The sequence below is a fragment of the Paenibacillus foliorum genome, assembly GCF_013141765.1.
In the GTDB taxonomy this organism is placed as follows: Bacteria; Bacillota; Bacilli; order Paenibacillales; family NBRC-103111; genus Paenibacillus_S; species Paenibacillus_S foliorum.
The window spans coordinates 57,672-171,340 of record NZ_WHOD01000097.1; the positions used below are offsets into that span (position 1 = coordinate 57,672).

Sequence of the window (113,669 nt, forward strand, 5' to 3'; positions counted from 1 at the left end):
TAAATACGATCAAGATAAAGATAGGTATGCTTTTGTTCGTTACAATGTGCAAGCCGGCACCGGCAGCTGCAGTGGCAGCACTTGTGATGTAGCTGCAGGAAAAAGCATCAAGTACTTCTATCCGAAGAACGGTTTGGATCCGATCAATCGGGAAATGGAAATTAGGGAGTCTGGTTCACGACTGCAAACGCCTACACCAGGCAAATTAGTGGCCGGGCAGACCCCGCCGAAAAAACTAACTGGATTGAACGCAACGCTTGGTCTAGGCAGAATATCATTGACATGGGCATCCAGTACCGATCCGAATGTAGTAAATTACCGGATTTATGAGAGTGGGCAAGCAATCGCGGAGACACAAGAGAATAGCATTGATCTAAGCGACAGCCCTTCCTTCCGTATGGAAGACGGAGAAACCTACAGCTTTAGCGTAGCCGCGATCAATACGGACGGGGTGGAGTCGACCCAAACCGCTCACGTTTCGATTTTGTTTGAGGGCGGACCGAGCGGTGTGAGGGCTGAAGTTGGCGACAGATCCATTCAATTAAGCTGGCAGCCAACAACTAAACCTGTGTTGGGCTACAAGGTGTACCTGAACGATCAGCCGGTGACATCCTCCGTGTACACGGTGACATATTCGACATACACCTATAACTTGACCGGCTTAACGAACGGCCAAAACTACAAGCTTAACGTCAGTGCGGTGAGGCAAGGGACCGAGCCAGGGACCACTTTGGAAACCGCACTATCGGCAGATGCGTTCGCGACTCCGTCTGTGATTACCGGACTTTCATTGAGCGGCATTCCTTCCACTTTAGCGGTAGGGAGTCTATATAACCTCAAGGTAACGACGACTAATATTGGAAGTGAGCCGTCTGAAGTAACGAATAACGCTATGCTGACTGTTTCAGATCCAACGATCGTTTCAATCGCCGGAGCAGCAGTGAGGCCGTTAATGGCGGGGCAAACTCGAATAACAGGGACCTATTCAGGTTTTTCTGCCTTTATCGATGTTACAGTTATTCCTCCTGTCACGTTATCCAGTTTGACCATTCAGGGTTATCCTGATGATAAGGTGATGAGTCAAGGTACGCTTCAACTTCAAGTTATCGGGAATTATTCTGATCAATCGACGCAGGATTTAACGGGTAGTGCTCAGTACAGTAGTAGCGTCACATCGACGGCCACTGTGGACAATGGAGGGCTAGTCACAGCGCTCCGTACAGGGGACACGCTTATTACAGCAAAGTATGGAGGCAAAACGGCGAACGTTAATCTGACAGTAGCGTATAGCAGGGTTAATAGCTCAAGAGGAAGCGGTGGAAGAAGCGCTGTAGCTAGTGCAGCAATTACGGGTAACTTGTTAATTACCGAGGCGGTTATCCAATCAGCGGATGATAAGGAAGAAAGTGGAGAGCTATACCGGTATATTGAGCTGTATAATAACACGGATCAGCCTATCGATCTATCCCAACAAAAGATTTATTACTACTATCAGGTGAAAGATCAGCCGTGGAAGGATAGCAGTTTTGATAAGCTTGTGATTACGGATCGGGACAAAAATGTGATGGGTCAAGACGAAAAAGTCAAGCCGAAAATGTATATACAACCACATAGCACCAAAATAATCTGGGTTTATGTGCCAAAAGATGTAACAGCCAATAAGACGGTTGCGCAATTTAATGCTCAATACGGGACCCAGTTGACCGATGAAGATATATTGTATGTTTTTCACAACGGATTTTCTTACACGGGTCAACGATATTTGGCGGTTGTTAGTCCGGGCGGCGATAAGGATACGGATCGGTACTCTTTCATTCGATATAATGCAGGAGCTGGGGCCAAGAGCTGCAACGAAACGCCAGGTTCATGTGATTTCATTAAAGGTGAAAGCATTAATTATTTCTATCCGCAGAATGGTCTGGACCCAGTATCCCGCGAGTTGGAAATTAGGGATGCTGACTCACGTCATCAAAAGCCTACTCCAGGCCAATTAGCAGCAAATCAGGTTCCCGACGGTACAGTAACAGCAACCACTGTTGTCGACAAGAAGGACTCATCCGAATCGATCGTGCTGCAAATAGAGAATCGTATGGCAAGTATCAGAGGTAAAGAACTGTACATGGAGGTCGCTCCTGTGCTGGACGGCGATACGACGATCGTTCCCTATCGTTTCATTGGAGAGGCCCTGGGAGCCATCGTAGGTTGGGAACAGGATACGCAAAAGGTGACCTTAACCTTGAACAATAAGTCCGTTGTCCTCTTTATTAATAATAAGGAAGCAATTGTGGACGGAAAAAAAGTCACCTTGGAGCTTGCCCCAAAAATCATCGATGGCAATACCATGGTTCCTCTTCGTTTCGTAAGTGAAGGTTTGGATCAGGAAGTAAAATATGATGTGACAAACAAGAGCATCACGCTTTTGCCAATTAAGAAATGAAAGACTGCGAGAAATGAAAGTGGGTTAATGAATTGACCCCGCACCGGCAGAGGTGTTTGTTAGTCTGTCTGGTAGTTAATGTTGCTCTAAACTGGAGATCTTTCTAGTCAGATAAGGTTAATATTTATTTCGGAATAAAAAAACGCCAATTATCCTCAATCGGATAGTCGGCGTTTTTTTCTGTGCAGGGAAGTTCCAAGCTCACGCGCGCAGCACAAAAATATTATTTTATAAAGCTGTAAAGAGAAGAAAATAGATAGACATCCTTACTATTAATACTTAAAATAATTGATGTAATTAATGATAAAGACATGGCAGAGAGTGTGCCGGATGGGGGATTGCTTTGAAGGTCTTACATATAAAAAAAATAATGGCTTTATGGATGGTTCTGCTGCTTGTCTGTAATGCATTAGTGATGAGTCCGCTTGCTGCTCAAGCCGAGTTCATATCGCATTCACTAACCGTTAAGGTGAATTTGGATCCCAATGACACCACTTCGACTTACAGTGCTTATTTGACGCATTACAACGGGGAGAGCTGGGATGCGCCCATCTATCCTGTAAATGATCAGGCTGATGGGACCCGTGTATTCAGCGGTCTGGAATCCGGGCAGCAGTATGAGCTGCATGTTGATACAACCAGAGTGCAGGATTCGCCGTATGAGTATTACTATTACTTTAAAAATATCAATATAACGGATCGTGATTTGACGCATACAGCTGAATTGATTTCCAACCAGAATCCTGATCCTTTGTATACTAGCTTTTTCGATAATAACTTCATGGCGGGGAAAGTTGCCGGTACTCTTGTATGGGGCTATCCTTCTATGGAGGATGATAGTTTTTCTTTTTATCAAGTTTATTTTGCCGATAGCAGCGGCAACATCATACCGGATGTGCCTCCGGTAGCCGTGAGAAGCAAATCGGAGACGACTACAATAAATGAAACTATCGGTTATCGATATATGGTTCCAGACACAGATATTCCTGCTGGCGCTGAGCAGCTGCGCTTTTATAAGACAAGTTCTTTGGACTCTACGGAGAAGAAGAAAACGCCTGTATTCATTACCTTGAGGGATAATCCAGGCGATTTATTAAATGATGTGAGGATGATTGATGCCAATAAAGAACCAGGAATTATTCAGCCGACCATTCATTGGAGCAAAATAGGGAATGAATCAAGGATCAGTCATTATGCGATATATGAGAGGCAAATGGGTTATTTTCGCCAAATCGGAACCGTCCGAGCATCGGGAGAGCCGAGCTACTCCTTAATGCTTCCCAATGAATATCAAGTGGGGATATCGGCCCCGTATTTGTATATCGCAACCTTGGACTGGCAGGGCGTAGCGTCCTACTATCAAATCCAAGTAACAGATGATACATCGAGCCAAACGAATGTTTCTTTGGATACTAATCCAGCAATTAACGTTCCAACTAAAGTGGAGCTATATGACATGAATCCTGATCCGAACCAAATTAGCGGATATTTGAAGTGGAATTACAATACAACTGTTTATGACAATGCTTTTGCCATTTACTTTATGGATGACAATAATCATGTGCTGCAATCGTTTAGAAACATTTACTTTAATTACAAAGCAGAATCTTACGGAATGAATATACCTGAAAATATCGATTTGCCGGCAGGAACGAAGAAAATTGGAGTTTCAGCCATAACGGAGGAAGGCTTATCGGTTCCAGGTACAGTATCTCCGTTGTACAGGAGTGCCAAGCTGAGCGCATTATCCACGGATGTAGCGGCTCTTACTCCCGCATTTTCGAGTTCCACCCTTTCGTACTCTGCCACTGTAGCGAGTAATGTGTACAGCGCGACTGTGACAGCCAAAGCAGAAGCAACGGGGGCTATTGTGTCTGTGAGGGGAGTAGCAGTAGCAGGACTCTCTACAGTATCAACTAATGTAAATCTGGTTCCAGGTATCAATGTTGTACCGGTCCTGGTTACGGCTGAGGATGGTATAACAAAAACCATGTACAACATCACTATCACGAGAGCTGCAGAGCAGCTATCCAGTAATACTCAACTAAGCAGCTTATCCTTAGGCGACGGCTACAGCTTGAGTCCGAGCTTTGCCAAAGATATAAAAGCATACACCACGACAGTTGGTAACCAAGCAACCAGTATCACCGTTAGAGCAGCAGTATATGATATACATAGCCACGTTTCCATAACTTATCCAGGTATGAGTTCTGCTGCAACTACAGCTGCAGGAGCAACAGGGGGCTCTGTAACGGAGAGGGTTTATTTAAACTCACCTAATACGGAAATTAAAGTGAACGTTGTTGCACAGAATGGTTCTCAAGGACAGTATACAATCAATGTCCAAAAGCCAGTCATTACCATTAAAGGCGGACTTGGCGCTGTATATGGAAACAGAATAGAAGGAATTTCCAATGGGACAACTGTAGGAACCTTACTTAACCATCTTACCCTTCAAAGTGGTGCAACGGCGAAGGTGTTCAATAAAACTACTGGGAATGCCGTTAATGATTATACGATACTGGATTCTGGTATGAATCTCGTGTTGAAATATGAGTCTGCCACGGTGACGTATGAGCTTCGAACCTTAAATGAATTATTGAAAGAGTTAACAGGAATGAAGACAGGAGACAAATTCCAGGTCAATCAGCTCGTACAGTTTATATCCCCGACTACTAAGAGAGATATAACAGGAGACGGCAACTTTAACGCAGAGGATGTCCTCAAAGCACTGCTGGAGATATCACCGATACAGTAATCTCGCACATAACAGGGCTGAGAAATAGCCAGATAGACCGTCGCATAACCTGGATAAGGGGAGCTGACGGTCTTTTCTATACCTGTAAAAGAATCATATCGACCAGCACATGGAGAAGCTGCCTTCGGCATGGCCCGTATCGTTGAAGCAGCCGGAGCAGAAGTAGTGGGTATGGGGATTGTAATTGAAATCCAGCAGGATATTCCTGTTCCATCACATTAATGATGCGGCCAGCTGGAACCAGTAAGGAATTGTACATAAGGAGTCGGCCAATGGACACATTGGTACGGCTCCTTTGTGCGTTACTAGGCATTGTTTAATCCCCGAGGAACAGGTGCTATTATTATGATGTGCACATGTCCGTGCATTCACAAATTCAATGGGATGCAAGACAAATAGAGAACGTAAAGCTTGACTTTTAAAGTTGCCATCACTACAATTTGTAGTGTGAGGTGTTGCCGAATGAAGATACATAATTTTAAGTACAACGAGAGTGGATTAAACCGTTTTTTCGGAACCCTGGAAGCTAAGATTATGGACATCCTCTGGGATGGCGAGGAAATGGTCATTAAAGACGTACAGCATAAGCTCGAAGGGGAGAAAGTTGTTAATTTCAACACTGTAATGACCGTTATGAACAGGCTGGTGGAGAAACGTGTTTTGCAAAAGCGTGCTGCTGGCAGGTCCTTTTTGTACCGTCCCGTTTTGTCCAAGCATGAATTTCTGGAGGCTCAATCCAAAGAGCTGACTCATGAGCTTATGGAGGAATTTGGCTCACTTGTAGTGAATCATATGTTGGACGCGTTGGAAGTGGCCGATCCTATGCTGATGGACAAGCTGGAGCAAAAAATTAAGGAACTCAAGAAGGAAACCTAATCCATGAGGGAAAATCGGTCGAGGTTGATTTTTATCACATGTACGCTATTTTCGAGTGTGCTGATGCTGCAAATGGGCTTGTATATGGTTCATGTTATTATGAGCTGGGGGATGGGCTACAACATCATTGAGCTGTGCCATACTTTATTGCAAGCTTATGGTCTGAATTTTGCGGGATATGTGCTTCAAGCCATCGTGTATCAAACTTTTTTCTTATTTGTTTTTAGCATAATCAGACATGCAGTACTATCCATCAGGTTCGCGGGTAAGATTCAAACCTGCAGGGATCAGCAGCTTTCTTATGAAATGAATCGAAGGTATAGAACTACTACCAAAGAGGGGATTACAGTCATCCATAGCTCTACGCCTATCGCATTGGCAACCGGCTTTTTTAAACCGCGCATTATTCTCTCAACGGGTCTGTTGAAGCTGCTAAGCAAGAATGAGCTGAAGGCAGTTCTTTACCACGAATCGTTTCATGCCAGATCCTCAGATCCTTTGAAAACGTTCATGCTCTCTCTTTTTGCCACGGCATTGTGGTATATTCCGATCTTAAGATGGTTTCAACGTAACTATAACATCGTGAGAGAAGTGCTGGCAGATCAGTACGCAATACATCGTATGGGAACCCCGGTAGAGCTTGGAAGCGCCCTGCTGAAGCTGTTGAGGGGTGGTATTCCCGAGCGTATGCCAGTATCGCATGTATCCATTACAGATGCTTCGATTAACTATCGAATTCGGCAAATTTTGGAGCCTGAGGGTAAGCTTGAGCTAAAATGGCCAATGGCGCCCCTTATGATTTCGATTCAGGTTGTTGCTTTGTTATGCGCTATGTTTATGGTCCTCATGCATTAGTAGGTAGAATAATAAAATATACACATAGTAAAGGAAGAGAATCCGTTGAAAAAAAACACAGCCAATAAAGCAAGCTACAAAGAACAACGTAAGCTGGAAGCACAGAAGCAGCAAAGAACGACAAGAAGACTTATTTGGATTACTGTTATTTTTATCGTTGCGATTATTGCAGCCGTCATCATCTTTCAGCCGAAAGCCGCACCAGTCGAAATTGCTTATGACACCATGCCAAGCCTTGGGGCTGCGAATGCTCCTGTAAAAATTGTGGAGCTAGGTGACTACAAATGCCCTTCTTGCCAATATTTCAGCCAGCAGCTCGAACCACAGATTAAGAAAGACTATATTGATAAGGGCTTAGCTTCATTTCATTTTATGAATTTTACCATTATTGGGCCTGATTCGAACACCGCGGCGCTTGCTGGCCAATCGGTTTTTCATCAAAATAATGATGCGTATTGGAAGTTTTACGATGCCCTTTATAAAAACCAAGGTGATGAGAAGGTTCAGTGGGCAACCCCTCAATTCCTGGTAGACTTGGCGAAGAAAGAAAATCTGCCGATCGATTATGACAAGCTAATGCTGGATATCACCTCGAAAAAGTACCAAAATGAGGTCGATGCACACAATGCGTTTGCCCGTAAGAACCAAGTAAACAGCACACCGACCTTGTTTATTAATGGCAAGAAGTTCGATAATTCAATGGATTACAATTCGATTAAAGCAGCGATTGATAAAGCAGTAAAGGGTGAATAGCCGGGATGAGGATTATTCAAGCCGCCAAGCAATATGCCCTTTATCTGGCCTGGCTAGTGTCACTTGTAGCTACGTTGGGAAGCTTATATTTTAGTGAAATTCTGGGCTATGAGCCGTGCAAGCTCTGCTGGCTTCAGCGCATATGCATGTATCCGCAAGCTATATTGCTAGGTATGGCGTGCTTCAAGAACGATCGTAGGATGGCATCGTATCTGTTTCCGCTGAGCATCATCGGAGGGTGCATTTCACTCTACCACTATGCGGAGCAAAAAATTCCCGCTCTAGCTAAGCTGCTGCCATGTACAGTAGGGGTGCCATGTAATGAGGATTACATCAATTGGCTCGGATTTATTACGATCCCTTTCTTGGCTCTGATCGCTTTCATTCTGATGGCTAGCTTCTTATGGTTGCAGAAGCGTTCCCTTAAGGAAGAGGAAGATCAGGACGAGGATCAGGTGCAGGCGCAGGTGTAGGTGCAAGAGTGGGGTAAGGACAAGTGAGTGCAGGAGCAGGAGCGAGAGCAAGTGCAAGAAGCAGACGGATAAACAGGTAGATCATCAATAAGGTAGATCCGAAGATAAAACAGAACTGCGGGGGTATTACACCCTACATCCAATTGAGGCCGTGAATAGATTCACGGCTTTTTGCGTGGAACAACAGTATAAGTTACGTTGCTTTGTCTAGAGGAGCGAACTGCATAAGTTACGTCGCTTTGACGAGAGGAATGAACTGTATAAGTTACGTCGTTTTGCTTAGCGGAACTGAAAGTTCCGTTATTCAGTCAGCCACGTAAAATCTGAGCCGATAGCGGAAGTCGCACTTCCTCTATTAGACAAAATGAGGGGGATCCTGCTCAAAAACGAATAGATAACGGAACAAATGCTTCCTCTATTTGTCCTTTTTTTCGCTTTTTTTGACAATAACGGAACTATTACTTCCTCAATTATCAAACCCTAGGACGGAGGAGCAGACGGGATCTAAAATGGTATTCATTAACAATTACCTCATTAACATTTATCATTACCTTAAGTACAAGCAAGCTAATTCATTTACTCGGAGTCAAATTTTGAAAATTATAAACTTTGTATTCTCCATTACCTGATGAGAGCCTTAATATATTCCTATCCTCAGGTATACCTTCAAAATAGGCCCCAATACAACCCGTTGTGCATCTATGCCCAGATAATAAAATGTTTACTTCTCTATCGCCATATTCAGCTGCAAGCTCACGCATAAATTCAAAAACTCTTTGAATATAACTATGGATTTCTTCAACGCCTTTATAAACGCTAGAGTCAGGAACTACTCCTTTCATTATTACTTCGCCTTTTTTTAATTTGTCAGCTTCACCTAAATCAAAAACATCAAGTCTGTCATCAATTATTGCTCGGATACCTGTTGCTATCTCTGCAGTTTGAATAGCTCTTTCTTGTGGAGAGGAAAATACATGGTCAAACTTGATATTTTGGAGGCTGTCTCTTAAACCTTCCGCTTGCTTTATCCCATAGTCGTTTAATGGCAATCCCAGTCTTCCTTGAAGTCGTCCTTCTTTGTTCAAATCTGTCTGTCCGTGTCTTATCACATAAATCATTGCTGCTGCAACCTCCCCACAGAATAAGTAACTTTTTCCTACAATTTTTCATTCTAATTACAAAGGCTGCCGCAGCTGTAAGCGGATGTCCTCAAATAGAAAGAGTCCAAATTCACGAAACTCCATAGGTTTCCCTCCCATTTAAGATATCAAAACCGACTATTTTCATGTCATCTGCATCCACTACTAACCCCACCCTGGGACAGAAGGAAGCAAAAAAGCGAAGCGCGACTGAATTTTTTAATTCGTCATGCAATACCCATCCAGTAGGAGATAATGCTAATCTTTCATTCCGTTGGATATATCCATTGTGGATCCATTTTCTCAAAGAATCTGTTCCAGTTAATTTCATAGGCTCCAACTTATCAGGCAGCACAATGAAATACCTGCATGTTCGGCTCATCTTATGAGGTCCAAGTAAGTTCCTATCGCTGCTTCGATAAAAGTCTTTTATCAAAGGAGACAGCTCACCGCGCTGATCCATAGATCTAAATATCTCTACTGAGTCGTTCTTCAACTGCTCCATTATTAGGGTTTTTATATAATCATCAATAATTACAGCTTTCACGTTCTCATAGTGGGGAGCTAGTTCCTCTAGAATCAACTTATGGAGTTCTTCATTCACAATCTCAAGTTGGACGGATGTATTACCTGGCAGTAGGACACTGGATGCATTAAGAAATTGAGCTAAGACAGTCATACTAATAATCGAATCAATGGCATTCAGTTTTTCGATCTTAGAGGGTTTTTGAATGGGTATTGGAATTTCTTCGTCATTACCAAATAAATCATTCTCTGAAATTTCTCTTACTCATGAAAGCATATAGGTTCTCCTCTATTTTTCTATTGATTTAGCAGGTTCTTATTAACTGAGAGGGCTGCCGATCCCTTGCATTCAAAAGCCTCCTGTTGATGGAGATGGAATTAACGCGTTTATTTTTGTCAAAAGGGTCTACTTTCCCGATACAACGATACAACAAGCTTCTCATCACCTATCATGCCAATTCCAAAAGCGGACTTCGCCTATTCGGATACTGGAAACCCAAGCTTCTTCTTTCAACTTCAGCAGCTCTTTGGTCGGACCTGTTAACACGACGCCGTACAGCTTCACTCCATGAGTATCGATATATTGGACGGCAGAATCGACCTGAAGCCATGGAGCAAGCCGATTGCTGATGTTAGGGTATTTTTGCAGGAGATGGAGCGTATTCAGAAAGTTTTGTTCCCTTACTTCTCCGTCACCATAAGTCTGAATCCCAGGTGAGGAGGAGCCGGTTGTCACGATTTTGCTGAACCAGCCTGTTGTTTGCTCGGTACGGCTGGTTACCTTCATATCATCTGCGTGCCAGATGGGGAAGAACGGGAAGCCTACTGGAGACATCACGGCTCCCTCATCTCCGTGCTTCCTCTCTTGATCTGTGTAGGCTGCGAACCAGACAGGGTCCATATTCTTGTTTTCTAGAAGCTTGAGCAGCTCATTGGTCGTATACATCCGGTCCAATGAAACGAATACTTCCGATACAGTGCCCTCATGCAGCTTATCCAGCTTGATCCACTCCGAGTTCTGGGCGGATGTCTGCTTAACTTCAGGAATTTGAAATAAATAAGCGCTGGAAGAAGTCTCATTACGCCATGTCGTTTGTTCCAAGCTCGGCCAACCTAGCAAGAACGATAATTGAAAATCACCGATAGATGACTGCTCTGACCCAATCTTTTTCCGTAATGTTCCTTTGTAATCCATAGTGAAGAAGGCATTCGAATTACTGCCCCCGCTTACACTCAAATTAGGCCGGGTGAGGGCAATGGTGGAGGCGATGACGTCTTGGTAAATGGATGCACGATTGCCGAGCCCATAATAGAGTCCAGTTACTACCGCGCTTATTAGACTAATTGAAATGACAATTCCGATGGCGGTCAAGGCTGTCTGCAGCCGAGCCTTCCATTTGCTTCTGCGCAACAAAGAAGCTTCTGTGAAGGATGGAGACGAACCTTTTGTAAGCGGATGCTGGTCCCTCTCGTTACCGAGATAATCGCTCAGATAGGTCTGATAAGCCTCCATTTTATTAAGCTCTTCCTCGAACTGTTCTTTCTCACTGCCCTTTAATTTGCCTTCGGCATAATCTTGCAGCTGTCGTTTGAATTCTTCGCTCATAGACTTTCCTTCCTTTCCTTACTCTGCCTTACGGCTTGCCTTGCACGGTAGAGCAATATTTTATAATGAGATAGTCTAATTTCCATAATGTCCGCAGCCTCCTGATAGGATAGCTCGTGAAAGTCATGCAGAAGGATCGCCTGCATCTGATTGTCAGGCATGGCATAGATGACGTCTCCGATATGATCCCATAGCTCTTGATTAAGTAAATATTGGTCAGGAGTTCGTGTATCAGGGAGCTTGTCGAAAAACTCTGCTCCTGTTGGAATACAGCGCTTCTCTTTGCGGTAGGAATCCACGAATGCATTATAAGCAACACGATATAGCCACGGCTTCACCTTATCGTCCTTGCAATTGTCCAAATACAGGTAAGCTCGATAGAATGTTTCCTGAACTAAATCTTCGGCAGCATGATGATTTCGGCAAAGGGAGAGCAAGTAACGATACACGTCTTTTACATATAATTGATACACGCTGTCGAGTGTATGTCTTCTCATTACATCCCCCCTCAATCTATACACGTATAAAGCCTTCAAAAGTTACAGAAGCATAACGGTCGGATTTCAAAAAAAATGAGCAGACCGCCGTGGCAGTCTGTTCATTTTTATAAGTTCCATTGTAGTTTTCCGCGTTAATGGGAGGGGCAAGCTAGGTGTTCTATTCACTCAGCTTTTGTTTATTTAGTTTGGCATTGTTAGTAGGGGACCAGTTAACTAGGAAAATACCGATACAAACTAAAACGGCACCAAGAGCTGTTTCATTATGCAAGGGCTCGTTCAGAAATAGATACCCCAATAATACGCCAAAAAACGGAGCAAGAAACAGGAATGCACTAGTTTTCGTGGAGTCCCCTTTAGAAAGTAAATAAAACCACAAAGCAAACTGAGCAATTGAACCAAACAACACCAAATACGCTAAGGAAGATACCGAGATAAAATTAAAGGTTAACCTTATATCCTCCATCAAAATGCCTGCGATCGTTAATATTAAGCCGCCGAATAACATTTGATAAGCTGTTAAAACCCAAACGCTGCAAGAGAGGCTGAACTTTTTAATAAGTAAAGTCGCGATAGCCCAACAAAGCCCACCTATTAAGCCAATAATGGTTCCAGTACTCCACTGTAAAAGACCTAGAATGATCATTCCTACACAACCTAAGAATACCCCGAACCATTGAATAGGTTTATATTTGATCTTAATAAATAGGGTGCTGAGGATAACAACAAATAACGGATTCATAAAAGTTAGAATAGAAGATTCGCCAGCAGTAATAGTTCGAAGGCTAACGAAAATGCAGCCCATTACCCCAACCGTTTGAAACAAACCGATTACTATAATTTTTAACCAATCAACTAGGAGATGAGGATGCGTATATTTTCTAACAAAAATAGCCATTAAAGCGCCAGCCAAAAGGAATCTAAGCCCTGCCAAAAGAAGGGGGGAGATGTAAGAAACACTTATTTTACCTACAACAAAAGATGATCCCATCAAAGCCGTAGTAATAATTAGTAAAAATGCGAAGTAAAAGCGATTCACCAAATGACCTCCGAATTTTAATGGAAAACACGTTTGATTATACCATATTATGGATGTGTTACACGTATATTTCGTTGGACGGTCCGTCCCTCGGATGGGGGCCATCTTAGACTTAATAGAACAAAAAATAGCGACCGTGCCCCTTAAAATGGAAGGGGCACGGTCGCCACGTACGAATCGTTAATTTACGGTTTGAACAAGAGAGAGGTGTAGCTTGTTGAGCGAGCTCTATTCAACAATAACCTTAGTAGATGCGAAAAAGCGTGAAATAGCGAACGAAGCTGCTCCAAGCAGGGTCGAGCGGCCCTCCAGCTCGGTGAAGACAATGCTCAGCTGAGCCCGTGGAAATGGCAGGGAACGCTGTTTCATCATGCTCAGAATCGGAGGGAGCAGCCACTCCTTGGCGCTAACGATGCTGCCGCCGATAATTATCAGCTCCGGGTTAAAGCAATTAATGACATTAACCAGTCCAATCCCCAAATATCGTCCTGTTTGCTGAATAAGCTCTATAGCTCCTTGTTCTCCATTACTGGCTCGTTGAGCTAATGATTTCAGATCAACGGAGGGATCATTCCATTGCTTACGCGCCTCATCTACCAGTGCTTGCTCCGAAGCATACAGCTCCCAGCAGCCGACATTACCGCAGCGGCACGCTCGTCCATTTAACTCAATCGACAGATGACCCATCTCTCCGGAGAAACCGGAAACTCCCCGGTACAGCTCTTCCTTGATGATGACACCCGTTCCGATCCCGCTGCTGATACTCACATAGATCAGGTGAGATACGTTTTTTCCAGATCCGAATTGCTTTTCACCGACAGCCCCCGCATTAGCTTCATTGTCAATGACTACAGGAATTTCGAATTCCTGCTCAACCCGCTGCTGCAGCGGCACATCTTGCCAGCCCAAATTCGGCGCGAACAACACATTGCCTTGGTCATCGCTAATTCCCGGAATGCCGATTCCGATGCCGACGACACCGTAGGGGCTATCCGGAGCACGTTGAATTGTTTCACGGATGCAAGCGATCAGCTTGCTGATAACGGAATCGATGGATTCGTTATTATGAGCTGTTTGGTATTCCTCGATGATCTCGCCCTTCAGATCGGTGAGCACAGCCGATATTTGGCTGACCCCAAGATCGACGCCTACCGCATAGCCAGCCGCTTGATTGAATAACAGCATCATCGGTTTGCGACCTCCGCTGGATGCTCCAGTTCCGATCTCGTATACCATACGGCTCTCGATTAGCTCGTTAACTAACGTTGATACGGTCGCTTTGGTTAGTCCGGTTAGCTCGGCTATTTTGGCCCTGGATACAGGTGCATTATCTTTTATATGCTCGAGTACGATTGATTTATTTATTTTTTTTACGAGATTTAAATCGCCTGTTTGTTTCATATATCCTCCAAATAATTAACAGCATAAGCGTTTCTGTAATTTTGCTAGCCTAGTAGGTAAAAGTCTGTTGGACCGTTATTCCATTCATCTATCAGACTCCTAGATTGTAGCATGAAACCGAATAATGTTCATTAAACTAAGTTAGTTTAATCAATTTACAAACTTTATATTCGGTGATATGATAAGAATACAAACGTTAGATTATGAAGAAATTCACTTAATTCTCATTGGAGGGACTAATATGAGTTATTTTAATCAGCAATCGAAAATTCAGTACGAAGGCAAGCAATCCAACAATCCGTTGGCGTTTAAGTTTTACAATCCGGATCAAGTTATTCTTGGCAAAACGATGCGTGAGCATCTGCGCTTTGGGGTAGCTTATTGGCACTCCTTCTCGGCTAATGGTTCCGATCCTTTCGGTGCAGGCACTTATGCACGCAGCTGGGACCAGTATAGTGGTATGGATCTGGCAAAGGCAAGAGTAGACGCTTGCTTCGAGCTGTTAAATATTCTTGACGTCGACTACTTCTGCTTCCATGATCGTGACATTGCTCCAGAAGGCAACACACTGCAAGAAACCAACGAGAACTTGGATGTAGTCGTTGGACTGATTGAGCAGCAGATGAAAGCAACCGGCAAAAAGCTGCTGTGGAATACAGCCAACATGTTCACTAATCCTCGTTTTGTTCACGGCGCAGCAACTACAAGTAATGCAGATGTATACGCATATGCTGCGGCTCAAGTAAAGAAAGCGCTGGAGCACGGCAAACGCTTAGGCTCTGAAAACTATGTGTTCTGGGGCGGTCGTGAAGGTTACGAATCATTGCTGAACACAGACCTTGGTCTGGAGCTTGATAACTTGGCGAGATTCCTGCACATGGCTGTAGATTATGCCAAAGAAATCGGCTTTGATGCTCAATTCTTGATCGAACCGAAGCCAAAGGAGCCTTCCAAGCACCAATACGATTTTGATGCGGCAACGGCTCTGTCCTTCTTGCAAAAATACGATTTGCTTCCGCACTTCAAGCTGAATCTAGAAGCTAACCATGCGACATTAGCGGGTCACACTTTCGAGCATGAGCTGCGTGTTTCCCGGATCAACGGAGTTCTTGGCTCCATTGATGCTAACCAAGGCGACATGCTGTTGGGATGGGATACCGATGAGTTCCCGACAGACCTGTACTCGACTTCACTAGCTATGTACGAAATCTTGCTGAATGAAGGCGGAATCGGCCGCGGGGGCGTTAACTTCGATGCGAAGGTACGTCGCTCATCCTTTGAGCCCGTTGATTTGATTCACTCCCACATTGCAGGTATGGATTCATTCGCGAGAGGGCTGCAAGTAGCTGCGAAGCTAATTGAGGACCGCGTATTTGAGAACATTCTCGATGACCGTTATGCTTCCTTCAAAACAGGGATTGGCGCAGACATCGTTGCAGGAAAAGCTAACTTCCACACTTTGGAAGCTTATGCGCTGCAAAATAAATCATATGAATCAAAATCCGGACGGATTGAGCTAATCAGATCTATTGTTAACCAATACATCATCAACGCATAAGTAAGCCGTATTATGTTCTATTAAGGTGCTTTCAGGTAATTCTGACGGGGTATTAATGTAGAACCCAAAAAGAAGCTATCCTTTAGTCAATTGACTTGGGATAGCTTCTTTTATTTGATGATCCAATCTGCTTTGCCGCTAGGTCGAATCAAGTGATTCCATAAGCAGCTTCAGATACTTTTTATCATATGATAGTAGGTTTTCTTGTTGATCTGAGTTTCTTTATCCGTAACATAACCCAGCTTCTTGTACAAAGAAACAGCACGTTCGTTATACTGCTCCACGTTCAAGGCGATCTTATAATATCCGAGCTGGCGAGCATGCTGCTCCGCTGCTGCGATTAGCTCTGTACCGAATCCGCGGCCTCCCCATTCGGACGATACAGCTAGAGCATCAATGTAATATTCGTCCTCGTCGGCTTCCTTATCGATAGTCAGGCTGGGGTCGTTCTTGATGCGGCGTAGTTGTTCAATTATAGGCTTGTCAATCGTTGAAGCTTGCGAGCCGTGATAGCATAGGATCATGCCGACAGCCTGCCCGTTCATTTCTTTTACCAGAAGGTTGGTATAGCTGAAGCGGTTTCCTTCTTCCATATAAAAACTCGTTAACCGCTCTATTACTTCTTGTTCGGTTACCCCTCCCGTTAGCTGATAGCCGATGTCCTTAATGGCATCAAATAATAGTTGTACGGCTGCCTGGGCATCCGTTAGTTGTGCGGGTCGTGTAGTCATAGTTCCTCCGGTTAGTTTCGTAATCTGTTAAAAATGGCACTGTGTGATAGGTAACCACAGGTTAATGTTAGTATAACATTAAAGCGGGGGACTGGCTGCCGAGCCAGAGCTGTTGCTCCAAATTCAACTTTAAGATATAGTGGGCGTAGATTAGCTTTCCCAACCTCAGCACGGATTAGACTTGATGTTTTATAATAATTGCAAGCGATTCCATTACTAAACGTAGCCATTCTACGAATCAACAAATCCTAGCCTAGCTGTCAAAGGGGAAATTTATCATGTACAAAATAAGCGCAACGCAGTGGATTTTTGGCAAGGAAGCTATGAGCTGCACTTTGGAAAGGTTGAAAAAATACGGCTACGACGGTATCGAGCTGACAGGAGATCCTGAGCTTTTTTCCGACCCTAATGTCCCTGCTCTGCTACAGAATTATGGACTGATATGCACCTCGATATGCGGAATTTACACTCCAGAAAGAAATCTGTCTTCGGTTAATGAAGAGGTCCGAAATCAGGCGGTTCAATATGTGCATAATTGTGTGGATTTAGCAGTCCGGGTAGGCGCCGGTTGTGTGATTGTCGTTCCTTCACCCGTTGGATTATTAGCTCCGGATGGAGAGGTGGAGGAAGCATGGAAGGCAGCGGTTCGGAGTCTCAAGGAATGCGGTCTATATGCTCAGAGCAAGGGAGTATGGCTCGCCTTGGAGGCTTTGAACCGTTATGAAACACATTTGGTAAACCGATTGGAGGCAGGCTTAGAGCTTATCAAACAAACGGGAGTTCCGCATGTCAAGCTAATGGCGGATGTGTTCCATATGAATTTAGAGGAACGGGATATTTGCAGGTCAATTCGTGCTATTGCCCCTGAATTAGTCCATGTTCATCTTGCTGATAATACCCGGGAGGCACCTGGCGTGGGCAGTATGAATTTCCAAGCAATCCTCACAACATTGCGTGATATCGGCTACTCGGGGGCGCTTACCATGGAGTTTATGCCGCCAGCATCCAACCCCTATGCTGTTGCACAGCAGCGTCAGGAGCATACGGAACAGTTGGATTCCTTTGCTGAGCAAGCTATTAATCACATTAAAGGTCTTTTCTAAATGCTATTCCAGAAAATATCAGCCCACCTGTTATTCTAATAGTCAACGACCTATTATCGAAGACATCATCAATAGAAAATCATATCTGAACATACAAATAACCCGCCACAGCAATATGCTTGCTGGCGGGTTATTTGTATGTCCTAAAATTTGACGGCTAATTAGCGAACAGAGAGCCAAGCGCGTTCATTGCGCCATTGTACATCAACCGGTGTTTCGAAGAAGTCCGACAAGCAGGAGCTTTCCAGAATCTCCTCTGTCTTTCCGCTTCTAAACGCTTCACCACGCCGGATGAGCAGCGTATGCGAGAAAATCGGCAATATTTCCTCTGTATGATGCGTTACATATAAAATATTCGGCGCATCAGGCTGCGCAGCTAATTCATCAATACTGGCAAGCAGCATTTCCTTTGAAAGAAAATCGAGACCGTTGCACGGCTCATCCAGAATGAGCAGCTGCGGTGAAGCCATAAGCGCGCGTGCGATGAGCAGCTTTTGCTTTTCCCCCTGCGAGCAGGTTTGATAGGTACGGTCAACCAAGTGGCTGCAGCCCAGCTGATTCATCAATTGCAGCGCACGCTCGTGGTCCTCAGGGGTTGCCACATCATACAGACCAATGGTCGCAAATTTGCCGCTGAGCACTACCGTTTGCGTCCGGTCACTGCCATACAGCTTCTCCTGCAGGGAGGTGCTGACCCAGCCGATGGACTTGCGCAGCTCTCTCAAATCGAAGGTGCCAAATAGATGCCCAAGCACGCTAATCTCCCCGACAGTGGGCCAAATGTAGCCGTTAATCATATTAAGCAGGGTGGTTTTTCCCGATCCATTCAGACCGAGAATAGCCCAATGCTCCCCTTTGTTGACCTGCCAGCTTACTTGGTGAAGCAGCGTTTTATGTTCTCTTTTCCATGATACCTGGTTCATTTCAATAACCTTTGCCATAGCGGGTTTCCTCCTTATTTGCCAGTCTAGAGGGCGGACGTTTTTGCATCCTGCACGGGGGCCAGCTTTAGCTTTGAATCAGAGGGAAGAAATACAGCTAGCAGACCGAGTAAGGGTAAATAGGCGCAGAGCTGAATAACAAACGTGATACTGGTAGCATCCGCAAGTGTGCCCATAGCAGCCGACCCGATACCGCCTAGACCAAAGGATAAGCCGAAGAATAATCCGGACACCGTCCCCACCTTACCTGGGAGCAGCTCCTGAGCGTACACGACAATAACTGAAGAGCTGGATAAAATAATGAGACCAATTAACACGCACAAAACAACGGACCAGAATAGATTTGCATAAGGCAGCAGCATTGTAAATGGAGCAGCACCGAGAATCGAAAACCAGATCATATTTCTTCTTCCGAATTTATCGGCTAGAGGGCCTCCAAAGAAGGTTCCTACAACACCTGCGGCAAGCAATGCAAAAATAATAATTTGGGCACGGTCGACAGGCATGTTAAAATTCTGGATTAAAAAGAATGAATAAAAGCCGGTCATAGCTGACAAATAAAAGAATTTGGAAAATAAAAGCATAATAAGAACGAATAACGCTAGCAGCAAAGTACCTTTTGATAGTTGAGATGTGGTTCGTCTAGTGGCTTGTGTGGCTTTCGTGCGCTGTGACAGATGATTCTTGTACCACTTGGCTACATAGATTTGCACCACGATAGCAACTCCTGCGGCGATGGTAAACCAGATGATTCCGAATTGGCCTAATGGAACAAAGATAAGAGCTGTAAATATAGGCGCGAGCGCCTGACCGATATTCCCACCCACCTGAAAAATCGACTGAGCCAAGCCTCTTCGAGGTCCTGCCGCTAAATAAGCAACTCGCGATGCCTCCGGATGAAGAACGGACGAGCCAATTCCTAATAACACCACGGCTATAAGGATCTGAGGAAACGATAAGGCAAAAGCAAGTAAAATAACTCCAAGAAGCGAAAAACCAACCCCGATCGGGAGTATATAAGGCTTAGGCCGGGCATCGGTATATAATCCGATCAATGGCTGTAAGAAGGATGCTGTAATATTAAGTGTAAAAGCAATCCACCCGATCTGCGCATACGTAAGATTCAGGGAATCATGTAAAATCGGAAACATGGCGGGAACTATCGACTGGATCGAGTCATTTAATAGATGAACCAGACTGATAGCAAAAATGATGGAAAAAACGGTAGTTTGCGGACGGCTGATGCTACTACTGGCTGAAATACTCATGCAATCACCTCATAAAATATATATATAAATTTGTGTAAAAACCTTCGCAACATCCTATCATCAGACGTTTGAAATTACAGTAGGTTATGGACAAAGATGCTTCTAATTAAGAAGCTAATTGCCAAAGGCAGGTTATAAGAATTTCTTCATGTTTAACACGGTCTCATCCAAATTTTGAAGGGTCCAATGAATCGCTGCTGTTGAATCCTTCCTTTTTATCGCATCGTACAAATTTTCATGAAACAGGTCGTGGGAATCGTGGACAGTGCTGACCTTCACGAGCGTATCGAGCGTTTCGCGGAGCACAGTAGAGAAGGTTCGGTAAAGATCGATAACAATCGAATTTTTACTGGCTGCAGCGACGGCAATATGGAATGAAATATCTGCATTCAAATAATCATTGTTGGGTCCGATCTTCAGAGCCTGAGCACGCTGATCCAAATACTGTCGCATTTGAGCAAGATCATCATCGTCCCGGCGTTCGGCAGCTAGCTTAGCTATTTCCAGCTCCAGCATTCGTCTGACTTCGTATACCTCCAAAATCTCGGCTCGGCGGAGACGGTGATCCAAGGGCTCTTGAATAATAAGATTGGTACTCAAATAAGTGCCGAAGCCCTGCTTTTTTTCCAGCAAACCTGCGTGCACGAGTACCCGAACCGCTTCACGTACAGTTGAACGTCCGACTCCGAATTGCTCCATAAGCTCTGGCTCCGTTGGGATTTTATGGCCTGGAGGTATGTCGCCGCTCGATATTTTGTTTTGCAATTGCAGCACGACCTCATCAACAAGCTTTCGGCGGCTTACATTTTGAAATTGAACTTTAGCATTCATCAGATCATCTCCTGTTAATTAGGCAATACTATAACATAATAAATGCAAGAAAATCCAGATTTTTTTTATGCACGGTGAGCATACTCTTATAGGACTGTAGAGGTAATCCATGTATAATTAAATCGTATACTTTTGACTAACCCTAAGGAGGCGAGTGCTACAATGTTGACTCTATATCCCGCAGCTTCGCGTTATTCGTTTGATCGAGGATGGCTTCGAGGCAGTCACAGCTTTTCTTTCGCTGAATATGACGATCCTACTAACACTGAATTTGGCCCTATTCGTGTATTTAATGATGATATTATTGCTCCAGGACGAGGGTTTGGTGCTCATCCTCATAGTGATATGGAAATTGTCTCTTTGGTTCTGTCAGGGCAGTTAAGGCATGAGGACAATCTGGGGAACATAGCTGTCACTTCGTTTGGCGAAATCCAACGCATGTCGGCTGGCACAGGGGTTGTACATACGGAGCATAATGGCAGTGATTCCGAAGATGTAAGCTTGCTGCAGATGTGGTTTATGCCAAGCAGTAAGGGTTTGAAGGCATCGTACGAGACGACGCGGTTTAATCCCGATCATATGATCAACGCTTTGCTGCCTGTAGTGGCACAGCAGGGCTCTGCCCATGTAGCGTCTATTCAGCAGGATATGACGATTTATGTAAGCAAGCTGGAGAGTGGAAAGAGGATTTCGTTCTCCCAAGCGGAGGGGCGCAAGATATATATATTCGTTGTAGAAGGTCAGCTGACTGTTAATGAAGATAGTGTGCTACAGGACAGAGATTCGGCGAGAATCACGGATATGCAGCAGATAGAGCTTGGTGCTGATAGTTCGGCGTCTGCATTCTTCGTTCTTATCGATTTGCCATAAGGAGGTGCAATCCATGTCAAAAGTAAGATTGCTAGTCAAACATGCTGTAACGGGAAAAATGCTGCTCGATTCCGATCAACAGCCTGTGACCCATACGTTGGTTGCCCTGCCTGATGGAGGCTGGAAGCTATCTATTCTAGAAGCTGATCCTGATAAGGTTGAGCGGATTCTTCAGTTTAAGCATGAGTTGAATGTTTTTATCTTTGAAGCTTCTGAAGGACAACCCATCGTCAAAAATTGGTATTATGTCAAGGATGGTCATGTAGAATACGAGGAGGCGAACAGCCTTCTAACGATTGTCGCTGCTTCCCATATTACTTACCTTCCGTCGGATTATTTGGAATAGAAGGGGTAAATTCATATTAATAAGGGAATATAGCTATAAAATAAGCCGAGCGAGAAGCAGGAGAACAACCCTGTTTCTCGCTCGGCTTTATTTGCGGCGAAGTGGTGGCTCCGCTGCCCATACTTGCTCTATCTGGCAGCTTTAATCTCATTCCAACGAAGCGCTAGCAGATCTAGATCCTTGAGCGTATCCAATGCTTCCTGCCGAGTCCGCTCGTCGATAGGGGCGTTCGGATTACGGACATAGGCCGATTCAATAACGCCGCCTGCTTTCAATATTTCCTTGTGTACAGCCATAGCAGAGCCTGGAAGGGTACCGATTCTCAGAAAAGGAAGGTATTGATAAAAGGTTCTGCGAGCCGTATCCAAATCTCCAGCTTTGAATGCCTGATATATGTTCACGCACACCTCCGGAAATTCGCATGCCGGCATCGTTCCCACAGCTCCACGGCCCAGCTCCTCATAGAAGTACATCGCGTTCATTCCACCAAATACGGTTAAGCGGCCTTCCGATTGCTCCAGCACCTCAGTAACCTTGAAGGTTGTCGGTGGAGCCTCAACCTTAACGTAGGCAATGTTTTCGAATTCTTTGGACAAACGCGCTAGCATAGCCGCAGGTATATTGACTCCGCTCGCAAGAGGGGCGTCTTGGATCATAATCGGGATGTTGACGGCTTTGGCCACAGCAGCAAAATAATCGTACAGGCGCTTACCATCCGGCTTAGCCATATACGGCGGGAGCACCATAAGCGCATCTGCTCCTGATTTCTCCGCACGCTTGCTTAATTGCACCGCGACTTCCAGCCCTGTATGGCCGCTGCCGAATACGAGCGGCACTTGTCCTTTCACTTCATCGACTACGATCTCGGCGATTCTCGCTTTTTCATCGTCCAACAGGGTGTACATTTCACTGGCCATCCCGAATAGGGCGATACCATCTACCTTGGCATGAAGCTGAAAACGGACAAGCTCGCGCAGACTGTTTTCATCGACATCTCCTTGTTCTGTAAAAGGTGTTGCTAAGATCGGATAAACGCCCTCTAAGGCTATTGGCTTGGTCATATCGAATCTCCTCCATCAGCATGATTGTATAAGTGCTCTTAATTGTTTTTCATCTATTTCTACTCCAAGACCCGGACCTTCCGGGAGCATGTAATGACCCTGCTCACAGACAATTGGATGGATCAGGAGCGAGTTTACCACATTCAAGACAGAAGGCTGATATTCCAAAATATACAGATTAGGAATGGCGGCGCTGAGGTGCAGCGTCGCGGCGACGCAGATGCCCTGACCGACACTGAGATGGGGAGCAATAGGGATGTTGAACGCTTCCGCCATATTGGCAATTTTCTTCGCTTCTGTAATGCCGGTACGTCCGATGTCCGGCTGATAGATGTCTGCTGCCCGTTTCAGCAGGCGGTCCTTAAACTGGTAGCGGGTGCGTTTGGCTTCACCGATGGCTACAGCCATATCAAGTGCACGCGAAACCTCCGCAGTGCCTTCGATATCCTCTGGGGCTGTAGGCGCTTCCAAAAAGTCGATATCGAGCTTTTCCAGCTTGCGTCCCAGCTGAATCGCTTCGGATACCGAGTATTGCCAATGGGCATCGATCATAAGGCGGAAGCGGGGGCCTAGCGCTTCACGCATATAAGCGGCTATCTCGGCATCTTCATGCACTCCGAATCCAAGATGCAGCTTGATCGCAGTGAAGCCCTTCGCTTTCCACTCAAGCGCCAGCTCGATTCGCTCCTCCTTGGTAGTTTTGGGAATACCCGATACGTAGGCTGGGAGCTTCCGACGGTATGCACCGCCCAATAGCCGGTAAACAGGAAGCCCAACCGACTTGCCTAATATATCCCATAGCGCGACATCAACTGCGGAGATAGCATCCATCATAAAGCCGGAGAAGTAGCCGCGTTCCCGCATAGAATCATACAAGCGGTTCCAGATGACGTCGATATCTCTTGCATCTTGTCCGATCAGGAACGAAGTGAACAGTCGCTCGATAATTTCACCTGTAATTTCCGGGCCTACCGGGGCTAGTGCTTCCCCCCAGCCGTAAATTCCGCTATCCGTAGTGATCTTTACAAGCAGTGTTTCCAGATTGCGGGAGTAGATGGAGCGATACTCGGGACGTATGTAGTAATCGCTTTCATTGGAGACTCCTACAGGGCTGCCTAGATAGACGGGCCCGGTTTTAATCTTTAGAGGAAACACCTCGACGCTTTTAATATTCATTGACTCACCACTTTTCTGAATGAATTTGAATATCTATTTCGTAATATGCAAGATGATTGTATAATATGATATTATATATTTCAACATTAAGATTTTGCTTCAAGACTAGAAAGGGTGGGCTTATTGAAAAAAGAGGAAGAGAAAGAGCAAGCACAGACGGCAACGATGCTGACGCAAAGCGTGACGAGGGCGTTGGCGATATTATCCTGTTTTTCTGATGAGCAGCCAGAGCTAAGGGGAATTGATTTTGCCAAGAAGCTGAATTTAACTCAGAGTAACGTTTCGAGATTGCTTACTACAATGGTCACGCTGGGCTACGTAGAGAAGGATGAGATAACCGGATTTTACCGCTTGGGTACGGCGATTATATCGCTTGGAGGCATTGCTCTGAACCACTATGAAATCCGCAAGCAAGCTTTGCCCGAGCTCCATGAGCTGGAAAAAGGACTTGGCTTGGGTGCCAATCTAGCTATCTTGAACGGCTGCCATATGTTTTATTTGGCCCATGTCGACAGTCATAAATCTCCACGAATGTATACGCTGATTGGTCGCAAAAATCCGCTGCACTGCACGGGAATCGGCAAGGTGCTGCTCGCATATCAAGAGAGTGGCAAGGTAACGGAGCTGCTTGATGAAGCAGGAATGGCGGGTTACACCGACAAAACGGTAACCCAGCAAGAACAATTAGAAAGTCAGCTGGAGCTGGTTCGAAGGAGGGGATACGCTACAGAGAATGAGGAGCTGGCTCTAGGCAGAGCTTGTATAGCTGCACCTGTAAAGGGACGCAATGGGAAGGTTATAGGTGGTGTCAGCATCTCAGGACCGTTATCCGAGATTAACCTCCCGCAAAGGGAGAGTGAGCTGGCTTCTATTCTGATTGAGGCGACGGATCGGATTTCTATGAAGATGGGTTATATAACAGCTAGCTATTAATCGCTCGACAATTGTTCGGATTAGGTACAGAATAGTTGCTGTTTACGAATCGAATGTTCCCCTGCAATAACGCCGTTCTGCCTAATCCGACTTCTGAGTGCTCCCTGGAATTAAAGGGGCCATAACCGCTTAGTCTGAATCCTTCCTCCTGTATTCAGAAGGAGATACACCTGTATACTTCTTGAAGCAAACACTAAAATATTGAGGATTGCTAAAGCCGACTTTTTCTGCGATTTCATAGGATTTGTAGTCTTCACGGCTTAATAAATTTAGGGCAGCTTTCATACGAGTCTCCAGAAGATAGTCTGTGAAAAGCCTGTTTCCCACTTTCTTGAACATTGTACCGAGGTATCCGGGACTCACATTCACATGGTTGGCAACCTCTTGCATTGAGAGATGCTCCAGATGGTAGTGGTTTTCAATAAATTGGAATGCTTTGTCTGCTTCTGATGACTATCACGTCTTGCACAGATTTCAGTGATTAACTCCGAAATAAATTCCTTAATGGTGGCAAATATCTCTTTGAAGGTTCTCATTACCTGTATGTTTTGACAAAAGTAATTGAATTCTCCGAACCGTTCTTTCATTTGGGGCGTATGGATCCATTCCCAAAATTCCCTGTAAATCAATAGGGCAATCTCGGTACCGAGCAGGTGGAGATGTCGAAGCGATACGAATTTTTTATCCGCCACCTCCTGCTCCAAATTCATAATGATAGTTAAGGCGTCGCGTTCCATCCCCAGCTTAATCTTAACCAACAGCTCCTTCTCCATCGCTCCCAAGCTGATCGTCTCAATCGGCGGCTGCAAATGGATATCTTGTGCTAGCAGCACTTGATTGGTTCCGGTAATATGTCTGAAATCGAGCACAGCTTTGGCTTCCAGAAAGGATTGATGAATGTAGCCGAAGTCATTGTACATTGTGCCAATTCCAATGGTAACCGTAGTTTTCAAATATTTCTCTACGCTTTTTCGTACTTCCTCCATCATGAACGACGCTTTATTCTCTATGTCCCGTGATTCGTCATCACCTGCAAAAAGAACAATCACTTCGTCTCCATCATGGTTGAATACGAAACAATGCTCTTGAAGAGAGTTGCTTAATTCTTCTGTAATATTGCTAACACAATATTTCAACATCTCCGAGCCGAATCGATTCCGGTGTTCAGGAGAGTGATACTCGTCAATTTTAATCATCGCGACCATATAAGTATCGGCTGCCAGATTTATCCCGAGGAAGTGGGATTCTGTCTCCAATTCCGATTTCTGCATACGATCAAGAATCAGATTTTCGAAAAATTGCTGCCTTAAGAGAGGCATACTGTCAATAACCTTCTTACGAACGGTTTGTTCGCGATTGAGCTCGGCTACAGCTCGATTCACGGTTTCCAGCAGCATTTCATTATCAAAGGGCTTTAACAGATAATCAAATACTTTTAGCTTTAGTGCTTTTTTTGCAAATTCAAACTCTTCAAAGCTGGTCATAAGGATGATCTTCATATCCGGATATTTGCCAAGCAGCTCCTCCGTTAGTTGAAGTCCATCCATATGCGGCATGCGGATATCCGTAATGACGATCGCAGGCAGGGCCTTCTCCACCAAGCTTAAAGCTTCAAGGCCATTCCCCGCCGTACCCGATAGCTCGAATCCGAGTTCTTGCCAAGCAATGGTTTTGCTTAGTCCTTTCCGGATGATTTCGTCATCGTCTACGATGATGAGCTTGTTCATGTTGTTATGTCTCCTCCTGTTGAAATAGGCTGGCCAGGTACCCTTCGTATTTTTATAGTGATCAAGGTACCCTTCCCAAGCTCGCTCTGATATTGCAGCCCGTACCCGTCGCCATAATACATTTGCAATCGTTTATGAACATTAACCGTTCCAAAACCGGTTTTCGTTTGAGATCCGTCGGATAAACCTTCTGTGATCTCTTTCAATTTCTCGGGAGTCATGCCTACGCCATTTTCTTCAACGAAAAAGTAAATATCTTCATCATCCGTATAGCCGCTAATCCGAATGAGACCCTGTTCCGGTTTCAGCTTGAGGCCGTGGTAAATCGCATTTTCTACAATGGGCTGCAGCGTAAGCTTGACTATGGAGCAAGGAAGGATATCGGGGTCAACATCAATTTCATAAGAAAAGGCTTTACCGTATCTCATCTGTTGTATAAATAAATAAGTTTGTATTTGTTCGAGCTCACTGGCAATCGTTATCACTTCATCGCCTTTACTAAGCGAGATCCGAAAGAAGGTGGATAAGGCTGTTATCATTTTGCTGGCGTCCTTGGTTTCTCCCATATCGTAGAGCTGCTTAATGGAAAACAAAGTATTGTATAGGAAATGGGGTTGGATTTGAGAATGCAATAGGGAAATTTCGATTCGCCGCTTGGTATCCTGCTCTTCTTCTACTTGCCGGATAAGCGCCTTAATTCTTTCCACCATCTCTTTAAGTCCTTTGTTTAAAACCGTCATTTCCTGCTGAGGCCATTGCTTAAATAATACGTTCAAATTCCCTTCTTCAATCCGGTTTACTTGATGGGTTAAATGTCGGATCGGCTTGGTGATGTAATTGGCAAGAAGCGTAGAAAAGATAATCGCAAACAGGATAGCGCCTAAAATCACTAAGAAATTCATGTATTTGATATAGTTTACTTTACGAAGCAGCTCATCCTCGGGGAATAATGCAGCAATCTTCCAACGATTCGCTCCAATAGTATCATAGATAACTACCATCTTAGAGCCGTTCCGACTCTTCATATCGAGCCTGCCAAACAATCCGGGAGCTTCCAGTAAGTCGCTTTGCAGCTGCTTTTCGTCTATCTCAAACTGCTCGCTGACCGGTTTAAACCGCATAACCCCATCTGGGCTGACCAACAAAAGGCTGCCGTTATCACTTATGCGGGGAGAAAGTAATATTTTTCGAAAAAATTGCTCTTTAATATTTACAAGATAGACGCCTTGCGGATTCGCTCTATCACGGCCTATCCATTGGAAGACGCTTGCAACATTGCTACCGCTTTCACTGATGTACGAAATATCTCTTTGATGCAAGTTGTTCCAGAAGATAGTGGATGAACCGCTTGCGGCGCGATTTAAGTAGGGTCCCGCTTGAAAATTAGACTCATGCGCCATATAGTCGGTACGCTGAATGGCAATTGTTCCTTCGTTGTACCATAAGACTACAGAATCGACCATATCATAGTAATCTTTCGAATAAATTTGATCAAAGGCTTTTTTCAACACAATGTAATCATTCGGCTGCTGTTCGAAGCCAGGGTCGTCAGCTCTAATCAAAATTTGAGTCAAATCCGGGTCCTTCGATAAATCTACAACGGCGGAAAGCAATAATTCAAGACGGTCATTCAAGTAATTCTTAGTCTGTGATACCGTATCGTAAATATTGGCGTAAGCATTCGATTTAAGCTGCTGAGACGATAATATGTAGGATATAATGCCAGTGGAGACGACGAAAAATATAAGTCCGGGGACAAGCCTCCACAGGATCGTTGATTTTAATGAGCCTGTCCTTCTCAATTACATCCCCTCCGCTGGCTATTATATCATGATGGTATACCTGCGAAGAACCGCGTTTTCTGCTTTTAATATCTTCATGAACAGGCTTCGAATAGAAGCTTTATTTTTTCATCATCTTATTGTATTCCTCGTTCGATTTCTCCATTGCCTTCGCCCAGCCGTTCAAAAAGTCTTCCGCGGTCATAGCGCCAGACAATACTTTCTGAAAATTAGGCTCCAATTGCTGCGTAATAATACCTGCATAATCCGGCAAATACACCGGCACTTTCAAGATGGACGTATCCTTGTCCAGAAGCACTTCGGAACCTGCCAAAATGTGTTGTGCGTTCTTCACATAATCGCTTTTCATCGACTCTTGGTTCGTTGGCATTTGTCCGATGTTTTGGTTCCAATAAGTTTGAATGTCGCTGGAGGCAAGGAAGCTTACCAGCTTGAATGATTCCTCAGGATGCTTAGTGGATTTGAAAACACTGTAACCGTTGGGTTCGCTGATTACAACACGATTACCGTTCGCAGCTTTAGGTAACAGGACGGCCGCAACTTTTGCAGCGCCAAGCGTATTCAAATGGTCATTGTAGGAGCCGAAGTTATGCTGGATCATCGCTGCGGTGCCATTATCAAAAGTCGCTACCATTTCTTTGTAGCCGTTAGTGATATCGCTTGTTGGGGTATATTTCTTATATAGTCCAACGTACTTTTTCAAAAATTCGATATGCTTGGGATCATTTGCGGTAGCCTTGCCTTTTTCATCAAAATAATTGGTAATACCCGAATACGAATACAAAGCTGTCGTCAATTGATTGATGCTGCCAACGCCACCTCGAACACTATACCCGTATTGTTTCTTATCTGGAGCCGTCAGCTTTTCTGCAGCTGTAAAGAAGTCTTCCCATGTTCCAGGCGGTTTCAAGCCTGCATCCTTAAACAGATCGGTGCGATACCAGAATACATCCATAAACAACGTGTTGGGCAGCTGATAAAGCTTCTTGTCTGGAACAAGAGAACGGTTGAAGTCAATGACGGAAGAAACCATTTTGCTCTTTTCATCCCATTTGTCATAATAAGGGTCAAGTGCCAACAGGGCTCCCTTGGCTGCAAAATCAGCAATAAAGCGATTGGAGACGCCGCCTACGTCCGGCATATCGTTGGATGAGATGGCTACGTCAAACTTTTGCTTCGCGGAGGCACTCGGAACGCCGACATATTCCACCTTAATGTTCGGATTTTTGGCTTCAAACCTTTTGAAAATTTCCTCATAAAAAGGCGTACGGTTCGGGCCGGCATTGTCATCCCAGAAGGTAAGCTTCACCAATTCATCCTTTTTGGCCGATTTAACCTCAGCTCCTGCCTCGTTCTTGACAGCCCCGCCGCCGCCTCCGCATCCGGTCATTGCCAATACGAACGAAAGGCCTGCCGTAAATACCATTGTTTTTTTCATTTTCATCGAATTTCCCACTTTCTAGAATGATTATATATGATGAATCCTCTTATAGTGAGAGTTCAAAAAGTCAACTTTTCAACATCGAGATGCACTTTTTGAACATCCTCTTAAAGAGGTTGTTCAACCTTGTATGATGACATCCGTAAGATCAGCCTTTTACAGCACCGGCAGCCATTCCTTGAACCATAAATTTTTGTACAAAAGCGAACAGAATAACGACTGGCAAAAGAGAAATGATGCTTCCAGCAGCTAATGCGCCATACGCCGTGTTAAATTCGCCTTGCATATAACGTAATCCGATGGGGAGCGTAAAAAATTGTGGCTTATTAATCAGCATCAGACCGAACAAGAATTCATTCCATGCACCAATAAAGGTAAACACAGTCGTTGCCACAATTCCCGGGAGCAAGATAGGAAAGATAATAAGAAAAATCGCTTTTAACCGACTGCACCCGTCAACCATTGCCGCTTCCTCTAATTGGTCAGGGATATTAGAGATAAAGCCGCTCATGAGAATGGAATTAAACGGAAGCTGGAAAACGCTGTAGGTCAAAATAAGGCTAAGCGGATTGCTGACTAACCCCAAATTTTTGAAAATAAGAAATAACGGAATCAGCAGCATAGCGCCAGGAACAAACTGTGTGCAAAGCAGCAAAAGCATGAAGGCTTTCTTACCGTAAAACTTGAATCGGCTTAATGCATATCCTGTGAGTACAGAGAGTACAAGAACAATCATGACCGTTGAAATCGAGATAAAAATACTATTTTTAAAGAAAACGGAAAACCCCACTGTATTCCAGGCAATCTTAAAATTCTCGAAGGTTAGCGGATTCGGCAAAAACTGAACCGGAATCTTATTGATGTCGCTTTCGAGCTTTAAAGAAGTCACGATAGTCCAGTAAAAAGGCAATAAGGTAAAGAACATGATGAGCAGTAAAGGAATATATAACGTTGCGGTGCGATCCAGCTTTCTAAGCATCTTAATTGTCCTCCTTGCCAAAACCGCTTAGTTTCAAATAACCTATGGCGAAAATCATTAGAATGAAGAAACCGATAACGGTCAACGCGGAACCATATCCGAAGTTCTGCGCCACGATAGCTTGATTGGCAACATACATCGTCATTGTCATGGTGTGATTTGCAGGCCCCCCATTGGTCATAGCGAAGATCATGTCTACGTTGTTAAATTCCCAAACGGCCCTGAGTAATGTCGAGAGAATAATCGAATTCTTCAAATAAGGAAGCGTAATATGGATAAACGACTTGGTGCGTCCTCCTCCATCCACCGTGCAAGATTCATATAATTCCTGTGGAATCGTTTGCAAGGCAGCAAGCATCGTAATCGTAAAGAATGGAATACCTCTCCATAGCTCGGACAATACAACTGAAAAAAATACACTCTCCGGATCGGCTAGCCATGCGATAGGTGAATCCAGTAGGTTCAACCGCAGAAGAATATCATTCAATAGTCCGTTATGCTCGTTATAAAGTAGAGACCACATAGTTGCTGTGATCACTCCAGATATAGCCCAAGGTATGATTGCCGCTGTTCGAAATACCCCTCGGAATTTAAAGGCTTGATTTAACACTAAAGCGATAAGAAGTCCGAACACAAGCTGTAAAGCGACCTCCCAAACCACCCATTTGAAAGAAATCCATAAGCTTAATTTAAAAATTTCGTCCTTCGTAAAAATTTCGATGAAGTTGTCAAGCCCTGCGAAGCCGTTATAGTACGGTTTATTCGCATTAAAGTGCTGCAGACTGTAATAAAATACGTTCGCCATCGGATAAAACAAAAAGGATAAAATAAGCAGGATCGATGGAGCAATAAACAAGTAAGGCATCCAATTTATGCGATTTTTCCGGCTTCTCTGTACAGTTGATAAATTTGAATTGATAGTGTTTCCAGTCATCTCTTGTTCCCCCATTCCTTGGTGATAAACAGTATTATAGGACAGGGGAATTATTAACGGAATTAAATATTTGATTCAAATTGTTTAAAAATTAACACGGATTAGGAAGCCGAGGTTCTTTAAAGTGCGTGCTCAAGAGGGGACTTTTTGAACAATCACTCAAAATATTGTACTAACTGCAATAAATATTGAACCTTCTCTATATTTTTCTGCGCTATACTGAGTTCGACTACAGCTAGAAGGGGCTATCCCAGGGGGCGGGCAGAGCGCACTTATCACTGGAGCGAGGCGATTGTATGAGACTGGAAGGGAAGACGGCTTTAATTACTGGTGGGGCCAAAGGTATCGGCAAAGGCATTGTGGCCCGTTTTGCTGAGGAAGGTGCTCAAGTTATTTTTGCCGATATGGACCAGACGGAAGGGATGGAAACAGCCCGGAGGCTTAGGCAGCAGGGAGGGAGTGTGGAATTCAAGCAGGCGGACGTATGCAGCGAAGAGCAGGTTAAAGCGCTTGTATCCACGCTTCCCAAGCTAGATATACTCGTCAATAACGTAGGGTGGACGGGGGGGAAGGCTGCTATTGATCAGATGGACTTCGACCATTGGCGCCGGGTCCTGGACATCAATCTGTCATCCGTTTTTCTTATGTGCAAATATGCTGTTCCTTTGTTGAAGCAATCACGTACGGCAAGTATCGTCAACATTGCTTCTGTTAACGCATACACGATGGTGCCTGCTCTGTCAGCCTATAGTGCTTCCAAAGGAGGCGTACTCGCCATGACCAAGCAGCTGGCTGTCGAGTGTGCGCCTATAGGCATTCGAGTAAATAGCGTCTCCCCGAGTCTGACGTTCAGAGAGAATACATCTTCACCTGCCGCATCCGATATATCTCTGGACTGCTATCCGCTTGGCCGCTTTGGTACGGCGAAGGATATTGCCAATGCCGTGTTGTTTATGGCTTCGGACGAAGCTGGATTTATAACAGGTCAAGACCTGTTAGTAGATGGAGGTATGACGGCTCAATCTGTTTCAGCGGTCATAAGGGATGACTTGCGAGCAGGCTGGAAGCCGGGAACCTACAGGCTGCTGCCGGATCATGCGGGTGATAAGGGATAAGGTAACACAGTTGGTACTGGTATGAATGATGTAAGTCTGTACGGAAAGTTAGATTTCGCTATCAATCCATGGATGGAGGTCCTTTCCACATGAAAATTACCAAGGTTGAAGTATTTATTGTCAAAATTCCGACTCCAAAGGTAGCTTCCCCAAATACGAAGCGTTACATAACCGAAGATTATTATATTAATGAAGGCCGCCGCTCCTGTATTTATTCCGATAAAGTGGAGACTATTTTCATTAAGGTTTCTACCGACGAGGGGATTGAGGGTTGGGGAGAGCTGCTTGCTCCGACAAACCCTGAGGTGGCGGCGGCTGTCATTAGAGGCCACTTGGCTCCATTGGTTCTTGGAGAGAATCCGATGGAAACCCAGTATTTATGGGATAAAATGCTGGATACATTACGCGAGCGAGGCTACACCGGCGGCTATCTGGTCGATGCGATGGCAGGGCTGGATGTAGCCTTTTGGGATATTAAAGGCAAGGCATTCGGACTGCCGGTTTATATGCTGTTGGGCGGGCAATACCGTGACAAGCTGCGAAGCTACTGCTCCAGCGTGCCTGGCAGAACGACCGAGGAGCGACTGGAAAGTGTGGACCGGATTATGGAGGAAGGCTACGATGCGATTAAAATTCATACGTTTGGTAAAGGCAAAACAGCCGATCTGGAACTACTGTCCGCCATTCGTCGAAAGTATGATCCAAACCAGCTGGATTTGATGTTGGACGGTCACGGAAAATATACACATTCGGAAGCTTTTTCGCTCGGGCGTGCACTCGGAGAACTGGATCTGTTATTTTTCGAGACACCGCTTACCTTTGAAGATATTAAGGGGCACAGGAAGCTGGCTGATGCCATTGATACCGCTATTGCGGTAGGTGAACCGCTACGTACTATTTATACGTTCAGAGACTGGATCACGGAAGGGGCGCTTGAAGTGGCGCAGCCGGATCTGGGCCGTAACGGTATTACAGAAATGATGCGAATCGCCCATTTGGCGGAAGCTCATCATCTGTCCTTCGCTCCGCATCTTAGTGTGCACCAGGCTGTTGGAGTTGCTGCATCGGTTCATGTGTCTGCCGCGATCTCTAACTTCCTGATTTTCGAATATCAGCCTAATTCATTGAAGGCATCCGAGTCGTATTCCAACGCCTCATTCAAGCTGGAAAAGGGAGTTATTAAGGTACCGAACGATCCGGGTCTTGGTGTGGAAATAGATGAGCTGGAGCTGCGTAAATTTGTGACAGAATATGCGGAGATTAAAGCTTAACATTTTTTTTGAACATCTCTGAATAATAAGGTGGCGAAGTAGCTATAATATGATTCAACGGTGAAAAGAGAGGTGTGGTTCCGTTGGGCGATCTAACGAGCAATACTAGGGAAGTTGTTAGAATCTAAATAGAAGCGAGGGGATGTGCCGCAGAGACGTTATTGTAGTACCTAATAAATACTGCATAGTGTTCAGTTGTGGTTTGACCTAAGATTCCGAGAGGTTCAAGACAGTAGTACCAAATCAATTCACCGTTGAGAGGACTCCGCGAGGAGTCCTTTGCTTATATCTGAATGTATAAGTTACTTATTTTAAAGCTGGCATTCATTATTTAATCAAGGAGGATAAATTTATGGATAGCACACGTGATTTTGTAGAGAAATTGCACGATAAGCAGGAGAAGGACGAAAAAAATAAAAAACGTCAAGGTCAAGGGCATCCAGGCCATAAGTTGCCCGGTAAGCAGCACAGCACTAATAAATAAGCTATCAAGTAATAAATGCCATCAATATCATATTGACTATTTCAATCGGGATGAAGCCGCAAGTTGGGGCTTCATCCTTTTTAATATGATGATTTCCGGTGGCCTTAGAGATGGGAGCTGTTAACTTGAACACCTTCCTGCTAATCAACACCTCTGTCTCTATTGTGTCTTGAGAATTGAGAAATGTCTAGGAAAGCCGTCTTATCGCATATGATTGGCGACGAACAGCAGCTCCTCTTTGCTTACATTAGTTGATGGCGAAGAAACGTGATAGATTACGGTGCGACCATCCTTTTGCTCTAACCAATTAATATCCTGAACAACACCGGTGTCACTCAAAAAGCTATTGTTGTTTACGGTATAAGCTGCATCAAATCCCGCAACTTGAACATTGTCCGCAGTAGATGATGGGCTGGTCTTGATCTTAACATCTATATTTTTATCTGAAGCGGGCATAACCGAATAACTGATCTCGATCCGGTCATGGCTGCTGTTCATGTAAACCAGACGTGGTGATTCCGTAATAAAATCAGTGGGGGCCAGCTTATCCTGAGCTGCTGCCTTTTGCCATGCCATACTTTGTTTGGCCGCTGCCGCTTGTTGCTGCAAGGGCTTGTAATACTTAGCAGTGCTCGCAGCATCCAGCATGCCTATCGGACTCTCCAGCTCTCCGCTGCTGAATGTAAAACCTTGCGGTAATTCTACCGGAATTTTAATGCCTTCGAAATTCCCCTTCACTACGTCCTTCCACTGAGTGATATCCGTATACGACTTCGGCTGGTTCACCTTGGTTAAGCCCATACCAGTCTGCGCTCCAGGAAGCTTTACTCGATCCAGCTCGTTAATGTAGACGACTGCGGATTCGCCCACAGATAACTGCTGTCTGACTTCATGAATGGAAGCTCTAATTTCTTTTAATTGAGCTTGTGAGAATTGTAGTTTTTGCTCCCCGGCTACTTCTATGCTTATGTTATTTGCCTGAAGGTTATAGAGGAGAGTTGAGGCATAAGCAACCCCGGAGAATAACAGTAGGCTTGCGGCTATTACCGCGATACTGCCGTATTTTTTTCGCCAAGCTCTAATAAAAGAGGGCCTCTTTTTCTTGCGATGCTCATCAAACAAGCGGTAAATCCGATCATCAAGTCCACGGGGGTATTTTCGTTTTGCGGCAGCTTGGTTCAGCTCTAGCTTAAGTTGATTTTCGATGGACATAGAGTAGCGCCTCCTCATTTTCCTTCATTGCACTTTGTGCTTGTTTACGCAGCTTTTCCAAAGCAACACGGTGTCTCGATTTGGCGGTACTTAGCGGAATGTCGAGAAGCTCCGAAATCTCTTCAAAAGAGCAGTCCTGAAAATAACGCAATACGATCACTTCACTGTGCTTATAGGAAAGCTTTTGGACCAGCTCGGCAAGCTCGCTGCCTTGTTCATTTCTTAAATGAATTTGTTCCATATCCTCGGGTGTATGCTCTAATGGTTCCAGAAGCTTGCTCCGATTAATTATTCTGAATCGTCTCCAAAGCTTGCGGTTCCAGCTCCGCGTTTGTCGGATGATCAAGCCATTTAACCATGAGCGGTAAGGCGTCTCATAATTGTAGCTTGGGAGTGCTTTGAACAATTCTGTATACACCTCGCTTACCACATCGCACACATCATTTTTGTTGCTGACAAGAAATGAAACGGTATGGTATACATGCTCCTTGCTGTGTTCATATAGCCTCCGAAACGCCTCTTTATTACCTTGGTTTACTTTAGCGATCCATTCATGCAGCTCATCTTCTGTCATAGGCGGCCGTTCCTCCTCTCTGAATGACTTGTTCAACCTATATTGGCTCTGCGAGCGTAATAAGTTCATTTTTTTCAGTTTAGCATAAGGCTTCTATTTACTGTCTTGCCGGATGCTTTAAATTTGTTTCGGGCGTGAAAGATCGCGCTTATCATTTATTGCATGGTTTCCTGATAACGTGTTAATGTTGGAATAAACATATCTTAAATTGGTAAATAATTACTGGATTATCAAAAAAATTTTCGGATAATGTAGAAATCGATACAACCGGTCCGTCATTATAGTGAGTGAAAAAATAGCACTCAAACACTTTGAGAGGAGAAATAATATGAACTACACACTTCTGTTTTATGAAAGCAAGGAGGATTTCTCCCTTCGCACAGATCCGTTGCGGCAACAGGAATATCTGGCAAGCTGGTCCCACTATGTAAATGCTTTGCGTGATTCCCGCATTGTTGTGAGTGGATCTGGCCTCCATGCTCCGGAGACAGCCACTACCCTAAGGCGCCGAAATGGCGAGATGCTCGTGCAAGATGGACCGATCACCGAGGCGAAGGAACAACTGGGTGGTTTCTTCATCATCGATGTACCGGATGTTGATACCGCATTAGAATGGGCGGCCCGTTGTCCTAGCAATGCGGTGGAAGTACGGCGTAATATTCCGCCGATAAAGTGACCAGATGCCATGAATGCACATCATGCAGTTGAACAGGCCGCCCGTGATTCCTATGGGCGGTTGGTCGCTTACTTGGCCGTACGTTGGCGCGACTTAGCGGCTGCGGAGGATGCAATTGCCGACGCCTTCCTCGCCGCATTAGAAACATGGCCTCACATTGGTGTGCCAGACAAGCCCGAAGCATGGCTGCTTACTGCAGCGCGTCGGCGGCTCATCGATGGTGCCCGTCGTGCGAGGGTGCATGCCAATGCTGCTCCGACCTTGCTCGCAATGGCGGAAGAAACACAAAAGCTGGCTTGCTCCGACATTACGTTTCCTGATGAACGACTCAAGATGTTATTTATTTGTGCCCATCCTGCAATTGACCCTGTTGTGCGCACGCCGCTCATGCTTCAGACTGTGCTCGGAATAGATGCTGCTCGCATCGCTTCCGCATTCGTCGTAAAGCCTTCCACGATGGGTCAGCGGCTCACCCGTGCTAAAGAGAAAATACGTGGTGGAAACATCAAGTTCGAATTTCCTGATGCTAAAGAATTGCCACAGCGTCTCGACTCAGTGCTCGAAGCCATCTATGCCGCCTATGGCAGTGGTTGGGATGATGTGACTGGAGTAGACCCTCGTCGTAAGGGATTGGCTGAAGAAGCGATCTACATGGGAAGACTTCTCTTGCGGTTCATGTCTGCCGAACCGGAAGTGCAAGGCTTGCTGGCGCTCATGCTGCATTGCGAGGCGCGTCGTAATGCGCGTCGCAATGAGACAGGGAGCTACGTGCCACTCTCAGAGCAGGATATTTCGCTTTGGTCGGAAACCATGATCAAGGAGGCGGAGCATTGTCTGAGCAATGCCGCACAAGCAGGCCGCATCGGGAGATTCCAGCTCGAAGCGGCGATTCAATCGGTGCATGCCCAACGCGCATGGACCGGTCGCACTGAATGGGAAGAGATTGCCCTGTTATACGAGGGGCTCGTGCGCCTAGCGCCTACTATTGGCGCATTAGTCGGCCGAGCCGCCGCCGTTGCTGAGGCGCGCGGTGTCGACAAGGGATTGGTGCTGCTTGAAGCGATCCCGACTGATGCGATCAAAAGCTATCAACCCTATTGGGCGCTTACCGCACATTTGTTCAAACGATCGCAAAGATATGAGGAAGCCTATGCTGCTTACAGCCGTGCTATTGGCTTGTGCACGGACCCATCCATACGTGATTTTCTGAAGCAGCAGGCTAGCCGAGTTTAGTGTACGTTCCTTTCTACGTTCACCTTTGCTGAAATAGCGATGCGCGTTCTCTCATCTGAGAATTCCTCGAAGATTAAGTGCTATCGCAGCCGTAACGTAAGTGAAACAGGTCAACTAATGGTGTAACTCCATTAGTTGACCTGTTTTGTTCTAGCCTCTGATTAGTATCTGATCTAACCACTCGCTTTCCCCAGGAACACAAAATTTTGGAGTAATTCAATAAAATATTGGAGGTTGGCCTTGCGCTTCTCGTTTATTATGAATATATCAATAAAATCCACATGCACAGGTGATGATGATGAACTCAATCGCAACAGCAGCCAGCGTCCCTAAACCCTCCTTGCGTACTAAGCTGTACAATAGTTGGAGACGCGTGATGCGCTTTAAAATTTTGTATCTTTTGCTGCTTCCGGAGCTGATTTACTTTGTCGTATTTAAATACATTCCAATGCTGGGCATTGTCATTGCATTTAAAAATTACAATATTGGGTTGGGCTTCTGGGATAGTCCGTGGGTCGGTTTCAATAATTTCAAAAACTTTATCAATGGTGTTTACTTCTGGGACATCATGAACACGACAATCACGATATCGCTTGGCAAGCTGTTGTTTGGATTTTCGGCGCCTATCATTTTAGCCTTATTAATCAATGAGGTTACGGTAGGCTGGTTCAAAAAAAGCGTTCAAACCGTAACGTATTTGCCCCATTTTATATCATGGGTTATCGCTTACGGCCTGATGGTCGCCTTGTTGTCGCCGGGTGAAGGCTTTGTTAACTTGCTTATCAAGCAGTACGGCTTTCAACCGATTTCCTTCTTGACCGAGCCTGAGTGGATTCGTCCGCTTATTATTGGCTCCGATATTTGGAAGGAGGTAGGCTGGGGAGCCATCCTCTATCTCGCTGCGCTGGCGGGAATAGATCCTAGTCTATACGAAGCAGCTCGTATGGACGGCGCCTCGAAGTGGAGACAGCTGTGGCATGTGACACTGCCTGGGATTCGCAATGTCATCATTATTTTGTTGATTATCCGCCTCAGCAGCATATTGGATGCAGGATTTGATCAAATTTTCATGATGTCTAATACCTTTAACGCTGACAAATCGGACATTATCGATACTTGGGTATACCGACAGGGGATTGAGCAAATGCAAATCAGCTTGGCTACAGCTGTCGGGGTTTTCAAATCCATCATTGCATTCGTACTTGTATTGTCTGCCAATAAGCTTGCCAAAAAATTCGACGGACAAATATGGTAAAGGGATGCTTACAAAGCAAGTTTTCTTCCGAAAACTCAGCAGATGTACGAAGCAAGTGTTCTAAAGAAAACTCTCAGGAGGGAGCACCATGAACAAGCTTTCATTCGGTCAGCAAGTGGGCCGCTCTACTATCTATATCATTCTTTCTCTTATAGCCGTTCTAACCTTGTTTCCGTTTCTCTATGTCATTATTATCTCTATCACACCGGAATCCGAGGTTATCCGAAGAGGTATCGTGCTCATCCCCGAGCAAATAACCTTTAGTGCTTATAAGTCGGTGTTTAATGGGGGTTCAGGAATTTGGACCGCTTACCAGATTACACTTTTTCGCACAATTGTCGGGACTATGTTGAATCTTATTTTTACCGTATTGGGTGCTTATGTTTTGTCCAAAAAGGCATTGCCTGGAAGAAGCGGACTGCTGATGTTTGTTGTTTTTACGATGCTGTTCAGCGGTGGTTTGATTCCGACTTATATCGTAGTAAGGTCCTTGGAGCTGACCAATACGGTATGGGCGCTCATCGTTCCCGGCTTGGTTAGTGTTTTTAATCTGGTTGTGGTCAAAGGCTTCTTCGAGCAGCTGCCCGTAGAATTAGAGGAATCGGCGAAGGTGGACGGTGCGGGTGAGCTGAAGGTGCTGGTTCAGATTATTTTGCCGCTGTCGCTTCCTTCCATTGCAACTATAGGTCTTTTCTATGCAGTCGGTCACTGGAACAGTTATTTCGATGCTGTTATTTATATAAACAAATCCAGCTTGATGCCGCTTCAGGTTATTTTGAGAAATATATTGCTCAGCTCGCAAAATCAACAAAATCTAGAGCTGGTCAACGACGCTACAGTCAGCTCCTTGGCCATTCAGATGGCTTCCGTTATCGTATCAACAGTACCGATTCTATGTGTGTATCCGTTTATTCAAAAGCATTTTACCAAGGGTGTTATGATCGGGGCCGTCAAGGGCTGATTCAAGTAAGGTTTATTCTGGCTAGGAGTCTTTTCGGCGGGTTGGCTTCCTCGCATTGACGCCGTGAGCCGGTTCCATAAACAGTATGAAGAACAAAGGAGAGGTCACAATGAAAAGCAAGCGTACAGTAGGCTCTACGGTTTCCATGGTGCTAATTTTCGGCGCTTTGTTATCGGCATGTGGAGGAAATGGCAGTTCCGGGACTTCGCAAGGGACGGGAACTTCAACTACGACGGGTACAGGCGGTTCAACGCCAACCAGCTCAACATCAACCGGTAAACCGGCGGCGGCCAATTTTGACAAGAAGATGACCATTACCATGTATAATGCGGGTGGATTTAGTCCGACCAACCAGCCGCCTAGCAACAGGGAGGATGACCCGCTGCGGCAGATGCTGGAGAAAGCTGTAAATATCGATTTGCAGATGACCGTGCCTCCAGCGGATCAGATCAAGCCCAAGCTGAACACGATGGTCGCTTCAGGCGATATTCCCGACTTGATTTTTATGACCGACCGATTGACTGCCGTCCAATATTATGACCAGGGCATTGTGGCCGATTTGGATAGTGTCATGAAGGATTATCCTGATCTCTACAATCGATTTGATAAAGAGTCTTGGAATGCTATGCTGTATAAAGGCAAAACCATAGGTATGCCTGGCTACGAGCTTGTTAACGGAATTAATGGCTGGTGGATTCGCAATGACTGGTTAAAAAAGCTGAACCTTCAAGTGCCGACCACACCGGAAGAATTGTTGAATGTAATGAAAGCCTTTACAGAGAAAGATCCTGACGGCAATGGAAAGAACGATACGTATGGTTTTGCAACAGGGATTTTGAAGGACGGCAATTTCAGCTATCCTGGTAACAGCGGCTTCGGCTGGGATGCTATTATGATGATGTTTGGCGTCGTGCCTAATATGGTTGACAGTATTGATGGTAAAATCACATTTGATAATACCGACCCACGCATGAAAGAAGCACTAGCCTATATGAATCAAATGGTCGCTGCGAACGTGGTTGATCCTGACTGGGTAACGACTAATGATGTCACTGCATTGGAAAAGAAGATGCTAACCGGTAAATATGGAATCGTTTATAGAGACTGGAGATCGATGGAGCTTAGCTCGCAGCAAAAGATGAAGGATGTATCGGGTGAGGTACCGGATTGGACCGTCATTCCACCGATGAAAGGTCCACATGGAGATCAATGGGTTAGTTTCGCACAATTCCAAAGCAACTCCTGGACCGTTTCCAAGAAAGCCGCCAAAGATCCGGAAAAGCTGAAACGGGTTATGTCGCTGCTGCAGTACTGGTATGCGGACAAAGATTCGCTTCCTTACTTCTCTTATGGTCAAAAAGGCATTATGTGGGATATGGTAGATGGTAAGCCGGTGAGATTAAAAGAAAACATGGCGAACAAAGATCTGGTTCAGAAATGGCAATGGCAAGGGAACTACTTCCTTCCTCGCCGTTCTAACGATGCCTTATATTTTAATTTTACAAACGATAAAACAGACGGCTACAATAAAATAAATCTTAAATACATTAAACCGAACAAGGTGAACCCTTACGTTCTAGTGGACGCTAACGACACGCTGTACAATGACCGCATCAAGTATGTCAATGAGACGCTGCTTAAGTTCATTGTAGGCAGGGAGCCGATCAGCAATTGGGACAATTATGTCAACACACTTGACACCAAGTTCAATTATAAGAAATACAAGGAAGATGTTTTGAAGCAGTTGAATGACGCAGGGATTAAGCCGTAATAGGTAAGTGAACCGCGGGGGGAAAGGTACCTCCGTGGTTCTCGTTCTTTTTATGAAAGGCAGGCTGGCGGAAGCGATGAAAGTCTCTTATTATAATATCAGACTGAACATTCCGATAGTGCAAGAAAAGCTGCCGCGAAGACATGAATGTATCTTCATTGAAGGGGCTCAGAATAGAATATTTTATTATTAAAGAAAAGCCCAGGGGGATCCGAGATGAGCTTTCGCTTCAGCAGCCTGCCTTTTAAATTGTTTACGCTGTGCTTCTTGTTTATGTTCGGAACGGTGACCTTGGTCAGCCAGCTTTCTTACCGATTTATTCAGAATGAGGTACGGGCGAATAATGACTTTTTTATCAGCCAAATTCTTTCTAAAGTTGATCAATATGTTACGCTCAGCTTTTCGTCCCTTCAAACGATATTATCAGCTGTTGATTCTTCCTATGCTCCCGAAATGGATAACGTTGAATCGATGAAACCGCAGCTTCAGCAGCTGTACAATTTGAATTTTAATTCCATAACGAATGTCTACATTATAAAAGAAGATACCAGCAGTGTCGGAGGCAGCCCGCTCTCACCTGCGTTCGATAATCCGAATATGGAGAGAAGATCCTTTCTTGAGCAGGCCGCAGCTAATAAAGTAGGAACCTTGGTGAGTCTACCGTATCGATCGAAGCAGTCTGGCTGGACTGTTACGCTAACCCGTTATTTACATGGTTCACAGCCTCCTGCTGTAGCTGCCTTAGACATGGACCTTCAGGCGATGGAAAAAACACTGCTGCAAATTAACCGCGACGATCTGGTCAGCATCTTAATCATGGATGAGCGAGGAAACATGATTGCTGGGAGCTTAGGCGACGCAGGAAAATTGAATCTAGATGACCATACCTTTGAATTGGGTGATATGTCATCCAAAGAGCTTCTTAGTCATAGTGGCAATGTGATACAGTTCAAATCGGCCAAGAATCAGAACTGGACGGCCCGTAAATATCCGGCCTCTCATTTTAATTGGACTATTATTTCGTTGTACAATGACTCCTTAACCAAGCGTTCTTTGCAGCATATTGAGCCGTATTATTTCGGAATGCTGGCTATAGGGCTGCTGCTTAGCGCTATAGTAGCTGGCTTAATAACGAGGTTTATCCGTAAACCGCTTGGTAATTTAATGACGAAGATGAAGCTGGTTAAGCAGGGCTTCCTTGATATTCCGATTATTATGGATCGTAAAGACGAATTCGGAGAGCTGTCGCGGACCTTTGATCTGATGATTAAGCAAATTAATGAATTATTGGAAAGCTTGCGGAGCAACAAGGAGCTGAAGAGGGAGCTGGAAATTCAGGTGCTTCAATCGCAAATCAATCCTCATTTCCTTTATAACACGCTAGGCTCCATTGGTAACGTCGTTAGATTGGGTATGCATGATCAAGTGGACCCGATCATCCGCTCTTTGATCAAAATATTGGAATATGGCATCGGAGACGTAGCAGAGAAGGTAACGCTGCGCGATGAGTTGATGAATGTCCGTGATTATATTTTTATCCAAAACATTCGCTACAGCAGCCAGTTTGAGATCGTGGAGCAAATTGAAGAAGAGTTGTACGACTTTCCATTATTCCGCATGCTGCTGCAGCCTATAGTCGAGAACAGTATGTTCCACGGGTATAGTGGAGGTAGGGTTCCAGGTCAAATTATTATTAAAGCTTCACGTGTCACTGACCACGTTATGGTAGAGGTACGAGACTTTGGAGCTGGTATGACTAATAAGCAGCTAGAGCTGGTACTACAGCCTGGACGTCCTGCCAAACCGAATAATCGCAAACGTATCGGCTTAATCAATATTCATCAAAGAATACAACTGAACTATGGTGAGAGCTATGGGTTGGAGATTAGCAGCGAGCCGGATAGCGGAACTTGCGTTACAGCTAAATTTCCTTGGGCTAAACCAGACGGGAGGGATGAAGGGTGAAGAAATACCGATGCTTGATTGTGGATGACGAGGATCTTATTATTCGCAGCCTGGAGCAGTTTTTCGAGTTCCACACCGATCGTTATGAGCTGGTTGGAAAAGCGTATTCCGGTAAGGAAGCGATAGATTGGGCCATGCAGCTGAAACCGGATATTATTCTGACCGATATTGTTATGCCAGGGATGAATGGTATAGAGATGATTGAAACGCTCAAGGGTAAGCTTCCCGGCACTATATTTATTATTTTAACGGCTTATTCCGATTTTGATTATGCCAAGCAAGCCATACGAATGAATGTTAAGGATTATATTGTTAAGGTTCCGCTTTCTGAGGATGATATTTTTCAAGCCTTGGATCGCGCAGCCCAGACGCTTCACGAAATTGAAGTTAAAGAAGCTGAGCTTCGGAAGCTGAATACATCTCGTCTGGAAAATATGTACCGGTTCCGCAGGCAGATTATTACGGAGCTGCTGCAGGGTGACCTGCAGCCGAACCAATTGTTGCGGCATTGCGATGATTTGAAGATAGCTCCTAATTTAAATGAATATTGCTGTGTTCTTATAGAATTGGATGATTATGTCGGTTTCAAAAAGCAGTATGATCAAGTGGACCAGAGCGTGATCCGATATGGCATGCTGAATGTGGCAGAAGAAACGCTGAGTTCTAAAGGAAGCGGATTTGTGTGCGAGGTGAAGGATAATCTCATCATGGGCATAGTAACCTTGCCGTTTATGGAGAGCAACTCTCGATTAAATACGCAATGTATGGAGCTGGGCCGCGAGCTTATCGAAAATATTCAAAAGTATATGAAGCAGGTCGTACATGTAAGCTTTAGCTTTAAGTACCAAGGCTGGGACACAATGCCCTCAGCGTACCGGCAAGCACTGACACAGCTGCAGGATGCTTATTATTTCACAGGGGAAGGACAGGTTTTTGTGAATGGCCTCCATTCGATGGTTAAACCGGGTGATGGCGAAGCACAGATCAAAGAATGGTTTCAGGAAATCATCCGCAGGCTCGCCCCGGAAACAAAGTCCGAAGAACTGAAGGGGATTTTAAGCCGAATAGCCTTTCATGCCCTTGAGCACCGGGTTCCCCATCAGAAAATGACAGGGCTGATTAATCATTTTATGAGCCTTATTCAACAAAAGGTATCCGTCTGGAAGCTGGTTCCGGAACCGTTGCTTGTTGTACCTGAGGATAGGATGAAGTTCAATGAGCAATGGAAAAAAGTCATGGGGTACATGGACGAGTGTTTATCGCAAAGGCAAGCACCGGCTCGATCGGAGATTTCTAAGGCAAAGCAATACATTGAAGAGAATATCGCATTGAGGCTCACCCTTGATGAGGTTGCCGAATATGTGAGTCTGGTTCCGTCCTATTTCAGCACTTTATTCAAGAAGGTCGAGAACGAGAACTTCGTAGATTACGTGAATCGCCGCAAGATAGAGAAGGCCGTTGCTTTGCTCAAGGAGAGGGATTATTCCAATCTGCAGCTGAGCAAGCTGGTCGGAATTCAGAATGAGCGTTACTTCTGTACGTTATTCAAGCATTTCTTCGGACTCCCCCCGCAAAAGTTCAGAAAAACCTATTTGTGATTATGGGATCGGATCGGAATTACAGAACATTTTTTATAAACACCAGTTCGCTTTCGCGCTCTACTTATATAATTAAAAGCACTACCTGTACCTGCTAACTAACGTATTCGAACTTGAAAATATGTTTCGGGAGAGGACATCGGTTGTGCTGATAAACAGCCATGCTGCATCCATGGATGTATGGTATGGGACGATAGCGGAAGTACTTGTTCCCTTATTGCCTGGAAACTGCAAAAAACAGAGAAATAACGGAACAGGTAGTTCCGTTATTTCTCTGTTTTTAAGTATAGAGCTCCCATTCGCCCCCAATAGCGGAAGTTCGACTTCCGCTATTACCTTAAATTGAAGGCTTTAGATGAAATAAAGGCATTTTCCGTTCCGTTAAAATTCTTCAGGGCAAAGGGCAAACTGATTTGAGCCTGTTCCTTCACTTGCAGTACCTACCAGCTTTTTGGGGATAAATATTTGTATAGCTACAGCTTGCTGCAATACGCTATGACGTCCTTGTACGGAAGGCTTCCCCCAAAAATATCCAAGGCGCTGCCTATCGTAATATCCAGCTTTCCTTCGGTGAGCTTGTGAAACAGCTCAAGGTCTGCTATCGATCTGGCTCCGCCTGCATAGGTTGTTGGGATAGTAACCGATTGGGCCAAATGCTTGACCAGGCTTTCTTGAATACCGGCACGTTTGCCTTCAACATCGACGGCATGTACAAGGAATTCATCGCAGTAAGCTTCCAAATAACGCAAGCTCTCGGCGGTGACTTCGAAATTGCTGATCGTTTTCCACTGATTGGTAGCAACGACCCATTTTCCGTTATGCTCCTTACAGCTCAGATCGATGACCAACCTGTCGGCTCCAACCTCGGCCACAATTTTGTCCAGGTTAGCTGTGTTAAGCTCACCATCACGGAAAATATAAGAAGTCACGATGACGTGGGAGGCTCCCTTTTTCAGGTAAGAAGCTGCGTTCTCAGCCGTGATACCTCCACCGATGTGCAGACCGCTCGGGTAAGCCTGAAGAGCCTGATGAGCAGCCTCTTCGTTTCCGCCACCCAGCATAATGACATGCCCGCCCAGCAAATGGTCCCGCTGGAACATGTCAGCGTAATAGGAGGGCTCTTTTTCCGATACGAAGTTCTCGATTACTTCTTTATCATTATCTACATTTAGCGATTCGCCTACAATTTGTTTAACCTTGCCTTGGTGCAAATCGATACATGGTCTGAATTTCATAGTACAGCTCTCCTGTTATTTGATATATTAGTTAGGTTTTAGCATGTTAAGCAGCTATGGGGGCTCAATCTACATTCCTTCTATGTTTCGAGTGGAAGGGGCTAATCTAAATTCGCTGTGATGTTCTCTGATTGTTCTTCTGTTTGAGATGATGCCTTAGACCCTTGCCTGCAAGCGGCTCGTCTTGAAATCTGGGTATGACATGGAGATGGGCATGAGGAACGGTTTGTCCACCAACGGGATAGCAATTCCAACCTACGGTAAAGCCATCCGGCTTCATTATATCATCCATCCATGCTTTGGCGCGTAATAGAAGAAAGTGCGTGTCGTTAAATTCTTCCGGTGTTAGATCGAACACGGTCTCGCGGTGTTGTTTGGGCACGATCATGCCGGATCCGGCAAGTGTGTCGTCTGTGTTGGCTATAAATAAACAGTATTCACTTTCCATAATTAGTTCTTCCGTTTTAATAGGCGGGCAGAAAGGACAAGCATCCATAATGATACAGGTCTCCTTTTTACAAATGGTATATAGCATGAGCTTGTATGGTGCTTCGGAGCAACCAATCTGCTAATGGTTAAGTTATTATTCCAGTTTAGCGGAACGACGATCACTTATTTTCATGAAAAGCTCCTTATAGACAGGCATCGAGACCAAATAGCGCATCGTAGTTCCGCCAACCCATCGATATGACCGATTTTAGTGGAATAGCGAACCCAGGTTCCGTCAAATCTCCATCAAAGAGTATCAATCAGAAGCTTTTCTTCTAGAATAGCATATAATGTATGGAATTTCAGATTTTCAGAGATAGGAAGTTATGAAAATACTGGAGGGGCTTTGCAAACCGTTGCGCTGCAATGATACAATAATGTTCGACAATATGTGGTAAATGAACGGAAAAGAAAATGATGTATGGGCGCTGCTAGGTGGCGATCGAACTTCAACGGTGATCCTTATGGACGCTGTTTTTTCATATCATATAGGTAGATAAAAAACCTCGGCGGAGCGAAAGAGATGGGGATTTATTATGGATTTGCGAAAAATACGGCTATTCGATACAACAAATACAAATTCTAGCGAGGAACGTGACGAATACGAAAAGGACTATGCCCGGCTTATTCAATCTCCGGCTTTTCGCCGCTTACAGGGTAAATCGCAGGTGTTTGGTGCAGGTTCAGGCGATTACTATCGGACACGATTGACCCATTCACTGGAAGTATCGCAGATTGCCCGAGAGGTTGCGCGGCGGATGGAAAAGACCTATCCCTTCCTGGCGCGCAGGGAGCATCCTGGGCTTATGCTTGACCCAGCAGTTGTGGAAGTAGCATCCTTGGCACATGACCTGGGGCATCCTCCGTTTGGTCATAAGGGAGAGGAAGTGCTCAACAAGCTATTGTCCGAGGAGCATGGTCTTGCTTACGAGGGGAATGCTCAAAATTTCCGCATCCTAATGTTTCTTGAGAAGCGTGCGGGAAGCGGGAGCGGGTTGGATTTAAGCGCTGCATCGCTGCTCGGCATCAATAAATACCCGTATTCCTTAGAGGAAGAAGGCAGGCTCAAGGGTACGTACGCGATGGAGTGGGAAGGGATCAAATACCTTAGGGATGCTTGGGGAATGCCGAAGGGCTGCCCTACGCTTGAAGCCCAACTGATGGATTTATGCGATGACATAGCTTACTCCACCCACGACATCGAAGATGGGATTCGCGCCGGGAAAATCCAGATGAACCACAGCTTTTTTGAGGAAAATAGACTTGTGGAGCATTTAATTCAAGAGATTGTAGACGACCAAGGCAATGTGGATGTAGGCTGGGAGCAGGTTGACATGGAAGCGATGGTCCGGCAGGTACTGGCCGATTATTTGGAACAGTGGGAGACCATCTATGCGGAATGCAATCGAGAGGCCTCACGTACGCGGAGGGAAATGAAAGCTCGGTGGGTAAGCCGGTTCGCTAACCGAGTAGGCATTATTGATGATCCGAAAAAAGGCTGGAAGAAGGTCACCTTCGTAGAAGAGGGTGAACAGGATTTACAGCTGCTGCGTACGATGGAAATTTTGAAGAAGCTGGCATGGGTTACTTTGATCAAGGATTTTCGGGTACAGAGGCTGCAAAAGCGCAGCGAGATCATGATCCATCGATTATGGGACAGCTTTAAGGTGTATGAAACAGGCAGGTTGATTCTTCCTCCGGATTGGATTGAGAGCTATAGGCAGCATAAGAGCAAGTGGAGCTGGGAAAGAATGGTTGCCGATTATATATCGGGAATGACGGATGCTTACGCGGAGAAGGTGTATGCGGAGCTGTTCGCCAGCAAATCCGGATCGATCTATGAGATGGATTAGACGTTAAGATGGAGCCTTTCGTTATTATTGTAATTGATTTGATGTTTGCCCGATCTGAAAATGATAAAAGACGCGTTCCCGAGGCTTTTGACAGCTTTGGGTATGCGTCTTTTTGCTATGTACAATTCAAATCAAGGTCAACTCTAGCTTAATTACCTTGCTTCTGTTCGTTGCTGAACTAATGAACCTGTGCCTTTGGCTGCGGTAATAGATTTCAAACGCTTTATCAGCGGTTTCTCTATGTAATAATAAAAAACACAGCACATCGTAAGAGCGGTCGCAAAGCAAAGAGATGTAGTTAAGGTTGGACCGAACCAGTTACTAAGGTGAAGGGCTTTCGTAAGCTTGAGTGAAATTGATAAAAACGCAAGGCTAGTCAGAAGGATGGAATAGGATGCATCGCCTAGAAATTGTAGAGGCTTTAGCCACGTTGGAGCAGCAATCCGTAACGATCCGATGCCAAGAAGCACAAGTGATGAGCCAACTGTGTACAGCATGTTAGAATAGCCGAATCCCGGGTCCATAAACCGGGCAACCCACACCGCGGGGAACACGAGCATACCGGCTGCAAGCCACAAGCCGCTGCCTGCTTTCAAGCGGGTCACCGCATACGCGATCAGCATGCCGAGAACAAACTCCAGATGCATCGCATCGAACAGAAAGCGGATAAGAACGCTGTCTACAAGCTTAATCCATCCCATACTATGTAAGCCGACGATAAGCAGCCATAGAGTAAACAGCGTTAACATCGTCTTTTTGCTCAACACGAACAGAAGGGAGAAGATAAGGTAGAAGAACATAATATAAACCAATGACCATGCGACCCCGAGAATAGGCACTTGGCTGTAAGGCAGCAGCAGAAGCGAGGTCACAATTTCCAGCGACTTCGTTTCGTAGCCGTTGCCGAAGGAAGGGGCGAGGAAATAAATGGGAATCACAGCAGCATTGACAAGCCAATAGATTGGATAAATGCGAACAAGCCGCTTAATAATGAACGTTTTCCACATTTGGATATTGCCGAAATGTCGGCGATAAATCGTTACCATCAGAAATCCGGTCAGCACAAAAAAGTATGCGTAGCCGCCCGATCTATCCATACTATTGACGCCCAAAAAGTTAATGGGGTAATACTTAGTTGCCAATTGAGACGTATGGAAAAGCATAACCAGCACTACGGCAATACCTCTTGCAGCTTGAATATAGGGGATAGCCAAACGTTGCTCCATTGGGATTTTCTCCACTTCTCTCTAGTCGATCTAAATTTATTTTTATCATCTCATATGTTCATGACAAAAGTATGACAGCTAGCTGAAAGGAAGCTTAAAGTATGCTGAAAGAAAAAAAATCTGCGAATTGTGTTCGAATAATGGAATCTACCCATAAAAAAATAAGCATATCCCACTGGGTTTCAGTGGAGGATATGCTTATTTTTTATTTATCTAAAAGCAAGTAAATTGATTGATTCGTCTAAGATCCAATCCAAAGTAAAGCCAGAAGCCCTGAGAGCCGTAGCCATACCAGCGGTAACCCGAGATCGAATTTCTCCCTACATGGGTCAGAAACATCCAATATTGGTCACCGTTATCCTGCCAAATATAGACGTTACGGTAGAGACAGCCACGAATACTGCCGGGATCCACTGCATAAAGGGAAGGCGATTGCTGAGGGATGAAGGACGGCGGCGGCGATTGCGGCGCTCCAAGCCCCTGCCCTCCTCCTGGACCTGGTCCAGGACCTCCTGGCGGATAGCCTGGGCCTCCGGCGCCTGGCATCGGTGGAAAGCCGCCAGGCCCAGGCCCCATACCTTGAGGGCCACCGCCAGGTTGCCCACCTGGAAATCCGGGCATGCCTGGCATAAGGCCTCTTTGATTGCTTTCATTTTTTTTATTCGATTGTTTTTGAGCCACGATATAACATCTCCCTTTTGTCAGTTGCCTATCAGCTTTTGCCTACAATATATGTAACAGATGCCCATCCCATATGGGCGAATGCCCCTAATGGGATTAAATATTTTTACTCATGAGATATAACAAAGAAATATGCTGTAAACAAAATATGTGCGTTGTGCGCTCCTTCGATATTGAGCCGCGGTAAATGATTGTGATGCATGTAGGAAAATATGAATTGTAGAAAAGATCCGCTAAGTTAACTTTAGTCTGGCTGACGCCGCAACAAGAGCATCATTGGAAGGACAGTGGTAATCAAAGATGTGCGGAAATGCAAGTTGAAGCAACGCGCTTATCGGCGTAACAAACATCAAGGAGGTTCAAAAAGAGACTACGCCAAAAACATACCCATCCTTCATAGAGCGGCCCTTTTTGCTTTAAAAAATATAAGAGTTTGCTCCAAATGGGCAGGTAGAGGAACAGGGATACGCTATTTTATTCTGAGACGAAATAAAGCATCGTACTTCCGTGACATGATGAATTTGATGCGATGCAAGAAAAATAGCGAACTGACGTTCCGTAAGCGAGCGGGAGCAATCCCATATAGGGTAGCGCAATCAAAAAAATGGTTGTTGTTTGTCACGCGGCCTTTCCATATTCATCCTCCATAAGAAGGAAAGAAAGGACCGTCCAGCTAACAGACGGTCCTTTCTTAGTAATATCAGCCAGAATTTATTAGTTTTCAGCGAAGCGAACCTGCATCGAAAGGGTTTCGAATATAAGCCTTCCTCATTTACCAAACATTCATTTAATCATGACAGTAGATGACATATTTAGCTGTTACAATAGGTCTAGCTAGATAGATCAGATAAGAAACATAGCTACAACAGTAGTTACAGCCAAGCCGATTACTACCGGCTTCAGGTTGCGGCGTGCCAGTTCGAACGGATCTACACCGCAGATGGCTGCAGCGGGGATGAGCGCCCACGGGATCAGTGTTCCGCCGCCGACCCAGATAGCGGCAATCTGACCGAGTGCGGTCAAGGTGGCGATTCCGGAGCCAATCGCGGTGGAGAATAGCTTTGCGATGGATCCAGCTAAGGAAATGCCAGAGAATCCAGAGCCATCGAGACCGGTTATGGCACCGACGGCAGTAAGCGTAACAGCTCCGACCCCTTTGTTGACCGGCACCGTCTGGGCTAATGCAAAGCCTAGGTCATTGACTAAGCCATGGGAATTTGCCGGCAGCACCTTGCCGAAAATTTCAATGAAGGCAGAGTCGCCGAGATAGAAGAACGCGGCAATAGGAATGACAGGACCAAAAATTTTAAAGCCGAATTGGAAGCCTTCGACCAGATAGCCAGTGGCTTTTTCCAAGCCCTTCTGTTTATTGGCAATTAACGTGATAAGCAGCATAATCAATAAGGCTGTGCCGCCAACAAGTGCTGTTGCATCGCCGCCTTGCAGGTTAAGCATGAACATGGCGACTACATCGGCCAAGAACAAGATAGGGATGAGCAGAGCGAACAATCTGCGGTTCGCTCGCGACAAGCTGCCTTCGCCCTGCGCAGCAGAGGAATCAGCAGTTGCGGCCGTTTCCATGTCCGCATAGCTGCCAATCTGCAGCTTGCCGCTTTTCATATCACGCCGCAGCAGCCAGAAGCTTGTTACCGTGGTAACGACGCCCATGACAATAACCAAAGGTATGCTCGCTTGCAGCACATCGCCTACGGGTATACCTGCCGCATCCGCCGTTAGCTTCGGCGCGCCTTGAATGATGAAATCGCCGGACAACGCGATGCCGTGCCCGAACAGATTCATCGCCGCTGCAACGCCTAGCGCAGGCAAACCCACCCGCAGGGCAACCGGGAGCAGCACAGCTCCTATAAGTGCAACCGCGGGTGAAGGCCAGAAGAACCATGAGGTGATCATCATCACAATTCCGATTATCCAATAGGCAAGTGCAGGAGTGCGGATCAACTTGGCGAAAGGAGCAATCATCGTTTCGTTGATACCGGTCTGTGTCAGCACCTTACCCATCGATACGATTATGGAGATAATCAATATCGTCCCCAAAAGTTCCTTAATAGCATAAATAAAGCTGGAAAACACACCGCTGACGGAGTGACTTAAGGATCCAGTAGCCAGCAGACCCAAAATAAAGATACCTAGAATACACAAAATAGTCGTGTCCTTGCGAAATACCATGAATCCGATGATGACTACGATTAACAAAAGATAAACCCAGTGTAAAGAAATTAAAGAAATATCCATCTTGGTCGCCTCCCAAAGGTTTTTGTAAAACAAAAACTGGCTTCGTAAGCATGAACTGGGTTTGTGTGAATCCAAACTGGGTTGTAAGCTAAGACTGAGTTCTTGTGTTAGGGTAATTGACACTGAAAGCTTATGTTGGCACAAGCCTGAGTAATTGGTACTACACCTTATGCATGTGTGGGCAGTTTTATTCTAAAAAAAGCTTTCCATAACGCCTGATGACAATGTCATGTTATGATAAAGTAGCAACTATATAAAGATAAGAGACATGAAATAGGAATAGGAGTGAATTTATGCTGGATGCTTCAAATGCTTCACCAAACGCTAACCATTCATCGCTTGATTTACGCAAAACGGCGCCGTGGATTATATTTATCATATTTTTCGCTGTTCTGAATGAGACCGTGTTTAACGTTTCCACGCCGAACATTGCTTTGCAGTATGGGCTGACCCCATCGGGCGTCAGTTGGGTATTGACGACTTTTATTATTTTCTTCGGAATAGGCTCCGTTATTTATGGTAAGCTATCTGACATTTATAGCCTAAAGAGGCTGATTGTCATTGGGATTGTTGTTTACAATGTCGGATCGATTCTAGGTATTCTATGCCAGGCGTGGTATCCGATGGTTATAATGGCTAGAGCTATACAAGGGGCTGGCGCATCAGCGATTCCCGCGTTAATTATGGTTGTAGTTGCCCGGTATTTTTCTGCAGAGGATCGGGGGAAAGTATTCGGAATTTTGAATTCCGCCGTGGCTTTCGCCGTTGGGGTAGGTCCGGTTATCGGAGGCTTTATTTCATCTGCTTATCATTGGTCTTTTTTATTTCTGATACCTCTGATTACTCTTATATCGATACCGTTTTTTCGCAAGGTGCTTCCTGATGAAGAGGTTCGCAGCGGAAAGGTAGATATACCGGGGGCTTGCTTGATCGGCTTCGGTCTTGCCTCTTTGATTCTATTCTTCACCATACCGCATTGGTATTACCTGACCGCCAGTTTGGTGCTGCTTGCTTGGTTCATCCTTCACATCCGCAGAGTCGATCAGCCTTTTATCGAACCGGATTTGCTCAAAAACAAGCTGTTCCGCAGCGGTTTGATTGTTGGATTTATTTTATTTTGCACCGTAATGGGGATTATGTTTATCATACCGTTAATGCTGAGCGGATTGAAAGGAATGAGCGCAAGTGCTATTGGCTGGATTCTATTTCCAGGGGCTATCAGCGCTGTTGTGTTCGGACCGATTGGCGGAGGCTTGGCGGATAAGCGGGGCAATAACTTTGTAGTGGCTATTGGAATTCTGCTGCTGACGATCAGTCTGCTGTTGATTTCTTCTTTGCTCGGTTTTAACGCGTGGTTGATGTCGGCAGCATTGGTGCTTATGTATATCGGATTCTCGTTCATTCAAACCGCATTGGCAAACAGTGTGTCTTTAACGCTGGAAATGAATCAGACGGGCGTGGGGATGGGGTTATTCAATCTGGTTGGCTTCATTTCGGGAGCAGTAGGGACGGCTTTAGTCGGCAGAGTATTGGATGAAAAGCTATTGAATTTCCCTATTAATCCATTAGTTCAGCAAACAGAGGCTCATCTGTACAGTAATTTACTGCTTGTGTTTGTGGTCGCTATTATCGTTGGAGCCATCGTTTTTTACAAAAGCTACGGAATGGTCAAATTCAAAGTGAAAGCTTCGTCTTGATAGACAAATGGATAGTACAAGAACCAGCACATTAGTGTTGGTTCTTAGTGTGTTGTGGCAGATACCCCAGTTTGATGAGTTTTTTAAAAGGTAAGAGAGGTTGGTTACTTTGCATCAATAGAATTACGGTATTCACCTGGGGAAGTGCCATAGGCTTGCTTAAACTTTTTGTAGAAAAAGCTTAGGTTTATTGTTAGACCGCCCCGCCGATTTTTAGCTATAGCTGCTCATAAGGGGATTCACATTAGTGTTTAATACCAAAACAGCATTCATCAATAAGAACGGACGGTTCTTGCGATCAAGCGTTGAAGGTCATGTATCCGGTTGGGGGTATCAAGGGTGGAATTGTTCAGCATATCGCACAGGGCGACGAGGTCTTCGAGCTTGGAAAGGAGTTTCCAGTTATCCGCTAGAACCGATCCTTGCTCTTGATAAGCATGAATAAAATGCTTCTCAAATGTTGAGCCGTCCTCTTCATACCGCAGCATATTGGCAATATCGGCATATCGGCTCCAGGAAAATGCGAATTCCCAATCGAGAACAGCTGATACTGTGCATTGTGTTGGACCCTGCTGCATCAATATATTTAAACCGTTGAAATCCGAATGGACGAGGACAGGCATTTCTCTGTTTTCCGACAATAATGAGCTGTTTGTTTGGCAGAAGGACCATAACGCTTCTATTAGTTCCCCACCCAGCCATTTACCGCATTGGTTCTGGAAGAGACTTTCTTCGATGAATGCGAGGAAAGTTCCACTATCCATGCTGAATGGCTGGATGATCTTCAAATCCTTGCCGAAAAAACCTGATTCAGTGAACGTATAAGCGTGTATATTGGCAAGAATGCCGCCTACTGAGGCCGCAGCTGAAGCGACAACTTGAGGGGATCCGGTTCTAACTATATCGCGCAAAAGGAGGCCGTCCTTCCACTCCAACACAGCCCAAGGTTTATTGAACGTGTTGCAGCTCGAATCGGCATATAGGAAGTCAGCGACAGGTACGGTTTGGCGCACGAGTTGAGTAATGGCAAGCTCTTTGTCTGCAATATTCCCGTCCCCACTGAACAAACGAACAACGTAGGGTTCGGCGCTTCCTTCCAGATGGATTTTGTAGTTGGAGTTACTGAATCCGATGCCGATTCGTTCTGCGGTCACGACCCGTTTACCTGGAAACGCGGGTTGGATTATTTCTTTTATTTGGTTAAGGTCAAGAGATAGGGCGAGTTCCGTTCGTTCCCAGCCTTCTTTCATATGTTCGCCTCCTTTTGTGCCCGTAGTATAAGAGGATAGCTTTTTACTTTTAGGAGTATCATAGCAGCTCTTAAACAATACCAAAATAGTCCATCTTCTTAAAGTGAACATTTTCCAGAAATCCTTGTTATGATGTATAATTCACTATGTATAGTTGAATGCTACTATATGAAAATAGTCCACATTTTGTAAAAAAATTATGCTAGGAGTGAAGAAAATGGCTGTTGATGTTTATATGAATTTTAATGGAAATTGCCGTGAAGCCGTAGAGTATTACGCACAGGTTTTTGATGTGAAAAACCCGCAGATTATGACTTTTGGAGAAACGCCTCCTCACCCGGACTTTACTCTTCCAGAGGAAGCCAAAAATTTAATTATGCACGCACGGCTTAACATCCTTGGAAGCAATGTCATGTTCTCGGACGTTTTTCCAGGCATGCCTTTTATTGCAGGAAACAACATAAGCCTTTCGATTGTTATTAAGGACATGGATGAAATTAAATCTTTATATAATAAACTAAAAGATGGCGGTACTGTAGAGATGGAGCTTCAAGAAACATTCTGGAGCAAATGCTACGGTAGCTTGAAAGATAAGTTTGGAATCGGATGGCAATTTAATTATGAATGATGGAGCCATGGAACAGTGACGGATCAGAAATATAAAAAAAGATAGGGAACTTTTCCTATAAAGGAAAAATCCCCTGTCTTTTTTGCTTTCACGATAATTTACACATGCGAAGCGCTGGATTGTTGTCTTTTTGTGGAGTCCAATCTACTTGCTCCTACAAACATCGCTGTAATCAAGCCGATACTTCCAACACAAATGCTGAGTATAAAACCGTGGTTAATGGCGGTACCTAACGCCTCCTGAAGAAACCTCCGGATTTGTGGGTCAATTGTACCTCCTGCTCGCATTAATAGTTCAGGGTTAGCTAACAAGCTGATTTTATCGTTGGGAATACCGACTTTAGCAGCACCCTCGGTTATTAAACTATATAGGTTATTATTTACGATTGTCGCCATAATAGAAGCTCCTAATATACCGCCAATATTTCGCCAGAAGCCAACGATGGATGAACTGACGCCCATATATTTGGGATCGACATTGGCAGCAATAGCGCTTTGCGCAACACTCATTAAAGGCCCGACTGCACCAATGCCAAGTAAAATCATAAGAGCAATCATATAACCACTGGAAGCATCAGTGCTAACAACAGACAGCAGCGATGCAACAACTATGGTCATCAGCATACTGAAAAGCATCAGCGTACGGAAGGTGAATTTAGACTGTAAGTAACCGAACAGAATAGCTCCAGCAATTAATGAAGCCATCATAGGCGTCAATACGCCATTAGAGTTACTATTACCTAATACCCCAACCGTAAAACTGGGCAGATAAGTAATCGCCGAGAACATGAGCACGCCTTGGCAGAAGCAAATAATACTTGTTCCCAATACCATCTTATTCTTAAATAGGGTTAGCGGGAGTACAGGCTCGGCTGCACGCCGTTCAACCAGAATAAATAAAGTCCCGATTACAGCAGATGTAGCGAATAAACTAATTTCCTGCCATGAGCTCCAAGCGTAATCCTTGCCTCCCCACTCAAGTGCAAGCATCAAAGAAACGGTTGTAATGATTAGAAAGAGCGTTCCCAAGTAATCTATTTTCGGTTTACGCTCTGAACGAGTTTCCTTTAAAGCAATCATCAAAACAATCATAGAGGCTAGGCCGATCGGTACATTGATATAGAAATTCCATCTCCATCCCAAATGTTCAGCAATAAAACTGCCCAGCTGTGGCCCCGCAACGGAAGAGAGACCAAAGATCGCTCCGAATACACCTGACATTTTGGCTGCATCCTTCGGATCCTTAAATATCGTATAAATAATGGTGAAGCTGATCGGGAACAAAGCACCAGAGCCAATGCCTTGAATGATGCGAAACCAAATGAGCTGGTCGACATTCTGAGCAACTCCGCATAATGCAGAACCGATAAGAAACATCCCGATTCCGATCATGTAAAACATCTTTCTGCCGAATAAATCGGACATTTTGCCAAACACTAGCATCGTGCTTGTTGCTGCCAACATATAGGCCGTAAATACCCAGCTTATTTTATCAAAAACATTAAAATCCTCACTTAATTTGTTAATACATGATGCAACAATCGTATTATCCAAGGATGACATTAATAGTCCAAGTGCCATAGCAAGAATGATGAGCTTATTATTTGAACCTGATCCGGCCATTCTAACCCCTCGCTTCTTGTTCTAATTGTTCCATAAGTTCTAATCCCTCACGCAATATTTCCAATTTAGCGCTATACTCCTTTATCCCTATTTGAATGCATATAGTCTGTGTGGGATGTATGTGATCTTTATTGAGTGAATACTTTTCGCTTAACAGCTCTAACTGCTTTTCTGTATGCTGCTGCACCTGCTTCAACCAGGCAATTACTTTGTCATACCCCACGAATTTGCCAAAATAAAGCCTCATCAAAAAATCCGATTTCAAGCTATCCGCTTCCAGAGGACTTTCCAGATAGGAGCTGAACTGTTTTCTTCCGTTCTCCGTTATGGTATACACGTTTTTATTCGGTTTACCGTCCTGAAGGACATTTTCCTTGGTTAACAGCTCCTCTTTCTCCATCCGATGCAGCATGGGATAGATCGTTCCGTAGCTTGAGCTGTAGAAGTAAGAGAATAGCTCTTCAAACAATTGTTTGATTTCGTATCCTGATAACGAACGCTCCATAAGCATTCCTAGAATAACATCTTGACTGTTCATGAAATGACCTCCTGTTAGTTTTTCGACTGAAAAACCAAAATTACAATATTTTCTATAACATTACGTTAGTTAATATATCAGTTCGATATATATCATGTCAATATATAAAAGTTATTTTTTGTAAGATGTACACCTCACAATGCTTGAACGATCATTCTGGAGCTTGGGTCAGCCAATTGACCATCAAATTGACAGTTCGGGGAACTGGGATGCTTTATTTTGATATGTACACGTGATCATTCAAGTGAAAGGGAACTAGGATCCCTTATTTCCTTGAAATGAGGGATTTTAACCGAGTTGGGACGAAATAACGCATCGTAGTTCCGTGGTTTCACGAAATCGCGCTAGTGCATGGCATTTAGCGGAATGACGTTCCGTTAGCAAGTGGGAGTGAAGTAGGAGGTGGGGGATATCCTTAAAAAGCAGCTTGGTCGCGAAAACCAACGAAGAGTTGTAAGCACACAACGTACGTGCCCTTGAAAGGTATGTACTAAACAGACATGCACTAAACGCACTTCACAGTACTGTTTCATCTGAGGCCAAAAACCCATATTCGGATCCCTCCCAACACAACAGTGTATGGGTTTAGGGCAGCCTTAGTTTTTTTCCAAAATACCCTTGGCTGATTTGCGGTACGCTGCTGGTGTTATGCCTAGAACTTTTTTAAACATGCGATGAAAATGGGGCAACGTTTCAAAGCCGCACATTTCAGCGATAAGGCTGATGTTGTGGTCGGTTATGTTAAGCAGCTCCTTGGCTCTTATGATTCTTTTGGTCATAATGTACTCCGTCAAATTCATGCCGATTGTCTGTTTAAAAACACGGCTGAAGTGTGCAGATGTAACGGATGCTTTGCGGGAAACCGTGGATAATCCGATATCTTTAAATAAATGGTCATCGATATAAAGCAGAATCTCCCTCATCCAGTTGGGCCCGCTTGATGAATCAATAGCACCTTGACCGCCATTCGGCCCGGTTTGTCGATTCAGGAGGAGCAGGATGGTTTGAAGCTGGAGCACAATGGCTTGCCTGTATCCGAGATTTAAAGCTTGTATTTCGTTATGAATATGCTCCATACTTAGTTCAAGGTCGTGCTGCTGCTGAGGCAAAAGCTCGAATTTATAGTTCTTTAGTTTCTTCTGCTGTTCGAAGCAATGAAGGTAAGAGAAGGAGTCCCCGAAGGAGGCATGCTGGACCAGCATAGGGCTGAAAAAGATAGCCGTTGAAGTAACCGGATCGTCTTTATCTGGCAATGCTCGATGGATCGTGTTGCCGGGAATTGCAAACAGATCTCCCTGCCGCATGTCATAGATCGTTTGATCGATAAACAAGGTTCCTGTCCCACGGTACACGTATACAAGCTCGTACCAATCATGAATATGGTCGGGAAGCTCAGTTTGTGTACTCTTGGTGCCTCTGTAGACGAATGAAAATGGAAATGCGCTGTTGGAATCGAATTGTTTTCGAATGGGATTCATATTTATTCTCCTAGGAGTTTTTAAACATATTATGGTTAGATGATATCAAAAAAGAGTACAAATTTGCAAAGATAGGTTATTTTATAATTATTATTTGTTGATAAAATAGAGTTAAGGTATGAATAAATTCTTTTCATGAGAGGAAGGAATGTAAATGCTGATCGGTATTTCAAAATTGATTTCACCTGAACTGTTAAAAATTATGATGGAGATGGGTCATGGAGATGAAATTGTTCTAGCAGACGCCAACTTCCCGGCGGCAAGTATCGCGCAGAGGCTAGTTCGCTGTGATGGGCACCCAATTCCGGAATTGCTCGATGCAATTCTTCAATTATTTCCATTAGACACCTACGTGGAGCATACAGCAGTCCTAATGGACAAGGTTCCTGGGGATACAGTTGAAACTCCTATTTGGAAGCGGTACCAAGATATTATGAAAAGCCATACTTCTTTGGATGAACCATTTGAATATGTGGAGAGATTCGCATTTTACGAGCGGGCTAAGAAGGCATATGCCGTTGTTGCTACGGGTGAGGGAGCGCAATACGCCAACATTATTTTGAAAAAAGGTGTCATTAAGCAGCAGAATTAAGCCGGTGAGGGGAGAAGGAGCAGCTTGCAATACAGAAAACTAGGCAAGACAGGTTTGGATGTATCTATTCTTAGCTACGGGGCATCTTCTTTAGGAAGCGTTTTTCGGGATGCGAACGAAGAAGAGGGAATCCGAACGGTACATTCAGCTGTAGATCATGGCATTAATCTAATTGATGTTTCTCCATACTATGGCTTAACTAAGGCGGAGACGGTACTTGGCAAGGCAATCAAGCAGCTCCCGCGTGACAAATTTCTTTTGTCTACAAAAGCAGGGAGGTACGGTTCGGACACGTTTGATTTTTCGGGAAAACGGATCATCAGCAGTATCGAAGAAAGCTTGCAGCGTCTGAACACAGATTACGTGGATATGCTATTTTTGCATGACATTGAGTTTGTTAGTTCGAAACAGATTATAGAAGAAGCAATTCCTGCGCTTCATCAATTGAAGGAGCAAGGAAAGATTCGATATTCCGGTATTTCCGGCTTGCCTGTTCAGCTGTTTGAAACCATGCTTCCTCAAATTGAAGTTGATGTGATTTTATCCTACTGCCATTATTCGTTAAATGATACATCGCTTTTAAGCTTATTACCGCTCATTAAGCAACAACAAATTGGTCTCGTGAACGCATCACCACTATCTATGGGCCTGTTGGGTACAAGAGGTGCACCTGAATGGCATCCGGGAAGTCAAGAGTTAAAGGATATTTGCAGAAAAGCAGCTGAGCATTGCGCAAGCAAAGGAGTGGATATCGCCAAGCTGGCTGTGCAATTTTCAACTAGCAATGAACAGATTCCAACAACTTTGGTTAGTACAGCGAATCCAGATAACATCAGCAAAAACATTGCGTGGACAGAAGAGCCAATAGATGAAGAGCTTCTGAAGGAAGTGCTTGCTATTCTGGCACCGATTCATAATCAGTCGTGGGTTAGCGGCAGACCAGAGTATAACGAAAAGGAGGCAATATCATGAAGGGTATTGTATGTGAGGAAATCGAAAAGTTTCAGCTCGTTGAGATGAAGGAGCCGTCTTTGGTGGCTGGCGAGGCGATAGTACGTATTCGAAGAATCGGCATTTGCGGTACGGATCTGCATGCTTATAAAGGCAATCAGCCCTTTTTCTCCTATCCACGGGTACTCGGACATGAGCTTGCAGGTGTAATCGAAGAGGTTGGACCCAATGAAGCTGGACTGCAGGCTGGCGATCAAGTAGGGATCATCCCTTACATGCAATGTGGGACATGTATCGCTTGCCGCAATGGCAAGACCAATTGTTGCACGGACTTGAAGGTGCTGGGTGTACATAGTGATGGAGGTATGAGAGAGCTATTGTCCGTGCCTGTGACTCATTTAATTCAGACGAATGGACTTACTCTCGACCAAACAGCGGTTTTGGAACCGCTTAGTATCGGTGCACATGCCGTAAGAAGATCGGAGTTAAAAAGCGGGGAAACTGTGCTCGTCGTTGGTGCAGGACCGATAGGGCTTGGCGTAATGGCCTTTGCGAAGCATCGCGGCGCACGAGTTATTGCTATGGACATCAACGATGAACGGTTAGCCTTTTGCCAGAAATGGGCGGGGGTCGATCATATTGTGAATGCTCTGAATCAGCCTAAGGAGCAGCTGGCAGCAATCACGGGAGGGGATTTCCCAACGGTAGTATTTGATGCTACAGGGAACTTACGTTCCATGACAGACTCCTTCGGACTTGTCGCACATGGGGGAAAGCTGGTGTATGTAGGTTTGGTAAAAGCGGATATTAGCTTTAATGATCCCGAGTTCCACAGGCATGAATTGACGCTGCTGGCAAGCCGTAATGCGACTAAGGAAGACTTCGATAATGTGACGGAAGCAGTAAAAAGCGGAAGCATCGACGTCGGAAGCTACATCACCCATCGAGTACCGTTTGAACAAATGATTGAGCATTTTGACAGCTGGCTGAAGCCGGAGACTAAGGTAATTAAAGCTATGGTAGAATTGTAATTCTTGTTTTCAAAAACCTCTAGCGCCATTGAGAAATAGGGCGTTAGAGGTTTTTTTGAGTTGAATAGATGCGTAAGCTCGTTATCGTACTTGGAAACCGCCACGCCACCTAAGGTTCGTCTGTTTGTCCTTGGGACAAGCTGTACAAAGCAGCTGTTGCATTTTCTATAACCAATGGTTATTATATAACCATAGGTTACAAACCAGTGGTTATGAATTTAAATGGAGGGCTTTAAGATGGAACAGAAGAAGAAGTCCAAACAAGAGCTTCGTTCAGAAGAAACGAAGCGAAGCATTGCCGAAGCGGCAGGGAAGCTGTTCACAGAGCGGGGTTACGATACCGTAACGATGCGTGAAATTGCAAAAGAAGCCAATTGCTCACATACAACGATTTATTTGTATTTTAAGGATAAGGAAGCACTACTGGAGCAGCTGGCTATCCCGCCTTTGCAAACTTTGGAAGCTGCATTTGTTTCGGTTATGAATCAAGAGTCGTTAGATCCAACGGGGAAGCTAAAAGAGATCAGCCGAGATTTCCTCCGATTCTGTCTATCGCATAGAAGCATGGTCACCGTCATATTCAATGTAAAGTCCGTGCGTGTTGATGAAGTAAACCCAACTGGGGAGGTAAATCAGCTGCGCACCAGTTTGTTCAGCTACCTGACGGAGAGTGTCAATCGGATTATTCCGGCCGATACATCGGAGGAGAGAATCAATCAGACTCGGATATACTTTTTTGTAATGAACGGCATGGTTAGCACTTACTTGAATAGTGAGGAACCGTTAGAGCCGCTGCTGGAGCGCATCATTCCATTATTGGATCAATCGATTGAGATTGTGCTGCTCGGTATGAAACATAAGCTTGAACAAGCGCAGGAGCCGGTGAACGGCCAAGCGAAAGGGCAAAAAGACAAAGAGAAGTCCAAAAAGGATAAAAAGCAGAAGGATAAACAAAAGTAGGCGCTGGCAGAAGAACAATAAGGTAAAAAAGTCGAAAATCGAGATAAGAGGAGAGTTGAAAATATGAAAGTGACACAGATTTCGGAGCATATTTGGAAATGCAGCATTTGGATAGTTATTCCTATTAGTGTGTGGATCGTGAAGTCAGATCGTGGTCTGACCTTAGTGGATGCGGGAATTCCATGGATGGCTAGAGGAGTGCTTAAGCAGATGAAGGCATTGAACCTGCCGCTGGAGCGGATTGTGCTGACACACGGGCATTCTGATCATACAGGTAGTATCAAAAAGATACTGGATGTGCATCAGGTTCCTGTATATGCGCATGAATTGGAGCTTCCGTATATGGAAGGGGAATTGCCTTATCCGGGACGTAAAAAAGCACAGATGTCGGTGGAACCGGGCATCGCTCAACCGCTCGATATGCAATCGATAGGCGGTTTAGTTCCGTACCTGACGCCAGGTCATTCGCCGGGTCATGTTGCCTTCTACCATGAGCAGGACCAGGTTCTTCTGGCAGGAGATTTGTTCACTTCCAAGCGCGGTCAGCTACAGCAGCCGATGGCAATGTTTACAGCGGATATGGAGCAAGCTGTGGGGAGCGGAGCTATTGTTGCTCAGCTGAAGCCTAAGCTAGTTAGCATATGCCACGGCGGTGAGGTCCAGCTGCCGCATCAGCAGTATGAAGCTTATAAAAGCAGATGGATGGACAGCCAGACAGGGCAATCTAACGTTCACAGTTGAATTCTGTATTCGGGTAATGCCATTCCCAGTCAGAGGATTTACCCGCTTAGCCGGACATTGAAAAATGAAAAAAGCGGTAAATCTCCATAGGAGAGTCGCCGCTTGTAATGCCTTCGTTTATGGCACGGGAAATAGATTATGATAAGTAAATTTCCCTTATAGGGAAGTTTGCAGCACGAATTTTTCTACAACATGCTTAACGCCATCCTCGTTATTGCTGTACGTAATATAGTCGGCTATCTTTTTGAGAGAATCAACCGCGTTGCCCATCGCTACTCCGAATCCGGCTGCCTCCAGCAGCTCATGATCGTTCCAGCTGTCGCCAATCGAGATAACCTCAGACATGTCATAGCCGTATTGACCGGCCAGGTAACGTAGTGCATCGCCCTTCGTGCCTTCGTGATGGATGATCTCTAAGAAATGAGGCTTAGACTTCGTGATATGCACCAAATGTCCGATTTCCTTGCGAAGCTCTATAGCAATTTCATCAAGCTTAGCTGGATCATCGATCATCAGCAGCTTGGTGGAAGGTTTATCAGCGAGCTCTTTAAAATTCGGGTACACAGTGAAAGGGATCTTGGAAAGCGCGGCGTAAGCTTCGATTTTTTCATTACGCTCTTTTACATATAGAATGTCGTCAAAATAAGTTTGCAAATGAAGTTCGTTGCGCTCGCAGTAATCGAAAAGGTAGCGGGCTGCTTCTGCAGGTACGGACCGTTCGTATAAAATTTTGCCGTCTATGGCATTTTTTACTAGAGACCCCTGATAGGTAATCAAAGGAACGTTCAGCCCCAGCTGGGAGGCTAGCTGTTTCGCGGAAGCGTACATCCGTCCGGTAGCCAATGTTACCGTAACCCCTTGCGCTAATGCTTGCTCCAGAGCTTGCTTGGTGCCTGCCGTAATTTCTTTCTCATCATTAATCAACGTATCGTCAATGTCGATTGCTAGCATTTTATACATCGTTTATTCACTCCTGTAATTTCTGTCTATCCCCACCATTATACCTTAGTTTAGTGCTCTGAACTATATAGGTTTTTGAAACCATTATGGAATGTATCCGTATGTATAAAAAGCGCATGTTCGAAAATAAAATAAGTTCGTTGCTTTGGAGGAGCCTGTCACCAAGGCCTTGCTATGTTTATATAGCAGGCTGTGGTAGTAGGGCTCTTTTTGTATTTTTTTCCTTGAAGTATCCATAATAACTTTATTAAGAAGGAGTGAAGCTATGCTTATTTTCCAACTCGCCATGATATTGCTGGCATCAAAAATCGCTGGAGATATTAGTGTTCGATTAGGGCAGCCCTCTGTACTGGGTAAGCTGCTCATAGGTATCATTCTGGGACCTGCGGTATTAGGAATCGTTACAAGTACAGAAGTGCTTAGTGAAATTAGCCAGATCGGCGTTATTTTACTAATGTTTATTGCAGGGCTGGAAACCGATACAGAAGAGTTTAAACGTACGGGTAAGGCGTCGGCCTATGTTGGTGTGGCAGGGATCATTGTCCCTTTTTCCTTAGGATATTTGGCTGGTATTACTATAGGGCTTCCTCAGATTGAATCTGTATTTCTCGGGCTGCTGTTATCTGCCACAAGTGTCAGCATCTCCGTTCAAGCACTTAAAGAAATGGGAAAGCTGAAGTCAAGAGAAGGGACAACTATTCTAGGCGCCGCTGTAATTGATGATATATTGGTCATCGTTGCATTGGCTTTTGTCATGAGCTTTGCAGGCGGTGATGTTAATCTAGGAGTTGTAGTTTTGAAGAAGATCGCTTTCTTTGCTATTGCAATACTTCTGGCCTGGAAAGTAGTCCCTTGGGTCTTGAAAAAATTCGCTCCGCTTAGAGTTACTGAGGCTGTGGTTTCAGCAGGGCTGATCATTTGTTTTGTTTATGCTTATTTAGCTGAGTATGCTGGAGTTGCTGCTATAATCGGAGCTTATATCGCAGGTGTAGCTATTAGTTTAACTAAGTATAAGCACGAGGTATTTGAGAAAGTGGAGACAATAAGCTATTCTATTTTTGTTCCGGTGTTTTTTACTTCCATTGGGGTAACGGCTGAATTTACAGGAATTACTCAAAATATCGGACTCATTATTGGCCTGAGTGTTTTAGCTATCTTAACCAAATTGATCGGTTCAGCCATCGGGGCGAAACTAGCTGGATTTCATTGGAGTAATTCATTAGCGATTGGTGCAGCCATGGTATCTCGTGGAGAGGTGGCATTAATTATTGCGGCTATGGGGCTTGAATCCAACTTGTTGAATAAGGATATGTTTGCTGTGATTATTGTCGTTGTGTTAATAACAACCATTGTGACTCCTCCTATGATGAAATTATTTTTCAGTAAGACTGGTGGAGTGAAGGTTGTGAAAGAATAACTAAATAAGACAGAAGCTAAAGCAAGAGCCCTTCAAAAACTTTGAAGGGCTCTCTTGCTTTAGGTGCGACCTGAAGATTAGGCTCGCAACAATAGTTCACACCCTGTACAAGAAGAACTTTTCGATATTTGGCCGGTTATTTTCTGTGTTCAGAGGATAGATCAGCATTTGCATATTGGAGGAAATAATGATCAATACTAAGGGCGCAGTTGGGTGAAACCGCCTACTAAGAGACTTAAAAATCGCGAATATTCATCATGATTTCATTTTGGTGGAAATAATTTTCACTAACTAATAAATGGTGAAATTAATTTACAATATCGAAAATTTATGATATGTTGTTTTAGCCAAACATTATAAACATCAGGAGGGGAGTTCATTGAGATTAGAAAAGTTCCATGGAATCATACCGGCTTTTTATGCATGCTATGACGATCAAGGAGACATCTCAGAAGCTCGTACCAAAGATTTATGTGATTATTTATATGAAAAACAGGTCCAAGGAGTCTATGTCGGAGGAAGCTCCGGCGAGTGTATTTACCAAAGCCTCGACGAACGGAAAGCCGTACTTAGTTATGTAGCGAATCAGTTGAAAGGCAAAATGACACTCATCGCCCATGTGGGGGCACCCTCCACGAGAGACAGCATTGAATTGGCGAAACATGCGGCTGCATTGGGCTATGACGCTTTATCTGCAATTCCGCCTATTTATTTCAAGCTGCCAGACCGTGCTGTTTATAAATATTGGAGCGATATTATCGAGGCAACTCCTCTGGACTTTATTATTTATAACATCCCTCAGACTACGGGATACACGTTGACACCGTCTTTATTCGAGAAGCTTCTCACGAACAAAAAGGTTATCGGAGTTAAAAATTCATCGATGCCGACCATGGATATTGAACGATTCAAAAAAGTGGGCGGAGACAATGTCATTGTATTTAACGGCCCAGATGAACAGTATGTAGCTGGACGAATTATGGGTGCTGATGGCGGAATCGGCGGGACTTACGGAGCTATGCCGGAATTATTTTTGCAAGCTAATGTATTCATCCAACAAGGTAAGTTTGAGGAAGCCAAGCTCATTCAGAGTGATATTAACGACATTATTATCGCATTATGCTCATTGAATGGCTCTATGTACGCAGTTATAAAAGAAGTTCTGAAAAGAAGAGGCGTAAATATCGGTAGCGTTAGAGGACCACTCGAAGGAATAAGCAGCGAGGATGAAGGTCAAATCGATAACATTATGAAAATGATCGATCAGGCTATTAATCGTTTTTGTAAGTGAGCCAAGTGATGAAAAAAACCATTGTATGCTTTGGAGACTCTAATACTTGGGGATACGACGCGGAAACGGATTTAAGGTTTGATGAGGAGACGAGATGGACTGGTCTTCTCGCTTCTCATTTAGGCAGTCAGTACAGTGTAATAGAAGAAGGCCTCAGCGGTAGAACGAGCGTGTGTGAAGATCCATTGTTCGAAGGGTTGTCGGGGTTATCTTATCTTTATCCGTGTCTGATGTCGCATTCGCCTTTGGATTTAATTGTGATCATGCTTGGAACCAATGATACGAAGGATCGCTTCGGTCTAACTTCTTATAATATCGCTCAAGGTATTGTCAGTTATTAGCGGTAAAAGCAAGGGGGACTACGTCAGGAGTAGACGGTCATTCCCCTGAAGTTCTAGTGATTGCCCCGCCTCCGATAGGAGAGAAGTACATCGATACTCCAATAGGCAGACCTATGGGTAACCAGTGCAGCGAAAAGTCGTTGGAGCTGGCAGAACATCTGGAAAATCTGCTTAAGGGGACGGGCATTCATTTTGCGGATTCGAAAGATCATGTCACTATGAATGAAATTGACTATATGCATCTTAATGCGGATGGACATAGACTAATGTCGAAATTTATATGGGGTCAGGTCACAAGAATATTAAACGAGAGGTAGATGTACAAATGAAGAAAACGCGCCTACTTAGTTCGGTTACCGCTCTGATAATATTGAGTTCGGTTATTGCGGGATGTTCAAGCGGCAATAAAGAAACCAATTCGGGACAAGAAGCTTCCGGAAAAAAAGTCGAGCTCAAGGTTTGGTTAACGCCTCAGTGGAAAGGTGTTTTGGATGCCTCGGAACAAGGCGCCGACTATGATAGCTTCTTGAAATATGCGGCTCAGAAATTTTCAGCTCAATATAAGAAGTATGATACAAAAGTAAATGTGGAAGTTATTGCTGGCGATCAGCGGGATCAGCTTCTTAATGTTAACTTAAGCAGTGGCACGGCCCCAGATGTATTTTTTGAAAGCGTTTTTGCAATGGGAGATTATGTGCATCGCGGTGCATTGGTACCGTTAAACGATATCGTGGATGACTCAGCCAAAAGCGATATACCTCAAAACTATTGGGATGCAGTGACCTTCGGAAAAGATGTATATTTCTATCCGTTCCAACATAATCCGGGCACTCTAGTGTATAACGCGGATATGTTTAAAGCAGCTGGATTGGATAAGTTCATCGGTGGAGAAACGGAAATTAAAACATGGACATTAGATGAATACGAGCAAATTTTGAAGGGACTCAAAGATAATCTGCCAAAAACGAAGTATTCCAATACGTACCCGATGTCTTTATTTGCTGTAAATAACCAAGGGGATACATGGAATCTAGCTTACCTGAGAATGTTTGGCAATAAGTTCTTTGATGATCAGGGGAATATTGTTCTGGATGATGCAAAAGGCGCGAAAGCTGCTGCTTGGCTGAAAAAAATCAAAGATGCGGGCTATACGAATCCGGGACCTGAATCTGTGTCGTCCAATGATGCTAATGGGATGTACCTGAATCAGCAGCTTGCGATCAGCTTCACGAATCCGATATTGTTCAATAACGCGAAAATAGATATGGCTAGCGGCAAAACTACCAAGTTCGATTCACGGCTTGCCAATATTCCATCCGAAAGCGGAAATCCACTATCATTTACGTATGTGGTAGGAGCTAGCGTATTCCAAAATAAAGATCAGGCAAGAGTCGAAGTGGCAAAAGATTTTGTTAAATTCTTTTCCACAGATCCGGAATTGGTTAAATCGTCCAAGAATGGCATTCCTGTAAGAAGCTCCGTTTCTAAGGAGTTCGAGAAAGAGAAGCCACTATTTGCCGCTTACAATGCAAATTCCAAAGCTTTATTCAATTTTACTGGCAACGTTCCAGGATATAGCCAGCTTAGGGAAGTTCTGTATCCAGAGCTGCAGGCCCTGTATATGGGAGCCAAAACGCCTGAGCAGGTTGTGAAGGACTATCAGACTAAAGGTAATAAGGTTATTCAAACGAATAAAAATGATTCAGTTATTTACCAAAAGAAATAAATGGACAAACAATATACGATTAACAGCCTTGGGATCGATAAGATACTAAGGCTGCTAACTCAGAAAGGAAAAACGATATGAGACTACGGAATCAATCCCTCAAAGAAAGTATGACTGGCTACTTGTTTATTTTTCCGCAGATGCTCATTTTCCTCATTTTTCTGGTATATCCGATAATTGAAGGCATAAGGCTTAGCATGTATCGGATCAATTATCAAAGCGAGAAGTTTGTTGGACTAGACAATTACGTAGCACTGTTTAATGATCCTGTATTTTTTAAAGCGCTCTTCAACACGGTTGTGTTCGTTGTTTTTATCGTTGTCCTTACGGTCGGTTTTGCGTTATTTGTAGCGTCAGCTGTATTCGACAAGAATGCCAAGTATGTTTCATTCATTAGAGGAAGTTACTATGTACCTGTAATGGTATCCATGGTCGTTATGAGTATGGTATGGAGTTTTCTACTGAATCCGGCTAATGGTATTATTTCTTATTATGCCCAGGATTTAGGTTTTGGTAAAATTAATCTCCTCGGGAAAACAACAACGGTTATGCCGGTTATTATATTCGTAACGTTCGCAACAAATGTTGGGCAAGCGATTATCCTATATATCGCCGCAATGCTCGGCGTATCCAAAGATCTGTTTGAAGCTGCGGAAGTGGACGGTGCCAGCAGATGGCAAGTCATAACTAAAATACTGATTCCGTCAGTCCAATCCACCACGGTATATATTGTGATAATCAACATCATTGCCGTCTTGAAAATTTTTGTTGTTATCCAGCTCTTAACGGGCGGGGGACCGAATAATGCCTCCGTGACACTGATGTACTATCTATACAATAACGCCTTTAAATATAATCAGCTCGGTATAGCTTCTGCTGTAGGGGTTATTATGTTCTTGATTACGTTATTGTTGTCAGTGCCTCAGCTAAGAAGCTTAATTAAGGAGAAGTAAGGAGGGGATCGGTATGTCAAAGACAAAGAATAAGAAGAAGCTGGAGAAATATGATATTGTTTCGAACGTGATCATTTTCATCTTCGCGATTCTTAGCTTGTTTCCTTTATATTGGTTATTTACAAGTTCGCTAAAAAACAGCTCCGATGTTGTGAAGATGCCTCCTGACTGGTGGCCGACCACGATTACTTTCTCCAACTATGCGGATGTGTTTCAAAGCCAGCCGGCTTTAAGGTGGGTATTTAACAGTGTGTTTGTATCTGGAGTCGCCACGGTCCTTGTCATTGTTGTAGGTGCGATGGCCGCGTATGCCTTCTCGAAAATTAAGTTCAAGGGTAGCAACATCATATTCATCATTTTTATTTCGAGTCTGATGATTCCTAAGGAAATCATGATTGTGCCATTATTTCGGATCACACAACAATTCGGGATGCTCAACACTTATAGCGGTATGATATGGCCGAACGTCGCCACCGCCTTTGGCGTGTTTCTATTAAAAGGATTTTTCGATGCGACTCCGAATGCATTAAGAGAAGCATCCAGAATTGACGGGGCAGGGGAATGGAGAACTTTTTTCCAAATTATGCTGCCAATTGTTAAACCCGGAATCGGCGCGTTATTTATATTAAACTTCGTTCAAGTATGGAACGATTACTTATGGCAATCCGTCATAGGACAAGAGAAAAACATGAAAACTTTGATGGTTGGTACCGCAACCTTGATGCAGGATCTTAATCCTAACTTTGCATATAAGATGGCGGGAGCTACTGTTGCTGCGATTCCTATGCTGCTGATCTTCGTGTTATTCCAAAGGTACTTTACCCAAGGCATGACGGCTGGAGCAGTCAAGGAATAACAGATTCAGGAGTAAATATAACAGTTGTGGAGATGGAAACCGATGTATACTAGAAGAAATATACTCGATTTAATAAAAAGAAAGCTGGTCGTTTCTTGTCAAGCATTGCCGGATGAACCGTTGCATAGTCCATTTATTATGGGAAGAATGGCGTATGCGGCCTACTTGGGCGGAGCTGCAGGAATTCGTGCTAACAGCGTTGAGGATATTAAAGAAATCAAGAAACAAGTGGATTTGCCGATCATCGGGATAATCAAAGCCGTGTATGAAGGATCGGAAGTATTCATCACTCCTACTATGAAGGAAATTGATGAGCTTTACCGTGAAGGCGTAGATATGATCGCGATGGACGCAACGGATCGCATAAGACCGGACGGTTCGACCCTATCAGAACTATTTCCGCTAATCAGAGATAAGTACAAGGATCAGCTCTTTATGGCGGATTGCTCGACTTATGAGGAAGCGGTAAAGGCTGTTGAGCTTGGATTTGACAGCGTAGGGACTACTTTAAGCGGTTATACCAAAGCGACGAAAGATAGGGCATTGCCTGATTTTGAATTGGTCGAGAGACTCGTGAATACTTTATCTGTTCCGATTATAGCTGAGGGGGGCGTCTCAACGCCCGAGGAATTGAAGAGATTATATGACCTAGGTATTGATTCGGCGGTGGTAGGGTCTGCTATTACGAGACCGATGGAAATCACCAAAAAATTCATTAAGGCAATTGAGTAATCTATGAAGATATTAGCGGCGGATATCGGCGGCACCAATACCAAGATCGGCATTTGCAATGAACGAGGGCATATCGATCAATTTAAGGAATATTCTACTGAAAGCCATATGGGGGGCCTTCATGTAGTGGAAAGATTGCTTGTCCAGATGGCAGCGTATGACAATTACGATGCCATCGCTATCAGTACAGCGGGACAAGTGAATACCGATGAGGGATATATTGTTTATGCAAACGAGAATATTCCCGATTACACAGGAATGAGGATTAGGGAGATCGTTGAGAATCGATTTCATAAGCATGTTAAGGTAGAAAATGATGTTAATGCCGCTGCGTTGGGTGAGGCATCTTTCGGCGCGGCCGAATCGTTCCATGATTTCTTATGTCTCACTTTTGGTACGGGTATCGGCGGAGCCATCGTTATCAACCGTCAGATATACCGGGGAGCTAACGGGGTGGCAGCGGAGTTCGGCCATATCTTTACTCATCCGTTGTCGGAAATGAGCAACGGAGCGAGAAAACCTTACTATGAAAGCTTTGCTTCAACTACAGCTTTGATCCGAATGGCCCAACAAGCTGATCCGGAATGTGTGGACGGGAAAGTTTTTTTTGATAAAATAAGGTTAGGAAACGATCATTTAAATCAAATTTTACATTCCTGGGCAGCTGAAGTATCCATCGGTTTGGCTTCACTCATTCATATTTTTAATCCTCCCGCTATTATTGTAGGGGGTGGTGTGATGGAGCAAGATGACCTAGTTCGTTTAGTCGAGGTACAAACCAAAGAGTTGATAATGGAAAGTTTCTCGGACGTGAAAATTCTCAAGGCTTCCCTTGGGAATAAGGCTGGTTTATTAGGTGCGGCATCACTGTTTTTACGTTGAACGTGGCGCAACTGGAATCGCTGATGCTCAATATGTCCGAATCCTGAGGATTAAAGGAAGTGATAGGATGCGCACAATCAACATTTTTACAACTATTCATTCTAAATACAACAACCTGACAACTACGGAAAAAAAAGTGGCGGACTATGTCCTGGAAAACTCGGGAAGTGTCGTATATATGTCGATTACCGATCTCGCGGACATTTGCGGGGTAGGCGAATCCAGTATATTCAGGTTTTGTCGGTCTTTGAGCTATAAGGGGTACCAAGATTTCAAGATTGCACTGGCACATAGCATCACGGTGGAGAATGAAATACCGCAGCTCACGGAAAAAGTTCTGATGAATGACACGATAGAACAGGTTGCATCCAAGGTGCTGTCAACTAATATAAGCGCGTTAAACGAAACGTATAATTTAATTGATAACTCAAAAATTGATGAAGCCATTAACTATTTACTTCAAGCGGAGCGAGTCATATTTTTTGGCGTTGGCTCTTCTTTGATGACGGCGATGGAAGCCAAAATTAAATTTATGCGCATCACAAATAAAACCGAATGCACCATCGATTCGCATCTTCAGATGATGTCAGCGGCTTTGATGACGAAACGAGATGTCGCCGTGATGATTTCATATTCCGGATCAACCAAGGATACTATCGAAGTGGCAAAGAAGGCGAAAGAATGCGGGGCGACCATCATTTCTATTACCCGATTCGTGAAGTCGCCGCTCACCTCTTATTCTGATCTTACATTGCTCTGTGGGGCGAACGAAGGTCCTCTGCAAGGCGGTTCATTATCTGCAAAGATTTCACAGCTCTACTTGTTGGATATTTTATATGTTGAATATTTCAAAAGAGCCTATGAGGAATCCATTAGAAATAAGGAAAGTACGGCGGCATCGGTAACCATTAAATTGCTGTGAGATATCGCGAATGGTGAACTGGACAGACGGTCTGCTGAAATACACTACTGGGGGAATCAGTCATGATTTTGGGTTCAATGTCATTATGGGAAAATCAATGTAAATTCGAGCATCCGGTTATTGTGACAGCGATAGAGGAGCTTAATAAAGCTCTCAAAGAAAATCCCGCTGAAGGACGAATTGAGATCAATGGAGACAAGATGTACGCGTCGATTATGGAATTCGACGCCAAGCCGATGGAAGAGCAGCTTGCCGAGAAGCATGAGTTGTATATCGATGTTCATTACCTGATCGAAGGTGAAGAGACCATCGGATGGTCCTCGCTGCGGGAAGATACTAAAGCCTCTAAACCTTATGACAGTGAACAGGATTACGCGCTGTACGAGCCATCTCAAGACGAGACATTGCTTCATCTAAAGCCCGGCATGTTTGCCGTGTTTTTCCCTAACGATATTCACAGACCTGGAATGGGGCAGTCAACAAGAATCAAGAAAGCTGTAGTTAAAATTCATGTGGGGTTGTTATAACGATAGCTTGGATAAGGCGTTCGGCTGCTTTGAATATGAACGGAGAAAAATAGGTAGAGCGCTTAGGTTTAAGCGCCCTACCTATTTCACTTTATCCTTGATTGAGTCGGGCTTCCATCTTCCGGCGGGAGCGGGATAGTCCGAGGGAAGCGACAACTGTCCCTGCGGCGACAGTGACTCCAGCAGCCCCAATCCAGCTGATGGATGTCAGTGAAGCTTGCTCAACGACGATGCCTCCGATTCCAGCGCCAGCAGCCATTGCAAGCTGCAGAACGGAGCTGTTAAGGCTAAGCATAATACCGGTAGCGCTAGGAGCGAGAGATATTAAATTATATTGCTGTGTAGGACCTGATGACCAGGCCGAGAAAGCCCATAACATAAGCAGCGGGAAGACGACGACAGAGGAATGGCCCGCTAGCGAAAGCAGAATTAGAGCCACTGCATGAAGCAGCATGCCACCGATCAACGTACGAGGAACTCCCCATTTGTCCGTGCTGTAGCCTCCGAACTTGGACCCGATTAAGCTTGCGATACCGAAGGCGAATAATCCCGCGCTTATTTCCTGTTCACTCATCCCCTTAACAGTAAGAAGAAACGGAGAAATGTAGGTGTAGGCGATAGAATAGCCCGCGATCCAGAAGAATGTGATTGACAAGGCAACGGCGATTTTGGGCTCCTTCAACAAAGCCAGCTGTTCACGGAAAGGTACGGGTTTTTCGCCGTCCGATTGCGGAATCGTGAAGTAGATAACCAGCATAGCGAATAGTCCTAATACGCCGATACCTCCGAAGATTGTCTTCCAATCATAGACAGAGGCGACAACTCTTCCAAGAGGCACACCTACAATCAGGGCGGTACTGAAGCCCATTACAAGCGTCGCGATAGCGCTCCCCTGTTTCTCGGGCGGGGCCATCTTGGAAGCTACGGTCAATGCCGTAACTACGAATACCCCGGTACTCAGAGCCAAGATGATTCGTGATCCAATAAGAAATTGAAATCCCGGTAAAGCAACGGCGATAGCATTCCCAATTACGAATACGCCGAGAGAATAAAGCAGCAGCTTCCTTCGCTCCAGACGGGACGTAACAGCCATAAGGATAGGGGTGCCGAAGGCATAAGCTAGCGAGAAAACCGTTATGAGCTGCCCCGCTGCTGACACGGAAACTCCAATGTCTGCAGCGACCTTATCCAAGATGCCTGCGATAATAAACTCCGATGTTCCAACAAGGAAGCTGACGATCGCCAGCATGTAAATTTTCAACGTATATGACATGTTTATTCTGCTCCTCTCTTCTACTCCAATATATTTATATTTCTAAAAATATAGAAATAACAACGAAAAAAATTTATGACTCAAGTAAATAAGGTGCGTACTTTCGAGCCATTTCACGGTTCACACTGTAGTAAATGTACGTTCCATCCTTACGGAGATCGAGCAGGCCGCAATCTGTTAATTGCTTCAGGTGATGAGATAGTGTCGAGCCAGCGACGGATTCCAGCTTACCCCCGATTGCAGAGCAGCACAGATTTTGCTCCTCTGTAAGTAATAGGGCGATTTTGAGCCGGGTTGGTTCCCCAAGTGCTTTATATACTTTGACGGCTTGCCGTACTTCTGCGTTATCTTCAACCATCATAACTTCTTCACTCCAACCTGTGACATTATTTCTATATATATCGAAATTTAAAATATCATAACCTGCCACAAAAGTAAAGAGTAAAATGTAAAGAAACATCTCTGAATGGATCCGGTTACTTCAAATTTCCTCTATCTCGTATGTTTACATCAACTGTAAATTGATGCTCCATCTTTGGAAACCAATCTTCTCTCCAATGGCTTCTTTGTTTCTCCGACATTTGACTGCTGAACCATAGCCCAAGCCCAAAAATATCTACTTTATTTGTTTGCGTTTTCTTGATCAATTGGTTGAATTGATCACTGATAAGCTTTACAAGCCCTTTCTTGATATCCTCATCGCTAAGCCCTTCACTTTTTTCCCGAATAACCACATCCATTTTCATGTGACTTGTGAGCTTGGGAACAGGGCTCCATTCGGCATGGTTAGAAACGCTTGACTTCACAACAATGACGGATGTTTCACTCATCACTTCTAGAATGTATCCACCAAACCTTCCTTCGAACAGATTATAGATTAGCATTTCATCCGAGGATATTTTCTCCACCATACGGCCCTTAAGCATCATGGCAGAACCGTGAAAACTGAACAGTGTATCGGTTCCTTTGGAGATAATAGGTATGGAAACATCCTCCATGTCGGAATTAATACTGCGAAATACCTTCCATAAGGGCACAATAGATATACTCGGAGTCCACCCGGCTTGTTTGCTGAAAAAATCGTATTCAGTTGCTCCAACGTTTGATGTCCTCTGGTCATGCATCAAGGGCTCCAGTTCTCCCATTACTGTTGCCACCAAAATCTTGGGAGGAATATCGCGTGAACGAATCGCGTACTCCACGATGTCACTAATTCCTTTTTTGGCGATGTTTTCACTAAACAGAATCAATTTTAAATGCATCAAATCGATATCTACTTCTGCTTTTGTTCGCATTATGTCAAACGACTTGGCAATGCTTTGAGCCTCTGCTTCAATGACCTTTAGCTTCTTACCCATCGGATCGGGGATGCGAAGAAATATTCTGTATTTTTCTTTTTTTCCCTCAGTGACCGCCATAACGACCGGCAAGTATCGTTTATTTATATCTTTATGATTCCAGCAGCCGCTGAGAAGCGCAGTACAGCAACAAATGAGTGTCAGCCAAACAAAGCTCTTGAGCTTCAAGCTGGGCTCCTCCTTCCGAATTTGCTCAGGATAAATACAGTTGCTGGAATTGCAATCATACAATAAAGGTATATGGCAGAAAGGAACCGTTCTAAATTTTGCAGCCAATCCAAGTTAGGAATAAGCAGGCCGCATACTAAAACGGCAATCATCAATAAACCTGTGATCCAACGGCTGTTTAAGGGCACATAGAGCTTTTGAATTAGTTTGACGAACATCCAGGCTGCAAGCGAGGTATATAGAAACGAGCCCATTAAGGAGGCAACCACATAAAACAAGGTCAATCGATCGAACATAAGCCAAGCGATATCTACGCTATCCATCACGGCGAGCATCGGATATTGTAATTTGGAAGCGGCCTTTTGACCGAACGTAAGGATGGGATTATATATAGATAACAAATGAAATGGTAGCAGACAAGCATAGGTCCAAACCATATAACGGCTCTTTTGCAGCGCAGGAAAATTCCCGACTGGAATCATCCCCAGAAATAAAAAGGGTAAAAACGAAATCATACCGGAATAATAATCCCCATTCGACAGAAAATCCATCTTCATGTTCACAAGTGGGAAGACGTAATGATAGTTCCAGTTTTGAATTGAGGAAGCAATCGAGAACAGGATCAGGGGAATAATTACTATACTGAAGAGCATACTTGCCCGAAGGAAGGTAAGCGGCCCTTTTGATGCGCTATAAAAGACAAGACCCCAAAGAAGCATGACAGACCATAACGGAAATCGGGGAAGAAAGGATATGACAAGCATTTCTGAATGGTACCGAGGGATAAGTGTCAGGTGGATAAATAAATAAGCGGCAAACGGAAGCAATAAAAGGCGCGCAAGCCATTTCCCCATCATTTCTTTGAATATATCAATCAGATCCTCTTTGGAAAAAGTAAATAATCCTTTTAATAGCAGATAGAGAAATAGCCCTTCAATAAGATAAGAGAATAACACAGGTTCCCAGAACCCTGATGAGGTTGATCTAAGCGCATACTTCGGATAAGTGAATGCTGACAGATTGATATGGAACAGAAAAAAACCAATGAATAAAGCATATTTACTCATTCGAACCACTTTTCTTTAAGCTAAAGCTCAAAAAAGGAACCTGGTACGTGGTAATCCCTGCCAAGTAAAGACCAAGCCATACGAGTCCGCTGGCGATTCCCATTACTCCGTACATGGAACCAAACAATAAGATGACATATTTCAACATGCGAATAGAAACGGTGTTCTGAAATCCGGCTAGCGTTAGATTGGCAATCATAGTTGCGGCTACAATAATGATCAGCAGATTGCTTACTAATTGTGCCTGTACGATGGCCTGTCCAAGAATAATCCCTCCGATCATTGTTATCGTAGGCCCGATGCTTTTGGGCAGACGTATAGTAGCTTCAATAACCATTTCCATAATTAATAGCATGAGCAGCACTTCAACCAGCGCAGGATATGGGACACCGATACGGCTCTTTGCTATTGACAAGGCGAGTTCAATACGAAGCACCTCGGGATTGACGGAAACGAGGGCTACATACAATGCAGGCATTAATAGAGCTATAGTAAATCCTAAGATCCGAATAAAACGAAAAAAAAGCATAAACAAGATAGGCTGGTTTGAGTCAGTTTTGACGGCCCAAAAGTCGGTAATAATGACCGGCAACGAAAGAGCTATCGGAAAATGGTCGATCATGACAACGGCTTTGCCGGACATTAGGTTAAGCATCGTTTCAGCCGTTAATTCTGTAGAAATGAATGAAGGCACAACGGAATATTGGGGCAATTCCAATACTTTGATCAATTGTTGAATATTGTAGGCTTCTTTATTCTTACTATTTTCCATTCGAGTTATTATTTGCTGAATTACAGTCAGATTTGCCTTGTTTTCCATATAAAAGAGCCCTACAGTGCAGGGGTTGTCAGTCCCGATAAGGAAGGTTTTCATGATCAAATGCTTGTTTTTCAATTGTTTGCGAATAAGACCCATGTTTGTTGCAAGATTCTCTGTAAACGCATCGAACGAGGACTGGAGTACATTCTCGCCTTGCGGTTCGGAGATGCTTCTTTGCAGAGACGGATGCACGGGGTCAATAAGGATATTTACACTGTCTCCATGGAGAAATAGGGCCATCTCTCCATCTAGTAGAGCTTGAACCATATCATCCGCAGCTAAATTGCATTTCCCTCCAACGGTGAGCAGCATATGGTTTAACAAATCGTCCGTATCTGGAGTGATCTCTAATTGAATTAGTGCTTCCATCGTTTTCTTAAAATCGACAAGCGACGCAAGATAGCATACACGAACATTCTGACCCAGCCATACAGTCAGATTGGATGTGAAATCGGCATTGCTCCCTAAACATTGATAGACCTGCTCGAAGGTTTGCAATGAAGCGCGGTTCATAGTCTCACCACCTTTTCTTCCTTGTAGGTTGGGACAGAACTTCTTTTTTTATGCATATCTTTTCCTTATTTGGTTATCTTCTTGATCGCCTATAAATCTCCTGGATACATCCCAAGCTAGGAAATGAATAATTTGTTATAATGAAATTTATTATTACCACGATGCTGTTTTCTTTGAAGCGTCTTGAGTTATCTTGGATGAGGTGGCTAATGAAAGCTTATTTAGAATTACTTAAGGACATTATGGATCAAGGTGTGAAAAAAGAAGATCGTACTGGAACAGGCACAATCTCCGTATTCGGCAGGCAATTTCGAGTTGACCTTTCGAAGGGTTTCCCTCTACTAACAACGAAAAAACTGCATGTTCGCTCTATTTTCCACGAGCTGCTCTGGTTTCTGAGCGGTGATACGAATATTCGCTATCTTCAGGAAAATAAAGTAACAATCTGGGATGAATGGGCCGACGAATCAGGCAATTTGGGTCCTGTATATGGTTCGCAATGGCGTACTTGGCCGGCCCCCGACGGAAAACAGATCGATCAGATCAGCCAAGTGATTGACCAGATTAAGCGTAATCCGGATTCGCGCCGTCACCTTGTGGTCGCTTGGAATCCAGCAGAGGTGGATAATATGGCTTTACCGCCATGCCACTATGCGTTTCAATTTTACGTTGCTGATGGCAAGTTATCTTGCTTATTCAATATGCGCTCTGTGGATACATTTCTTGGGTTGCCGTTTAATCTGGCGAGCTACGCGCTGCTGACTCATATGATGGCGCAGCAATGTGACTTGGATGTAGGTGACCTGATCTGGACCGGCGGCGACGTTCATTTGTATATGAATCATTTGGAGCAGGCTAAGCTGCAGCTGACTCGTGAACCCTATGAGCTGCCTAGGCTGGTTATAGGTCGAAAGCCAGATTCAATATTTGACTACAAATTTGAGGATTTTGTTATTGAAGGGTATCAGAGCCATGCCAGTATTAAGGCGCCGATATCTGTTTAGGTAAGATAAAGAGACGGGGAAATTAATGTCTTAGAATGAGTGGGAGAAGGGTGGTTGGCGCATGATAATTTCAATGATCTATGCCGTCGATGAGCAGGGCGGGATTGGCATCGATAATAAGATGCCTTGGCACTTGCCTGCGGATTCGGCTTTTTTCAGAAGAACGACTAGTGGGCATACCGTACTGATGGGTCGTAAAACCTACGACTCCATTGGAGGAAGACCTCTGCCAAAGCGGCGTAATGTTATTTTGACGAGGGACAGCAGCTTTACCGCTGAGGGCTGCGAGGTTGTTCACACTGTTGAAGCGGCGCTGGAGCTGTTCGGAAACGGCGGGGATGATGAAGAGCTGTTCGTAATCGGCGGGGCTGAGGTGTACGGCTTGTTCATGCCGCATGCGGACAGGCTGTATATTACGGAAATAGCCCACCGGTTTGAGACAGATGCTTTTATGCCGGGGATTGATAAGTCGCAATGGAAGGCAGCTTCCAGAGTGAAAGGCATCAAGGATGACAAGAATCCTTACGATTACGAATTTGTTACGTATGAGAGAATACGTTAATTTAGTAAATAGAGGAATGAAACGGCTTCATTTGGCGCATCTTAATGGTTGAAAAACCTGAGAGGAAGTGTCGAAATGACGAATGTAAATCAGCATCAAATGCCACTGCAGCACATAATCGATGATGCGGAGAAAGCCATACAGATCGCTGAGGATGCGGAAATGGCGGTTCGCCACGCTCAGCTGGAGTCCAACCCTGAGAAGCTCGCCAGCTCTATTCAGAAGCTGGAGACAGCACAGCGAGCCGTGCAGCAGGCTCAAAGCGAATTGAACTCGCATCTCAACGACTCCAATCGCCAGGAGCTGCTGCAGGTACAGGAACAATTGACTCAAGCGAGTCAGTCGATCGATGTTGTCAGCGGTAACACGCATCAGCCGAAGCAGGTTCGTTAAGCTGATCAAGATGCGGATAGCGCATAATTTATGGTTGTGCCATGCCTCATCGGCTTGCCTGGCTTTATTCTGAAGCTAAAAACTAAGAGCTTCGCAATTTTCCAAAAACCCGGATTGCCGTTTTTCTCGGCAGCTTCGGGTTTTTTTGTTCTAATATCATAATTTATTTGTTTTTTAGCGGAGCTGAATCATTCGATTATTGGTAGAAAGCTGCTTTTAATTACGTCGCTGAGCTAATCAAGTGGCTGCTTATTCAGCTTCTTAAAATATTTATATATTCACCTTTTGAAAGAGGCAGGAATCGACATATGAATCGATAATATTATATAAAAATACAAAATATCCTTTTATCGACAAGGAGGGTCTGACCATGATGCATCCACATACGGAATTGCGTTATATTGATGAGTTGATAGGTTTTGGAGTATTTGCTACCCAGTTTATCCCTAAAGGTACTTTAACATGGGCATTGGATGATTTGGATCAGATTCTGGATCCGGAGGTAGTAGATGCCTTGGATGACGATCGAAAAAAGCTGGTTTTAAAATACTCCTACCGCAATCAGAATGGGAAGTTCATCCTCTGCTGGGATAACGGCCGCTATGTCAATCACAGCTTCCACGCCAACTGTATCGGAACCGCTTATGAAGTTGAAATTGCCATCCGTGATATATATCCCGGGGAACAATTAACGGATGACTATGGCTCGCTTAACGTGGATGAACCGTTTGATTGTTTACCTGAAGAGGGGACCGACAGATCCAGAGTCATGCCTGGCGATCTACTTCAATTCGCAGATTTATGGGATGCTCAGGCACTTGAAGCTTTCCGTCATTATAATGAGGTCGAGCAACCGTTAGCTCCTCTGATTCGACCTGAGTTTAGGGATAAAGTGGAAATCGCGTCAAGACAGAACATACTACTCGACTCCATTCGCGAGATTTATTTTGATCGTGCTTCCATTATGGAAGTTAAATGAGGTACTTGTTTAATTAGGTCTTGAAAAAATTCACGCTGCAGCGTAATAAACACTACAGGTGTCTGAGTATGTATGGTTGCGGTACGGGGAATGTTGTGGAGCAAAGCCACTTCCCCGAAAAAGTCCCCGTCTGATAGTATGGCTACCCGTTTGCTTTCTCCGAACTCGTCCTTCTTCAATACTTCGACTTTTCCCCTTACTATGACGTAGAACTTATCGCCCGAGTCTCCCTCATGGATAATTGTCCGATCTTTGGCATAGGATTCAGTAGCAAAAAAATGGGAAATCTTCTGTAGGAAGGAATCATCCATATCAGAAAAAATAGGGAATAATTTAAGTCGTTCCGCACTAACCTCCACATGATAGCCATCTTCACTGATCTCAAACCCGGTCTGCTTTTGCCACGATTGCTTGTAACGTCCGCCAGATAGCTCCAGTAATTGTTGGTGTGAGCCTAGCTCCGCAATTTCCCCTTGATGAAGTACATAAATACAATCAGCATGTTCAGCTGAAGCGAGACGATGCGTTACGGATATAACGGTCCTCGTGGCGGTTAAGCGTTTTAGTGTCATGTTTATCGCTGCTTCTGTAGCCGGATCTAGTGCAGAGGTAGCTTCATCCAGAATAAGAATAGCTGGATTACGAATAATAGCTCGGGCTATCGCAACACGCTGCCGCTGCCCACCGGACAGACGTCCACCCCGCTCGCCAACATCAGTTTCGTATCCGTCCGGAAGACTCATGATGAAATCATGTATTTCTGCCGAACGTGCCGCATGGATAACTTCCTCATCACTGGCTTCAGGCTTGCCTAGCCGTATATTTTCCATAATAGATGACCGGAAAAGGAAGCTTTCCTGAAACACAATTCCGATTTGCGAACGAAGTGATTGCAGCGTGATCTCGCGTATGTTGGTTCCGTCGTAAAGTACAGATCCTTGCTGTGGATCATAAAAGCGCATCAGTAAATTAATAATTGTGCTTTTACCGGATCCACTGGCCCCGACAAAAGCGGCATAAGTTCCTTTTGGAATTGTAAGGCTGATACTATTGAGGTTTCGTTGTTCGGGAGTATAACCAAATATGACATTGCGAAACTCAATTTCACGTTCAAAGTGCTGTAGACTACTGGCCATTTCGTTATCGGCAACACTTGGCTGCTCATCTAGAAGCTCACGAACACGCTGCATCCCGGAAGTGGCTTGAATAAACTGGGGAGCGAGCCAAGTGATAGCTGCTACCAAATAGCTAAGGCTAATAAGGATAGCACTGAATGCGAGCAGTGATCCAACGGAGAGAAATCCGAAAAAAGCAAGAACCGACCCAGCGCAAATAGTCATGAGGTTGAGAAGCATCGTACCCATATTTGTCGTGCGGTCTATTACGAAGTTTGAAAAGCTGGAGCGGCTGGATAGGGTTCTGTAATTGGCGATACGATCATCAAAGCGCCGTATAAATAGCTGCTGCAGGCCAAATGCTTTAATGACGGGCTGGGCGCTTACATTTTCCTGAACGACTGTCGCAATGTTAGCTTGCTCTTCTTTGAGCATGTAGCTCGCGTCATAGGCTTTCTGGCCGAATAATTTGGGTCCAATCAAGCATAGAGGGAGACCGATAACAGCTAGCAGTGCAAGCTGCCATTGCAAGAAGAAAAGCACTGTTACGTTCAAAATAAGACCCAATATTGATAATAGAGCATAAGGGATCAACATAATGAAGGTATCTATGGATATCAAGTCATTATTGAACCGTGAAACGATGTCCCCGCCGTTAATTCGGTGGTAAAAATCAGTGGACAGGTTCTGCAGCTTCCCGAACAGCTGTCTATAATAATCCGTAACAATGCGGGAACCTAGTCCTGCGAACATGCGGTCGCGGTAGAGGCCAATAATTACTGAAGCGAGGGCAATGAACACCATAATACAAAGGATAACAACGAGATACGAATATTGGTGAGGGACAATGGCCATATCAATAATAAATTTAAAGCTTAATGGCATGAATGTTTCGTAAGCTAGCTCAACCAGAAGGGCAGCTAATAGAAGGGTGGTCTGGAGTTTGTACTGCAGGAAAGAGGAAACAATATGGCGAACGAAGGAAAGCATGAATGACCTCCTGGATTTAACGAACAGATTGATTTATTTTATCATAATTTGTGGTAATTTTGTTCGGTTAAAAACGAGCATTCTTCCGCTATTATCCAATTCACCTTCGTGGATGCAGCATGGTTATTTAATAGGACACCTGATGACCTCTCGGATTCAGATTGTAAGATCGAATTCGTATGTTACCAGATGCAGGAAGTACGTCAATATGTGGTAAGACAATAAATCAGCGTTCGTGCATAGAGGTCAGTGATAACGATTTACTTGCAAACCGCTAAGGGCGTCCATATGGGTTGATTGCTTTTGTTAATCAGTACATTCATATTTTTTCATGTTGCAGGTACTTTTAAAACTGCAGAAGGGTAGATTTCAGTTTACCTGGTTAAATAGGGATGGTAAGCTAATATCGATTCGTAGTAGAGGCGGTGTGAGCTTGAGTAGCAGAACTTCATTATTTGAAATACTAAAAGTATCTTTTCAATTGGGATTGACCTCCTTCGGAGGGCCCGTTGCCCATCTAGGCTACTTTCATGAGGAATATGTGAAGAGGCGTAAGTGGATCGATGAACGAAGCTACGCTGATTTGGTAGCATTATGCCAGTTTCTCCCAGGTCCGGCTAGCAGTCAGGTAGGAATGGGAATTGGCTACATGCGAGGAGGCGTGATTGGCGCTATTCTGGCATGGTTAGGGTTTACCTTGCCTTCGGCAGTAGGCTTGGCTTTGTTCGCATACTTGTGCCAAGGCTTGGATGTTGGTAGCACGGGATGGATTCACGGGCTCAAGCTAGCGGCAGTAGCGATTGTTGCTCAAGCGGTGTGGGGTATGGGGAAAAACCTGATACCTGACCGGAGCAGAGCGACGATAGCGATTTTAACTTGCATGACGATGCTGCTTTTCAACTCGGCGCTTATTCAAATTGCGCTTATTGCAGCAGCAGGCATACTCGGTTCATGGTTATATAAGAATGCTGCTGGGAGCAGTGGCAATGCACATGTTCTGCTAGCAGCTCCCCCCTCCAAACATAAAGAACTCGCCATCTGCTGTTTGCTTGCATTTTTTGGCTTATTGATATTGCTGCCGTTGCTTCGATCTATTTATCCGTCTCAGTGGGTTGCTATTTTCGACAGCTTCTACCGATCCGGTTCGCTAGTATTTGGCGGCGGGCATGTAATGCTGCCTTTGCTTGAAAAGGAAGTCGTACCTTCCGGTTGGATGAGTCAAGAGCAATTCCTTGCAGGTTACGGAGCGACGCAAGCGATTCCGGGCCCGTTATCAACGTTCGCATCCTATCTGGGCTTCGTTATTCATGGCTGGGGCGGTGCAGCTGTGGCTACAGTTGCGATCTTCCTTCCTGCTTTCCTGCTTGTCATGGGCGCAATTCCTTTCTGGGAAATGCTTCGGAAGCAGCCACAGGTCAGGGGTGCTTTATTAGGTATTAATGCATCTGTCGTCGGTATTTTGTTGGCAGCCCTATATGATCCGGTATGGGTGAGTGCGGTGCGGACACCTGGCGATTTTGGCTTGGCGCTAGCGTTATTTGGTGCGCTTATTTATTGGAAGCTGGCGCCTTGGATTGTCGTTGTTGCTGCCGCTGCTGGAGGCATGCTGCTTACGTTGATTTAAACAGCGAAGTGGCGGAAACAGGGGAGCTAGCAGCACCTTACCGCTGGCCTGTCGATATTTTACATTATTTCCCGAGAAATATTAAGTTGGATTTTCCAATTTTCCTCAGCATTTTGCAGCATCTTGAATGTCGTCGAATGATGTTCAGAGCTTATTTAAGACTGTTGTAACTCCAGATATGTTTAGGTCTTAGCCACGAAATAGACAAAAATTGTCGATATAGGAAGAAATGTAAAGAAACTGTAACCTTTCAGCAAATTAAACCGTTTATAATCGTAACCATCGATTTAGAAAGAAACGAGGGAATTCGATGAAAAAAATAATTCTAAAAATTACGTTAGCCAGCGCAGTTGCTATTGCTGCAACTGTTGGTATTTACGCTTATAACATATACGAAACAACCACAGTAGCGATAGATAAAATCGGAACGCCGGAGGTGGTGCCAGTAGAGCAGTCAGCAAAGGTGAAGCCGCTTACGCTGCTGATGATGGGCATTGATTATCGCCCGGAATCCGGAAGTTTGAACTCAGATGTTATTATGGTGGTCACAGTGAACCCTGAGCAGCACTCCGCTACCCTTGTCTCCCTGCCGAGAGACTTACAGATGGCGCCCAAAGGCCTTCCGTCACGAAAAGCTAACTATTATTATCCCTATTTTAATAACGCGGAAAAGAATAGCGCATTTGTAGAGACGAAAAAAGTGTTTAGCGACTTTATGGGCGTTCCAATCGATTATATGGTAACCATAGATTTCGATGGTTTTCGTCAGGTTGTTGACCTGATGGGCGGTTTAACGATCAATGTAGATATGGACATGCGCTATGTGGATGATGAAGACGGAACTGATATTAATTTGAAAAAAGGGATAGCTAAGCTAAGCGGCAAGCAGACGCTGGATTTTGTGCGTTACCGTAAGTCTAACCGGAATACAGATGATTCAAGCGATTTGGCTCGGAACCAAAGGCAACAGCAGGTGTTGAACCAGCTAATGAGTTCACTGAAAAGCACGGGTGGCGTAACTAAGCTGGGACAAATCATTGAAACCGTCGGAAGCCATATGAAGACGGATGTGCCTGCTTCCCAGATTAGAGATTTGATGACGACTTATTTTGATATTTCTCCATCGGATGTAAACTATGTACATTTGGATGGAGAATGGGAGAGCCCTTACATAATCGTTAAGGATGAGGAATTAGAGCTGGCACGGGCTGCTTTAAAGAAACAGCTAGGGGATAAGGGAGCAGCTGTGGTCGGTGAAGATAAAGCTGCGGCCGGTTTGGGTACAGGTAGCGGAAATGGGAAAGAATCGGTTCCAGGCTCCGGCTCCAGCAGCAGTAAGGGAAGCGGCACGGGAGCAAGCGGGGGTTCGAGCGGAAAAGGCAATTCGAGCTCAGGCGCGGGAACTGGAACTGGAAATGCTGCAGGCACCAGTACAGGCAAGGGAGGGGGCAGCCAGACTAAGTCGGAAGATCGCCCAAATAAAGATGGGAATGGCGCAGCTGATCCCGGTGGCAATAGTGTAGGTGAAGCGACGTATGGCAGTAAGGACGGGAAGGAAATCGCACCAAAATCACCTGTGATTATACCGCCTATCCCACCTAAGGCTGGGTCAAATCCTTAGCCATAATCCCTTTGCAATAATAAAGGAGGTTGAATAGCAATGACCCGAAGAATTGGATGCTATCATGCTCATTATTCGAATATTGATTATATTCAACAAGCTTTAGAGCCTTACGATACGGAGCTGATCCATTTTGTAGATCCGGGATTAGACAGACTAAAAGGGGACGCCGACTTCTCAACTGAGAGAGGACAGCGTAAAATCGCTGACATGCTGGGGTGGATCGCATCTAGTCATGTGGATGCGATCTTGGTTACATGCACCTATTTTACTGCTAACCTAACAGAGGAGCTGGAGCGAACGCTTCCGGTTCCTGTTATCAAAATTGATGATCCTATGCTTGCTCAGATATGCACCAGTGATGAGCCACAGCTGCTCGTGTTCACCAATCCGGCGACTGTGGAAGGTACGATGAGCAGAGTGCAGCGATACGCCCAGAGAGTAGGGAAAGCACCGCAGGTGCACATTCATTTACTTGATAATGCATTCCAATTAATTATGATGGGGAAAAGGCGGGCCTATACTGAATTGGTGTCGACAGGGCTGGAACGGTTAGTTGTTCAGTATCCTCAACATCAATTATGGGCTATCCAACTATCTATGCTGCCTGCAGCTGTGCAAGTATCATTAGCAGGAAATATTCGAATTGGTAACCCGTTAGATGCATTGACTGGGGAGATGGTAAAGCTTTTGAAGCTGGAGCGATTACCTCATTGTAAATAAGCGTCCGCATTGATTTTCACCAATAGAACTTACAAGGGCTACAAAACGGAGAGCTTTAACAGAGATCAGGGTTTTCATTGTGTCTATTCATATACGATAGCCCGCGTTTGTAACATGATGGAGGGAGAGCTGAACCAGCAAAGAAGAGGGCCTGCGCCCTCCAATAAATTTCAGCTCTCTGTTCAACAGCGGCTAGCTTAGGCTTGCCGCTTTATTCTTGTATTTTCCGTATAGCTTGACGATCATGAAAATGGCCAATAACACAATCGGCAGCCATATTATTTTAAATGCATGCTGATGGATAAGGGCGCCTAGCTCATCGATATAATCGCCGAATAACCGGCCAGCAGTAAAGAAAACTAAAGTCCAAACGAATCCGGTCGAATAGGAAAGGAGGGCATAACGAGGGAACGTCATCTTGTTAAGACCGACAATATAAGGCACAACATGCCTAACCACTGGGAGGAAATAGCTGATAACTAAGGCGAAGCTTCCATATTTCTCTATCAGGTTTTCTGACGCTATTAAATACTTCTCCATCTTCTTCTTTCGCTTCAGCTTCTCAATGACCGGCTTACCAATAAATCTACCCAGTACGTAGCCAAGGCTTAGTCCAGAGATAACACCCAAATAAGTCACAATAAAAGCGGGGACAACCTGCAGTATCCCGTTAGCTGTCACGGCTCCTCCGGTCATCACTATAACCTCATCGGGAACTGGCATACCAACAATGCCTAACCACAAAGCAAAAAACAATGCCGCGTAACCATACTGTCCAATCATAGACAGCAGCATATCGTAGTTCATTCTAACCCAACTCCCTCTTACGGCAAACATATACAAACGCAGGTGGCAGATTAAATGGGACAACCTTAATTTGCTCAATATGAAAATATTGGCTCAACAGCTGTTTCATCTGTAAAGAATACTGAAAAGCAACAAAGAGTCCATCAGGCTTAAGAGATGCTACAATCTCATCCATCAGCCGCATGCGCAGCTCCTCCGGAAAGTTGAAAAAAGGAAGTCCGCTTATAATAGCATCCAGCTGCTCGATTCCCTCCGTACTAAGAGCTTCTTGAATATTACTGGCATCAGGATGACAGTGATATTCCGGATATTGCCGGGCCAGCTGCTTTCTCAAGACGGGCTCTTTTTCAAATAATAAAATCCGGGTATTTTCCTTTGCAGCGATTTGAATTTGTTTGGTTACAGGGCCCGTTCCTGAGCCAAGCTCTGCAACTGCTTTTACGTTGTCCCATGGGATGCTTCTAGTTAGAGCTTGTGCTAAATATTTGGAGCTTGGAGTAATACTGCCTACATCTTTGGGCGAGCGTAAAAATTTATTTAGAAACAGGAATTTCTCCTGAACCAAGGCGGTTATTTGCACGATCATTATTATTTCCTCCTCATATACAATTCACTAAAAACATCATACATATTTTGGGATATGAGGTTCAACTGTCTGTGGTCCTGATTTGAACTGGACTAAAGGCTAGGATGCTTGTACGAGGAAATAAAAAAACACGGTATATACCGTGTTAGTATGGCGGAGACCCGCAGGGCTTCCGATTCTTTATTAATTCATAGTCTGTAGGACCTGATAAGTTACTACGAGAACAAACGTTATCAAGGTGGCGCCTGTTACATAAGAAAATCGTTTGCATGAGAATGTCATGGCGGTTCTCTCCTTTTAAATAAGTAAAAGTACAGCGAAAGACAGATCAACTATTAAGTGCCTTATACGCTATATGTATATTCTATAATAGCATATCCTTTGCTAGTGTTAAACTTTTGTGAAGCTATCCCATTTTCTTAAGCTCGTCCAACGGATAAAACGTACCGCGCCAATAAATACCGCCCTGTCGGAGCGTCAGCCAGACGGAACGGACGATGATATAGCATAGTAAACAGACGGTGAGCGGCAGAGCTATTATTTCTTTGCCATTATGCCCAATTAAGGAACTGATGAGACGCAGGTATACAACGAGGAGGATTAGGATGGAGCCGATATACAGCCACAAGGCCCAACCACTCAAAATAAAGACGGCAATAAAGGGGAAAAGGAACATCAGGAGCTGTCCCAATACACCGAATGCTGCTAGACGGATACGGTAATGAAAGCCGGAAAATAAGTTTTTCTCTAAGCCCCGGATGGCCTCGCCCAATGAGGAATACCATTCAACCGCGATATGTTCTCTACCTGAGGCAAGTCGTTGACGCAGCCCGGCTTGCTTGACACGTATCCCCAGCTGCAGATCATCATCGGGGCGCAGCGCGAATGCTTTGTGGGTTCCGATGTCCTCGTAAGCCTTACGTGTCATCAGATTAAAAGCGCCCACGCCCATACCATGCTTTTGCTGGTTGTCGATATTGGCCCGCCAAGGCCTCATATACAAGCTGAAGGTAAAGAAAAAGTATTGCACGAATGCCCGCAGCCAGAAGCCGCGTACATTCATATCAGGAGCTAGGGTTAGATGGTCAACACTATGTTCCTTCATATAGTGGATGGAATCAGCTATGGTAGTAGGTTGAAACAGTACATCAGCGTCTGTGAATAAAATATATTGTCCACGTGCCTGCTGATACCCTTGATATAGAGCATGATTCTTACCTATCCAGCCTGCGGGTAGCGAGGTAACATGAATGATCCGCAGCGGAACCGGAATATGCTGTCGGCCCTCCGACCATTTACGCAGCTCTTCCAGCTTGCGTCCGGTATCGTCTTGAGATCGGTCATTTACGGCGATAATTTCTAGCCGGGGATACGTTTGATTCAGCAGATGCTTAACTGTCTCCGCAATGGATGCTTCTTCTTCTTTTGCAGCGATTACGACGGAAACAAGGGGGAATTCATGGTCCGCCTTCACTTGGCGCTGCTGTCTTGCTTTGCTTATAAAAACTACGTTTGAGGCCAGAGCTTCTTCATCCTTATGGTCTTCTTTCACGCTATGTGGCAGATGCAGCATAAGCTCACGAGAACGGTATGTATCCCAAAGCATATATAACCAATAGGATATGGTGACGATGGCCAGCAGTTGGAGTACTAGCATAGGTGTACCCTCCCAGAATTGCTTTTTTGGCATTATATCATGTGCTGCGACAGGACGACAAATCCTTCTGTGGCTGTGCTACAATAAGTAAGCTAAGCGTTTGTTCGAGCTGTCCGGCGCCATATTGAGAGGAAAACAGGGGGGAGCGGATGATGAATAAGGATGTAGTCGGCGATAAGGGCGGTATTGGAGAAGGAAATCAGGTTTTTCGCAAAAGAATCAAGGGAGCGGAGTTGGCTGATTTTCTGCAGACGATACGGCAGCTTGGAGTGGATGTGGATGATTTACTGTTTCTGTGCGTCGGAACAGACCGCTCGACTGGAGATGCGTTGGGACCGCTTGTCGGTATGATGCTAGAGGATGCAGGTTATCCGCATGTGATCGGAACGCTCAAGTCCCCATTGGATGCTGGGAATATTAAGGAGCGATTGAGTGCGCTGCCTCAAGGAAAGCTAGTCATTGCTATTGACGCTTGTCTTGGACAACCGGCTTCATTAGCTAGCTATCAGGTTTCCAATCAGCCATTGGAGCCGGGAAAATCACTTGGCAAGCAGCTGCCTGCGATAGGCGATTATACAATCGCGGCAATTGTTAATGTCGATGGTGGCAACAAATATTCGATATTGCAAAGTACACCTTTGTATCGTGTTTATCTAATGGTGGGGGAAATCGTGGAGGCGGTAAAGAACGTATTTCCGATTCGATGAACCTTTTTATATGAAATGATTACTGAAATTTGCTGCCGAACAACCGAACAACTTTGTGGATTGTTTACAATTACCACGGATGTTCTCTCAGACACTGCCTTCTTTAGGTGGTGTTTTTTTGTTGTGTAGCCTGTAATAAATTTTTCGGGGAAATCAAATAATATCGATTGTTTATTTTCGATATATCGATTATTATTATTCGTAATAAAACTAAAAGGGGATTACAATATGTCGCAGCATCGCAATCATAGACATAAACGGGGAGACAGGGTAGGTCGTATTCAATTAGCGATTCTTCAGCTTCTTCGTATTGAGCAGATGCATGGTTATCAAATAATTAAGCAATTAGAAGAGAGAGCAGAGGGATTATATAGTCCTAGTGCAGGAACTGTATATCCGGCGCTTCAAGAATTACATGACAAAGGGCTAATTGATATTGATGAACAAAAAGATAAAAAGGTTTATTTCTTAAATGAAAATGGAATCAAATACGTTCAGGATTTGGGACTGGAATCGGATCAATTTTGGAGTGAGTGGCGGCACCGTCTGGCTTGGAAGCAATCAGAGGAATTTAAAATGCTGAGAGACGAGTTGGATAAGTGGGAACAGGAGCTTCATCATGCTAAGAAACAATTAATAAGAAACCCAGCTCGCACAGAAGAACTAATGGCTATTCTGGCTGATGCTCGCAAACAAGTATCACTCTGGACACAGATGGATAAGGATACAGAGAATAAGGTTTAAACGGAATCTTACTTGAGGAGATGTGTGACAATGAGAGACAATGGCGGGAGTGGACGGTGGGATGGAGGAAGTAAGCAAGCGCTGCAAAGCCGGGGGAAAGCAAGCTTGAAAGAGGTGTCGATAAGTCGAATCTATGGTTTGTTTCGCGGATACATATGGCAATTGACAGCTATTATTGCTCTTGCGCTAGCTGCAGCGCTGATTGGCTTAATTCCACCGCTTGTAATGAAAGAAATTATAGATAGTGCGATACCACAAGGCGATAAAAGGATGCTCACTTTAATGATAGGGCTGCTGGTGCTTCTTCCACTGTTAAGCGGGTTGCTTGGAGTATGGCAGAACCACCAGAATACGAAGGTAGGCCAAGGAGTTATGCGCGATCTTCGGCGAACGCTATTCGCTAATCTGCAGAAACAATCGATGAGCTTCTTCACCGATGCGAAATCGGGTGAAATCATTCAGCGGCTGACGGGCGATGTGCAAGCTGTGCAGAACGTGGTTACTACCGTGGTAGTATCGGCCGTGACCCAAGCAGTCATCGTCATCACAACGGTAGTTATTCTATTTGTGTTGGATTGGAGATTGGCGATATTGTCGACAATCATCCTGCCCTTGTTTATTCTGCCTGTTCGCAAAGTGTCGCAGATACGTAAGCGACTGCGTGGTGAAACGCAGCGTGTGCGCGGAGATATGTCGGCTCAGCTGGGAGAAATCTTTGGCGTTTCGGGTGCGCTTCTGACTCGGATTTTTCAACAGGAGTCAAAGCAGGAGAAGGATTTTGACGTTCTGAACCAAAAGGTGATGGATCTGGAGCTCCGTCTTAATTTAGTTGGACGATGGTTTGGCATGGTGCTCGGCATTTTGGGACCTCTAGGTACAGCGTTGATCTACTGGTACGGCGGCTGGAACGTCGTTGAGGGAACCATGACGATAGGCGCTATCGTCGCCTTTACAGCATATTTGGGCCGATTGTATGGCCCAGTCGGCACGCTGTTAAATCTGCAGGTCGAGGTGGCGACAGCACTGGGTGTGTTTCAGCGCATCTTCGAATATGAGGACATGCAGCCGGATGTAGCGAATGTGCCAGGAGCACAGAAGCTTCCACCGGCGCGGGGAAATGTTGCGTTCCAACACGTATCCTACGCCTACAATAAGGAGAAGTACGCGCTGCATAATATCTCTTTTTCTGCTCTACCAGGTGAAGTTGTGGCTATTGTGGGCCCGAGCGGAGCAGGCAAGTCAACTTTAATCGGCATGCTGGCACGTTTGTATGATCCGACTGAAGGGGCGGTCACCATCGATGGCCAGAATATCAAGGATGTGACCTTGTCGTCGCTGCGCGATCAGATCGCGTTCGTGACACAGGAGTCGTTCCTGTTCCACGCCTCGGTGCGGGACAATCTGCGTTTCGCGCGCATGGACGCGACCGATGAAGAGCTGGAGTCGGCCTGTCGTCAGGCCTACATCCATGAAGCCATCGCTGCCATGCCGCAGGGCTATGGGACGATGGTCGGCGAACGCGGCCATCGTCTCTCCGGCGGGGAGCGGCAGCGGCTCGCCATTGCGCGGGCGATTCTGAAGAATCCGCGCATTCTAGTGCTGGACGAGGCGACCTCGCACCTCGACTCCGAATCGGAGTCGTATGTGCAAGCGGCGCTCGATGAATTAATGCGCGGGCGGACGACGCTCGTCATCGCCCACCGGTTGTCCACGATCCTGACTGCGGACAGGATCATTGTACTTGAGGCCGGACGCGTGGCAGAGTCCGGCCGGCATGCAGAACTGCTGCAGCATGATGGGCTGTACGCAAGGCTATATCGAACGCAGTTCGAAAAAGTGATGGCCTGAGCCGCTCCACCATTCGCAACATTCGAAGAACCGGTATTTTGCCTAGCGGCTACCTTCGCAGATAGAACAATTAGAAAAGCCTCCGACCATTTCAAGCAGTCGGAGGCTTCTTTATGTTATTCAATTGGTTATCTATTCTATTTATCAGTACAGCCATATCTGTTACGCAACCAGCTTTAACCCCACTGCGGATCCGAGGATTAACGTAATACAGAGTATTCTCATTAAATTCTTGGGCTCGCCATAAAAGATCATTCCTAGGATTGCCCCGCCTGAAGCGCCTATTCCTGTCCATACTGCGTATGAAATACCCATAGGTAAAGTCTTCATGGCAATGGAGAGAAAAAGAAAGCTAGCTCCAAACCCAGCTATGAGCAGCAGCATGTTTTTCCAATTACGATCCTTGTATAATCTATGCATCATTACGACACCAATCATTTCACATATACCTGCTATAATCAGAGAGATCCAGTTCATTTGGATTCAGCTCCCTTGACTTCAGACGTATCCTTGGTGATGAGCTTAAGCCCGATAACTCCTATTAGAAGGGCAATAATAAAAAGCAGCTTGGTAATTTTAAGAGGTTCCCCAAATAATAGCATCTCAGACAGAACGGTTCCTGCTGTTCCTAAACCAACGAATACGGCGTATACCGTTCCAACGGGCAATTCTTCACCTGCTTTTATCATTAAATAAAAGCTAATACTAATAGCAATGGCTGTTCCTAACCATTCCCATAAGCTATCCGCATGCTTCAAGCCAATCACCCATAGAACCTCAAAGCATGCAGCTACAATTACTTGAATCCATTGTTTATTCACTTTAATCACATTTCCTTTCAAACCTTACATAGAACAGAACCGGGTTTTATTTAGTTATAATGCCTTGCCAATACAATCGCCATACGCTCTGCATACGCTGTTCGAAATCATTGCGGTTATAGTAAAACTGCTGGATAAAGGCACCGTCAACCAAACAATAGAAAGAAGCAAGCAAGTCCTCGATTTGTTCTTGTCGAAGGATTCCCTCTTCCATTCCTTTTAAGAAAATGTTCTTCAGCACCACAGACAAGGCTTCCTCTGATTCAGCAAAACGGGAGCGCAGCGCCTCCTGCAGAGAAGTGGGGGGGAAGAGCATAGCTCTCTTGAGAAAGGTGACGTTCTCCTCGCTCAGCCAGTAGGTCCGGCAAACGTCCTGGACGATGGTATGAAGCTTATCGTGAACAGACATTTCCGCAATGGACTGCTCTATTGCTCTGATTTTTACAAGCTGCTCCTGTATGACGCTATCGAACACCGCCAGAAACAAATCTTCCTTACTTGAAAAATGTGCATACAAGGAAGGGGTTTTAATACCGACCTCATTAGCAATTCCTGATAGTGGGGTTGCATCATAGCCGTTTTGAGCGAACAAGCGCAGCGCGGCTGCTTTTATTTTGATGGCTGTCACTTTCGCCACACCTTTCATATTAGGGGTCGTCCCCTACCCTTTATTCTAACTAACGTTAATTAGGCAAACTTATTGTACTCTATCCTCATTGCCTTTGCAATGCTTTTTCATCCATTTTATAATGCCATTTTTGCTATAAACCTAAACTTTCCTCTGTCGAATAAGCTCATATAAAGGAATTGAAGCTACTTCAATCGAAATACTATTTAAAATCTAACTGGATCATGAGGGGTTTCGATTTGAGAACGTCAAAGTATTTTTATCGGTTGTTAATCTTCTGTTTTTGTTTAAGTATGCTGCCGGTTATATGTCTTGGTCTTTTTTCCGTATACAAAGCATCTGGTGCGATTCAAATTAAAGTGAATGAGGCTAATATTAACGTCATAAACCAGACACGGATGCGCGTGGAGCAGCTGCTGAAGGCTATTGATAATGTTTCTACACAGGCAATTGAAAGCGCACTATTGAAAAATGCAGTCAGTCAACCCTTTTCCGAGCAAAATTACAAGGATATCAATGAGCTGGTCGATGCGCTGATTCACATTCAGACCTATGAGCTTCGTATCAGCGATGTGGAGCTGCATAGCTTCAAACAGAACTGGATGATTATCGGGGGAGGTTTCCAACAGGCAGTCAACTCGCCGCTGCAAGGTGTTTTTCCGGCTATAAAAAAAACATCAGCATGGGTTAGCGACAATTCATTATATCCAAGAACAGCTGGCTATCCAGGGATTAGCTTGATCAAAAGCGTCCCAGTCAATACGATTGTGCCGGAAGGGGCTATTCTGCTTCATATGCCTTATATGGAGTTGAATCAGATGATTGAAGGCTCTAGCGGCTCAGGCAAGGTGCTGATTTTGGATGCTGATTATCGGATTATCGCTACAGATCACAATAATAAAGCTGGGCAGCTTTTGAAAGAAAAAGAGCTGAGGGATGGCTTCGCAGCATCGGATGCCAGACAGGGAGATTTCCAGGCACATTATAATAATGAATCGGTTAATGTGGTGTATATTAGATCATCCTATAATGATTGGATTTATGCCTCAATTATCCCATATGATGTGGTGACTCAAGATGCGAGAGCGATAAGCTGGGCTACATTATGGACATGCTTAGTTATAATGCTGGCGATTGCAGTTTTTACCTTGTTAGGCTCTAAAAGAATGTATCTGCCAATCCGCAGAATCTATGAATCCGTCCAGACGCCAACTGGTGAGGAGCTCTCGGAAAACAGATCGGATGAGCTGCTGTATATAGGCAAGCGGATTGATTTTCTGATCAATTCCCAGCAGCAGATGGAAGCGGTTGTAGGCAATCAGTCTCGGCAGCTCAAGGACTTTTTTGTATTGAAATTGTTTAACGGGCAGCTGTCCCCAAGCGAGGTTCGGGAGAAAATAAGCCAATTTGAGCTGCCTCGATGGCGTTGGCATGCTGTACTTGCTCTGCAAATCGATACGCTGGAGCAAACTAATTATGGAGAACGCGATAAAGACCTGCTGATGTTTGCGATGAGCAATATCGCAGGCGAGGTGATTCCTTCGTCCAGCCGATACAATCCAATTCTTATTGACCGCTTTCAAGTCACTCTCATAGGCGGCAATCATACCGAGGTAAGCGCATTTCGCGAATATGTTTCCTCCATGGCGGAGAAGATTCAGAAGGCTGCCGCAGATTACGTTAAGCTGAAGGTAAGCATTGGGATCAGCCAACCGTTTGACGAAGTCTTACAGACACCTGCTGCTTTCCGAGAGTCTTTAGATGCGTTGAAATACCGGATGCGACTAGGGGAAGAAGCGATACTAGATATCACAGATGTGAAGCCCCAGCGGGAGTTGACCCGATACTATCCGAAGCTTTTGGGGGAAGAGCTTCTGCATGCCGTTCAGTTCCTTGATCAAAAGAAGGCTGCGGAGCTGCTGTCCGAATGGATGCGTACGCTGATAAAGGTTCCGCTTAGTCATCGAGAGTATCAGGTAGCTTTGGCGCGGCTGCTTGTGGAGGTCATCGGACTGCTTCAAGATGAGGGTATTGCGTTTCAGCCGCTGCAGGGGGAAGCCAGCAGTCTGTTCGAGCAGCTGTTCAATCTGCATACACCGGAGGAAACCGAGGCTTGGCTCTGGAAAAGTATTATCGTTCCGGTCATAGAAGCCCAGCGCAAGCAGCGGGAGTCGCAGGCGGTTAGCCTATCGGTGCAAGTTATAGAGCTGATTCAAGAGAAATTCGACACGGATCTTACTTTGGAATGGTGCGCTTCACGACTCAATTATGCTCCCGATTATATCCGCAAGCTGTTCCGTAAAGAAACCGGCATGAATTTTAGCGATTATTTAAGCAATTACAGGCATCTTATGGCACGCAAATGGCTGGCGGAAACGGACATGAAGATTCATGAAATCGCGCAGAAGCTGAAATATAACAATGCGCAAAATTTTATCCGCAACTTCCGCAAAATGGAGGGCGTGACGCCTGGGCAGTACCGGGCACAAGTAAATCTATCCGATGAGGAATAATGTAATCTGGATTATATCCGATTTTAGATGAGAATTGATGAGTTTAATAGGAGATTAAAGCGAGACTATGATGGAGCAGATCTGCTCCTCATAGTCTTTTTTTACGAGTGGGCATGGTTAAGGAGGGAGTCCACATCGGGAAAAACGGCCATTTAATCGGTCGTAATGCCCCTTGGCCGCAAATGATCATCTGCTGACCGCAATTGATTATGCCTGCTAAAACACAGATAAAGCACGGTAATGAGTATAGTTTGTGATAGTTTATTCAGCTATGATCGATTCAGAGCAGAACAAGCAAGCGCAAATACTTAAGGAGGTGACACGATGAAGGGAAGTCCTGTGGGTTTGAATGGAAAGGGAGGCAGCATGAATATGCAGACTCAGGCCATTGGGCCGGAACAAACCAAATCATCGTTAGCAAGAGCTGCTTTATTAAGAAGAATGGCTAAAAACCGCTGGCTTTATATCATGCTGATACCGGGAATTCTATATTTTCTGTCGTTTCGTTATTTACCCATGTGGGGGCTCCTCATTTCGTTTATGGACTTTTTACCTTTTAAAGGATTTTGGGGCAGTGAGTGGGTAGGGCTGAAGCATTTTGAGCGGTTTTTTCTGGATGCGAATTTCATCCTGCTGTTCAAAAACACATTGATATTAGCCTTCTATAATCTGGCCTTTTTCTTCCCGCTGCCGATATTTCTGGCGATTATGCTGAATGAGCTGCGCAGCGAGATTGTGAAACGTTGGGTCCAAACGCTTGTATATATCCCGCATTTTGTATCCTGGGTTGTTGTGGTGGGGATCGTGTATATGTTCTTCTCTACGGAAGGCGGAGTTATTAACAAGCTATTTGTCAGTATGGGGATGGAAAAAATTGATTTTCTCGTAAGCAGCGACTGGTTCCGTACTATGATAACAGCAGAAGTGATCTGGAAAGAAAGCGGATGGGGAACGATCATCTTTTTAGCGGCTTTGGCAGGGGTCGATCCTCAGTTATATGAAGCAGCTAAGATGGATGGAGCGGGGCGGATGAGACAGCTCTGGCATGTTACACTGCCGGCGATCCGCAGCACGATAATGATTCTATTAATATTGCGTCTAGGCAGCTTCCTTGATAATGGGTTCGAGCAAATTTTTCTGATGCTGAATTCAATGAACCGTGAGGTAGGCGAGGTTTTTGACACTTATGTGTATGTAATAGGCGTTCAGCAGGGACAGTTCAGCTATAGCACGGCTGTAGGCTTGTTTAAATCAGTTATCGGTCTGATCCTGGTAGTCACAGCGAACTGGCTTTCAAGGAAATTTACAGAAGAAGGTCTTTATTAAGAAATAAAGTCCGCTCAGAAGGAGGACAAATTCATGGTCGACCGCTCAATGGGGAGCAGATTGTTTGACGGTGTTAACACCTTGGTGCTCGTGCTTGTTGCCCTTGTTGCCATTATTCCTTTTCTTTACATCATTTCCGTATCTTTTGCCACACCGCAGGAGGTCATTCGAAAAGGGTTCATTTTGTTCCCGGAAACCTTCTCGCTCGAAGGCTACAAATATATATTTTCCAGCAACATCATTGTGAGCAGCCTGCTCGTTACGATTGGATTGACGATTGTCGGGACTGCGTGCAACCTGTTTTTCACGGTACTGACCTCGTATCCGTTATCGCGTAAGGATCTAGATGGCCGGAAGGTTATGATGTGGCTGATTCTGTTTACGATGATTTTTAATGGCGGAATGATCCCAACCTTTCTCGTAGTGAAGGCATTCGGGATGCTCGATACGTATGCGTCTCTTATTGTGCCTGGGTTGATCAGTGCCTTTAACCTGATTGTTATTATGAACTTCTTCCAGCAGCTGCCTGATGGCTTGGAGGAGGCTGCCAAGATCGATGGCTGTAATGATGTCGGTATTTTGTTTCGTATCGTGCTGCCTCTGTCTATGCCGATTATTGCGACCTTTTCCTTGTTTTATGCGGTAGGACATTGGAACAGCTTTTTCAACGCTATTCTCTATATCAATGACGCCCATAAGTGGCCGATTCAGGTGTGGCTGCGGCAAATCGTTATTTTGGCTCAGGGCGGCATTGGGGACTCCACACAGTTCGACGATACGTATATAGCGCCTCCACCGGATATTATCAAGATGGCTGTTATCGTGGTTTCAACGGTTCCGATTTTGATTGTCTATCCGTTTCTACAGAAGCATTTCGCCAAAGGGGTTTTACTGGGCTCCGTCAAAGGCTGACAGGAATCCGGATTTATGATAAAAAGGATAAACAGGGAGGAATTTCAAAATGATTTTATCAAAAAAGGGTCGTAAATCATTCACCGCATCCGTAGTCCTGCTGCTCTCAACCAGTCTTGTGTTGTCGGCATGCGGCAGCGGGGACGGAAAAAGCGCAGAGACGAACGGGAAGGCTGCACAGACAGATAACGGACAGCCTTTCAAAATCAGCATCATGAGTAATATGTTCTCGGAGCCACCGAACCCTGAGGGCGAAATTCAGAAGAAAATGGAAGCGTTCACGAACACCAAGCTCCAATTCACCTGGGTCCCTGCAAGCACTTACAAAGAGAAGGTTAACGCTACTGTAGCTTCGGGCGAGCTTCCGATGGTTATATTGATTGGCAACAATAAAGATTCCAACATTGTATCAGCAGTAGAGTCAGGCATGTTCTGGGAAGTCGGGCCTTACTTGAAGGATTATCCGTTTCTCAACAAAATGAATAAAGATGTGCTCAACAACGTTTCAGTTAACGGCAAAATATATGGTCTGTTCCGTGAGCGTGATATTGCAACTCAAGGAATCACGTATCGCAAGGATTGGCTAGATAATGCCGGCTTGCAGGAGCCTAAAACCATCGACGACCTGTATAATGTATTAAAAGCGTTTACGTTCAACGACCCTGACAAAAATGGGAAAAACGATACCGTTGGCTTAACCGAGGATAAATTGCTGGCAGGGCTTCCTATGATAAGCACCTTTATGGGTGCTCCGAACGGATGGCTGCAGAAGGATGGCAAATTCACGCCTGATTTCATGTCACCTGAATATGTGCAAGCGATGAAGTTCTACAAGAAGCTGTATGATGAGAAAATTCTCGTTCAGGATTTCGCCGTACTGAATAATCAGCAGAAGCGGGATGTGTTCAAGCAAGGTAAAGCTGGAGCTTACATGGGCAGCATGAATGATGCACCGGATTTATACTCGTCCCTTATCAAAGCGTTTCCAGATTCCAAAATGGACATCATAGGCAGTGTAAAGGGGCCGAACGGGGATAAATCTCTAGGCGGCACAGGATATAATGGCTTATATATGTTCCCGAAATCAAGCGTGAAGACCGAAGCGGATTTGAAAAAAATTCTGGCTTTCTTCGATAAATTGACGGATCAGAAAATGATCGACTTAACAGGCTGGGGTATTGAAGGCAGACACTATAAAACCGAGAATGGGAAACCGACCTTCATTGATCAAAAGCTATGGGATACTGAATCCAATTCGAACTATAACCAGCTACTAATTACGAAGCCAACTGCCAAAACACCAGGCGAGGAAACAGCGCTAGAAAAGAAACGAAATGCTATTATACCTGAATTAGCTAAATTTGCTGTCATCAACCCTACTAACGCGTTGGTTTCACAGACGCAAAATTTAAAGGGTGTTGAGCTGCAAACGGCTATCGATGATGCCAAAACCAAATTCATCTACGGCAAGCTAGATGAAGCGGGCTGGCAGAAGGCTATCGACGATTGGCGCAAAAATGGCGGCGATAAGATTATGGAAGAATACGCAGCTAGCTTAGCGAAATCGAAGAAATAGTAAGATGTTAAGAGCAACTTGCCACAAGTAAGCTTAGAAGTTGGATTTCCCTTGTCTGCAGAAGAAGGCGGGAATAGATCAAAAAAACAAAAACGGTAGCGCTAGGGTGAACCCTGATGCTACCGTTTTTTGCTGTTATAATCTCGAGCCTCCTCTGATCATCAGCCTGCACAATATCCTGCAGAAATGCAGTTATTTTCTACTGAAATTTTCTGTTCAGTGAAAAGAACTGCGAAAGTACATCAATTTTCATGCAAAACGATCCGGCTCAGCTAAGAATGAAAAAAGAATGTACATTTGCATGAATTCACGAAGACTGCCGATAAAATGGTCAAAAGGCTGTATAGATACAGGTTTTGTAGGAAGGCAATGGCTTTGAACAATGTGTTGAGCGCTGCCATTGCCGTTTGTAAGGTCTTGTCAAGCGCTGAGCTGGGTATGGAGCCGAAATTGAATGACTTCGACAAGTGCTACTTTAGGTTTCGAGCCATATATTAGGCTCAAAAATGTGTAAAAGCGCCGAATTCGACATCCCATTACTATTGTGCTATATCCGTAACAGTAACCTTATACTCGTAAAGCTGAGAAGGGGCTTTTCTCACTTCCTCAAGGCCAGTATAAGTACCGGTGATTGTGGCTGGTCCTGTTTTGAACTTGAATTTGCCGTTTAGTGTTATATAGCCGTTGCTAAGCTGAACGGTAGCCTTGTTGTCCTCAACAGAGGTGATCGTAACTTGGAAGCGAACCTTCTCGTTTTTATGACTCGTAAGCTCGGCTAGTGGAATTTCAATGAAGTCCACATTAGTTTTGGCGAATACATACCGGTTGTCGCGGTACTCGTAGTAAGCCTTGCGTCCTGCGCCCTCACCTGCCGGATTGTCCAAAACGAGTGTTCCGGAGCGGTCTATATCCATTTTATCAGCCTCGATGTCCAGAATCTTGCGCATTTGCGTTGACTTTACTTCATAGGCGATGTATCGTGCTTTTCGATTTTTCGATGCCGCTTCGATAAGTAGAGCTGGGGTATCCGGTTTGGCATCCCCAAGCTGCTCCGACCATTGGATCGTTTTTATAGTAAGTCCTTTGTCCAACTCAGCTTGAGCGGTCTCGATTTTTTGATCCGTCAGCAAGCGTGCCATTACTATAGCTTTGTTATCCACTAAGCCGGCTGCAAGCAGTTTGGTACCTCCCGTTGATTTAGCGCTGATGACATTAGTGAACTTGACCTCATTGCCAGCTGCTTTGCGCAGCAGCTGGAGCGGATCGGTCTCAAGCCAGAGCTGCTCGGTGCTGCTAACCTCTTTTTGCGTATCCTGATACTTATCCAATACGTTGTATAAGGCAATAGCATCCGCGAATTTACGGGAAGTAATGAGCTGATCGGCACGGTCAAACTGCTTGCGTATGTTGGTTTGAACATATGCAAGTACCTTGGATGAAGAGCCGCCTAGCTCTTTATAGGCTTGATAAGTCCGGGCCTTGCTGATGAAGCCGGGCAAGTCGTTTTTGGTGAGCAGCTTGGCAAGCTCGCTCTGTGCGTAAGCTTCCACTTTAGGCAGCAGCCAAGGTGCGTCAACACCGTTAGAATCATAAAACTTGCGGATTCGCACCGCATCCTTCAGGACGTCTTCATAAGCTTTATTCTTGAAGACGACATCCAGTCGGGCTTGATCGTATCTTTCAAGCAGCTTGCTTAGCTGCTGTTTTTTGTTTTTCTCATCCGTGAAGTAGGCAGCTGGCAGCTGTAGGAGATAGATTATTGCGTTATCGCTGTCGAACGTTTTCTTGCTAATATCAGCCTCCAAGCTTTGGATGAGTGTCTGCTTGCTATTGGTGAATACCTCGGTGAACCGTTCGTCTATCTTATTGGTGGAGGCCATGTCGGCAAACCGCTTTTTGGCAGCCTCATCCTGTGAGGCTATTTCTGCCACTTTAGTCTGGAAGGCTTCGTAGCTCTTCAGCAGCAGGTTGATGTCGTTGGCCCCCTCCGCTGCAGCTAAATCCGCCTCGAGTGCGCCGAAGTATCGCTTTAGCTCTGTCACCGGCCTTAACGCTGAGAGCGCCTCAGCTGTCTCACTTTCTTTATAATTAATGCTGTTAATGCTCTGAGCTTTTGTATAGGCTTCTTCCGCTTCAAGATCGCTGCCCGCTGCCTGCAGCGAGGCTGCTTCAGCGTACAGCTTGGTTTTCATCCAGCTGTTATATCCCTTGTAAGCGGCTAAGCACAGCATAATGGCAAGCAGCATAGCAGCTACATTGCGGCTTCGTATGGAGCGGTTGTACATGGAAGCAGACATTTCAAGCCTCCTTTCTTTTAAATATGGAACTCATACTTCATGGGACCAATTTTTGCCCGTGAAGCTGGCCTCGCAAGCTTCGCGCAACCTTATAATAATCCTTGGAATTCCGGATCTGTCTCATATTTCTGCTTTACCAATTCCTTAACCCTAGGGTAAAGCTGGGGATAGGAATCTGGACTGCCCGCGACCAATCGACATAGCCTGATCAACCTCTCGCGCTGCAAGTCATCTACATAATCAGCAATCATCTGCTGATATTGAATGACATATGCATTAACACGCAGGGCTGCGGTCACTACCAGCCCCATTACAGCACGGCCACCCTCCATTGCCTCGATCTCTGCTCGGTGCTTAAATGTATAGTCGATGACATTACGTTTAACAAGCTCAGGGCTTACCTTGCTTACTTCAAATAAATAGCGGATAAAATCCGGATCAAACTCGTCAGGTACAAGTGTGCTTAATTCAAGATCCATATCTTTACGAAGTACAAAATGATTTAGACACATAAGCTTCAGGATTTTTACCTGATTGCCGCTGATTAAATAGCCAATTTCTCTCAGCTTCTCGTAGGCGAGCTTGAAGTTATTAGACTTCAAATCGTTGGCTGCGTCCTCGGTGTCGCGAAGCAAGCCTTCGCGTATGGCAGCATTTTCGTGCAGCAGCAGTTCTTGTACCGTTCGCTTCTCCAAATAGGGGACATACGGCCTGCGGATTAGAAAATACGCCACAATAAGCGCAGCTCCTGCAAGCAGCGAGATGGCCATCTCCATAAAGCTGCGGGCCAAAACACAAGCGGCGAGGCTTGCCGTGCTGATAATCAATACGTCCCTTTGCGTGTTGCGTTGCAGGATGTATCTGGTTAGCACCTGAAGATCGAGAAATTTGCCTTCTGCACCGCACTGCAGGCAGCGGTCTTCCCATAGAGTGGAGTAATTGCCGCAACTTTTACACTGTTTCAAACGTTGAAAGGTGTGGCTGGTCGCTCGGGTTTTGCGAAAGTGCGCTGCAATCTTATTTGCCAGGGTGTTCACCGCCATTCAACCGGCTTTGCAGATCGGTATCTATACTTTCAAGGGAGACTGCGCTCCGTTTGATTTTATTAAATTGAACCCAGCGGTTTAGGATAAAAATAGCGGCTAAAGCTAACAAGCAATAAGTCAGCATTATAATCCTCCTATTTAAAAGTTGTTCAAAAGTTGACTTTTTGAACTCGTACTAGTAGACACATGAAGACCCGTGTTATGAAACTATTAAATCATGATAAGAATATCATAAGAGTGGGAACAGTGGAATTTTACGTGTTAAAAGATTAATATGAGAAGTAGAAAGATAATTCTATTTTACTGCCACATTTACCAATTACCTACAAAACTAGACCGCCGGTTCGACAAACCCGGTTATTGAGAATTCGGAGGATTAACGCGTGAGAACAAATAAAATGATAATAACCTTGACCGCAGCTATACTCAGTCTGCTGCTATGCTTGCCGCTCAGTGGATTTGCTGCCCCTGCTGCCGGTGATACCAAAATAGATGCGGTACTGTCTGTAGATGTAAGCAGCTCTATGAACGAAAGCGATGTTAATAAAGTAAGCTTTGAAGCGATGAAAATGTTTATCGATATGGCCTCCGTACAAGGAGATAAAATTGGTGTAGTTGCTTATACCGATCAGATTTTGCGGGAGAAGGCGCTACTTAAGATCAGCGGTGTGCAGGACAAGCAGAATCTCAAATCGTTTATAGATCAATTGACGAGAGGACCCTATACAGATGTTGCAGTCGGGGTTAATGAAGCTGTAAAAGTATTAGAGTCCGGCGGAGGAGAGGCAGGCCATGTGCCGCTAATCGTGCTTCTAACGGACGGTAACAATTCGTTAAACACAGGCAAGAGCCAGGAGCAGTCCGATCAGGTGCTAAACCAGGCAGTGAAAAAGGCTAAGGAAAAAGGCATCCCCGTTTACACGATCGGTTTGAATGCGGACGGAAAGCTGAACAAGGATGTGCTGGAGCGGATCTCTAGCGAGACGGGCGGTAAGCTGTTTATTACAAGCACAGCAGATAATTTGCCGAAAATTCTGAGTGAGATTTATGCGAGTCATTTGAAGCTCAAGGTGATGCCTTTAACTGGCTTTACCGCGAATGGCGATTTTCAGGACGTGACAGTGAATATCCCGAATGCGAGTGTGCTGGAGGCTAACATTTCGATAATGTCGTCCAAGCCGGTGGAAGTGAAGCTGATTAATCCAGCAGGACAGGAACAGACTATCCCTTCGGATAAAATCGTGTATTCGTCGTCTTCCGCTTATACGTTAATTAAGCTTTTGAGCCCAGTGCAAGGGGATTGGAAGCTTAGAATTAAAGGGGTTCCGAAAGAAAAAATCGATATTAATTTAATTTATAACTACGATGTGCAGGTGTCGATGGAACTTTCATCGTCTATATCTTATAAGCCCGGGGATGCTGTGCCGGTTAAAGCCTATTTACAAGCTAATGGACAGAAGGCGACCGATGCCAATTTATATAAAAACGCTAAGGCTACATTGATTGTTACGGATCTCGATACGAAGAAAACTATGGAATCTCCGCTCACCACGGCAGCACAGGGCTTTGAAGGTACGATGAAGGTGGCTGAAGCGCATGACTACGAGGTGAAAGTAAAGGTGGAGGATGCGAACTTCGTACGGGAGTCTCAGCCAGCATCCATTTCAGCGAAAAAGGCGGGAGCGGCTGCGCCTGCTCCAACTGCTCCGAACACCTCACCAGCCGATGCAAGCAGTGCTACACTTATCACTCCGATTGCATGGATCGGCGGGGCATTGGTGCTGCTGATTGCGGCAGCATTGTTCGCACTTTCCTTGTGGAAAAAGGCCAACAAGGGCTTTTTTGGGCAAATGGTTGTGGAAGTGAAGGACGAAGACACTGGAGAGCGGACAAGCCCGCAGTATCGCAAGCTGAATGCATTTAAGGGTAAGGTTGAACTGCATCAATTGCTGCAGCTAGCTCCAGAGTTTGCTGAGACGAAGCAGATTATTTTTAAGCCGGGTCCGGGGGATACGATAATTCTGTACAACCAATCCAGCTGCGTCATTGAAAAAGGCGGCCGCGTCTTTGATGCCGTACAGGGCAAGGAGCTTAAGAACAACGACCGAATCAAAATCTCACTTCAAAACGTAAATAAATCCATCACGATAGAATATTTGAAATAATTTGAATCCAGGGGGCAACCTTTATGAAAGCAGTTGTAAGAGAGCATATTCAGCAGCTGGACGTGTCTTTGGGCGGTGGCATTATTAGTGATAAAATTCGTGTGGATACGATCGACAATCCGATGCTCGTCATTGGGCTTGGCGGTACCGGAATCGATGCGCTTCTACGTCTTAAGTATCAAATTAATCGCAGATTTAAGCTGCCTGAGGATCCCTTTACGAAGAAAAAGAAAGAGAAGCCGAACAATGTCGAGTTTCTCGCTTTGGAAACCAATGAGCATGACCGCAACAAGAAATACAAAGGGATCGGTCTTGATCCACTGACTGAATTCGTGCTTCTGTCTAATGCCGAGATCGGAAGTGTGCTTCAGAACCGGAGCATTTTGGAGCCGTATATCCGGGAGTGGTTATCTCCTGAATTGACGATTACGGATGGGATTAACGGAGCTTCCGGTGTCCGTCAGGCAGGTCGTTTGCTGTTATTCACCAAAATCGTGCAGGTCGTACAGACTATTGAACGGAAGATCAAGTCGTTGTCTGTTGGTACCAACAAGAAGCTGATGGTGTTTCTGCTGACAGGACTGTCAGGAGGAACGGGAAGCGGCTGCTTCCTCGATATTTCGTATATCGTGAGAGGCATTATTGAGCGCGATTATGGCTCTGCTGGCGTAGATAAGGTGAATGTGCTGGGTTATCTTTTTACACCGGATGTCAATCTGGCCAACAAAAGCTTAACGGAGCATTCACGCGAATATATCCGTAAAAATGGCTATGCGGCTATGAAGGAATTAGATTACTGGATGAACGTGGATGAGCGGAATGAGCGGTTCAAGCAGCAATACGCCAATATTTTGAACGTGAACTCGCCTATGCCGCCTTTTAATCTGGCTCACCTCATTTCGGCTACGAATTTGGAAGGCAAGCTGCTCGAAAATGCCTACGACTATTGCATGAACGTGACGGCCGAAAATATTACGAACTTCATGGCAAGCGAGGATAAGCAATCCGGTGAGGAATTTGCCATCCATGACTATATAAGCAACATTCGCACGAACATTAACCAAATGCCCAAAACCTATGCAGCCAACTACCAATATAACATCCTAGGTGCGTCTTCTGCCGTGCTGCCGATTGAAGAAATGACGACGTATTTGGCTTTCAAGGTGTTCAAGCGGATGGAGAAAATGTTCGACGCAGGCCCGTCCCAAGAGGATGTGGAGAAGCTGGCGCATAAGCTGGGCATCGATCTTGACTCCGTGCATCGTGAATTTGGCAAACGAGTTCCCGAGCCTATTCCTGGCTACCAGAACAGCGAGCGAATGAGCTATAGCAATGTGATTAAACAGCAGGTGGTTAACATCGATACCGAGCTGGAGCAGAGCTTCCTGTCGCGGGCGCGCGAGGAATACATTAAAAGCCGGAGACAGCTTCCAGGGCAGCTGAAAGAAGGCTTCACCGAGCAGATTACCAAAATGTTCCGAAATCCTGAACAGGGACCGTTCTATGTTTCTCGTATTATTTTGCAGGATAAGGGCTTTTGTCTTCTTAAGCTGATTTCTTCTTATATTGAGGCATTAAAAGAAAGCATTTACCGCATTCCGCGTGACATTGAATCTGCTGAAGAGCAATCCTTGCAGAAAATGACCGAGGCTCGCAGCGCCTTTATTTCTAAGGATAAGAAGAAGGATGCCTACATCGAGGCCAAAATTCAGGAATGCCTGCTGCATGCCGACCGCGAGCGGATGGAACAGATGGTTGAGTTTTATGAAGATTTGTATACCTTGATCAATGACGAAAATTCTCGTATTTATCAGGTGTTTTCCGAGCTGCTGAGTGAGCTTAATAAAATATTCGAGAAGAATGGACGAATTCTGGCCAACGGCGCAGAGGAAGTAGATCATAAAGGCAACCGTACTTATTATTGGAACGTTGTAAGTGTTCCGGACATCGCCAAACTAGTTGGTGATGTAACCAATGAGAAAAATGTGAATGATCTGATCCGGGACTTCACGAACGAAATGCTTGTTAAGTCGAATCAATGGATTAAGGAGCAGGAAGTGGATGTCATCAGCTCGATCTCTGAGTTTTTGACCGATCATTTTGGCGATTTAATTACAAAGTCGATGGAAGAATATTTGATTATCAAGTACGGACATGAGGATTCGATTGAAAAGCTGGTTGAGTCCAAAATCTCGGGACGACTGTATGAGGAAGCCAAGCCGGTCTTCCATTTGAGCAACAGCTCGGGCAATTTTAACTTCCCTTCGTGGGGTTTTGTTTCCGTACCGGTAAAGGCGCCGAACATTTTTAAGGGTATCCGTAATTTCCAGGATAATGCGATTGCCAACTCGCGGTTTACGATTAAGGAAAGTGAAGTCAAAAATCGCATCTTCTGGCTGAACACACAAAATGGAATTCCATTGTTCCTGTACACGCCGATGAAGGTATATGAAGAAAGCTACGAAAGAACCATTCTTGAGCCCGAAGGCATAGGCCGCCATCTTGTTCAAACAGAGAAGGTAAACTGGACGTATTTACCGTCTCCAATCCCAGAGAAATCTTGGGGAGACACGTACGAGAATAATCGGGTCAAAAAATACAATGCCGAAGTGCGCTTTTCCTTCGAGAGAGCACTTACGCTTCGCGTTATTCGTGAAAAAGGCGAAGATAGCGGTACTATTAATCGTTACGAATGCGTGTTTACAAAGCCTTTCGACATGAACCAATTCCTAGAAGCTTATGCCTTGCAGCTATCGGCTTCGAAGCCTAATCTTGGTGAGCTGCAGCGCTGTGTCGGTGATTTGAAGCGTTTTGTGGCTGAGGGGCTTGAGGCTGAGAGCCGCAAGGATATATTTGGTAGTGTAAATTCGGAGATGGCTAAGGAAAACTTGATCCGCTCACCGGATCTGCTGAAGCTGGTGAAAGAGGAGCTTCGCAAATACGATCGGATCGCGGATAAGATCGCTGAGCTGGAGAAGCTGCTTAATGCCTATAAGGATGAAGAGAAGCTGATTGCTAACTTTATAGAAGCCATGTATACGGGCGTAATTACCAAAAAAGGTGCTCTATACGTGTATGACCACGATTCTGAAGAAGATCCGTGGGAGCCCTTCATCAATCTGATGCAGGTTAACAAATTCGTGGAGTACGAGATTTATACCAAGCTCCGCGGCCTGGATGAGAAGCGCCAAAACATCTTGCAACGGAAGGCAGCGAAACGCAGCCAGCAGCTGACAGCCTCCGAGGATATCGGCAGCATAGTCTCCCTGCTTCGCGATATGGCTGGCTCCTACCAAGAGTCGAAAACAGCGCTCGATTATGACCGCACTGAGCTTGCGGATGGTGAAGAAATGTACCAATTCTACAAACAAATTTCCACAAAAGTGAACGATATGGTTAGAAGCCTTAAATAAGACGCGTTAGAATCGAGAAATTCTCCTTCGTCGGTCAAGCTGTCACTGTATCGGATAGTATTTTTATGTTCTTATATGAACTATCCCTTTGACTTAGTAGGAAGTGGTCTCGATAACTTATGAGCACTATCCCTTTGAGTCAGGAGAAAGTGGCCTCGATCATTTATGAGTACTATCCCTTTGAATCAGGAGAAAGTCGTTTCGATCACTTATGAGCACTATCCCTTTGAATCAGTAGAAAGTCGCTTCGATCACTTCTGATCCAGATGACACCGAAAGAACCGGATTATGATAGTTGAGCCTGAGTGAATGGGATAGTGACTATAAGTACTTGATAGACAGGTTAATGTCGTAAGAACACTAATGGTAAAGCGCGTCCCGTAGGGACAGTAGCGATGGAAGAACA

General features: G+C 44.8%; 101 protein-coding genes and 1 pseudogene (1 of these 102 only partly in view). 57 read left to right on the plus strand and 45 right to left on the minus strand.

Annotated elements, in window-relative coordinates; all coding sequences use genetic code 11:
• The 7 genes and pseudogenes from GC093_RS24800 to GC093_RS24830 all read left to right on the plus strand — a co-directional run.
• Positions 1–2,437, plus strand: partial view of a stalk domain-containing protein gene (locus GC093_RS24800; protein ID WP_171654597.1) — the 3' portion only. The gene continues 542 nt to the left of window position 1, outside the view; only the last 2,437 of its 2,979 coding nucleotides appear in the window; its start codon lies beyond the left edge, outside the window; the stop codon is at positions 2,435–2,437.
• Between the two features lie 370 nt (positions 2,438–2,807).
• Positions 2,808–5,195: a cadherin-like beta sandwich domain-containing protein gene (locus tag GC093_RS24805; protein ID WP_171654598.1), complete on the plus strand. Its 2,388-nt coding sequence runs from the start codon at positions 2,808–2,810 to the stop codon at positions 5,193–5,195.
• A 105-nt stretch (positions 5,196–5,300) separates the two neighbouring features.
• Positions 5,301–5,384: pseudogene (locus GC093_RS36135) on the plus strand (xanthine phosphoribosyltransferase); the annotation flags it as partial.
• 273 nt (positions 5,385–5,657) lie between these two features.
• Positions 5,658–6,071: a BlaI/MecI/CopY family transcriptional regulator gene (locus GC093_RS24815; RefSeq protein ID WP_171654600.1), complete on the plus strand. Its 414-nt coding sequence runs from the start codon at positions 5,658–5,660 to the stop codon at positions 6,069–6,071.
• A 3-nt stretch (positions 6,072–6,074) separates the two neighbouring features.
• Positions 6,075–6,926 (plus strand): M56 family metallopeptidase, encoded by an 852-nt coding sequence (locus tag GC093_RS24820; protein WP_171654601.1) that lies wholly within the window; start codon positions 6,075–6,077, stop codon positions 6,924–6,926.
• A 45-nt stretch (positions 6,927–6,971) separates the two neighbouring features.
• Positions 6,972–7,679, plus strand: a complete 708-nt coding sequence (locus tag GC093_RS24825; protein WP_171654602.1) for a DsbA family protein — start codon at positions 6,972–6,974, stop codon at positions 7,677–7,679.
• A gap of 5 nt (positions 7,680–7,684) precedes the next feature.
• Complete coding sequence (locus tag GC093_RS24830) at positions 7,685–8,152, plus strand: disulfide oxidoreductase (protein ID WP_171654603.1); 468 nt, start codon at positions 7,685–7,687, stop codon at positions 8,150–8,152.
• Positions 8,153–8,724: 572 nt separating this feature from the next.
• Here GC093_RS24830 and GC093_RS24835 read toward each other — a convergent pair.
• The 6 genes from GC093_RS24835 to GC093_RS24860 all read right to left on the minus strand — a co-directional run bounded on the left by GC093_RS24835 (position 8,725) and on the right by GC093_RS24860 (position 14,359).
• The gene (locus tag GC093_RS24835) at positions 8,725–9,270 is read right to left on the minus strand and encodes a histidine phosphatase family protein (RefSeq protein WP_171654604.1); all 546 of its coding nucleotides are present in this window, start codon (positions 9,268–9,270) and stop codon (positions 8,725–8,727) included.
• A 112-nt stretch (positions 9,271–9,382) separates the two neighbouring features.
• A complete protein-coding gene (locus GC093_RS24840; RefSeq protein ID WP_171654605.1) occupies positions 9,383–9,970 on the minus strand; it encodes a hypothetical protein in 588 nt (195 codons plus the stop codon).
• Between the two features lie 288 nt (positions 9,971–10,258).
• Positions 10,259–11,422: an anti-sigma factor gene (locus tag GC093_RS24845; protein ID WP_171654606.1), complete on the minus strand. Its 1,164-nt coding sequence runs from the start codon at positions 11,420–11,422 to the stop codon at positions 10,259–10,261.
• Positions 11,419–11,919, minus strand: coding sequence for a sigma-70 family RNA polymerase sigma factor (locus GC093_RS24850; protein ID WP_171654607.1), 501 nt, complete (start codon positions 11,917–11,919; stop codon positions 11,419–11,421). The genes GC093_RS24845 and GC093_RS24850 overlap by 4 nt, the downstream gene beginning before the upstream one ends.
• Positions 11,920–12,079: 160 nt before the next feature.
• Positions 12,080–12,958 (minus strand): DMT family transporter, encoded by an 879-nt coding sequence (locus tag GC093_RS24855; RefSeq protein ID WP_171654608.1) that lies wholly within the window; start codon positions 12,956–12,958, stop codon positions 12,080–12,082.
• A 228-nt stretch (positions 12,959–13,186) separates the two neighbouring features.
• Positions 13,187–14,359 carry an ROK family transcriptional regulator gene (locus tag GC093_RS24860; RefSeq protein WP_171654609.1) on the minus strand — a complete coding sequence of 391 codons (1,173 nt, stop codon included), beginning with the start codon at positions 14,357–14,359 and terminating at the stop codon, positions 13,187–13,189.
• A gap of 241 nt (positions 14,360–14,600) precedes the next feature.
• Here GC093_RS24860 and xylA point away from each other — a divergent pair, with 241 nt between their 5' ends.
• On the plus strand, positions 14,601–15,917 hold the full coding sequence (xylA, locus tag GC093_RS24865) for a xylose isomerase (protein WP_171654610.1): 1,317 nt from the start codon (positions 14,601–14,603) through the stop codon (positions 15,915–15,917).
• Between the two features lie 170 nt (positions 15,918–16,087).
• Here xylA and GC093_RS24870 read toward each other — a convergent pair whose 3' ends face one another.
• Positions 16,088–16,648 carry a GNAT family N-acetyltransferase gene (locus GC093_RS24870; RefSeq protein ID WP_171654611.1) on the minus strand — a complete coding sequence of 187 codons (561 nt, stop codon included), beginning with the start codon at positions 16,646–16,648 and terminating at the stop codon, positions 16,088–16,090.
• Positions 16,649–16,926: 278 nt separating this feature from the next.
• Here GC093_RS24870 and GC093_RS24875 point away from each other — a divergent pair, with 278 nt between their 5' ends.
• A complete protein-coding gene (locus GC093_RS24875; RefSeq protein ID WP_171654612.1) occupies positions 16,927–17,751 on the plus strand; it encodes a sugar phosphate isomerase/epimerase family protein in 825 nt (274 codons plus the stop codon).
• 161 nt (positions 17,752–17,912) lie between these two features.
• Here the strand turns inward: GC093_RS24875 and GC093_RS24880 are convergent, their stop codons facing one another.
• The 3 genes from GC093_RS24880 to GC093_RS24890 all read right to left on the minus strand — a co-directional run bounded on the left by GC093_RS24880 (position 17,913) and on the right by GC093_RS24890 (position 20,791).
• A complete protein-coding gene (locus GC093_RS24880) occupies positions 17,913–18,692 on the minus strand; it encodes an ABC transporter ATP-binding protein (protein ID WP_171654613.1) in 780 nt (259 codons plus the stop codon).
• A 26-nt stretch (positions 18,693–18,718) separates the two neighbouring features.
• A complete protein-coding gene (locus GC093_RS24885; RefSeq protein ID WP_171654614.1) occupies positions 18,719–19,960 on the minus strand; it encodes an MFS transporter in 1,242 nt (413 codons plus the stop codon).
• Between the two features lie 132 nt (positions 19,961–20,092).
• Positions 20,093–20,791 (minus strand): FadR/GntR family transcriptional regulator, encoded by a 699-nt coding sequence (locus tag GC093_RS24890; protein ID WP_171654615.1) that lies wholly within the window; start codon positions 20,789–20,791, stop codon positions 20,093–20,095.
• Between the two features lie 162 nt (positions 20,792–20,953).
• Between GC093_RS24890 and GC093_RS24895 the strand changes: the two genes are divergently transcribed.
• Positions 20,954–21,661 (plus strand): pirin family protein, encoded by a 708-nt coding sequence (locus GC093_RS24895; RefSeq protein WP_171654616.1) that lies wholly within the window; start codon positions 20,954–20,956, stop codon positions 21,659–21,661.
• Between the two features lie 13 nt (positions 21,662–21,674).
• Positions 21,675–22,007, plus strand: coding sequence for a hypothetical protein (locus tag GC093_RS24900; RefSeq protein ID WP_171654617.1), 333 nt, complete (start codon positions 21,675–21,677; stop codon positions 22,005–22,007).
• A 128-nt stretch (positions 22,008–22,135) separates the two neighbouring features.
• Here GC093_RS24900 and GC093_RS24905 read toward each other — a convergent pair whose 3' ends face one another.
• Both GC093_RS24905 and GC093_RS24910 read right to left on the minus strand, forming a co-directional pair.
• Positions 22,136–23,068: a dihydrodipicolinate synthase family protein gene (locus GC093_RS24905; RefSeq protein ID WP_171654618.1), complete on the minus strand. Its 933-nt coding sequence runs from the start codon at positions 23,066–23,068 to the stop codon at positions 22,136–22,138.
• Positions 23,069–23,083: 15 nt separating this feature from the next.
• Entirely contained in the window at positions 23,084–24,244 is a 1,161-nt protein-coding gene (locus tag GC093_RS24910; protein WP_171654619.1) for a mandelate racemase/muconate lactonizing enzyme family protein, read from the minus strand.
• A 123-nt stretch (positions 24,245–24,367) separates the two neighbouring features.
• Here GC093_RS24910 and GC093_RS24915 point away from each other — a divergent pair, with 123 nt between their 5' ends.
• Complete coding sequence (locus tag GC093_RS24915) at positions 24,368–25,177, plus strand: IclR family transcriptional regulator (RefSeq protein WP_171654620.1); 810 nt, start codon at positions 24,368–24,370, stop codon at positions 25,175–25,177.
• Between the two features lie 129 nt (positions 25,178–25,306).
• Here GC093_RS24915 and GC093_RS24920 read toward each other — a convergent pair whose 3' ends face one another.
• From GC093_RS24920 to GC093_RS24945, 6 genes are all read right to left on the minus strand, one after another.
• Positions 25,307–25,567: a helix-turn-helix domain-containing protein gene (locus GC093_RS24920; protein WP_171654621.1), complete on the minus strand. Its 261-nt coding sequence runs from the start codon at positions 25,565–25,567 to the stop codon at positions 25,307–25,309.
• Positions 25,543–26,904, minus strand: a complete 1,362-nt coding sequence (locus tag GC093_RS24925; protein WP_171654622.1) for a response regulator — start codon at positions 26,902–26,904, stop codon at positions 25,543–25,545. Before GC093_RS24925 ends, GC093_RS24920 begins: the two co-directional genes overlap by 25 nt.
• Positions 26,901–28,706: a sensor histidine kinase gene (locus GC093_RS24930; RefSeq protein ID WP_171654623.1), complete on the minus strand. Its 1,806-nt coding sequence runs from the start codon at positions 28,704–28,706 to the stop codon at positions 26,901–26,903. The genes GC093_RS24925 and GC093_RS24930 overlap by 4 nt, the downstream gene beginning before the upstream one ends.
• 100 nt (positions 28,707–28,806) lie before the next feature.
• Positions 28,807–30,150, minus strand: a complete 1,344-nt coding sequence (locus tag GC093_RS24935; protein ID WP_171654624.1) for an ABC transporter substrate-binding protein — start codon at positions 30,148–30,150, stop codon at positions 28,807–28,809.
• A gap of 145 nt (positions 30,151–30,295) precedes the next feature.
• Positions 30,296–31,126 carry a carbohydrate ABC transporter permease gene (locus tag GC093_RS24940; RefSeq protein ID WP_171654625.1) on the minus strand — a complete coding sequence of 277 codons (831 nt, stop codon included), beginning with the start codon at positions 31,124–31,126 and terminating at the stop codon, positions 30,296–30,298.
• Position 31,127: 1 nt separating this feature from the next.
• Positions 31,128–32,060: a carbohydrate ABC transporter permease gene (locus GC093_RS24945; protein WP_171654626.1), complete on the minus strand. Its 933-nt coding sequence runs from the start codon at positions 32,058–32,060 to the stop codon at positions 31,128–31,130.
• A gap of 296 nt (positions 32,061–32,356) precedes the next feature.
• On the opposite strand from GC093_RS24945, the gene GC093_RS24950 reads away from it, so the two are divergent.
• The 3 genes from GC093_RS24950 to GC093_RS24960 all read left to right on the plus strand — a co-directional run bounded on the left by GC093_RS24950 (position 32,357) and on the right by GC093_RS24960 (position 34,930).
• Positions 32,357–33,175: an SDR family NAD(P)-dependent oxidoreductase gene (locus GC093_RS24950; RefSeq protein ID WP_171654627.1), complete on the plus strand. Its 819-nt coding sequence runs from the start codon at positions 32,357–32,359 to the stop codon at positions 33,173–33,175.
• An 89-nt stretch (positions 33,176–33,264) separates the two neighbouring features.
• Complete coding sequence (locus tag GC093_RS24955) at positions 33,265–34,446, plus strand: mandelate racemase/muconate lactonizing enzyme family protein (RefSeq protein ID WP_171654628.1); 1,182 nt, start codon at positions 33,265–33,267, stop codon at positions 34,444–34,446.
• Between the two features lie 352 nt (positions 34,447–34,798).
• Entirely contained in the window at positions 34,799–34,930 is a 132-nt protein-coding gene (locus GC093_RS24960; protein WP_171654629.1) for a DUF4023 domain-containing protein, read from the plus strand.
• Between the two features lie 201 nt (positions 34,931–35,131).
• Here GC093_RS24960 and GC093_RS24965 read toward each other — a convergent pair whose 3' ends face one another.
• Both GC093_RS24965 and GC093_RS24970 read right to left on the minus strand, forming a co-directional pair.
• A complete protein-coding gene (locus GC093_RS24965) occupies positions 35,132–36,142 on the minus strand; it encodes a hypothetical protein (RefSeq protein ID WP_171654630.1) in 1,011 nt (336 codons plus the stop codon).
• The gene (locus tag GC093_RS24970; protein WP_171654631.1) at positions 36,120–36,716 is read right to left on the minus strand and encodes a sigma-70 family RNA polymerase sigma factor; all 597 of its coding nucleotides are present in this window, start codon (positions 36,714–36,716) and stop codon (positions 36,120–36,122) included. The genes GC093_RS24965 and GC093_RS24970 overlap by 23 nt, the downstream gene beginning before the upstream one ends.
• Before the next feature lie 328 nt (positions 36,717–37,044).
• On the opposite strand from GC093_RS24970, the gene GC093_RS24975 reads away from it, so the two are divergent.
• The 7 genes from GC093_RS24975 to GC093_RS25005 all read left to right on the plus strand — a co-directional run bounded on the left by GC093_RS24975 (position 37,045) and on the right by GC093_RS25005 (position 46,175).
• Positions 37,045–37,392, plus strand: coding sequence for a YciI family protein (locus GC093_RS24975; protein ID WP_171654632.1), 348 nt, complete (start codon positions 37,045–37,047; stop codon positions 37,390–37,392).
• 9 nt (positions 37,393–37,401) lie between these two features.
• Positions 37,402–38,625: an RNA polymerase sigma factor gene (locus GC093_RS24980; protein WP_171654633.1), complete on the plus strand. Its 1,224-nt coding sequence runs from the start codon at positions 37,402–37,404 to the stop codon at positions 38,623–38,625.
• 376 nt (positions 38,626–39,001) lie between these two features.
• Positions 39,002–39,880 (plus strand): ABC transporter permease, encoded by an 879-nt coding sequence (locus GC093_RS24985; protein ID WP_312886605.1) that lies wholly within the window; start codon positions 39,002–39,004, stop codon positions 39,878–39,880.
• Positions 39,881–39,968: 88 nt separating this feature from the next.
• Complete coding sequence (locus GC093_RS24990) at positions 39,969–40,841, plus strand: carbohydrate ABC transporter permease (protein ID WP_171654635.1); 873 nt, start codon at positions 39,969–39,971, stop codon at positions 40,839–40,841.
• A 109-nt stretch (positions 40,842–40,950) separates the two neighbouring features.
• Complete coding sequence (locus GC093_RS24995) at positions 40,951–42,612, plus strand: extracellular solute-binding protein (RefSeq protein ID WP_171654636.1); 1,662 nt, start codon at positions 40,951–40,953, stop codon at positions 42,610–42,612.
• A 216-nt stretch (positions 42,613–42,828) separates the two neighbouring features.
• Positions 42,829–44,577 carry a cache domain-containing sensor histidine kinase gene (locus GC093_RS25000; RefSeq protein WP_171654637.1) on the plus strand — a complete coding sequence of 583 codons (1,749 nt, stop codon included), beginning with the start codon at positions 42,829–42,831 and terminating at the stop codon, positions 44,575–44,577.
• Positions 44,574–46,175: a response regulator transcription factor gene (locus GC093_RS25005; protein ID WP_171654638.1), complete on the plus strand. Its 1,602-nt coding sequence runs from the start codon at positions 44,574–44,576 to the stop codon at positions 46,173–46,175. Before GC093_RS25000 ends, GC093_RS25005 begins: the two co-directional genes overlap by 4 nt.
• A 473-nt stretch (positions 46,176–46,648) precedes the next feature.
• On the opposite strand, the gene hisA is transcribed toward GC093_RS25005, so the two are convergent.
• Positions 46,649–47,410 (minus strand): phosphoribosylformimino-5-aminoimidazole carboxamide ribotide isomerase, encoded by a 762-nt coding sequence (gene hisA / locus GC093_RS25010; RefSeq protein WP_171654639.1) that lies wholly within the window; start codon positions 47,408–47,410, stop codon positions 46,649–46,651.
• A 106-nt stretch (positions 47,411–47,516) separates the two neighbouring features.
• The gene (locus tag GC093_RS25015; protein WP_171654640.1) at positions 47,517–47,906 is read right to left on the minus strand and encodes an HIT family protein; all 390 of its coding nucleotides are present in this window, start codon (positions 47,904–47,906) and stop codon (positions 47,517–47,519) included.
• A 529-nt stretch (positions 47,907–48,435) separates the two neighbouring features.
• On the opposite strand from GC093_RS25015, the gene GC093_RS25020 reads away from it, so the two are divergent.
• Positions 48,436–49,752 carry a deoxyguanosinetriphosphate triphosphohydrolase family protein gene (locus tag GC093_RS25020; RefSeq protein WP_171654641.1) on the plus strand — a complete coding sequence of 439 codons (1,317 nt, stop codon included), beginning with the start codon at positions 48,436–48,438 and terminating at the stop codon, positions 49,750–49,752.
• Between the two features lie 152 nt (positions 49,753–49,904).
• On the opposite strand, the gene GC093_RS25025 is transcribed toward GC093_RS25020, so the two are convergent.
• The 3 genes from GC093_RS25025 to GC093_RS25035 all read right to left on the minus strand — a co-directional run bounded on the left by GC093_RS25025 (position 49,905) and on the right by GC093_RS25035 (position 53,912).
• Positions 49,905–50,978 carry an acyltransferase family protein gene (locus GC093_RS25025; protein ID WP_171654642.1) on the minus strand — a complete coding sequence of 358 codons (1,074 nt, stop codon included), beginning with the start codon at positions 50,976–50,978 and terminating at the stop codon, positions 49,905–49,907.
• Between the two features lie 213 nt (positions 50,979–51,191).
• A complete protein-coding gene (locus tag GC093_RS25030; RefSeq protein ID WP_312886606.1) occupies positions 51,192–51,659 on the minus strand; it encodes a hypothetical protein in 468 nt (155 codons plus the stop codon).
• Between the two features lie 843 nt (positions 51,660–52,502).
• The gene (locus GC093_RS25035) at positions 52,503–53,912 is read right to left on the minus strand and encodes a hypothetical protein (RefSeq protein ID WP_171654643.1); all 1,410 of its coding nucleotides are present in this window, start codon (positions 53,910–53,912) and stop codon (positions 52,503–52,505) included.
• 293 nt (positions 53,913–54,205) lie between these two features.
• On the opposite strand from GC093_RS25035, the gene GC093_RS25040 reads away from it, so the two are divergent.
• Positions 54,206–55,609 (plus strand): MFS transporter, encoded by a 1,404-nt coding sequence (locus tag GC093_RS25040; protein ID WP_171654644.1) that lies wholly within the window; start codon positions 54,206–54,208, stop codon positions 55,607–55,609.
• A 272-nt stretch (positions 55,610–55,881) separates the two neighbouring features.
• Here the strand turns inward: GC093_RS25040 and GC093_RS25045 are convergent, their stop codons facing one another.
• Positions 55,882–56,859 (minus strand): phosphotransferase family protein, encoded by a 978-nt coding sequence (locus tag GC093_RS25045; protein ID WP_171654645.1) that lies wholly within the window; start codon positions 56,857–56,859, stop codon positions 55,882–55,884.
• Positions 56,860–57,076: 217 nt separating this feature from the next.
• Here GC093_RS25045 and GC093_RS25050 point away from each other — a divergent pair, with 217 nt between their 5' ends.
• A complete protein-coding gene (locus GC093_RS25050) occupies positions 57,077–57,487 on the plus strand; it encodes a VOC family protein (RefSeq protein ID WP_171654646.1) in 411 nt (136 codons plus the stop codon).
• Positions 57,488–57,585: 98 nt separating this feature from the next.
• Here the strand turns inward: GC093_RS25050 and GC093_RS25055 are convergent, their stop codons facing one another.
• The 3 genes from GC093_RS25055 to GC093_RS25065 all read right to left on the minus strand — a co-directional run bounded on the left by GC093_RS25055 (position 57,586) and on the right by GC093_RS25065 (position 61,125).
• Positions 57,586–59,109: a DHA2 family efflux MFS transporter permease subunit gene (locus GC093_RS25055; RefSeq protein WP_171654647.1), complete on the minus strand. Its 1,524-nt coding sequence runs from the start codon at positions 59,107–59,109 to the stop codon at positions 57,586–57,588.
• Position 59,110: 1 nt separating this feature from the next.
• A complete protein-coding gene (locus GC093_RS25060; protein WP_171654648.1) occupies positions 59,111–59,647 on the minus strand; it encodes a PadR family transcriptional regulator in 537 nt (178 codons plus the stop codon).
• A gap of 596 nt (positions 59,648–60,243) precedes the next feature.
• Positions 60,244–61,125, minus strand: a complete 882-nt coding sequence (locus GC093_RS25065) for an AraC family transcriptional regulator (RefSeq protein ID WP_171654649.1) — start codon at positions 61,123–61,125, stop codon at positions 60,244–60,246.
• 154 nt (positions 61,126–61,279) lie between these two features.
• Between GC093_RS25065 and fucU the strand changes: the two genes are divergently transcribed.
• The 5 genes from fucU to GC093_RS25090 all read left to right on the plus strand — a co-directional run bounded on the left by fucU (position 61,280) and on the right by GC093_RS25090 (position 65,400).
• The gene (gene fucU, locus GC093_RS25070) at positions 61,280–61,717 is read left to right on the plus strand and encodes an L-fucose mutarotase (protein ID WP_171654650.1); all 438 of its coding nucleotides are present in this window, start codon (positions 61,280–61,282) and stop codon (positions 61,715–61,717) included.
• A 24-nt stretch (positions 61,718–61,741) separates the two neighbouring features.
• Positions 61,742–62,689 carry an aldo/keto reductase gene (locus tag GC093_RS25075; protein WP_171654651.1) on the plus strand — a complete coding sequence of 316 codons (948 nt, stop codon included), beginning with the start codon at positions 61,742–61,744 and terminating at the stop codon, positions 62,687–62,689.
• Complete coding sequence (locus GC093_RS25080) at positions 62,686–63,699, plus strand: zinc-binding alcohol dehydrogenase family protein (RefSeq protein WP_171654652.1); 1,014 nt, start codon at positions 62,686–62,688, stop codon at positions 63,697–63,699. The genes GC093_RS25075 and GC093_RS25080 overlap by 4 nt, the downstream gene beginning before the upstream one ends.
• A 237-nt stretch (positions 63,700–63,936) precedes the next feature.
• On the plus strand, positions 63,937–64,659 hold the full coding sequence (locus GC093_RS25085; protein WP_171654653.1) for a TetR/AcrR family transcriptional regulator: 723 nt from the start codon (positions 63,937–63,939) through the stop codon (positions 64,657–64,659).
• A 63-nt stretch (positions 64,660–64,722) separates the two neighbouring features.
• Positions 64,723–65,400 carry an MBL fold metallo-hydrolase gene (locus GC093_RS25090; RefSeq protein WP_171654654.1) on the plus strand — a complete coding sequence of 226 codons (678 nt, stop codon included), beginning with the start codon at positions 64,723–64,725 and terminating at the stop codon, positions 65,398–65,400.
• A gap of 156 nt (positions 65,401–65,556) precedes the next feature.
• On the opposite strand, the gene GC093_RS25095 is transcribed toward GC093_RS25090, so the two are convergent.
• The gene (locus GC093_RS25095) at positions 65,557–66,360 is read right to left on the minus strand and encodes a Cof-type HAD-IIB family hydrolase (protein ID WP_171654655.1); all 804 of its coding nucleotides are present in this window, start codon (positions 66,358–66,360) and stop codon (positions 65,557–65,559) included.
• A 265-nt stretch (positions 66,361–66,625) separates the two neighbouring features.
• Here GC093_RS25095 and GC093_RS25100 point away from each other — a divergent pair, with 265 nt between their 5' ends.
• From GC093_RS25100 to GC093_RS25145, 11 genes are all read left to right on the plus strand, one after another.
• Positions 66,626–67,777 carry a cation:proton antiporter gene (locus GC093_RS25100; RefSeq protein WP_171654656.1) on the plus strand — a complete coding sequence of 384 codons (1,152 nt, stop codon included), beginning with the start codon at positions 66,626–66,628 and terminating at the stop codon, positions 67,775–67,777.
• A 379-nt stretch (positions 67,778–68,156) separates the two neighbouring features.
• Positions 68,157–69,068, plus strand: coding sequence for a dihydrodipicolinate synthase family protein (locus GC093_RS25105; protein WP_171654657.1), 912 nt, complete (start codon positions 68,157–68,159; stop codon positions 69,066–69,068).
• An 8-nt stretch (positions 69,069–69,076) separates the two neighbouring features.
• A complete protein-coding gene (locus GC093_RS35560) occupies positions 69,077–69,409 on the plus strand; it encodes a GDSL-type esterase/lipase family protein (protein ID WP_216624798.1) in 333 nt (110 codons plus the stop codon).
• A gap of 56 nt (positions 69,410–69,465) precedes the next feature.
• Positions 69,466–69,726 (plus strand): SGNH/GDSL hydrolase family protein, encoded by a 261-nt coding sequence (locus GC093_RS35565; protein WP_216624799.1) that lies wholly within the window; start codon positions 69,466–69,468, stop codon positions 69,724–69,726.
• A gap of 8 nt (positions 69,727–69,734) precedes the next feature.
• Complete coding sequence (locus GC093_RS25115) at positions 69,735–71,135, plus strand: ABC transporter substrate-binding protein (RefSeq protein WP_171654658.1); 1,401 nt, start codon at positions 69,735–69,737, stop codon at positions 71,133–71,135.
• A 77-nt stretch (positions 71,136–71,212) separates the two neighbouring features.
• Positions 71,213–72,088 (plus strand): carbohydrate ABC transporter permease, encoded by an 876-nt coding sequence (locus GC093_RS25120; RefSeq protein ID WP_171654659.1) that lies wholly within the window; start codon positions 71,213–71,215, stop codon positions 72,086–72,088.
• 13 nt (positions 72,089–72,101) lie between these two features.
• Positions 72,102–72,944, plus strand: a complete 843-nt coding sequence (locus GC093_RS25125; RefSeq protein WP_171654660.1) for a carbohydrate ABC transporter permease — start codon at positions 72,102–72,104, stop codon at positions 72,942–72,944.
• A 42-nt stretch (positions 72,945–72,986) separates the two neighbouring features.
• Positions 72,987–73,676: an N-acetylmannosamine-6-phosphate 2-epimerase gene (locus GC093_RS25130; RefSeq protein WP_171654661.1), complete on the plus strand. Its 690-nt coding sequence runs from the start codon at positions 72,987–72,989 to the stop codon at positions 73,674–73,676.
• Positions 73,677–73,679: 3 nt separating this feature from the next.
• A complete protein-coding gene (locus GC093_RS25135) occupies positions 73,680–74,558 on the plus strand; it encodes an ROK family protein (RefSeq protein ID WP_171654662.1) in 879 nt (292 codons plus the stop codon).
• A gap of 67 nt (positions 74,559–74,625) precedes the next feature.
• The gene (locus GC093_RS25140; RefSeq protein WP_171654663.1) at positions 74,626–75,480 is read left to right on the plus strand and encodes a MurR/RpiR family transcriptional regulator; all 855 of its coding nucleotides are present in this window, start codon (positions 74,626–74,628) and stop codon (positions 75,478–75,480) included.
• 62 nt (positions 75,481–75,542) lie between these two features.
• On the plus strand, positions 75,543–76,007 hold the full coding sequence (locus GC093_RS25145; protein WP_171654664.1) for a NanQ anomerase/TabA/YiaL family protein: 465 nt from the start codon (positions 75,543–75,545) through the stop codon (positions 76,005–76,007).
• A 91-nt stretch (positions 76,008–76,098) separates the two neighbouring features.
• Here GC093_RS25145 and GC093_RS25150 read toward each other — a convergent pair whose 3' ends face one another.
• The 5 genes from GC093_RS25150 to GC093_RS25170 form a co-directional block, all read right to left on the minus strand.
• Complete coding sequence (locus GC093_RS25150; RefSeq protein ID WP_171654665.1) at positions 76,099–77,280, minus strand: MFS transporter; 1,182 nt, start codon at positions 77,278–77,280, stop codon at positions 76,099–76,101.
• A 73-nt stretch (positions 77,281–77,353) separates the two neighbouring features.
• Positions 77,354–77,638, minus strand: coding sequence for an ArsR/SmtB family transcription factor (locus tag GC093_RS25155; protein WP_171654695.1), 285 nt, complete (start codon positions 77,636–77,638; stop codon positions 77,354–77,356).
• 118 nt (positions 77,639–77,756) lie between these two features.
• Entirely contained in the window at positions 77,757–78,806 is a 1,050-nt protein-coding gene (locus GC093_RS25160) for a Ger(x)C family spore germination protein (RefSeq protein WP_171654666.1), read from the minus strand.
• A complete protein-coding gene (locus GC093_RS25165) occupies positions 78,803–79,873 on the minus strand; it encodes a GerAB/ArcD/ProY family transporter (RefSeq protein WP_171654667.1) in 1,071 nt (356 codons plus the stop codon). Before GC093_RS25165 ends, GC093_RS25160 begins: the two co-directional genes overlap by 4 nt.
• Positions 79,866–81,206, minus strand: coding sequence for a spore germination protein (locus GC093_RS25170; protein ID WP_171654668.1), 1,341 nt, complete (start codon positions 81,204–81,206; stop codon positions 79,866–79,868). The genes GC093_RS25165 and GC093_RS25170 overlap by 8 nt, the downstream gene beginning before the upstream one ends.
• 209 nt (positions 81,207–81,415) lie before the next feature.
• On the opposite strand from GC093_RS25170, the gene thyA reads away from it, so the two are divergent.
• The 4 genes from thyA (at position 81,416) to GC093_RS25190 (ending at position 84,144) form a co-directional block, all read left to right on the plus strand.
• A complete protein-coding gene (gene thyA, locus GC093_RS25175; protein WP_171654669.1) occupies positions 81,416–82,210 on the plus strand; it encodes a thymidylate synthase in 795 nt (264 codons plus the stop codon).
• 61 nt (positions 82,211–82,271) lie between these two features.
• Positions 82,272–82,772: a dihydrofolate reductase gene (locus GC093_RS25180; protein ID WP_171654670.1), complete on the plus strand. Its 501-nt coding sequence runs from the start codon at positions 82,272–82,274 to the stop codon at positions 82,770–82,772.
• A 75-nt stretch (positions 82,773–82,847) separates the two neighbouring features.
• On the plus strand, positions 82,848–83,165 hold the full coding sequence (locus GC093_RS25185) for a hypothetical protein (RefSeq protein WP_171654671.1): 318 nt from the start codon (positions 82,848–82,850) through the stop codon (positions 83,163–83,165).
• 370 nt (positions 83,166–83,535) lie between these two features.
• Positions 83,536–84,144, plus strand: a complete 609-nt coding sequence (locus tag GC093_RS25190) for an SET domain-containing protein (protein WP_171654672.1) — start codon at positions 83,536–83,538, stop codon at positions 84,142–84,144.
• Here GC093_RS25190 and GC093_RS25195 read toward each other — a convergent pair.
• Positions 84,108–86,249: an ATP-binding cassette domain-containing protein gene (locus tag GC093_RS25195; RefSeq protein ID WP_171654673.1), complete on the minus strand. Its 2,142-nt coding sequence runs from the start codon at positions 86,247–86,249 to the stop codon at positions 84,108–84,110. The genes GC093_RS25190 and GC093_RS25195 overlap by 37 nt on opposite strands.
• Positions 86,250–86,682: 433 nt before the next feature.
• On the opposite strand from GC093_RS25195, the gene GC093_RS25200 reads away from it, so the two are divergent.
• The 3 genes from GC093_RS25200 to GC093_RS25210 all read left to right on the plus strand — a co-directional run bounded on the left by GC093_RS25200 (position 86,683) and on the right by GC093_RS25210 (position 90,217).
• Positions 86,683–87,873 carry a chromate transporter gene (locus tag GC093_RS25200; RefSeq protein ID WP_246315238.1) on the plus strand — a complete coding sequence of 397 codons (1,191 nt, stop codon included), beginning with the start codon at positions 86,683–86,685 and terminating at the stop codon, positions 87,871–87,873.
• A 310-nt stretch (positions 87,874–88,183) separates the two neighbouring features.
• Entirely contained in the window at positions 88,184–89,494 is a 1,311-nt protein-coding gene (locus GC093_RS25205) for an LCP family protein (RefSeq protein WP_171654675.1), read from the plus strand.
• A 39-nt stretch (positions 89,495–89,533) separates the two neighbouring features.
• Positions 89,534–90,217, plus strand: coding sequence for an aspartate/glutamate racemase family protein (locus tag GC093_RS25210; RefSeq protein ID WP_171654676.1), 684 nt, complete (start codon positions 89,534–89,536; stop codon positions 90,215–90,217).
• Between the two features lie 192 nt (positions 90,218–90,409).
• Here the strand turns inward: GC093_RS25210 and GC093_RS25215 are convergent, their stop codons facing one another.
• The 3 genes from GC093_RS25215 to GC093_RS25225 all read right to left on the minus strand — a co-directional run bounded on the left by GC093_RS25215 (position 90,410) and on the right by GC093_RS25225 (position 93,267).
• Entirely contained in the window at positions 90,410–91,024 is a 615-nt protein-coding gene (locus GC093_RS25215) for a DedA family protein (protein WP_171654677.1), read from the minus strand.
• Position 91,025: 1 nt separating this feature from the next.
• Positions 91,026–91,610, minus strand: a complete 585-nt coding sequence (locus tag GC093_RS25220; protein ID WP_171654678.1) for a class I SAM-dependent methyltransferase — start codon at positions 91,608–91,610, stop codon at positions 91,026–91,028.
• A gap of 406 nt (positions 91,611–92,016) precedes the next feature.
• Entirely contained in the window at positions 92,017–93,267 is a 1,251-nt protein-coding gene (locus tag GC093_RS25225; RefSeq protein ID WP_171654679.1) for a glycosyltransferase family 2 protein, read from the minus strand.
• A gap of 149 nt (positions 93,268–93,416) precedes the next feature.
• Between GC093_RS25225 and yyaC the strand changes: the two genes are divergently transcribed.
• From yyaC to GC093_RS25240, 3 genes are all read left to right on the plus strand, one after another.
• Positions 93,417–93,974 (plus strand): spore protease YyaC, encoded by a 558-nt coding sequence (gene yyaC, locus GC093_RS25230; protein WP_246315240.1) that lies wholly within the window; start codon positions 93,417–93,419, stop codon positions 93,972–93,974.
• Between the two features lie 228 nt (positions 93,975–94,202).
• Positions 94,203–94,718 (plus strand): PadR family transcriptional regulator, encoded by a 516-nt coding sequence (locus GC093_RS25235; RefSeq protein ID WP_171654681.1) that lies wholly within the window; start codon positions 94,203–94,205, stop codon positions 94,716–94,718.
• Between the two features lie 12 nt (positions 94,719–94,730).
• Positions 94,731–96,566 (plus strand): ABC transporter ATP-binding protein, encoded by a 1,836-nt coding sequence (locus tag GC093_RS25240; RefSeq protein WP_246315242.1) that lies wholly within the window; start codon positions 94,731–94,733, stop codon positions 96,564–96,566.
• A 162-nt stretch (positions 96,567–96,728) separates the two neighbouring features.
• Here GC093_RS25240 and GC093_RS25245 read toward each other — a convergent pair whose 3' ends face one another.
• Genes GC093_RS25245 through GC093_RS25255 form a run of 3 tightly spaced genes read right to left on the minus strand, consistent with a single transcriptional unit; the run spans position 96,729 to position 98,033 of the window.
• Positions 96,729–97,043: a DMT family transporter gene (locus GC093_RS25245; RefSeq protein ID WP_171654682.1), complete on the minus strand. Its 315-nt coding sequence runs from the start codon at positions 97,041–97,043 to the stop codon at positions 96,729–96,731.
• Complete coding sequence (locus GC093_RS25250) at positions 97,040–97,387, minus strand: DMT family transporter (RefSeq protein WP_171654683.1); 348 nt, start codon at positions 97,385–97,387, stop codon at positions 97,040–97,042. The genes GC093_RS25245 and GC093_RS25250 overlap by 4 nt, the downstream gene beginning before the upstream one ends.
• Before the next feature lie 46 nt (positions 97,388–97,433).
• Positions 97,434–98,033: a TetR/AcrR family transcriptional regulator gene (locus GC093_RS25255; protein WP_171654684.1), complete on the minus strand. Its 600-nt coding sequence runs from the start codon at positions 98,031–98,033 to the stop codon at positions 97,434–97,436.
• A gap of 221 nt (positions 98,034–98,254) precedes the next feature.
• On the opposite strand from GC093_RS25255, the gene GC093_RS25260 reads away from it, so the two are divergent.
• The 4 genes from GC093_RS25260 (at position 98,255) to GC093_RS25275 (ending at position 104,342) form a co-directional block, all read left to right on the plus strand.
• Entirely contained in the window at positions 98,255–100,528 is a 2,274-nt protein-coding gene (locus GC093_RS25260; protein ID WP_171654685.1) for a helix-turn-helix domain-containing protein, read from the plus strand.
• Positions 100,529–100,969: 441 nt separating this feature from the next.
• Positions 100,970–101,854, plus strand: coding sequence for an ABC transporter permease (locus GC093_RS25265; protein WP_376768679.1), 885 nt, complete (start codon positions 100,970–100,972; stop codon positions 101,852–101,854).
• Positions 101,855–101,887: 33 nt separating this feature from the next.
• Entirely contained in the window at positions 101,888–102,766 is an 879-nt protein-coding gene (locus GC093_RS25270) for a carbohydrate ABC transporter permease (RefSeq protein ID WP_171654686.1), read from the plus strand.
• Between the two features lie 49 nt (positions 102,767–102,815).
• Positions 102,816–104,342 (plus strand): extracellular solute-binding protein, encoded by a 1,527-nt coding sequence (locus GC093_RS25275; RefSeq protein WP_171654687.1) that lies wholly within the window; start codon positions 102,816–102,818, stop codon positions 104,340–104,342.
• Between the two features lie 539 nt (positions 104,343–104,881).
• Here the strand turns inward: GC093_RS25275 and GC093_RS25280 are convergent.
• The 3 genes from GC093_RS25280 to GC093_RS25290 all read right to left on the minus strand — a co-directional run bounded on the left by GC093_RS25280 (position 104,882) and on the right by GC093_RS25290 (position 107,809).
• Entirely contained in the window at positions 104,882–106,639 is a 1,758-nt protein-coding gene (locus tag GC093_RS25280; protein WP_171654688.1) for a hypothetical protein, read from the minus strand.
• Between the two features lie 89 nt (positions 106,640–106,728).
• Positions 106,729–107,682 carry a hypothetical protein gene (locus GC093_RS25285; protein ID WP_171654689.1) on the minus strand — a complete coding sequence of 318 codons (954 nt, stop codon included), beginning with the start codon at positions 107,680–107,682 and terminating at the stop codon, positions 106,729–106,731.
• Positions 107,657–107,809, minus strand: coding sequence for a hypothetical protein (locus GC093_RS25290; protein WP_171654690.1), 153 nt, complete (start codon positions 107,807–107,809; stop codon positions 107,657–107,659). The genes GC093_RS25285 and GC093_RS25290 overlap by 26 nt, the downstream gene beginning before the upstream one ends.
• Before the next feature lie 274 nt (positions 107,810–108,083).
• Between GC093_RS25290 and GC093_RS25295 the strand changes: the two genes are divergently transcribed.
• The gene (locus GC093_RS25295) at positions 108,084–109,850 is read left to right on the plus strand and encodes a VWA domain-containing protein (RefSeq protein ID WP_171654698.1); all 1,767 of its coding nucleotides are present in this window, start codon (positions 108,084–108,086) and stop codon (positions 109,848–109,850) included.
• 23 nt (positions 109,851–109,873) lie between these two features.
• The gene (locus GC093_RS25300) at positions 109,874–113,263 is read left to right on the plus strand and encodes a tubulin-like doman-containing protein (RefSeq protein ID WP_171654691.1); all 3,390 of its coding nucleotides are present in this window, start codon (positions 109,874–109,876) and stop codon (positions 113,261–113,263) included.
• The last annotated feature ends 406 nt before the right edge of the window (positions 113,264–113,669 follow it).

Coding starts and splice junctions, on each gene's coding strand:
- GC093_RS25285 (WP_171654689.1), bottom strand. CDS start 107,682: ATGGCGGTGAACACCCTGGCAAATAAGATTGCAGCGCACTTTCGCAAA.
- GC093_RS25185 (WP_171654671.1), top strand. CDS start 82,848: ATGACGAATGTAAATCAGCATCAAATGCCACTGCAGCACATAATCGAT.
- GC093_RS25290 (WP_171654690.1), bottom strand. CDS start 107,809: ATGCTGACTTATTGCTTGTTAGCTTTAGCCGCTATTTTTATCCTAAAC.
- GC093_RS25195 (WP_171654673.1), bottom strand. CDS start 86,249: ATGCTTTCCTTCGTTCGCCATATTGTTTCCTCTTTCCTGCAGTACAAA.
- GC093_RS24805 (WP_171654598.1), top strand. CDS start 2,808: ATGGCTTTATGGATGGTTCTGCTGCTTGTCTGTAATGCATTAGTGATG.
- GC093_RS25300 (WP_171654691.1), top strand. CDS start 109,874: ATGAAAGCAGTTGTAAGAGAGCATATTCAGCAGCTGGACGTGTCTTTG.
- GC093_RS25130 (WP_171654661.1), top strand. CDS start 72,987: ATGTATACTAGAAGAAATATACTCGATTTAATAAAAAGAAAGCTGGTC.
- GC093_RS24975 (WP_171654632.1), top strand. CDS start 37,045: ATGAACTACACACTTCTGTTTTATGAAAGCAAGGAGGATTTCTCCCTT.
- GC093_RS25145 (WP_171654664.1), top strand. CDS start 75,543: ATGATTTTGGGTTCAATGTCATTATGGGAAAATCAATGTAAATTCGAG.
- GC093_RS24880 (WP_171654613.1), bottom strand. CDS start 18,692: ATGGCAAAGGTTATTGAAATGAACCAGGTATCATGGAAAAGAGAACAT.
- GC093_RS25085 (WP_171654653.1), top strand. CDS start 63,937: ATGGAACAGAAGAAGAAGTCCAAACAAGAGCTTCGTTCAGAAGAAACG.
- GC093_RS24950 (WP_171654627.1), top strand. CDS start 32,357: ATGAGACTGGAAGGGAAGACGGCTTTAATTACTGGTGGGGCCAAAGGT.
- GC093_RS24990 (WP_171654635.1), top strand. CDS start 39,969: ATGAACAAGCTTTCATTCGGTCAGCAAGTGGGCCGCTCTACTATCTAT.
- GC093_RS25150 (WP_171654665.1), bottom strand. CDS start 77,280: ATGTCATATACGTTGAAAATTTACATGCTGGCGATCGTCAGCTTCCTT.
- GC093_RS25295 (WP_171654698.1), top strand. CDS start 108,084: ATGATAATAACCTTGACCGCAGCTATACTCAGTCTGCTGCTATGCTTG.
- GC093_RS24835 (WP_171654604.1), bottom strand. CDS start 9,270: ATGATTTATGTGATAAGACACGGACAGACAGATTTGAACAAAGAAGGA.
- GC093_RS25275 (WP_171654687.1), top strand. CDS start 102,816: ATGATTTTATCAAAAAAGGGTCGTAAATCATTCACCGCATCCGTAGTC.
- GC093_RS24820 (WP_171654601.1), top strand. CDS start 6,075: ATGAGGGAAAATCGGTCGAGGTTGATTTTTATCACATGTACGCTATTT.
- GC093_RS25115 (WP_171654658.1), top strand. CDS start 69,735: ATGAAGAAAACGCGCCTACTTAGTTCGGTTACCGCTCTGATAATATTG.
- GC093_RS25165 (WP_171654667.1), bottom strand. CDS start 79,873: ATGAGTAAATATGCTTTATTCATTGGTTTTTTTCTGTTCCATATCAAT.
- GC093_RS24875 (WP_171654612.1), top strand. CDS start 16,927: ATGTACAAAATAAGCGCAACGCAGTGGATTTTTGGCAAGGAAGCTATG.
- GC093_RS25015 (WP_171654640.1), bottom strand. CDS start 47,906: ATGGATGCTTGTCCTTTCTGCCCGCCTATTAAAACGGAAGAACTAATT.
- GC093_RS24940 (WP_171654625.1), bottom strand. CDS start 31,126: ATGCTTAGAAAGCTGGATCGCACCGCAACGTTATATATTCCTTTACTG.
- GC093_RS25025 (WP_171654642.1), bottom strand. CDS start 50,978: ATGGAGCAACGTTTGGCTATCCCCTATATTCAAGCTGCAAGAGGTATT.
- GC093_RS24845 (WP_171654606.1), bottom strand. CDS start 11,422: ATGAGCGAAGAATTCAAACGACAGCTGCAAGATTATGCCGAAGGCAAA.
- GC093_RS24815 (WP_171654600.1), top strand. CDS start 5,658: ATGAAGATACATAATTTTAAGTACAACGAGAGTGGATTAAACCGTTTT.
- GC093_RS25050 (WP_171654646.1), top strand. CDS start 57,077: ATGGCTGTTGATGTTTATATGAATTTTAATGGAAATTGCCGTGAAGCC.
- GC093_RS24890 (WP_171654615.1), bottom strand. CDS start 20,791: ATGAATGCTAAAGTTCAATTTCAAAATGTAAGCCGCCGAAAGCTTGTT.
- GC093_RS35560 (WP_216624798.1), top strand. CDS start 69,077: ATGAAAAAAACCATTGTATGCTTTGGAGACTCTAATACTTGGGGATAC.
- GC093_RS25215 (WP_171654677.1), bottom strand. CDS start 91,024: ATGAACTACGATATGCTGCTGTCTATGATTGGACAGTATGGTTACGCG.
- GC093_RS24985 (WP_312886605.1), top strand. CDS start 39,002: ATGCGCTTTAAAATTTTGTATCTTTTGCTGCTTCCGGAGCTGATTTAC.
- GC093_RS25090 (WP_171654654.1), top strand. CDS start 64,723: ATGAAAGTGACACAGATTTCGGAGCATATTTGGAAATGCAGCATTTGG.
- GC093_RS24945 (WP_171654626.1), bottom strand. CDS start 32,060: ATGACTGGAAACACTATCAATTCAAATTTATCAACTGTACAGAGAAGC.
- GC093_RS24965 (WP_171654630.1), bottom strand. CDS start 36,142: ATGTCCATCGAAAATCAACTTAAGCTAGAGCTGAACCAAGCTGCCGCA.
- GC093_RS25135 (WP_171654662.1), top strand. CDS start 73,680: ATGAAGATATTAGCGGCGGATATCGGCGGCACCAATACCAAGATCGGC.
- xylA (WP_171654610.1), top strand. CDS start 14,601: ATGAGTTATTTTAATCAGCAATCGAAAATTCAGTACGAAGGCAAGCAA.
- GC093_RS25270 (WP_171654686.1), top strand. CDS start 101,888: ATGGTCGACCGCTCAATGGGGAGCAGATTGTTTGACGGTGTTAACACC.
- GC093_RS25045 (WP_171654645.1), bottom strand. CDS start 56,859: ATGAAAGAAGGCTGGGAACGAACGGAACTCGCCCTATCTCTTGACCTT.
- GC093_RS25000 (WP_171654637.1), top strand. CDS start 42,829: ATGAGCTTTCGCTTCAGCAGCCTGCCTTTTAAATTGTTTACGCTGTGC.
- GC093_RS25040 (WP_171654644.1), top strand. CDS start 54,206: ATGCTGGATGCTTCAAATGCTTCACCAAACGCTAACCATTCATCGCTT.
- hisA (WP_171654639.1), bottom strand. CDS start 47,410: ATGAAATTCAGACCATGTATCGATTTGCACCAAGGCAAGGTTAAACAA.
- GC093_RS24905 (WP_171654618.1), bottom strand. CDS start 23,068: ATGACCAAGCCAATAGCCTTAGAGGGCGTTTATCCGATCTTAGCAACA.
- GC093_RS24910 (WP_171654619.1), bottom strand. CDS start 24,244: ATGAATATTAAAAGCGTCGAGGTGTTTCCTCTAAAGATTAAAACCGGG.
- GC093_RS24900 (WP_171654617.1), top strand. CDS start 21,675: ATGTCAAAAGTAAGATTGCTAGTCAAACATGCTGTAACGGGAAAAATG.
- GC093_RS25170 (WP_171654668.1), bottom strand. CDS start 81,206: ATGAACCGCGCTTCATTGCAAACCTTCGAGCAGGTCTATCAATGTTTA.
- thyA (WP_171654669.1), top strand. CDS start 81,416: ATGAAAGCTTATTTAGAATTACTTAAGGACATTATGGATCAAGGTGTG.
- GC093_RS24925 (WP_171654622.1), bottom strand. CDS start 26,904: ATGAACAAGCTCATCATCGTAGACGATGACGAAATCATCCGGAAAGGA.
- GC093_RS24980 (WP_171654633.1), top strand. CDS start 37,402: ATGAATGCACATCATGCAGTTGAACAGGCCGCCCGTGATTCCTATGGG.
- GC093_RS25100 (WP_171654656.1), top strand. CDS start 66,626: ATGCTTATTTTCCAACTCGCCATGATATTGCTGGCATCAAAAATCGCT.
- GC093_RS24860 (WP_171654609.1), bottom strand. CDS start 14,359: ATGAAACAAACAGGCGATTTAAATCTCGTAAAAAAAATAAATAAATCA.
- GC093_RS24895 (WP_171654616.1), top strand. CDS start 20,954: ATGTTGACTCTATATCCCGCAGCTTCGCGTTATTCGTTTGATCGAGGA.
- GC093_RS25245 (WP_171654682.1), bottom strand. CDS start 97,043: ATGAACTGGATCTCTCTGATTATAGCAGGTATATGTGAAATGATTGGT.
- GC093_RS25065 (WP_171654649.1), bottom strand. CDS start 61,125: ATGAATCCCATTCGAAAACAATTCGATTCCAACAGCGCATTTCCATTT.
- GC093_RS25180 (WP_171654670.1), top strand. CDS start 82,272: ATGATAATTTCAATGATCTATGCCGTCGATGAGCAGGGCGGGATTGGC.
- GC093_RS24850 (WP_171654607.1), bottom strand. CDS start 11,919: ATGAGAAGACATACACTCGACAGCGTGTATCAATTATATGTAAAAGAC.
- GC093_RS25225 (WP_171654679.1), bottom strand. CDS start 93,267: ATGCTAGTACTCCAACTGCTGGCCATCGTCACCATATCCTATTGGTTA.
- GC093_RS25265 (WP_376768679.1), top strand. CDS start 100,970: ATGGCTAAAAACCGCTGGCTTTATATCATGCTGATACCGGGAATTCTA.
- GC093_RS24960 (WP_171654629.1), top strand. CDS start 34,799: ATGGATAGCACACGTGATTTTGTAGAGAAATTGCACGATAAGCAGGAG.
- GC093_RS25080 (WP_171654652.1), top strand. CDS start 62,686: ATGAAGGGTATTGTATGTGAGGAAATCGAAAAGTTTCAGCTCGTTGAG.
- GC093_RS25255 (WP_171654684.1), bottom strand. CDS start 98,033: ATGAAAGGTGTGGCGAAAGTGACAGCCATCAAAATAAAAGCAGCCGCG.
- GC093_RS24830 (WP_171654603.1), top strand. CDS start 7,685: ATGAGGATTATTCAAGCCGCCAAGCAATATGCCCTTTATCTGGCCTGG.
- GC093_RS24935 (WP_171654624.1), bottom strand. CDS start 30,150: ATGAAAATGAAAAAAACAATGGTATTTACGGCAGGCCTTTCGTTCGTA.
- GC093_RS25020 (WP_171654641.1), top strand. CDS start 48,436: ATGGATTTGCGAAAAATACGGCTATTCGATACAACAAATACAAATTCT.
- GC093_RS25120 (WP_171654659.1), top strand. CDS start 71,213: ATGAGACTACGGAATCAATCCCTCAAAGAAAGTATGACTGGCTACTTG.
- GC093_RS24885 (WP_171654614.1), bottom strand. CDS start 19,960: ATGAGTATTTCAGCCAGTAGTAGCATCAGCCGTCCGCAAACTACCGTT.
- GC093_RS25055 (WP_171654647.1), bottom strand. CDS start 59,109: ATGGCCGGATCAGGTTCAAATAATAAGCTCATCATTCTTGCTATGGCA.
- GC093_RS25210 (WP_171654676.1), top strand. CDS start 89,534: ATGACCCGAAGAATTGGATGCTATCATGCTCATTATTCGAATATTGAT.
- GC093_RS25140 (WP_171654663.1), top strand. CDS start 74,626: ATGCGCACAATCAACATTTTTACAACTATTCATTCTAAATACAACAAC.
- GC093_RS25095 (WP_171654655.1), bottom strand. CDS start 66,360: ATGTATAAAATGCTAGCAATCGACATTGACGATACGTTGATTAATGAT.
- GC093_RS24995 (WP_171654636.1), top strand. CDS start 40,951: ATGAAAAGCAAGCGTACAGTAGGCTCTACGGTTTCCATGGTGCTAATT.
- GC093_RS25125 (WP_171654660.1), top strand. CDS start 72,102: ATGTCAAAGACAAAGAATAAGAAGAAGCTGGAGAAATATGATATTGTT.
- GC093_RS25060 (WP_171654648.1), bottom strand. CDS start 59,647: ATGAACAGTCAAGATGTTATTCTAGGAATGCTTATGGAGCGTTCGTTA.
- fucU (WP_171654650.1), top strand. CDS start 61,280: ATGCTGATCGGTATTTCAAAATTGATTTCACCTGAACTGTTAAAAATT.
- GC093_RS25235 (WP_171654681.1), top strand. CDS start 94,203: ATGTCGCAGCATCGCAATCATAGACATAAACGGGGAGACAGGGTAGGT.
- GC093_RS25280 (WP_171654688.1), bottom strand. CDS start 106,639: ATGTCTGCTTCCATGTACAACCGCTCCATACGAAGCCGCAATGTAGCT.
- yyaC (WP_246315240.1), top strand. CDS start 93,417: ATGATGAATAAGGATGTAGTCGGCGATAAGGGCGGTATTGGAGAAGGA.
- GC093_RS24970 (WP_171654631.1), bottom strand. CDS start 36,716: ATGACAGAAGATGAGCTGCATGAATGGATCGCTAAAGTAAACCAAGGT.
- GC093_RS25205 (WP_171654675.1), top strand. CDS start 88,184: ATGAAAAAAATAATTCTAAAAATTACGTTAGCCAGCGCAGTTGCTATT.
- GC093_RS25190 (WP_171654672.1), top strand. CDS start 83,536: ATGATGCATCCACATACGGAATTGCGTTATATTGATGAGTTGATAGGT.
- GC093_RS24870 (WP_171654611.1), bottom strand. CDS start 16,648: ATGACTACACGACCCGCACAACTAACGGATGCCCAGGCAGCCGTACAA.
- GC093_RS25220 (WP_171654678.1), bottom strand. CDS start 91,610: ATGATCGTGCAAATAACCGCCTTGGTTCAGGAGAAATTCCTGTTTCTA.
- GC093_RS25035 (WP_171654643.1), bottom strand. CDS start 53,912: ATGGATATTTCTTTAATTTCTTTACACTGGGTTTATCTTTTGTTAATC.
- GC093_RS24840 (WP_171654605.1), bottom strand. CDS start 9,970: ATGACTGTCTTAGCTCAATTTCTTAATGCATCCAGTGTCCTACTGCCA.
- GC093_RS24920 (WP_171654621.1), bottom strand. CDS start 25,567: ATGCAAGAGGTTGCCAACCATGTGAATGTGAGTCCCGGATACCTCGGT.
- GC093_RS25155 (WP_171654695.1), bottom strand. CDS start 77,638: ATGGTTGAAGATAACGCAGAAGTACGGCAAGCCGTCAAAGTATATAAA.
- GC093_RS24955 (WP_171654628.1), top strand. CDS start 33,265: ATGAAAATTACCAAGGTTGAAGTATTTATTGTCAAAATTCCGACTCCA.